At 75.6% G+C, this 115,343-nt stretch carries 97 protein-coding genes and 2 pseudogenes (1 of these 99 cut by a window edge); 67 read left to right on the plus strand and 32 right to left on the minus strand.

The window, feature by feature from the left end; translation table 11 throughout:
* Window positions 1-148: 148 nt before the first annotated feature.
* Window positions 149-1,777 carry an acyl-CoA carboxylase subunit beta gene (locus tag OF117_RS04145; protein WP_263551541.1) on the minus strand — a complete coding sequence of 543 codons (1,629 nt, stop codon included), beginning with the start codon at window positions 1,775-1,777 and terminating at the stop codon, window positions 149-151.
* 19 nt (window positions 1,778-1,796) lie between these two features.
* Here OF117_RS04145 and OF117_RS04150 point away from each other — a divergent pair, with 19 nt between their 5' ends.
* The 4 genes from OF117_RS04150 (at window position 1,797) to OF117_RS04165 (ending at window position 7,518) form a co-directional block, all read left to right on the plus strand.
* Window positions 1,797-2,639: a biotin--[acetyl-CoA-carboxylase] ligase gene (locus OF117_RS04150; protein ID WP_263551542.1), complete on the plus strand. Its 843-nt coding sequence runs from the start codon at window positions 1,797-1,799 to the stop codon at window positions 2,637-2,639.
* A gap of 31 nt (window positions 2,640-2,670) precedes the next feature.
* Window positions 2,671-3,321: a PH domain-containing protein gene (locus OF117_RS04155; RefSeq protein ID WP_263551543.1), complete on the plus strand. Its 651-nt coding sequence runs from the start codon at window positions 2,671-2,673 to the stop codon at window positions 3,319-3,321.
* Between the two features lie 76 nt (window positions 3,322-3,397).
* Window positions 3,398-4,561, plus strand: coding sequence for an exonuclease SbcCD subunit D (locus tag OF117_RS04160; RefSeq protein ID WP_263551544.1), 1,164 nt, complete (start codon window positions 3,398-3,400; stop codon window positions 4,559-4,561).
* Window positions 4,558-7,518, plus strand: a complete 2,961-nt coding sequence (locus tag OF117_RS04165; protein ID WP_263551545.1) for an AAA family ATPase — start codon at window positions 4,558-4,560, stop codon at window positions 7,516-7,518. The genes OF117_RS04160 and OF117_RS04165 overlap by 4 nt, the downstream gene beginning before the upstream one ends.
* A gap of 23 nt (window positions 7,519-7,541) precedes the next feature.
* On the opposite strand, the gene OF117_RS04170 is transcribed toward OF117_RS04165, so the two are convergent.
* On the minus strand, window positions 7,542-8,027 hold the full coding sequence (locus OF117_RS04170) for a GtrA family protein (protein ID WP_263551546.1): 486 nt from the start codon (window positions 8,025-8,027) through the stop codon (window positions 7,542-7,544).
* A gap of 88 nt (window positions 8,028-8,115) precedes the next feature.
* On the opposite strand from OF117_RS04170, the gene OF117_RS04175 reads away from it, so the two are divergent.
* Genes OF117_RS04175 through OF117_RS04190 form a run of 4 tightly spaced genes read left to right on the plus strand, consistent with a single transcriptional unit; the run spans window position 8,116 to window position 12,243 of the window.
* Window positions 8,116-9,393 (plus strand): 5-(carboxyamino)imidazole ribonucleotide synthase, encoded by a 1,278-nt coding sequence (locus OF117_RS04175; RefSeq protein ID WP_263551547.1) that lies wholly within the window; start codon window positions 8,116-8,118, stop codon window positions 9,391-9,393.
* A gap of 59 nt (window positions 9,394-9,452) precedes the next feature.
* Window positions 9,453-9,926, plus strand: a complete 474-nt coding sequence (gene purE / locus OF117_RS04180; RefSeq protein ID WP_411969420.1) for a 5-(carboxyamino)imidazole ribonucleotide mutase — start codon at window positions 9,453-9,455, stop codon at window positions 9,924-9,926.
* Between the two features lie 15 nt (window positions 9,927-9,941).
* A complete protein-coding gene (locus tag OF117_RS04185) occupies window positions 9,942-11,093 on the plus strand; it encodes a polysaccharide pyruvyl transferase family protein (RefSeq protein WP_263551549.1) in 1,152 nt (383 codons plus the stop codon).
* On the plus strand, window positions 11,086-12,243 hold the full coding sequence (locus OF117_RS04190) for an acyl-CoA dehydrogenase family protein (RefSeq protein WP_263551550.1): 1,158 nt from the start codon (window positions 11,086-11,088) through the stop codon (window positions 12,241-12,243). Before OF117_RS04185 ends, OF117_RS04190 begins: the two co-directional genes overlap by 8 nt.
* Window positions 12,244-12,254: 11 nt before the next feature.
* Here the strand turns inward: OF117_RS04190 and OF117_RS04195 are convergent, their stop codons facing one another.
* From OF117_RS04195 to OF117_RS04210, 4 genes are all read right to left on the minus strand, one after another.
* Window positions 12,255-13,031 carry a sulfite exporter TauE/SafE family protein gene (locus OF117_RS04195; protein ID WP_263551551.1) on the minus strand — a complete coding sequence of 259 codons (777 nt, stop codon included), beginning with the start codon at window positions 13,029-13,031 and terminating at the stop codon, window positions 12,255-12,257.
* A 105-nt stretch (window positions 13,032-13,136) separates the two neighbouring features.
* A complete protein-coding gene (locus tag OF117_RS04200; protein ID WP_263551552.1) occupies window positions 13,137-14,513 on the minus strand; it encodes an MBL fold metallo-hydrolase in 1,377 nt (458 codons plus the stop codon).
* A 243-nt stretch (window positions 14,514-14,756) separates the two neighbouring features.
* Window positions 14,757-15,023 (minus strand): metal-sensitive transcriptional regulator, encoded by a 267-nt coding sequence (locus OF117_RS04205; protein WP_263551553.1) that lies wholly within the window; start codon window positions 15,021-15,023, stop codon window positions 14,757-14,759.
* A gap of 38 nt (window positions 15,024-15,061) precedes the next feature.
* The gene (locus OF117_RS04210) at window positions 15,062-15,580 is read right to left on the minus strand and encodes a nitroreductase family deazaflavin-dependent oxidoreductase (RefSeq protein ID WP_263551554.1); all 519 of its coding nucleotides are present in this window, start codon (window positions 15,578-15,580) and stop codon (window positions 15,062-15,064) included.
* Between the two features lie 70 nt (window positions 15,581-15,650).
* On the opposite strand from OF117_RS04210, the gene OF117_RS04215 reads away from it, so the two are divergent.
* Window positions 15,651-18,371, plus strand: a complete 2,721-nt coding sequence (locus tag OF117_RS04215; protein WP_263551555.1) for a PEP/pyruvate-binding domain-containing protein — start codon at window positions 15,651-15,653, stop codon at window positions 18,369-18,371.
* A gap of 35 nt (window positions 18,372-18,406) precedes the next feature.
* Here OF117_RS04215 and OF117_RS04220 read toward each other — a convergent pair whose 3' ends face one another.
* Together OF117_RS04220 and OF117_RS04225 are read right to left on the minus strand one after the other, a co-directional pair.
* Window positions 18,407-19,519, minus strand: a complete 1,113-nt coding sequence (locus OF117_RS04220; protein ID WP_263551556.1) for a glycosyltransferase family 4 protein — start codon at window positions 19,517-19,519, stop codon at window positions 18,407-18,409.
* Window positions 19,516-20,865, minus strand: coding sequence for a hypothetical protein (locus OF117_RS04225; RefSeq protein ID WP_263551557.1), 1,350 nt, complete (start codon window positions 20,863-20,865; stop codon window positions 19,516-19,518). The genes OF117_RS04220 and OF117_RS04225 overlap by 4 nt, the downstream gene beginning before the upstream one ends.
* 201 nt (window positions 20,866-21,066) lie before the next feature.
* Here OF117_RS04225 and OF117_RS04230 point away from each other — a divergent pair, with 201 nt between their 5' ends.
* Window positions 21,067-24,210 carry an arabinosyltransferase domain-containing protein gene (locus tag OF117_RS04230; RefSeq protein ID WP_263551558.1) on the plus strand — a complete coding sequence of 1,048 codons (3,144 nt, stop codon included), beginning with the start codon at window positions 21,067-21,069 and terminating at the stop codon, window positions 24,208-24,210.
* Window positions 24,211-24,395: 185 nt separating this feature from the next.
* The gene (locus OF117_RS04235) at window positions 24,396-25,490 is read left to right on the plus strand and encodes a decaprenyl-phosphate phosphoribosyltransferase (protein WP_263551559.1); all 1,095 of its coding nucleotides are present in this window, start codon (window positions 24,396-24,398) and stop codon (window positions 25,488-25,490) included.
* 13 nt (window positions 25,491-25,503) lie between these two features.
* On the opposite strand, the gene OF117_RS04240 is transcribed toward OF117_RS04235, so the two are convergent.
* On the minus strand, window positions 25,504-26,325 hold the full coding sequence (locus OF117_RS04240; RefSeq protein ID WP_263551560.1) for a DUF1028 domain-containing protein: 822 nt from the start codon (window positions 26,323-26,325) through the stop codon (window positions 25,504-25,506).
* 318 nt (window positions 26,326-26,643) lie between these two features.
* On the opposite strand from OF117_RS04240, the gene OF117_RS04245 reads away from it, so the two are divergent.
* The 3 genes from OF117_RS04245 (at window position 26,644) to OF117_RS04255 (ending at window position 31,094) form a co-directional block, all read left to right on the plus strand.
* Entirely contained in the window at window positions 26,644-27,972 is a 1,329-nt protein-coding gene (locus tag OF117_RS04245; RefSeq protein WP_263551561.1) for an acyltransferase family protein, read from the plus strand.
* Window positions 27,973-28,048: 76 nt separating this feature from the next.
* On the plus strand, window positions 28,049-28,930 hold the full coding sequence (locus tag OF117_RS04250) for an SGNH/GDSL hydrolase family protein (protein ID WP_263551562.1): 882 nt from the start codon (window positions 28,049-28,051) through the stop codon (window positions 28,928-28,930).
* Between the two features lie 76 nt (window positions 28,931-29,006).
* Window positions 29,007-31,094, plus strand: a complete 2,088-nt coding sequence (locus OF117_RS04255) for a DUF6541 family protein (protein WP_263551563.1) — start codon at window positions 29,007-29,009, stop codon at window positions 31,092-31,094.
* A gap of 9 nt (window positions 31,095-31,103) precedes the next feature.
* Here OF117_RS04255 and OF117_RS04260 read toward each other — a convergent pair whose 3' ends face one another.
* Window positions 31,104-31,907, minus strand: a complete 804-nt coding sequence (locus tag OF117_RS04260) for a TIGR03089 family protein (protein ID WP_411969410.1) — start codon at window positions 31,905-31,907, stop codon at window positions 31,104-31,106.
* A 275-nt stretch (window positions 31,908-32,182) separates the two neighbouring features.
* Here OF117_RS04260 and OF117_RS04265 point away from each other — a divergent pair, with 275 nt between their 5' ends.
* The 5 genes from OF117_RS04265 to OF117_RS04285 all read left to right on the plus strand — a co-directional run bounded on the left by OF117_RS04265 (window position 32,183) and on the right by OF117_RS04285 (window position 38,690).
* Window positions 32,183-34,159, plus strand: coding sequence for an N-acetylmuramoyl-L-alanine amidase (locus OF117_RS04265; protein WP_263551565.1), 1,977 nt, complete (start codon window positions 32,183-32,185; stop codon window positions 34,157-34,159).
* On the plus strand, window positions 34,149-36,083 hold the full coding sequence (locus OF117_RS04270; RefSeq protein ID WP_263551566.1) for a SpoIID/LytB domain-containing protein: 1,935 nt from the start codon (window positions 34,149-34,151) through the stop codon (window positions 36,081-36,083). Before OF117_RS04265 ends, OF117_RS04270 begins: the two co-directional genes overlap by 11 nt.
* 104 nt (window positions 36,084-36,187) lie before the next feature.
* Window positions 36,188-37,021 carry an ABC transporter permease gene (locus OF117_RS04275; protein WP_263551567.1) on the plus strand — a complete coding sequence of 278 codons (834 nt, stop codon included), beginning with the start codon at window positions 36,188-36,190 and terminating at the stop codon, window positions 37,019-37,021.
* Window positions 37,022-37,023: 2 nt separating this feature from the next.
* On the plus strand, window positions 37,024-37,782 hold the full coding sequence (locus OF117_RS04280; RefSeq protein ID WP_263551568.1) for an ABC transporter ATP-binding protein: 759 nt from the start codon (window positions 37,024-37,026) through the stop codon (window positions 37,780-37,782).
* Window positions 37,779-38,690 carry a glycosyltransferase gene (locus tag OF117_RS04285; RefSeq protein ID WP_263551569.1) on the plus strand — a complete coding sequence of 304 codons (912 nt, stop codon included), beginning with the start codon at window positions 37,779-37,781 and terminating at the stop codon, window positions 38,688-38,690. Before OF117_RS04280 ends, OF117_RS04285 begins: the two co-directional genes overlap by 4 nt.
* Before the next feature lie 201 nt (window positions 38,691-38,891).
* On the opposite strand, the gene OF117_RS04290 is transcribed toward OF117_RS04285, so the two are convergent.
* Window positions 38,892-40,859 carry a glycosyltransferase gene (locus OF117_RS04290; protein ID WP_263551570.1) on the minus strand — a complete coding sequence of 656 codons (1,968 nt, stop codon included), beginning with the start codon at window positions 40,857-40,859 and terminating at the stop codon, window positions 38,892-38,894.
* A 51-nt stretch (window positions 40,860-40,910) separates the two neighbouring features.
* Window positions 40,911-42,098, minus strand: a complete 1,188-nt coding sequence (glf, locus tag OF117_RS04295; protein WP_263551571.1) for a UDP-galactopyranose mutase — start codon at window positions 42,096-42,098, stop codon at window positions 40,911-40,913.
* Between the two features lie 275 nt (window positions 42,099-42,373).
* Here glf and OF117_RS04300 point away from each other — a divergent pair, with 275 nt between their 5' ends.
* From OF117_RS04300 to OF117_RS04315, 4 genes are all read left to right on the plus strand, one after another.
* Window positions 42,374-43,384, plus strand: coding sequence for a glycosyltransferase family 2 protein (locus OF117_RS04300; protein WP_263551572.1), 1,011 nt, complete (start codon window positions 42,374-42,376; stop codon window positions 43,382-43,384).
* On the plus strand, window positions 43,369-44,481 hold the full coding sequence (locus OF117_RS04305) for a mannose-1-phosphate guanylyltransferase (RefSeq protein WP_263551573.1): 1,113 nt from the start codon (window positions 43,369-43,371) through the stop codon (window positions 44,479-44,481). Before OF117_RS04300 ends, OF117_RS04305 begins: the two co-directional genes overlap by 16 nt.
* A gap of 373 nt (window positions 44,482-44,854) precedes the next feature.
* A complete protein-coding gene (locus OF117_RS04310) occupies window positions 44,855-45,670 on the plus strand; it encodes a glycosyltransferase family 2 protein (protein WP_263551574.1) in 816 nt (271 codons plus the stop codon).
* Entirely contained in the window at window positions 45,667-46,089 is a 423-nt protein-coding gene (locus tag OF117_RS04315; protein WP_263551575.1) for a DUF2304 domain-containing protein, read from the plus strand. Before OF117_RS04310 ends, OF117_RS04315 begins: the two co-directional genes overlap by 4 nt.
* On the opposite strand, the gene OF117_RS04320 is transcribed toward OF117_RS04315, so the two are convergent.
* The gene (locus OF117_RS04320; RefSeq protein ID WP_263551576.1) at window positions 46,018-47,028 is read right to left on the minus strand and encodes a glycosyltransferase family 2 protein; all 1,011 of its coding nucleotides are present in this window, start codon (window positions 47,026-47,028) and stop codon (window positions 46,018-46,020) included. The two genes, OF117_RS04315 and OF117_RS04320, sit on opposite strands and share 72 nt — an antisense overlap.
* Window positions 47,019-48,377 carry a lipopolysaccharide biosynthesis protein gene (locus OF117_RS04325; protein ID WP_263551577.1) on the minus strand — a complete coding sequence of 453 codons (1,359 nt, stop codon included), beginning with the start codon at window positions 48,375-48,377 and terminating at the stop codon, window positions 47,019-47,021. The genes OF117_RS04320 and OF117_RS04325 overlap by 10 nt, the downstream gene beginning before the upstream one ends.
* A gap of 493 nt (window positions 48,378-48,870) precedes the next feature.
* On the opposite strand from OF117_RS04325, the gene OF117_RS04330 reads away from it, so the two are divergent.
* Both OF117_RS04330 and OF117_RS04335 read left to right on the plus strand, forming a co-directional pair.
* A complete protein-coding gene (locus OF117_RS04330) occupies window positions 48,871-50,877 on the plus strand; it encodes a hypothetical protein (protein ID WP_263551578.1) in 2,007 nt (668 codons plus the stop codon).
* Window positions 50,878-51,175: 298 nt separating this feature from the next.
* Window positions 51,176-52,609, plus strand: coding sequence for an SGNH/GDSL hydrolase family protein (locus OF117_RS04335; protein WP_263551579.1), 1,434 nt, complete (start codon window positions 51,176-51,178; stop codon window positions 52,607-52,609).
* Window positions 52,610-52,664: 55 nt separating this feature from the next.
* Here the strand turns inward: OF117_RS04335 and OF117_RS04340 are convergent, their stop codons facing one another.
* Window positions 52,665-53,078 carry a hypothetical protein gene (locus OF117_RS04340; RefSeq protein WP_263551580.1) on the minus strand — a complete coding sequence of 138 codons (414 nt, stop codon included), beginning with the start codon at window positions 53,076-53,078 and terminating at the stop codon, window positions 52,665-52,667.
* Between the two features lie 165 nt (window positions 53,079-53,243).
* Here OF117_RS04340 and OF117_RS04345 point away from each other — a divergent pair, with 165 nt between their 5' ends.
* The 7 genes from OF117_RS04345 (at window position 53,244) to OF117_RS04375 (ending at window position 59,921) form a co-directional block, all read left to right on the plus strand.
* Entirely contained in the window at window positions 53,244-53,480 is a 237-nt protein-coding gene (locus OF117_RS04345) for a type II toxin-antitoxin system Phd/YefM family antitoxin (RefSeq protein ID WP_263551581.1), read from the plus strand.
* Window positions 53,477-53,893, plus strand: coding sequence for a type II toxin-antitoxin system VapC family toxin (locus OF117_RS04350; RefSeq protein ID WP_263551582.1), 417 nt, complete (start codon window positions 53,477-53,479; stop codon window positions 53,891-53,893). Before OF117_RS04345 ends, OF117_RS04350 begins: the two co-directional genes overlap by 4 nt.
* A gap of 55 nt (window positions 53,894-53,948) precedes the next feature.
* A complete protein-coding gene (locus OF117_RS04355; protein WP_411969421.1) occupies window positions 53,949-54,719 on the plus strand; it encodes an SDR family NAD(P)-dependent oxidoreductase in 771 nt (256 codons plus the stop codon).
* A 44-nt stretch (window positions 54,720-54,763) separates the two neighbouring features.
* Entirely contained in the window at window positions 54,764-55,795 is a 1,032-nt protein-coding gene (locus tag OF117_RS04360; RefSeq protein ID WP_263551584.1) for a DNA-3-methyladenine glycosylase family protein, read from the plus strand.
* Between the two features lie 142 nt (window positions 55,796-55,937).
* Complete coding sequence (locus tag OF117_RS04365; RefSeq protein WP_263551585.1) at window positions 55,938-56,867, plus strand: hypothetical protein; 930 nt, start codon at window positions 55,938-55,940, stop codon at window positions 56,865-56,867.
* Between the two features lie 118 nt (window positions 56,868-56,985).
* Complete coding sequence (locus OF117_RS04370) at window positions 56,986-57,936, plus strand: excalibur calcium-binding domain-containing protein (protein WP_263551586.1); 951 nt, start codon at window positions 56,986-56,988, stop codon at window positions 57,934-57,936.
* 272 nt (window positions 57,937-58,208) lie between these two features.
* Window positions 58,209-59,921, plus strand: coding sequence for a hypothetical protein (locus OF117_RS04375; RefSeq protein WP_263551587.1), 1,713 nt, complete (start codon window positions 58,209-58,211; stop codon window positions 59,919-59,921).
* Between the two features lie 6 nt (window positions 59,922-59,927).
* Here OF117_RS04375 and rfbA read toward each other — a convergent pair whose 3' ends face one another.
* A complete protein-coding gene (gene rfbA, locus OF117_RS04380) occupies window positions 59,928-60,809 on the minus strand; it encodes a glucose-1-phosphate thymidylyltransferase RfbA (protein WP_263551588.1) in 882 nt (293 codons plus the stop codon).
* Between the two features lie 97 nt (window positions 60,810-60,906).
* On the opposite strand from rfbA, the gene rfbB reads away from it, so the two are divergent.
* Entirely contained in the window at window positions 60,907-61,914 is a 1,008-nt protein-coding gene (gene rfbB / locus OF117_RS04385; protein WP_263551589.1) for a dTDP-glucose 4,6-dehydratase, read from the plus strand.
* Window positions 61,915-61,981: 67 nt separating this feature from the next.
* Window positions 61,982-62,875: a dTDP-4-dehydrorhamnose reductase gene (gene rfbD / locus OF117_RS04390; RefSeq protein WP_263551590.1), complete on the plus strand. Its 894-nt coding sequence runs from the start codon at window positions 61,982-61,984 to the stop codon at window positions 62,873-62,875.
* 65 nt (window positions 62,876-62,940) lie between these two features.
* On the opposite strand, the gene OF117_RS04395 is transcribed toward rfbD, so the two are convergent.
* Genes OF117_RS04395 through cofD form a run of 3 tightly spaced genes read right to left on the minus strand, consistent with a single transcriptional unit; the run spans window position 62,941 to window position 65,616 of the window.
* Window positions 62,941-63,549, minus strand: a complete 609-nt coding sequence (locus OF117_RS04395; protein WP_263551591.1) for a dTDP-4-dehydrorhamnose 3,5-epimerase family protein — start codon at window positions 63,547-63,549, stop codon at window positions 62,941-62,943.
* A gap of 40 nt (window positions 63,550-63,589) precedes the next feature.
* Entirely contained in the window at window positions 63,590-64,654 is a 1,065-nt protein-coding gene (locus OF117_RS04400) for a coenzyme F420-0:L-glutamate ligase (protein ID WP_263551592.1), read from the minus strand.
* Window positions 64,651-65,616 carry a 2-phospho-L-lactate transferase gene (gene cofD / locus OF117_RS04405; RefSeq protein ID WP_263551593.1) on the minus strand — a complete coding sequence of 322 codons (966 nt, stop codon included), beginning with the start codon at window positions 65,614-65,616 and terminating at the stop codon, window positions 64,651-64,653. Before cofD ends, OF117_RS04400 begins: the two co-directional genes overlap by 4 nt.
* 301 nt (window positions 65,617-65,917) lie before the next feature.
* On the opposite strand from cofD, the gene OF117_RS04410 reads away from it, so the two are divergent.
* A complete protein-coding gene (locus tag OF117_RS04410) occupies window positions 65,918-66,190 on the plus strand; it encodes a WhiB family transcriptional regulator (protein WP_263551977.1) in 273 nt (90 codons plus the stop codon).
* Between the two features lie 255 nt (window positions 66,191-66,445).
* On the opposite strand, the gene OF117_RS04415 is transcribed toward OF117_RS04410, so the two are convergent.
* The gene (locus OF117_RS04415; protein WP_263551594.1) at window positions 66,446-67,459 is read right to left on the minus strand and encodes a hypothetical protein; all 1,014 of its coding nucleotides are present in this window, start codon (window positions 67,457-67,459) and stop codon (window positions 66,446-66,448) included.
* Window positions 67,460-67,577: 118 nt separating this feature from the next.
* Window positions 67,578-68,045 (minus strand): metallopeptidase family protein, encoded by a 468-nt coding sequence (locus OF117_RS04420; RefSeq protein ID WP_263551595.1) that lies wholly within the window; start codon window positions 68,043-68,045, stop codon window positions 67,578-67,580.
* Between the two features lie 156 nt (window positions 68,046-68,201).
* Between OF117_RS04420 and OF117_RS04425 the strand changes: the two genes are divergently transcribed.
* The 12 genes from OF117_RS04425 (at window position 68,202) to hpf (ending at window position 81,871) form a co-directional block, all read left to right on the plus strand.
* On the plus strand, window positions 68,202-68,552 hold the full coding sequence (locus OF117_RS04425; RefSeq protein ID WP_263551596.1) for a DUF3499 domain-containing protein: 351 nt from the start codon (window positions 68,202-68,204) through the stop codon (window positions 68,550-68,552).
* A gap of 145 nt (window positions 68,553-68,697) precedes the next feature.
* Window positions 68,698-70,062, plus strand: a complete 1,365-nt coding sequence (locus tag OF117_RS04430) for a phosphomannomutase/phosphoglucomutase (RefSeq protein WP_263551597.1) — start codon at window positions 68,698-68,700, stop codon at window positions 70,060-70,062.
* Window positions 70,059-70,358 carry a Trm112 family protein gene (locus OF117_RS04435; protein ID WP_263551598.1) on the plus strand — a complete coding sequence of 100 codons (300 nt, stop codon included), beginning with the start codon at window positions 70,059-70,061 and terminating at the stop codon, window positions 70,356-70,358. Before OF117_RS04430 ends, OF117_RS04435 begins: the two co-directional genes overlap by 4 nt.
* On the plus strand, window positions 70,355-71,494 hold the full coding sequence (locus tag OF117_RS04440; RefSeq protein ID WP_263551599.1) for an SIS domain-containing protein: 1,140 nt from the start codon (window positions 70,355-70,357) through the stop codon (window positions 71,492-71,494). The genes OF117_RS04435 and OF117_RS04440 overlap by 4 nt, the downstream gene beginning before the upstream one ends.
* Before the next feature lie 47 nt (window positions 71,495-71,541).
* The gene (locus OF117_RS04445) at window positions 71,542-72,498 is read left to right on the plus strand and encodes a DUF808 domain-containing protein (RefSeq protein WP_263551600.1); all 957 of its coding nucleotides are present in this window, start codon (window positions 71,542-71,544) and stop codon (window positions 72,496-72,498) included.
* An 83-nt stretch (window positions 72,499-72,581) separates the two neighbouring features.
* Window positions 72,582-73,757 (plus strand): mannose-6-phosphate isomerase, class I, encoded by a 1,176-nt coding sequence (gene manA / locus OF117_RS04450; protein WP_263551601.1) that lies wholly within the window; start codon window positions 72,582-72,584, stop codon window positions 73,755-73,757.
* Window positions 73,758-73,936: 179 nt separating this feature from the next.
* A complete protein-coding gene (gene ahcY / locus OF117_RS04455; RefSeq protein WP_263551602.1) occupies window positions 73,937-75,433 on the plus strand; it encodes an adenosylhomocysteinase in 1,497 nt (498 codons plus the stop codon).
* A gap of 274 nt (window positions 75,434-75,707) precedes the next feature.
* On the plus strand, window positions 75,708-76,415 hold the full coding sequence (gene mtrA / locus OF117_RS04460) for an MtrAB system response regulator MtrA (RefSeq protein WP_263551603.1): 708 nt from the start codon (window positions 75,708-75,710) through the stop codon (window positions 76,413-76,415).
* A gap of 58 nt (window positions 76,416-76,473) precedes the next feature.
* Window positions 76,474-78,417 carry an MtrAB system histidine kinase MtrB gene (gene mtrB / locus OF117_RS04465; RefSeq protein ID WP_263551604.1) on the plus strand — a complete coding sequence of 648 codons (1,944 nt, stop codon included), beginning with the start codon at window positions 76,474-76,476 and terminating at the stop codon, window positions 78,415-78,417.
* Window positions 78,414-80,141 carry an LpqB family beta-propeller domain-containing protein gene (locus OF117_RS04470; RefSeq protein WP_263551605.1) on the plus strand — a complete coding sequence of 576 codons (1,728 nt, stop codon included), beginning with the start codon at window positions 78,414-78,416 and terminating at the stop codon, window positions 80,139-80,141. Before mtrB ends, OF117_RS04470 begins: the two co-directional genes overlap by 4 nt.
* A 102-nt stretch (window positions 80,142-80,243) precedes the next feature.
* The gene (locus OF117_RS04475; protein ID WP_263551606.1) at window positions 80,244-81,107 is read left to right on the plus strand and encodes a ComF family protein; all 864 of its coding nucleotides are present in this window, start codon (window positions 80,244-80,246) and stop codon (window positions 81,105-81,107) included.
* Window positions 81,108-81,151: 44 nt separating this feature from the next.
* Window positions 81,152-81,871 carry a ribosome hibernation-promoting factor, HPF/YfiA family gene (hpf, locus tag OF117_RS04480; protein WP_263551607.1) on the plus strand — a complete coding sequence of 240 codons (720 nt, stop codon included), beginning with the start codon at window positions 81,152-81,154 and terminating at the stop codon, window positions 81,869-81,871.
* 89 nt (window positions 81,872-81,960) lie between these two features.
* Here hpf and OF117_RS04485 read toward each other — a convergent pair whose 3' ends face one another.
* Window positions 81,961-82,353 (minus strand): pyridoxamine 5'-phosphate oxidase family protein, encoded by a 393-nt coding sequence (locus OF117_RS04485; RefSeq protein ID WP_263551608.1) that lies wholly within the window; start codon window positions 82,351-82,353, stop codon window positions 81,961-81,963.
* Between the two features lie 64 nt (window positions 82,354-82,417).
* Between OF117_RS04485 and OF117_RS04490 the strand changes: the two genes are divergently transcribed.
* Both OF117_RS04490 and secA read left to right on the plus strand, forming a co-directional pair.
* Window positions 82,418-83,119: an SDR family NAD(P)-dependent oxidoreductase gene (locus OF117_RS04490; protein WP_263551609.1), complete on the plus strand. Its 702-nt coding sequence runs from the start codon at window positions 82,418-82,420 to the stop codon at window positions 83,117-83,119.
* Between the two features lie 70 nt (window positions 83,120-83,189).
* Window positions 83,190-86,273 (plus strand): preprotein translocase subunit SecA, encoded by a 3,084-nt coding sequence (secA, locus tag OF117_RS04495; protein ID WP_318014217.1) that lies wholly within the window; start codon window positions 83,190-83,192, stop codon window positions 86,271-86,273.
* Between the two features lie 110 nt (window positions 86,274-86,383).
* Here secA and OF117_RS04505 read toward each other — a convergent pair whose 3' ends face one another.
* Window positions 86,384-88,186: an IlvD/Edd family dehydratase gene (locus OF117_RS04505; protein WP_263551610.1), complete on the minus strand. Its 1,803-nt coding sequence runs from the start codon at window positions 88,184-88,186 to the stop codon at window positions 86,384-86,386.
* 152 nt (window positions 88,187-88,338) lie between these two features.
* On the opposite strand from OF117_RS04505, the gene OF117_RS04510 reads away from it, so the two are divergent.
* The 6 genes and pseudogenes from OF117_RS04510 (at window position 88,339) to OF117_RS04535 (ending at window position 93,768) form a co-directional block, all read left to right on the plus strand.
* The gene (locus OF117_RS04510) at window positions 88,339-89,619 is read left to right on the plus strand and encodes an alpha-hydroxy acid oxidase (RefSeq protein ID WP_263551611.1); all 1,281 of its coding nucleotides are present in this window, start codon (window positions 88,339-88,341) and stop codon (window positions 89,617-89,619) included.
* Between the two features lie 91 nt (window positions 89,620-89,710).
* Complete coding sequence (locus tag OF117_RS04515) at window positions 89,711-91,156, plus strand: Nramp family divalent metal transporter (protein WP_263551612.1); 1,446 nt, start codon at window positions 89,711-89,713, stop codon at window positions 91,154-91,156.
* Between the two features lie 10 nt (window positions 91,157-91,166).
* Window positions 91,167-91,580, plus strand: a pseudogene (locus OF117_RS22225) (PfkB family carbohydrate kinase); the annotation flags it as partial.
* Window positions 91,581-91,608: 28 nt separating this feature from the next.
* Window positions 91,609-91,869: pseudogene (locus tag OF117_RS04525) on the plus strand (carbohydrate kinase family protein); the annotation flags it as partial.
* A gap of 2 nt (window positions 91,870-91,871) precedes the next feature.
* The gene (locus OF117_RS04530) at window positions 91,872-92,795 is read left to right on the plus strand and encodes a dihydrodipicolinate synthase family protein (RefSeq protein WP_263551980.1); all 924 of its coding nucleotides are present in this window, start codon (window positions 91,872-91,874) and stop codon (window positions 92,793-92,795) included.
* A 19-nt stretch (window positions 92,796-92,814) separates the two neighbouring features.
* Window positions 92,815-93,768: a C-terminal binding protein gene (locus OF117_RS04535; RefSeq protein ID WP_263551613.1), complete on the plus strand. Its 954-nt coding sequence runs from the start codon at window positions 92,815-92,817 to the stop codon at window positions 93,766-93,768.
* A 97-nt stretch (window positions 93,769-93,865) separates the two neighbouring features.
* Here OF117_RS04535 and OF117_RS04540 read toward each other — a convergent pair whose 3' ends face one another.
* Window positions 93,866-94,357, minus strand: a complete 492-nt coding sequence (locus OF117_RS04540) for an Rv3235 family protein (protein WP_263551614.1) — start codon at window positions 94,355-94,357, stop codon at window positions 93,866-93,868.
* Between the two features lie 267 nt (window positions 94,358-94,624).
* Window positions 94,625-95,509, minus strand: a complete 885-nt coding sequence (locus OF117_RS04545; protein ID WP_263551615.1) for a hypothetical protein — start codon at window positions 95,507-95,509, stop codon at window positions 94,625-94,627.
* 96 nt (window positions 95,510-95,605) lie between these two features.
* Here OF117_RS04545 and OF117_RS04550 point away from each other — a divergent pair, with 96 nt between their 5' ends.
* Window positions 95,606-96,184, plus strand: coding sequence for a hypothetical protein (locus OF117_RS04550; RefSeq protein WP_263551616.1), 579 nt, complete (start codon window positions 95,606-95,608; stop codon window positions 96,182-96,184).
* A gap of 4 nt (window positions 96,185-96,188) precedes the next feature.
* Here OF117_RS04550 and OF117_RS04555 read toward each other — a convergent pair whose 3' ends face one another.
* Window positions 96,189-96,521 carry a helix-turn-helix domain-containing protein gene (locus OF117_RS04555; protein ID WP_263551617.1) on the minus strand — a complete coding sequence of 111 codons (333 nt, stop codon included), beginning with the start codon at window positions 96,519-96,521 and terminating at the stop codon, window positions 96,189-96,191.
* A gap of 291 nt (window positions 96,522-96,812) precedes the next feature.
* Between OF117_RS04555 and OF117_RS04560 the strand changes: the two genes are divergently transcribed.
* From OF117_RS04560 to OF117_RS04575, 4 genes are all read left to right on the plus strand, one after another.
* The gene (locus OF117_RS04560; RefSeq protein WP_263551618.1) at window positions 96,813-97,646 is read left to right on the plus strand and encodes an SAF domain-containing protein; all 834 of its coding nucleotides are present in this window, start codon (window positions 96,813-96,815) and stop codon (window positions 97,644-97,646) included.
* Window positions 97,646-98,935, plus strand: a complete 1,290-nt coding sequence (locus OF117_RS04565) for a CpaE family protein (RefSeq protein ID WP_263551619.1) — start codon at window positions 97,646-97,648, stop codon at window positions 98,933-98,935. The genes OF117_RS04560 and OF117_RS04565 overlap by 1 nt, the downstream gene beginning before the upstream one ends.
* A gap of 126 nt (window positions 98,936-99,061) precedes the next feature.
* A complete protein-coding gene (locus OF117_RS04570; RefSeq protein ID WP_263551620.1) occupies window positions 99,062-100,441 on the plus strand; it encodes a WS/DGAT/MGAT family O-acyltransferase in 1,380 nt (459 codons plus the stop codon).
* A gap of 126 nt (window positions 100,442-100,567) precedes the next feature.
* Window positions 100,568-101,080, plus strand: a complete 513-nt coding sequence (locus tag OF117_RS04575) for a DUF6912 family protein (RefSeq protein WP_263551621.1) — start codon at window positions 100,568-100,570, stop codon at window positions 101,078-101,080.
* Between the two features lie 65 nt (window positions 101,081-101,145).
* Here the strand turns inward: OF117_RS04575 and OF117_RS04580 are convergent, their stop codons facing one another.
* Complete coding sequence (locus tag OF117_RS04580) at window positions 101,146-105,558, minus strand: FtsK/SpoIIIE domain-containing protein (RefSeq protein WP_263551622.1); 4,413 nt, start codon at window positions 105,556-105,558, stop codon at window positions 101,146-101,148.
* A gap of 151 nt (window positions 105,559-105,709) precedes the next feature.
* Between OF117_RS04580 and OF117_RS04585 the strand changes: the two genes are divergently transcribed.
* Both OF117_RS04585 and OF117_RS04590 read left to right on the plus strand, forming a co-directional pair.
* On the plus strand, window positions 105,710-106,003 hold the full coding sequence (locus OF117_RS04585; protein WP_263551623.1) for a WXG100 family type VII secretion target: 294 nt from the start codon (window positions 105,710-105,712) through the stop codon (window positions 106,001-106,003).
* A gap of 154 nt (window positions 106,004-106,157) precedes the next feature.
* On the plus strand, window positions 106,158-106,664 hold the full coding sequence (locus tag OF117_RS04590; RefSeq protein WP_263551624.1) for a MaoC family dehydratase: 507 nt from the start codon (window positions 106,158-106,160) through the stop codon (window positions 106,662-106,664).
* A gap of 122 nt (window positions 106,665-106,786) precedes the next feature.
* Here OF117_RS04590 and OF117_RS04595 read toward each other — a convergent pair whose 3' ends face one another.
* Window positions 106,787-107,380 carry an NUDIX hydrolase gene (locus OF117_RS04595; RefSeq protein ID WP_263551625.1) on the minus strand — a complete coding sequence of 198 codons (594 nt, stop codon included), beginning with the start codon at window positions 107,378-107,380 and terminating at the stop codon, window positions 106,787-106,789.
* A 111-nt stretch (window positions 107,381-107,491) separates the two neighbouring features.
* Here OF117_RS04595 and OF117_RS04600 point away from each other — a divergent pair, with 111 nt between their 5' ends.
* The 5 genes from OF117_RS04600 (at window position 107,492) to OF117_RS04620 (ending at window position 110,958) form a co-directional block, all read left to right on the plus strand.
* A complete protein-coding gene (locus OF117_RS04600) occupies window positions 107,492-108,115 on the plus strand; it encodes a DUF6758 family protein (RefSeq protein ID WP_263551626.1) in 624 nt (207 codons plus the stop codon).
* 156 nt (window positions 108,116-108,271) lie between these two features.
* Window positions 108,272-108,424, plus strand: a complete 153-nt coding sequence (locus OF117_RS04605; protein WP_263551627.1) for a hypothetical protein — start codon at window positions 108,272-108,274, stop codon at window positions 108,422-108,424.
* A 7-nt stretch (window positions 108,425-108,431) separates the two neighbouring features.
* Complete coding sequence (locus OF117_RS04610; RefSeq protein WP_263551628.1) at window positions 108,432-109,088, plus strand: PH domain-containing protein; 657 nt, start codon at window positions 108,432-108,434, stop codon at window positions 109,086-109,088.
* Window positions 109,089-109,191: 103 nt separating this feature from the next.
* Window positions 109,192-110,049, plus strand: coding sequence for a PHP domain-containing protein (locus OF117_RS04615; protein WP_263551629.1), 858 nt, complete (start codon window positions 109,192-109,194; stop codon window positions 110,047-110,049).
* Window positions 110,050-110,118: 69 nt separating this feature from the next.
* Complete coding sequence (locus OF117_RS04620; RefSeq protein ID WP_263551630.1) at window positions 110,119-110,958, plus strand: RecB family exonuclease; 840 nt, start codon at window positions 110,119-110,121, stop codon at window positions 110,956-110,958.
* A gap of 18 nt (window positions 110,959-110,976) precedes the next feature.
* On the opposite strand, the gene OF117_RS04625 is transcribed toward OF117_RS04620, so the two are convergent.
* From OF117_RS04625 to OF117_RS04640, 4 genes are all read right to left on the minus strand, one after another.
* Complete coding sequence (locus OF117_RS04625) at window positions 110,977-111,867, minus strand: oxygenase MpaB family protein (protein ID WP_263551631.1); 891 nt, start codon at window positions 111,865-111,867, stop codon at window positions 110,977-110,979.
* Window positions 111,864-112,808, minus strand: a complete 945-nt coding sequence (locus OF117_RS04630; RefSeq protein WP_263551632.1) for an alpha/beta fold hydrolase — start codon at window positions 112,806-112,808, stop codon at window positions 111,864-111,866. Before OF117_RS04630 ends, OF117_RS04625 begins: the two co-directional genes overlap by 4 nt.
* Before the next feature lie 152 nt (window positions 112,809-112,960).
* On the minus strand, window positions 112,961-114,112 hold the full coding sequence (locus OF117_RS04635) for a PQQ-binding-like beta-propeller repeat protein (RefSeq protein ID WP_263551633.1): 1,152 nt from the start codon (window positions 114,110-114,112) through the stop codon (window positions 112,961-112,963).
* Window positions 114,113-114,340: 228 nt separating this feature from the next.
* Window positions 114,341-115,343, minus strand: partial view of a DEAD/DEAH box helicase gene (locus OF117_RS04640; RefSeq protein WP_263551634.1) — the 3' portion only. 866 nt of this gene lie beyond the right edge of the window; 1,003 of the gene's 1,869 nt are visible here — the last part of the coding sequence; the start codon falls outside the window, past its right edge; its stop codon occupies window positions 114,341-114,343.

Consider the following 115,343-nt stretch of genomic DNA (forward strand, 5'->3'; position numbering starts at 1 on the left):
GCGGCTCCGTGCGACTCGGGGGACGGCACGTGGTCGCGGTGTCGTGAGGAGTGGGGGCCCGGAGGGTCTCCGCGATCGAGCGACGGAGCGGCTCCGTGCGACTCGGGGGACGGCACGTGGTCGCGGTGTCGTCCGGAGGACGACGATGTCATAGCGGGATGTTCCCGTGCTTCTTCGGCGGCAGCGTCTGGCGCTTGTTGGCCAGCACGCGCAGCGCCTTGGTCACCTGGACCCGGGTGTGCGACGGCGGGATGACCATGTCGACGTACCCCCGGTCGGCCGCGATGTAGGGGCTCAGCAGCGCGTCCTCGTACTCGGTGATCAGTTCGGCGCGGCGGGCGTCGGCGTCGTCGGCCGCGGCGAGCTCCTTGCGGTAGAGGATGCCCACCGCGCCCTGGGCGCCCATCACGGCGATCTGCGCCGTCGGCCAGGCCAGGTTGACGTCGGCGCCCAGGTGCTTGGAGCCCATGACGTCGTAGGCGCCGCCGTACGCCTTGCGCGTGATGACGGTGATCTTGGGCACGGTCGCCTCGGCGTAGGCGTAGATCAGCTTGGCCCCGCGGCGGATGATGCCCTCCCACTCCTGGGAGGTGCCGGGCAGGAAGCCGGGCACGTCGACGAAGGTCAGCACCGGCACGTTGAACGCGTCGCAGGTGCGCACGAAGCGGGCGGCCTTCTCGCTCGCGTCGATGTCGAGGGTGCCGGCGAACTGGGTGGGCTGGTTGGCGACCACGCCCACCGGGCGGCCCTCGACCCGGCCGAAGCCGACCAGGATGTTGGGCGCGAACAGCGCGTGCACCTCGAGGAACTCCCCGTCGTCCAGGACGTGCCGGACGACGGCGTGCATGTCGTAGGGGCTGTTGGCCGAGTCCGGCACGAAGGTGTCCAGCTCGAGGTCGGTCTCGCTCAGCGCGCCGGGCAGCACGGTGTCGACCGGGGGGACGTCGAGCGCGGGCAGCGGGTCGAGGTTGTTGCTCGGCAGGTAGGAGAGCAGCGCCTTGACGTAGTCGAGGGCGTCGGCCTCGTCCTCGGCCAGGTAGTGCGCGACCCCGGACCTGGTGTTGTGCGTGCGCGCGCCGCCGAGCTCCTCCAGGGTGACGTCCTCGCCGGTCACGGTGCGCACCACGTCGGGGCCGGTGATGAACATCTGGCTGGTGCCGTCGACCATCACGATGAAGTCGGTGAGCGCGGGGGAGTAGACGTGCCCGCCGGCGGCCGCGCCCATGACCAGCGAGATCTGCGGCACCACGCCCGAGGCGTGCACGTTGCGCCGGAAGATCTCGCCGTAGAGGCCGAGGGAGACCACGCCCTCCTGGATGCGTGCCCCGCCGCCCTCGTTGATGCCGATCACCGGGCAGCCGTTGCGGACGGCGAAGTCGAGGACCTTCACGATCTTCTCGCCGTAGACCTCGCCGAGGCTGCCGCCGAAGACGGTCACGTCCTGCGAGAAGACCGCGACCGGGCGGCCGTCGACGGTGCCGTAGCCGGTGACCACGCCGTCGCCGAAGGGCCGGTTGGCGTCCAGGCCGAAGTTGCTCGAACGGTGCCGGGCGAACTCGTCGAACTCGGTGAACGAGCCGGGATCGAGCAGGGCCTCGATCCGCTCGCGGGCGGTCATCTTGCCCGCGGCGTGCTGCTTCTCCACCGCCCGCCGGGAGCCGGCGTGGGTGGCTTCCTGCACGCGGCGCTCGAACTCGGCGAGCTTGCCCGCGGTGGTGTGGATGTCGATGTCGCCGGGGGCGTGTTCCCCCGCGCTCTCGAGCTCGGCCGCGCTCACGGGTGCGTAGCGTAGGGGAGTGGCCGATCCGTCCTCCCCGCAGCGTGCAGACGGCGACCGGCCGCCGCTGGACGCCGCCGCGCTCACCGCGCGGCTGGTGCGCCCGGACGGGCTGTGGCGCGCGGTCGACGTCGTCGAGCAAGTGGGGTCGACCAACGCCGTCCTGCTGGCCCGGGCCGCCGACGAGGACGCCCCGGAGGGCCTGGTGCTCGTCGCCGAGCACCAGCAGGCCGGTCGCGGCCGGCTCGACCGCGCCTGGGTCTCCCCGCCGCGCGCCGGGCTGACGGTGTCGGTGCTGCTGCGGCCCGACGTGCCCGCGGCCCGCCGCGGCTGGCTGCCGCTGCTGTGCGGGGTGGCGCTGGCCGAGGCGGTGGCCACGGTCGCCGGCGTCCGGACGTCGCTCAAGTGGCCCAACGACCTGCTCGCGCCCGACGGCGCCAAGCTGGCCGGCATCCTCGCCGAGGCCGCCGGGCCGGCCGTCGTCGTCGGGACCGGGCTCAACGTCTCGACCCGGCCCGAGGAGCTGCCGGACGGCGGCGCGTCGCTGGCCACGGTGCGCGGCGCGGCGCCGGACCGCGCGGCCGTGCTGGCCGGCTTCCTCGGGGAGCTCGAGCGCCGCTACCGCGCCTGGACCGCCGGGCTGGGCGACCCGGTGTCGACCGGCCTGGCCCGCGACTACGTGGCCTGGTGCTCGACGGTGGGGCAGCGGGTGGCCGTCACCATGCCGGACGGCTCGTTGCTGGAGGGCGTCGCCGAGGCCGTCGACTGGGACGGCCGGCTCGTCGTCCGGACGGACGCCGGCCCGGTGGAGCTGGCCTCCGGCGACGTGCGACACGTGCGGCCGAGGGCCGCGGAAGGGTGACGACCCGCGGACGGTCGGTCATCCTTGGTGCGTGCCCTACCCGGACCGGTTGCTGGGGGACGACGAGGAGGTCGTCGCCCACCTGCACCCGCACGCCCTGACGCTGTTCTGGCCGCTGGTGCTGTTCCTGCTGCTGGTCGGGGCGGCGTCCTTCGGCGCGGCGCTGGTGCCGTCGGGCGCGCAGCAGGGGTCCTGGCGGCTGGTCGTCGTGGCGTCGGCGCTGCTCCTGGCGCTGGTGCTCGTCGTCGTCCCGCTGCTGCGCTGGCGGACGACGCACTACGTGCTCACCACGCACCGGCTGCTGCTGCGGACCGGCGTGCTCGCCCGGCACGGCCGGGACATCGCGCTGTCCCGGATCACCGAGGTGACCTACCGCCAGACGCTGTGGGACCGCCTCATCCGGTCGGGCACCGTCACCGTCGAGACCCTCGGTGAGCACGCGCCGACCGTGCTCACCTCCGTGCCCGACAGCGAGGGCGTGCAGACGCTGCTCAACCAGCTCGTCGAGCTCGACGAGCACCGGCGGGCCTACGACACCGCCGGACCCCGGCCCGGTGCGGCCTGGACGACGGGGTCGGCCGGGTGGGGCGCGTGGGAGGAGCCGGGCACCGGTCCGCTGGGCGGCTGGGGCGCCGGCCACGGGCCGGACGTGCACCGGACCACCGGGCCGGTCCGCTACTGACCCGCCGCCGTCCCGGGCGGGACCGTTCCGGCGAGCCTGGCCGGTTCTGTCGGTGGCCCCGCCTACCTTCCGCCGCATGCGGCTGCTGCACACCTCGGACTGGCACATCGGCCGGTCGTTGCACGGCGCCGACCTGCTCGCCGAGCAGGAGGCCGTGCTCAGCGGGCTGGCCGAGGTCGTCGCCACCGAGGGCGTCGACGCGGTGCTCGTGGCCGGCGACGTCTACGACCGCGCCGTCCCGTCGGCCGACGCCACGGCGGTGCTCGACCGGGTGCTGACCCGGCTCCGGGCCGCCGGGGCGCAGGTCGTGCTCACCCCGGGCAACCACGACTCCGCCCGCCGGCTCGGCTTCGCGTCCGGTCTGCTGGCGGCGTCGGGCGTGCACGTCCGCGCGTCGACCGCCCGCCTCGACGAGCCGGTGCTGCTGACCGACGCGCACGGGGACGTGGCCGTCTACGGCATCCCCTACCTGGAGCCCGAGGTGGCCCGGCACGAGCTCGGCCCGGGCGGACGGGGGAGCGGCGAGGCGCGCACCCACGAGGCGGTCCTGACCGCCGCGATGGACCGGGTGCGCGCCGACCTGTTCCTCCGGCCCGGTGCCCGCTCCGTGGTGCTCGCGCACGCGTTCGTCGGCGGCGGTGTGCCCAGCGACAGCGAGCGCGAGATCTGCGTCGGCGGCGTCGACCTGGTGCCCGCCGCGGTGTTCGACGGGGTCGACTACGTGGCCCTGGGCCACCTGCACCGCCCGCAGACGCTGGCGCCGCGACTGCGCTACAGCGGCTCGCCGATGCCCTACTCCTTCGGCGAGGCGGGGCAGGCCAAGCAGGCCTGGCTGGTCGACCTCGATGCCGCGGGTGCCGTGGAGGTCCGCCCGGTGCCGCTGCCGGTGCCGCGACCGCTGGCCGTGCTCACCGGCACCCTCGCCGAGCTGCTCGACGACCCGCAGCACGCCGCCGTGGAGCACTTCTTCGTCTCCGTCCGGTTGACCGACGCGGTGCGACCGCCGGATCCGATGCGCCGGCTGCGCACCCGCTTCCGGCACTGCGTGCACCTCGAGTGGGCCGGCGCCGCGCAGCCGGGAGCCGGGCGCAGCTACCAGGAGCGGCTCCACGGCCGCACCGATCTCGAGGTGGTCGACGAGTTCGTCCGGCACGTGCGCGGCGTCGCGGCCACCGCGGCCGAGCGGGAGCTGCTCGCCCGGGCGCTGGCCGCCGACGCGCGCGCCGAGGCCGCCCGGTGAGGCTGCACGCGCTGGGCCTGACCGCCTTCGGGCCCTTCGCCGGCACGCAGTCCGTCGACCTCGACGACGTCGGCCGCGACGGGCTGTTCCTGCTGTGGGGGCCGACCGGCGCGGGCAAGACGACGCTGCTCGACGCCGTCGTCTTCGCCCTCTACGGCACCGTCCCCGGAGCCCGCGGCGAGGCCAAGCGACTGCGCAGCGACCACGCCGACCCGGACGTGCGCACCGAGGTCACCCTCGAGCTCACCCTGGCCGGGCAGCGGCTGCGGGTCGCGCGCCGGCCCGAGCAGAACCGGCCGAAGAAGCGCGGCTCCGGGACGACCGTCGAGCAGGCCCGGCTGCTCGTCCAGCGGGCCGTCGACGGCGGCTGGGAGGCGGTCAGCACCCGCATCGACGAGGGCGCCGAGTACCTGCGCACCCGGCTCGGACTCGACGTCCACCAGTTCTGCCAGGTGGTGCTGCTGCCGCAGGGCGACTTCGCCCGGTTCCTGCGGGCCGAACCCGAACACCGTGCCGAGCTGCTGCGCACGCTGTTCGACGTCGGCCGCTTCGCCCGGGCCGAGGAGTGGCTGGCCGCCGAGCGCCGGCTCGCCGACGAGGCCGTGCGCGCCGACCGGTTGCGGGTGAGCACCCTGCTGGCCCGGGTGGCGCAGATCGCCGACGTCGACGTGCCCGAGCACCTGGCGCCCGAGCTGGTCGGCGCCGCTGCCGGCGCCCCGGTCGACGCCTGGGTGTCGGCCGTGCGCGCCCGGGCGGCCGCCGACCTCGCCGGGGCGTCCGCCGCGTCCACCGGCGCGGCCGCGGAGGCCGCGCGGGCCGACGCGGCGCTCGCGGCCGCGCGGACGCTGGCCGACCGGCACGCCCGGCGGCGGCGCGCCGAGGCGGAGCGCGCCCGGCTGGTCGCCGCCGAGGCCGGGCTGGAGCCGCTGCGCGCCCGCCGCGACGCCGGACGGCGGGCGGAAGCGCTGCGCGACGTGCTCGACGCCGACCGCCGCGCGGCGACCGCCGCCGGCGCCGCGGCCGACCAGCTGGGAGCCGCGTCGGCCGCCTGGGCCGAGGTCGGCGAGGGCCGGGAGGCCGACGAGCTGCTCGCCAGGCAGCTGCGCGACGACGCGGCCGCGGCGCGCGCCCTGCTGCCCGAGGCCGGCCGCGCCGACGCGCTGCGCCGGTCCGTGGCGGAGCTGACCGCCGACATCGACGCGCTCGGCGCGCGGTGCGCCGAGGGGGCCCGCGCCGCCGAGGTCTGGCCCGGGCGGCTCACCGCGCAGCAGCAGCGGGTCGACGCGGCCGCGGCGGCCGCGGCCCGCCGTCCCGACCTGGCCGCGGCCGTGGCGGTGGCGGAGGCCGCGCTGCTCGACGGCCGGCGGGCCGGGTCCACCGCGGCCGCGCTGCGCGACGCCGACTCGGCCGCCGCCGTCGCGCGGGGGGCGTGGCTCGGAGCCCGCGAACGGCTGGTCGAGCTCCGGGCCCGCCGCCTCGACGGCATGGCCGCCGAGCTGGCCGCCGGGCTGGTCGAGGGAGTCGACTGCCCCGTGTGCGGGTCGGCCGAGCACCCGCGGCCCGCGGTGCCCACCGGCCCCGCGGTCTCGGCCGACGACGAGGAACGGGCCCGGGCCGACGTCGAGGCCGCCGAGCAGTCGGCGGCGGCCACCCGGACGGCCGCCGAGGGGACGGCCCGCGAGCTCGCGGCGCTGCGGGCGCGGTCCGGGGGCCGGCCGGTTCCCGAGCTGGCCGCCGACGCGGAGGCGGCCCGCGCGGCGCTGGCCGAGGTGTCGGGTCGGGCGGAGGAGCTCGGTGCGGCGCGCGCCCGGCTCGCCGACCTGACCGCGGAGCGCGACCGGGTGACCGCCCGGCTGTCCGACGACCGCGACCGGCTGACCGCCCGGACCGCCGAGCGTGACGCGCAGCGCGCCGCGCTCGCCGAGCTCACGGCGCGGCTGGCCGGCGTGGTCGGGGGCGACCGCGACCTCGACAGCCGGGCGCGCCGGCTGACCGCCGCCGCCGAGCGGTGCGAGGCGCTGCTGCAGGCCCGCACCGCCGAGCTCCGCGCCCGCGCGGAGGCCGAGGTCGCCCGCCGGGCCGCGGAGGAGCGCGCTGCCGGTGCGGGCTTCGCCGGCGCGCCGGACGCGACCGCCGCCCTGCTCGACCCGGACGACCTGACCGGGCTCGACCGCCGGATCTCCGAGCACGAGCGGGCGCGGGCCGCGGTCGAGGCGGTGCTGGCCGATCCGGAGCTGGCCGACCTCGACCCCGCGCCCGCGCTGGACGCGCTCGCCGCCCGCTGCGCCGAGCTCACCGCCCGCCGCGAGGATGCGGTGGCCGCCCAGGACCGCGCCCACCGCTGCGCCGGTGCCCTCGACCGGCTGGCCGGCGAGGTCGTGGCCGCCGAGGTGGAGCTGCACGAGCGCCGCGCGTGGGCCGACCGGGTCGGCGCGCTCGCCGACCTGGTCACCGGGCGGGGCGCGAACACCGCGCGGATGCGCCTGCAGTCGTTCGTCCTCGCCGCTCGCCTGGAGCAGGTCGCCGCCGTGGCCAGCCGCCGCCTGCACGAGATGTCGGGCAGCCGGTACACGTTCCGGCACAGCGATGCGCAGGGCCGGCACGGCGCTCGCGGCGGGCTCGGCCTCGACGTCGTCGACGAGTACACCGGCACCGTGCGGCCGACCAAGACGCTGTCGGGGGGCGAGAGCTTCATGGCCTCGCTGGCGCTGGCGCTCGGCCTGGCCGACGTGGTCACCGCCGAGAGCGGCGGGGTGCAGATGGACACCCTGTTCGTCGACGAGGGCTTCGGCACGCTCGACGCGCAGGCCCTCGACTCGGTGATGGGCGTGCTCGACGAGCTGCGCCGGGGCGGCCGCACCGTGGGCCTGATCAGCCACCTCGAGGAGCTGCGCACCCGCATCCCGACGCGCCTGGAGGTGCTCGCCGGCCGCAACGGCTCCCGTCTCGCGATCTGAGCGCGGGCAGCGGGGCCGCAGAGTCAGCCGAGCGGTGCGGCGGCCGGCCGGCCGTCCCCCGCCGGCTGCGCGCGGGCGGGGAACACCCACCGGCGGTAGGAGAGGAAGCGGACGACCGTCCCGGCGACGATCGAGCCGACGTTGGCCGCCTGCAGCACCAGGGCGCTCTCCTGCATCAGCACGTGCCGGACGAAGCCGATGACGGCCAGCCCCAGCAGCAGCGTCACCCCGTTCACGAGGGCGAAGGTCACGTACTCGCGACCCACGCCCGGCCGTTCCCGGTGCGAGAACGACCAGTAGCGGTGCCCGAGGTAGGCGGCGGTCATCGACACGAGGGTGGCGACCAGCTTGGCGACGACCGCCTCGACGCCCGCCACGTACAGCAGCTGGAACAGCCCCACGTCGACGACGAAGGCGGCCGACCCCACGACGCCGAACGCGCCCATCTCGCGCGCCAGCAGCCGGTGGGCCGCCGTCAGCCGCGAGCGGAATCCTGTGGACGGCGGCACGGGCCGACTGTACGAGCCGCAGCCCCTCCCATGGGCCGTCCGGCTCGGGCGGGTGGGCGAGGACGGCGTTGACTACGCTGCTCCCGCGATGGCCACCACCCTCGACCGGCGCACCGGCCTGCCCGTCGTCGCCATGGTCGGCGGCGGCCAGCTCGCCCGGATGACCCACCAGGCAGCGATCGCCCTCGGCCTGTCGCTGCGGGTGCTCTCCGCCGGCCCCGACGAGTCCGCCGCGCTCGTCGCCGCCGACGTCCAGCTCGGCGACCACCGCGACCTCGACGCGCTCCGCCGCGCCGCGGCGGGCGCCACCGTGCTCACCTTCGACCACGAGCACGTGCCGACCGAGCACCTGCGCGCGCTCGAGGGCGACGGCCACCGCGTCGCCCCCGGCCCGGCCGCGCTCGTGCACGCCCAGGACAAGCTGGTCCTCCGCCGCGCGCTGCACGAGGCCGGTGAGCCGCAGCCGGCGTGGGCGGAGGCGACCGCGGTCGCCGACGTCGAGGCCTTCGCGGCCGGCCGCGGCTGGCCGGTGGTGCTGAAGACCCCGCGCGGGGGCTACGACGGCAAGGGCGTCTTCGTCGTGCACGCCGCCGACGAGGCCGCCGACCTGCTCGCCGCGCACGGCCGGCTGCTGGTCGAGGAGCGGGTGGCGATGGTCCGCGAGCTGGCCGTGCAGGTGGCCCGCTCGCCGTTCGGGCAGGTCGCGGTCTGGCCGGTCGTCGAGACCGTCCAGCGCGGCGGCGTCTGCCACGAGGTGCTCGCCCCCGCCCCGGGACTGGACGACGAGCGCGCCTCGGCGGCGCAGCGGCTCGCCGTCCGCCTCGCCGACCGGCTGGGCGTCGTCGGCCTGCTCGCCGTGGAGCTCTTCGAGACCGCGGACGGCGTGCTGGTCAACGAGCTGGCCATGCGGCCGCACAACTCCGGCCACTGGACCATGGAGGGCGCCCGCACCGGCCAGTTCGAGCAGCACCTGCGCGCCGTCCTCGACTACCCGCTGGGGTCGACGGCGATGACCGCGCCGGTCGTGGTCATGGCCAACGTGCTGGGCGGCGCCGCCGCCGCCGCCGACTGGGCCGGCCCCGGGCTCGACGAGCGGGTGCACCACCTCATGGCGCACTGGCCCGACGTCAAGCTGCACTGGTACGGCAAGGGCCAGCGGCCCGGCCGCAAGCTCGGCCACGTGACCGCGCTGGGCGACGACCTCGCCGAGGTCCGCGCCCGGGCCGTCGCGGCGGCGCGGTACCTGGCCGACGGCGTCGTCGACCCCGTCTTCGCGTTCGGGGACGACGCCGTCGGGCATGCGCACGGAGCCGTCGAGCGCGGAGCCAGCGCGTACGCGCACGGAGCCGTCGCGCACGAGCACTGACCCGCAGGGAGGAGCCGCACGTGGAGGAGCCGCAGGACGACCCGGTCGTCGGCATCGTCATGGGCAGCGACTCCGACTGGCCGGTCATGCAGCCGGCCGCCGAGGCGCTCGAGGAGTTCGACGTCCCCTACGAGGCGCACGTCCTCTCGGCGCACCGGACCCCGCGGCGGATGCTCGACTACGCCGAGGCCGCCGCCGACCGCGGCCTGAAGGTGATCATCGCCGGTGCCGGGGGAGCGGCCCACCTGCCGGGCATGGTCGCCGCCGCCACGCCGCTGCCGGTGATCGGCGTGCCCCGGCCGCTCGACCGGCTCGACGGGCTGGACAGCCTGCTGTCGATCGTGCAGATGCCCGCGGGCGTGCCGGTCGCGACGGTGTCCATCGGCGGCGGCCGCAACGCCGGGCTGCTCGCCGTCCGCATCCTGGCCGCCGCCGATCCGAAGCTGCGCGAGGCGGTCAGCCGGTTCCAGGCCGATCTGGCCGCGCAGGTCGAGGTCCGCGACGCCCGCCTGCAGGCGGAGATCGGCGGCTGAGCGGCGAGCGAGGGCGTGCACTACCTGGTCTCCACGGCGGGTCACCCCAACGTCGGCGACGAGCTGATCGCCCGGACCTGGCTGCGCGAGCTGCGGCGGCGGGCGCCGGACTCCGACGTCTGGCTCGACTGCCCGTTCCCGTCCGGCGCTCAGGCGCTGCTCGCCGGCGAGCACCCGCGGCTGCGCTGCGTCGACACCCTCTGGCGGCTGTGCTGGGAGGCCCCGGGCGGCACGCCGTGGGACACCGCCACGTCCGTCCACGCGGCCCTGGACGACGCGGCCCGGGCCCCGCGCTGGGTGCCGGGCCTGCGGTTGTTCGCCCGCGCCGCGACGGTGCACCTGCTCGGCGGCGGCTACGTGCACGACCTCTGGCCGCGGCACGTCGGCCTGCTCGCCGCCGTGGCGCACGCGGCCGGGCGCGGCGCCGCCACGGCGGTCACCGGACAGGGCTTCGCGCCGATGGCGGCGGCCACCGCGGGCCTGGTGCAGCGGCTGTGCGCGGGGCTCGACGTGGTCGACGTCCGGGACCGGCCCAGCGCCGCCCTCGTCGGGCGACCGGACGCCTGCAGCGGCGACGACCTGTGGCTGGCCGACGTCGCCGCGCTGCTGGACCCGGCCCGGGCCGCCGAGCTGGACGTCGCCGTCTGCGTGCAGGCCGACATGCTCGACGCGGACGACGGCGCGCTGACCACCGCGTGCCTGCGCCACCTGGACGCGTGGGCGGCCGACCCCGCCCGCACCGCCGTCGTCGAGGGCATGCCCGGCGACCGGGCGGTGCACGACCGGCTCGCCGGGCTGCTGCCCGGGCTGCGGCGCGTGCCGTGGACCGACCTGCTCGACCGGGGCGTGCCGGCGGGTCCGCACCAGCGGTGGTTCAGCACCCGCTTCCACCCGCACCTGGTGGCGGCGGCCGCGGGGGCCCGGGGCGTCGCCGTCCCGGCCCACCCCGGCTACTACGACGTCAAGCACGCCTCGCTGCTCGCGGCCGGTTCGCCGTGGGCGGTGCGCGGACCGGGGGCGCCGGGCGTGGCCCGGCTCGACGCACCGGCCGACCCGGCCCGCCTCCTCGCCTCCGGCGAGCGGGTGCTGGCCCGGAAGGGTGAGATCGCCACGGCCCTCTACGGCCCGGTCCGGGAGGTCGCGGACCTATCCTCTACCCGTGGGTAACAACGCCGCCGGGCTGTACGCCCTGACCGAGGAGCACGAGGCGATCCGGGCCGCCGTCCGGGAGATCGCCGAGCGCGAGATCGCCCCCCACGCCGCCGAGGTCGACGCCGAGTCGCGCTATCCGGTCGAGGCGCAGAAGGCGCTGACCGCCGCCGGCTTCCACGCGACCCACATCCCCGAGGAGTACGGCGGCGAGGGCGCCGACGCGATCGCCACCTGCATCGTCATCGAGGAGGTCGCCCGGGTCGACGCCAGCGCCTCGCTGATCCCCGCGGTCAACAAGCTCGGCTCGGTGCCGCTGATGCTCGCCGGCTCCGAGGAGCTCAAGCGGGAGGTGCTCACGCCGGTCGCCGCCGGGGAGGCGATGATCAGCTACGGGCTGTCCGAGCGGGAGGCCGGGTCGGACGCCGCGAGCATGCGCACCCGCGCCCGGCTCGAGGGCGACACCTGGGTGCTGAACGGCACCAAGGCGTGGATCACCAACGCCGGGGTGTCGCAGTGGTACACGGTCATGGCCGTCACCGACCCGGGGCAGGGCGCCAACGGCATCTCCGCGTTCGCCGTGCACCGCGACGACCCGGGCTTCGCCGTCGGGCCCAAGGAACGCAAGATGGGCATCAAGGGCTCGCCCACCTGCGAGCTGCACCTCACCGACTGCACCATCCCCGCCGACCGGATCGTCGGCGAGCCCGGCACCGGCTTCAAGACCGCGCTGCGCACGCTGGACTTCACCCGGCCGACCATCGGCGCCCAGGCGGTGGGCATCGCCCAGGGGGCGCTGGACGCCGCGGTGTCCTACACCAAGGACCGCCGGCAGTTCGGTCGCGCGATCGCCGACAACCAGGGCGTGCAGTTCATGCTCGCCGACATGGAGATGCGGATCGAGGCCGCCCGCCACCTGGTCTACGTCGCCGCCGCGCGCGGCGAGCAGGGCGGGGCCGACGTCACCCGCATCTCCGCCTCGGCCAAGGCCTTCGCCTCCGACGTGGCCATGCAGGTCACCACCGACGCCGTCCAGCTGTTCGGCGGGGCCGGCTACACGCAGGACTTCCCCGTCGAGCGGATGATGCGCGACGCCAAGATCACCCAGATCTACGAGGGCACCAACCAGATCCAGCGCGTGGTGATCGCCCGGAGCCTCCTGAAGTAGGGCGTCGACCGTCAGGCCGCGATCGCGGCCGTGCCCAGCTGCGCGAGGACGAGGGCCGCGACGGCGAACACCAGGTAGGCGAACCAGCGGCGCAGTCGGGCGGTGTCGAGGCGGCTGCCGACCCTTCCGGCGGCCAGCGCGGCGCCGACGGCCGCGACGCTGAAGGCGGAGGTGACCGGCACGTCGAGGGTCACCTCGCCGGCGTGCGCGGCGAACCCGGCGGCGGAGTTGAGCGCGATGACGACCAGGGAGGTGCCGATGGCGGTGGTCATCGGCAGACCCAGCACGATCACCAGCACCGGGATGATCAGGAACCCGCCGCCGACCCCGAGCAGGCCGGTGAGGAACCCGACGGCCAGCCCGCCCGCCACGGTGCGGGGCGCGCAGCGACGCCAGTCGACCCGGCCGTCCTCGACCGCGCAGGCCGCGCCGGTCGCCGGCTTCTCCCGCAGCATCCGCACGCCCGCGCCGACCATGAGCCCGGCGAACAGCGCGAGGACCACCTCCCCGGGCAGCAGCCGGTTGACCGCGGCCCCGGCGAAGGCCGTGGCCGCGCCGGCGGCGCCGAACAGCAGCGCGATCCGCCAGGCGATCCGGCCGGCACGCACCCTCGGCAGCAGCGCGACGACGGCGGTGATCCCGACGACCAGCAGGGACGTGGCGACGGCCTGGGACACGTCCTGGTCGGCGGCGTACACCAGCGCGGGGACGGCGAGGACGGACCCGCCGCCGCCGAGCAGGCCGACGAGCGCGCCGACGACCAGCCCGGCGGCGACCGCGACGATCACGACCGCAGCGCCCGCGCGTCGTCGAGGGTGACCGCGCGCCCGCCGGAGGGCCGGTCGGCGTGGATGCGCACGAGCCGCTCGGGGATGTCGATCGGGCCGGGCAGGTCAGGCCGTGACGGGCGGGGCGTGCAGGCCGGCCGCGGCCGCACCGGTGTCGGGGTCGCCGTAACCGCCGTCGACCAGCACCGGGCGGCGTCCGGCGCGGGCGAGCAGCGAGGCGGCGATCGAGGCGCGGTAGCCCGAGCCGCAGTACACCCACACCTCGCCGGCCGGGATCTCGTCGATGCGGTCGGGCAGCTCGTGGACCGGGATGTGCCGCGAGCCGCGCACCCCGCCGCCGGCGCGCTCGTCGTCGCGGCGCGCGTCGACGACGACCAGGTCGCCGTCGGCGGCCATGGCGCGCGCCAGGCCGGCGAAGTCGCTGACCGGGTGGGACGCCAGCGCCCGGCCGACGGCCAGCTCCTCCGGGCTGCCGACCGCGGCGCCGGCCAGCCGGTCGATGCCGATGCGGACCAGCTCGCGGCGGGCCTCGAGGACCTGCTCGGGCGTCTCGCCGATCAGCGTCAGCGGCGCGCCCCACGGCACCAGCCAGCCGATGTAGGTGAGGAAGCTGGTGGACAGCTCGAAGTTCAGAGCGCCCGGCAGGTGGCCGGCGGCGAAGGCGGTCCGCGTGCGCAGGTCGACCACCCACTCCCCGGCCGCCAACCGGTCGGCCAGCTCGGCGGGGCCCACCTCGCGCGGCGGGGACAGGTCCACCGGGGCGGGTCCGGCAGCGTTCGCCGGCCCCATGCGCGCGTACCAGGCCGGGATCGCGGTGAGCCCGGCGACGAGCTGGTCGACGAAGGTCTGCTCGTCCTGGGTGAGCGCCGGGTTCACCTCCAGCTGCTCCCCGACGGTGGAGGAGGTGCCGCTGGTCGGCGTGGCCGAGCAGAAGCTGCCGAAGCCGTGGGTGGGGAACACCGGCGTGCCCGCCGGCAGCTCGTCGGCCAGCCGGCGCACCGAGTGGTACTGGGCGCGGCTGAGCTCGCAGGTGTGCTCGGGGCCCACGAGGTCGGTTCGGCCGGTCGCGCCGTAGAGCATGGACCCGCCGGTGAACACCGCCCGCACCGCACCGTCGGCGTCGGTCAGCACGTAGCTGACGTGGTGGTGGGTGTGCCCGGGGGTGTGCACCACCCGGAACCGCATCGGGCCGGCCTCGAGCACGTCGCCGTCGGCCGCCGGCAGCCGCTCGTAGGCGACCCGGTCACCGGCCGGCACGGCGTAGTCCGCGCCGGCCCAGTGGGCCAGCTCGAGCCCGCCGGTGACGTAGTCGTTGTGGAGGTGCGTCTCGAGCACCAGCCCGATCCGCACGCCGCGGTCGGCCGCCAGGTCCACCACCCGGTCGATGTCGCGCTGCGGGTCGATGACGGCGGCCACGCCGTCGGCGGAGACCAGGTAGCTGCGGTCGCCGAGGCCGGCCGTCTCGATGACGTCGATCTGCATGTGGAAGCCTCTCGGTACGGTACCGGGTTGGGGTATGGGTGGACGAGCTGGAGGACGGCGCGCCCGGAGGCGGGTCAGGGGGAGACGACGGACCGGCCGCCGACGACCTCGTCGCGGTCCCGCACGTCGACGATGCGGACGGAGTCGCGGTCGGCCGCGAGCTGGGCCGGGGTCAGCTGGGGCACGGTGCTCATGGGGGTCTCCCGGTGGGGACGTGCCGGCGCGGGGGCCGGCGGGCGGGTGTCAGGCCAGGGTGAGGAAGAGGCGCTCGAGCTCCCGGAGGTCGACGGTGCGGGCCTCGCCGTCCTCGGTGGTCGAGCAGTAGCGCATCCCGGTGGAGATGACCGCGAAGCCGGCCTTGCTCAGCGCCTTCGACGCCGCGGCCAGCTGGGTGACCACCGCAGAGCAGTCCCGGCCGTCCTCGATCATCTTCACGATGCCGCCGATCTGGCCTTCGATGCGGCGGAGCCTCTTCACGACGTCGGCGAGCTCACCCGGAGGGATGTCCACGCATCCCATGGTGCATACCCCCGGGGGTATGCGCAAGCTCATCGTGCGGAGCTCCCCGGCACGGTGCTCCCGGGCGCCGGGTCGACCGGCCCGAAGGCGACGAGCGGCAGGTCGCCGACGAGCCGGCGACGCTGGTCCTCGGTCCCGCGGTAGCGCCAGCCCACGAGGTGGGTGAGGACCCGGTGGACGACGGGGCGGATCAGCCGGTTCCGGCGCTCGTAGCCGGCCAGCAGCTGGATGGCCACGTCCTCGGGGAGCACCCGCACGGTGGGGCGGAACCGCCGCCGGCCGACGGCGATCTCGCGGGCGCCGCCGGCCTCGGCGTTGCGCAGCCAGTCGGCCGTGCGGCCGAAGCCGGCCATGACCACGTACTCGCCGGACGCCGGCAGCCGGCCGACGACCTCCAGCACCGTCCGGTACCGGCGCCCGCTGCGCCGACCGACGTGGGTCAGCACCAGGAACCGCTCGCCGAGCAGCCACCCGAGGTGTGCGCGGTGCAGCAGCGCGGGTGCCCGGAGCAGGCGGCGCAGCAGTGGCCCGGGCCGGCGCGGGTTCATCGGCCCATGGTTCCCGGGCTCCGGAGTAGCGTCCGGCCCGCGCTGCCGGTGCGCAGGTGGGACGGTCACGATGGAGCAGCCACCGCAGTCGGGCCCGCTGGAGCGGCAGCCCGCGGTCGTCGTCCGGTTGCGGGACCTCGACGCCGGAGCGCTGTCCGTGGCCGGCGGCAAGGCGGCCAACCTCGGCGAGCTGCTCGGCGCCGGCTTCCCGGTTCCGGACGGGTTCTGCGTGACCACCTCCGCCTACGGCGAGGTGGCCGCCACGTCCGGCCTCGACGACGTCCTCGGCCGGCTGCGCGACCTCACCGAGGCGGACTCCGCCGAGGTGGTGGAGCTGGCGGGCCGGGCGCGCGAGTGCATCCTGCGGACCGGGATGCCCGACGGGGTCGCCGACGGCATCACGGCCGCGTACCGCGAGCTCGGGGAGCCGGCGGTGGCGGTCCGGTCCTCCGCCACGGCCGAGGACCTGCCGTTCGCCAGCTTCGCCGGTCAGCAGGACACCTACCTGAACGTCGTCGGTGCGGACGCCGTCCTCGACGCCGTGCACCGCTGCTGGGCGTCGCTGTGGACCGACCGGGCGGTGCTCTACCGGGTGCGCAACGGGGTGGAGCACGCCGGGGCGCGGCTGGCGGTCGTGGTGCAGCGGCTGGTGGACGCCGCGGCGGCCGGCGTCCTGTTCACCGCCAACCCCGTCACCGGACGGCGCGGCGAGGCCGTCATCGACGCCAGCCCGGGGCTCGGCGAGGCCGTGGTGAGCGGCGCGGTGAACCCCGACCACCTCGTCGTCGACGCCGCCACGGAGGTGGTGCGGGAACGCCGGGTGGGGGACAAGCGGCTCCTCGTGCGCCCGCGCGACGGCGGTGGGACCGAGTCCGTCGAGCAGGCACCGTCGGACACCGGCTGCCTGGCCGACGAGCACGTCCGCGCGCTGGTCCGGCTCGGGGTCCGGTTGGAGGAGCACTTCGGCCGGCCCCAGGACGCCGAGTGGGCGCTCGACCGGGACGGCGTCCTCTGGCTCACCCAGGCCCGGCCGATCACCACGCTGTTCCCCGTGCCCGACGGTCGCCCGGCGGGACCGGGGCTGCGCGTGTACTTCTGCATGAGCCTGGCGCAGGGGCTGACCCGGCCGATGACCCCGATGGGCCTGGCGGCGTTCCGCGTCCTCGGGTCGTCGGCGGCCCAGCTGTACGGGCACCCACCGGACGACCCGGTCGCCGGCCCGCCCGTCGTCCACGACGCGGCCGGCCGGCTGTTCTTCGACGTCACGACCATCGTGCGCAGCACGCCCGGGCGGGCGCTCTTCCCCCGCGTGCTCGACGTCATGGAGGCGCGGTCGGCCGCGGTGCTGCGCGGCCTCTTCGACGACCCGCGGCTGGCGCTGGTGCACCGGTCGTGGCGGCCGTTCGCGCGACGCGTCGCGGTGGTGGCGGCGCGCTACCGGGTGCCCCTGGTCGTGGCCCAGGCGCTGGTCAGCCCGGCGGCGGCCCACCGGCGGCTCGACCGCATCGTCGCCGGGCTGCGGCCCGCCGGGACGGGGCCACCGGCCACCGCGGCGCAGCGGTTCGACCGCGTCGTCGAGAACCTCGGCTCCCTGGCCCCGAGGGTGGTGCCGCGCGTGGCGCCGCCCGTGGCGACCGGGTTCGCGATGCTCTACCTCGCCGGGCGGCTGCTCGGCGCCGACGCGCGGCCGGGCGACCTCGCGACGGTGCTGCGCGGCCTGCCGCACAACGTCACCACCGAGATGGACCTCCAGCTGTGGGGGCTGGCGACCGCGGTCCGCGCCGACCCCGACGCCGCCGCGACGGTGCAGGGGGCGACGGCGGCCGAGCTCGCCGACCGGTACCGGGCGGGCACGCTGCCCCCCGTCCTCCGGGACGGGCTGCGCGAGGTGCTCGAGCGCTCCGGGCACCGCGCGGTCGCGGAGATCGACGTGGGCCTGCCGCGCTGGGCGGAGGACCCGACGCACCTGCTCGGCGTGCTCGCCAACTACCTGCGCCTGGAGGACCCGGACGGCTATCCGGACGCGGTGTTCGCCCGGGCGGTCGCCCAGGCGGAGGCCAAGGTGTCGGAGCTGACCGGCCGCGCCGCGGCGCGGAGCCGGGTGCGGGGGCGCGCCGTCGGCTTCGCGCTCGACCGGGCCCGCCGGCTCGCGGGGCTGCGGGAGCTGCCCAAGTACTGCCTCGTGCTCGCCTTCGCCGACGTCCGCGCCCAGCTGCTCGCGATCGGCGCCGACCTGGCCGCCGCCGGGCTCCTCGACCGGGCCGACGACGTGTTCTTCCTCGACCTCCGCGAGGTGTCGGCCGCGCTGGGCGAGAGCGCGGCGCCCGGCGCCCGGGACCTGCGCGCGGTGGTGGCGGAGAGGCGGGACGACCACGGCCGCGAGCTGCGCCGCCGGCACGTGCCGCGCGTCCTGCTGAGCGACGGCACCGAGCCGGAGGCCGCGATGGCGGCACCGGCCGCGGCCGACGGCGCGCTGGCGGGCACCGCGGCGTCCGCGGGGACCGTGACCGGCCCGGCCCGCGTCGTGCTCGAGCCCACCGGCGCGCACCTGCTCCCCGGCGACATCCTGGTCGCGCCGTCCACCGACCCCGGGTGGACGCCGCTGTTCCTCACCGCCGGGGGGCTGGTGATGGAGATGGGCGGCGCCAACTCCCACGGCGCGGTGGTCGCCCGCGAGTACGGCATCCCGGCCGTCGTCGGGGTGGCCGACGCGACCAGCCGGATCGCACCGGGACAGCGGGTCACCGTCGACGGCACGCACGGCCTGGTGACGCCCGCCGCGACCGGCTGACGGCGCGGGCCGCCCGGGCCACCCCGCGGCCCCGCTCAGCGCGCCGTGGCGAGCAGCAGCTCCTCGTGGGCGTCGAGCACCGCGGTCATCGAGTAGCGCTCCCGGGCGCGCGCGCGGCCGGCCTCCGGATCCGGCCGCCGCGCGGCCAGCTCCCGGAGCCCGGCGGCGATGCCGGCGACGTCGCGCGGGGCGACCACGGTGCCGAAGCCGGTCTCGCGCACCGGCGTCCGGACGCCGGGCAGGTCGCTGGCCAGCACCGGGACGCCGGCCAGCATCGCCTCCACCTGGACGATGCCGAACGCCTCGAACGCGTTGACCGAGGGCAGCGCGAACACGTCGACCGAGGCGTACAGGTCGGCGATCCGTTCCTCGTCGAGGAAACCGAGCAGGGTGATCCGCGGGTCGTCGTCGACGGCGCGGCGCACCTGGTCGACCACGGAGCCGCCGGCCACGTCGGCGAAGTCACCGCCGATCAGCAGCCGGCCGTCGGGGTCGTCCAGCGCGCGGAAGCCCTGCACCAGGTACTGCAGGCCCTTCTCCTCGACGATCCGGCCGAGGAAGCCGACGTGCAGCCCCGGCCCCTGGCGGAAGCGCGGGGTGCCCGCCGGCCGCTCGCGGCACGGTGGCGGGATCACCGCCGTGCGCCCGGCCATCGCCGGCCACAGCCGGCTGTGCCGGGCGTAGTCGTCGCTGGACACGACGACCCGCCGCGACCGGCGCAGCGTGAGCCGGCTGGACAGGTCGACGCCGGCGGTCACGACCCGGTTCACCGCGCCCGGCGGCAGGCTGACGTCGCAGTGGTAGGTGGTGACCAGCGGCGCGGGCGAGCCGAGGGCGAGCACCCCCGCCTCGGGCATCGGCAGGTGGAGGTTCAGCACCGACGCCGTCGCGGCGGCCGCGCGCACGCGGCCGGGCAGCGCCGGGCTGAGCACCCCCTTGCCGGCCCGCGCCAGCACGGGCGCCCGGTCCACCTCGACGCCGTTCACCACCTCGCGCTCCGGCAGGTCGCCGTCGTGCCGGCTGGTGACCACCCGCACGCGGTGCCCGCGGGCCACCAGCCCCTCGGCGACGTCACGGGCGACGTTGGTCAGCCCGCTGACGTAGGGGGCGTAGTAGTCGAGGGCGATCACGAGGTCCAGCCGCTTCATCGGGCCCCACCCTGCCCGGCGGTCGCCCCCGTCGTCGGGTGGACGGGCGCCGGCCGGCGGAGCAGCGCGGCGCAGCAGGCGGCCAGGGCCACCGCCGACCCTGCGGCGAAGGCCAGGGCGGCGCGCAGGACGAGGTCGGGCACGGCGGCGAACACCGCACCGGCCGCCGCCAGCCCGGCGACCCACGCCACCGCGCTGGCCCGGTGCCGGGCCGAGGCGACCAGCGCCTGGCTGGCCACCAGCAGCGCCAGGTGCAGCACCGCACCGGCGGCGAGGACGGCGAAGGCGCTGCCGTCGACGGCGTAGCGCGCCCCGAACAGCAGGCCGGTCAGCGGCGGCCCGGCGACGGCGGCGACGGGCGCCGCGACGACGGCCGCCCCAGCGGCGCTCCCGGCGAGCCGGACGGTGAACCGTCGCTGCAGCCGCCGGTCGGGGGAGCGGTCGACGTCGGCCAGCGCCGGGAGCAGGGCGCTCTGCAACGGGACGGCGACGAACAGCGGCAGGCGCACCAGCAGGAAGCTGGCGACGAACGCCGCCGCCCGGGCCTCCTCACCCGGAGCGGCGGCGCTGGTTACGAGCACCGGCGCGGCGTTGAGCAGCGCCTGGGCGCAGAGCGCGCCGACCAGCAGGTGCCCGACCGCCCGGACCCGGAGGGCGGGTCCGCCGCCCCGGCCCGCGACGCCCACCCGCCCCGCGACGCCCACCTGCCCCGCGACGCCGTCCGGGCCCCCCGCCGGCCGGGCCCGGAGCAGGCGGACCTCGCGGACCAGCAGCGGCGCGTGCGCCAGGCCGACCGCGACGACCAGCGCCCAGGCGAAGTGCCCGGCCGACGGGGCGGTCACGACGACGGCGATCCCGGCGGCGGCGAGCACCCGCAGCGCGGCGTCCAGCAGCAGCACGCCGCCGTGCCGCCCGGTGCGGCCCCGCCCCAGCAGCAGCCCGCGGAGGACGAACTGCGCGGCCGAGACCACGCAGATCCCGAGCAGCGCGGCCAGCAGCCCCGGGCGGTGGCCCAACGAGGGGGCCAGCAACGGCCAGCCGGCGAGCACCGCGGCCAGCGTCAGCGCGGTGACCCCCGCGACCGCCCTGCCGGTCCCCGGCGGCAGGCCGCCGCCCGGGCCGCGCAGGTGCACCAGGCGGGCGAGCTCGACCTCCACGGGGAAGAAGGCGCCGAAGCCGACGACCAGGGTGAGCGACCAGTAGGCGCCGAACCAGGCGTACTCCGCCGACGGCAGGGCGCGGGCGGCCAGCGCGAGGTACGCGTAGACCAGCACCCCCGATCCCGCGATGCACACGGCCACCCAGCTCAGCGACGGCAGCAGGCGGCGGTCGCGCGCGGCGCTCACCGGCCCGCCCGGCACAGCCGCCGCGCCGCCGTCCCCGGGCCTGCGGGGAGCGGGAGCCGGGCGAGCACGCCGGAACGGTACCCAGGCGCCGCGGCGCCGCCGCGCTCCGCGCGCCGGACCGCCCGTCGGCCGCGCCCGGGTGGCCGCGTCGTGTTCACTGGTCGCCGTGCGGCTGCGCAGCCGGGACGGGAAGGGGATCCGGTGGACGTCGCCGACCGGCAGCAGGTCGAGCCCGCCGCCGCCCCGCGCCCCGAGCCGGCGCGCCGGCGGGCCGGCGCGCTGCTCGGGCGGCTCGCCGCCCTGCTGCTCGCCCTGGTGGCGATCGGCTGCGCCGTCGCGCTGCCGCTGCTGCCCGTCCGGATGAGCCAGCCCACGGTCAGCTGGCCGCAGGAGCCGGGCAGGCCGGAGTCGACGATGCTCCAGCTGACCAACCAGCGGCCGCTCGCCCTCGACGTCGGCTTCTCCTGCGACGCCGTGCGGGCCGCCGCGACGGACGGCGGTGTCGTGGTGTCCACGCTGGTGCCCGCCCGGCCGGACGCCGGCGAGGCGGGGCTGCTGGTGACCGCCGGCGACGGCCGGCTGCGGATCGTCAACCGCGACGAGACGCTGGTCGACCGGGCGGTGCCGGCCGGTGACTGCGCCTGGCGCATCCTCGGCGAGCCCGATGCCTTGACCGTGCGGCTCGACGGCCGCGAGGTCGCCGCTACGGCGACCGAGGACGACGTGGCCGGGGGCCCGACCGTGCTGCCGGACGTCGACGTGCTCGCGACCAGCATCGAGCGGCTGGCCGCCGGCGACGACCTGCGGGTCCGGATCGCGGTCGACAACCAGTTCAACACCACCCCGACGCCGCTCAAGTCGGCGCTGGTCGCCGCCGCGCTGGTCGCCGCGGTGGGCTGCCTGCTGCTGCTCCGGCTGGTCGACCGCCGGGCCGGCCGGACGGCCCCGGCGCCGGACGACGAGCCCCGGCGGCCGCGCGACCCGCCGGCCCTGCTGCTCGACGCGGCCGTGGTCGGCGTCATGCTGCTCTGGCTGTTCCTCGCCCCGACCTCGGACGACGACGGCTACTACGCCGCGATGGCCCGCAACGCCGCGGCGGAGGGCTTCGTCGGCAACTACTACCAGCTGCTCAACCAGTCGTTCACCCCCTTCACCTGGTTCTACCGGGTGCTCGGGTGGTGGCAGCAGGTCGGCGACAGCCCGGTCGTGCTGCGCGTGCCCGCGCTGGTCGCGGGGGTGCTCACCTGGGTGCTGCTGCGGCGCTTCGTCACCCGGCCCGGCGCGCTGCCCGACGGCGTCCTCGCCCGGCGCGGGCGGCGGCTGGCGGCCGTGGTGCTGCTCGCGGCGACGTTCCTCGCCTGGTGGCTGCCCTACGGCATGGGCATGCGCCCCGAGGCCGTCGTCGGGCTGCTGGCGCTGGCCACCCTCGCCGGCGTGCTGGCGGGTCTGCGGCGGCGGCGACTGCTCCCCGTGGGGCTGGCGCTGGGCGCCGCCGGTCTGGCCGTGGCCTGCCACCCGACCGGCTTCGTGGCGCTGGCGCCGCTCGTCGCCGCGCTGCCGCGGCTGGCGGCGCTCGTCGGCCGCGACGAGGGCGGCGGCCGCCGCGGCCGGCTGGGGGCGGCCACCCGGACGGCGCTGCTGCTGGCCCCGGGCGCCTTCGCCAGCGCCGCCGCCTTCGCCGACGGCTCGCTCAACGACTTCCTCCGCGGCCAGGAGATCTTCCTGTCGGTGCAGGACCAGGACGCGTGGTACGACGAGTTCCAGCGGTACGCGTTCCTGCTCAGCCCGATCCCGATGGGCTCCTACGCCCGGCGGACGGCGGTCCTCCTGGGCCTCGTCGCGCTCGGCTGGTTCCTGCTCGCGGCCGTCGCGGCCCGCGCGCGCCGCGTGGAGCTGCCGCTGCCGCTGCTGCTGACCGGCGCGTCGCTGACCGCCGCCCTGCTGCTGCTGTGGTTCACCCCGAGCAAGTGGACCCACCACTTCGGTGCGCTGTCCGGGCTGGGGCCGGCCTTCCTCACGCTGTTCCTCGTCTCCGCGCCGACGCTGGCCCGTCGGCTCGGCGTCGGCCGGGGTGGCGCGACCCCGTTCCTGGTCGTCGGCTCGCTCGTCGTCGCGTTCGCCCTCGCCTTCCACGGGCCCAACGCCTGGGCGTACTCGTGGCTGCCGGGGGTGACCCGGCCGAACGTGCCGCCGTCCGTGGCGGGGGTCGAGCTGGGCGGCCTGCACGTGTGGGCGCTGGTCGCGGCCGCGGTCTGGGGCGTCGCCGCGCTGCTGCGACGCCGTCGCGCGTCGGGCGCACCGGCGTGGCCGGTCGCCGTCCCGGTGCTCGTGCTGGTCTTCCTCGGCTCGTCGCTCACCTGGCTGCTGGCCGGCTTCGGTGCGGCGGCGGCCCGCACGGTCGACGGCTACTCGCCGTGGGCCGACGCGCTGAGCGACCCGCTGGCCCGGAACTGCGGCGCGGCGAGCAGCGTGCGCGTGTTCGACGTCTCGGCCGCCCGCCCGCTGCCGACGGCCGGATCGGCAACCGCGCCGGCCTCGGACGCCTTCGTCCCGGACGGCGGCTGGTGGCCACCCTCCCCGCCGCCCGACGCCGGCGACGGCATCGCCGACCGGGTGTGGGGCAGCCTGGCCGCCCCCGGGGGGGAGGCACGCACGGGGACGGTGCGGACGCCGTGGTTCGACCTGCCGGCCGTCGACGCGGGCGAGGCGGTCGCCGTCCTGGTCGCGGGACTGCTCGGCGACGGCAACGAGCTGCGGGTCGAGTACGCCGCGGCCGGCTCCGCGGAGCCCGAGGTGGTGGACACGGAGGAGGTCGACATCGGCGGCGACACGCCGGCGTGGCGCACCGCGCTGCTCGACGTGGCCGACGCCCGCGACGCCGGCGCCGGCCTGCTGCGGCTGGTCGCCGACGACCGCACCGCCGGCCCCGGCGGCTGGCTGGCGTTCACCGGGCCGGCGGTGGTCCCGCAGGTCCCGCTCGCCGAGTACCTGCCCGACGAGGCGGTGGTCGCCACCGCGTGGCAGATCGCCTTCCTGTTCCCCTGCCAGCAGCAGCCGGTCGTCCGGTACGGCATCACCGAGCCGGTGACCCACGGCATCGCCTGGCGCCCCGGGCCGGACGCCGACGGGCTCGCCGACAACACCTGGCAGGTCTTCCGCGGCGGGCTGTTCGCCCCCGTGCTGCGGACCGCGGCGACCACCGAGCTGGTCGCGGCGCTGCCTGGCGCGCGGGGCGCGGGCATCCTGCAGGTCTTCCGCTTCGACCGGCCCTACCCGGTCGCGGCCTACGACGTGACGGTCGACCGGGTGGTGCGGCCGGGGTGGGCGGGTCCACCCCGCGGGTGACCGCTTTCTGGTACGGATGTGCGCGATCGCCCACGGGCGGGCAGGGTGTCCGGGGGCGTCGCGACGGAGCGCGCCCGACGGGGCGGGCGTCCGGGCCGGTCACCGCACGGACGGCGACCGGCCCGGACGGCGACCGGAACGCATGACGACCGGCACGAGGGCGAGCGGAGAGGGACGGCATCCCCATGCAGCGGGACGGCGAGACGGGGGTCGGCGAGCGGCGCGCCGCCTTCTCCGGCAACCTCGCGGCCGACCGCCCGCCCGCCCCCGAGGCCCCGGCTCCCGAGGTCCCGACCGTCGAGGCCTCCGTCGCTCAGGCACCCGCCGCCGGCACCCCGACCGTCGCGGCCCCCGCCGGTGAGGCCCCCGCCCCGGCCGGGGTGCCCGGGGGCGCCCGGGCCGGCGCCGGGGCGGTCGTGCTGGGCGTGGTGCGCACCATGCGCCCGCGCCAGTGGGTGAAGAACCTGCTCGTCTTCGCCGCGCCGCTCGCCTCGGGGCGGGTGTTCGAGGGCGAGGTGCTCGGCGCGACCCTCGTCGCGGTCGGGCTGTTCTGCCTGGTCTCCAGCGGCGTGTACCTGGTCAACGACGTCCGCGACGCGGAGGAGGACCGCCGCCACCCGCGGAAGCGGTTCCGCCCGGTCGCCGCCGGCACCGTGCCGAGCTCGCTGGCGCTCCTCGTCGGCGGGGTGCTGCTCGCCGGCGCCCTGACCTGCGCGGTGCTGCTCACCCGCCCCCAGCTGGCCGCGGTGCTGGGCACCTACGTCGCCGTCTCGGTCGCCTACTCGTTCTTCCTCAAGGACCAGCCGGTCATCGACCTGGCCGTGGTGGCGTCCGGGTTCCTGCTGCGCGGCGTGGCCGGCGGCGCCGCCGCCGGCATCGCGCTGTCCCAGTGGTTCCTGCTGGTCGCGGCCTTCGGCGCGCTGTTCATGGTGGCGGGCAAGCGGTACGCCGAGCTCGTGGCGTTGGGCGACGCGGCGAGCACCCGCCGGTCGCTGACCGAGTACTCGCCGAGCTACCTGCGCTTCGTCTGGAGCCTGTCGGCGGGCGTCACCTGCACGGCGTACAGCCTGTGGGCCTTCGAGCTGCGCGAGCTGGACGGCGGCTTCCCGTGGCAGACGATCTCCATCGCGCCGTTCGTGCTGGCCCTGCTCCGGTACGCCGTCGACGTCGACCGGGGCACCGCCGACGCGCCCGAGGAGATCGTGCTGCGCGACCCGGTGCTGTTGCTCCTCGGCCTGGTCTGGGCCGGGCTGGTCGCCCTGGGCGTCTTCACCGGCTGACCGCGGGGGACGCTCAGCCGAGCAGCTGCGACACCGCCGCGAGCCGGGCGTCGCCCGCCATCCCCGCCAGCCACATCGACCACCCCGGCCGGGCGCGCATGGCCTCGAGGGCCTGCCGGGCGGCCTCCCGGTCACCCCGCCGCGAGGCGGCCAGCGCCGCGTAGAGGTCGCGCGCGCCCTCGGGCGCGAACAGCGCCAGCACCTCGTAGTCGCGCTCGTCGTAGGCCCGCTGGAGGTTGCGCAGCAGCCGCAGCTGCGCCACCGGGTCGCCGGAGTCGTCGACCCGCAGGTCGACCCGCACGCCGTCGTCCTCGTCGGTGGCCGGCGTCCCGCTGACCACGAGCAGCGCGGCCGACTGCCGGCCGCGCAGGTCGCCGCCGGCGTCCTGGCCGGCGGACAGCGCGGACAGCAGGCGGTCGGCCAGCTCGCCCGGAGCGGCGGTCCACGCCCGCGACATGGCCGGCAGCACGTCGGGCGAGGCGAGCATGTTGCCCTGCACGCTGACGCCCTCGCCGACCAGGTGCCCGCTCACCGGGAACGAGCCCTGACCGGTGTCGGCGGCGACCTGCCCCGCAGCGTCGAGCACCGCGATCTGCCGGTCGGCGTCCTCGGCGGCGTGCGCCGCCCGGCGGACGAGGTCGGCCGGGCGGCTGCCCTCGGCCAGGCCGGTCAGCAGGGTGTGGCCCAGGCCCCGGCGGCTGCGGGCCTGCACGGCGACGACGCCGACGCCCGGCCGGGCCGTGGGCACCGCCCGCCCGACGGCCAGGATGCAGGAGGACACGGCGATGCCCAGGTCACCCGTGGCCGGGTCCCGGGCGAGGATGGAGAAGGTCATCCGCCGATCGGCCCGCCCATCAGGTGGTCGCCTGGTCCTCGCGTGCGGCCCTCGCGCGGCCGGCCGGGACCCGGGCGCCGCGGGCCCGCCGCCCGAGCCTAGCCGGGCGAGCCGGGCCGGACGGGGAAGCGCCCCGGGCGGCGCCGGCCCGCTACTGCGGCCCGCCACGGCGGGCCGGTCCGGGCGGTCGGGGCATGCGGGGCGCTTGTGATCGGTGATACGGGAACGCTCGTCACCTGTTCCGCGGGGCGTTAGCGTGCGACTACTGCACGTAGGCGGCCGGGCGCTCGTCCGCCACTTCTCGGGGGAGACGACGTCGTGACCGCTGCCACCAGGCCGGCCGCCGCCGGGACGCCACCGGTCGCGCGGGGCGAGATCCGGTCGCTGACGGGACTGCGCATCGTCGCGGCGATGTGGGTCGTGGTCTTCCACTTCATGTTCACCCCCGGCGACGCCTACTCCGCGGTGTGGGAGCCCCTGCGGCCGATCGTGCGGACCGGTGCCCTGGGCGTCGACCTCTTCTACGTCCTGAGCGGTTTCGTCATCACCCTCACCTACCTGGAGTCGATGGGACGCCGGCCGTCCGCGCGCCGCTCGGTCGGCTTCCTGTGGGCGCGGATCTGCCGGGTGTGGCCGGTCTACGCGGTCGTGACGACGCTGTTCGGCGGATGGCTGCTGTACAAGGCCGCCCGGACGACCGACGGCCGCGTGGCCTACCAGGCCGAGCAGCCGGTCGTCGACGGCTGGCACTGGCTGGAGCAGATGGCCATGGTGCAGCTGTGGAGCCAGCCGCGCTTCGACGGCTCCTCCTGGGTGGGCGCCGCCTGGTCGATCAGCGCCGAGTGGCTCGCCTACGTCTGCTTCCCGCTCGTCGTCCTGCTCGTCTGGCGGGTCCGCTCCGCCCCGCCCGCGGTCACCGGGCTCCTGGCCGTGGCGGCCATGGCGCCCTTCGCCTACGTCTGCTTCACCACCGGTGAGCCCTACTTCCCGTGGAGCTGGGCGATGCGGATCGGTGCCGGCTTCCTGGCCGGCGCGCTCACCTGCCTCGCGGTGCGGCGCATCGCCGTGACCCCGCGGGTGGAGCGGATCGCGGCGCTGGTCGCCCTGCTGGCCGTCGCGGAGATCCTCGTCGGCCTGTGGTGGGGCGACTGGCGGGGCGAGGGCCACGGCGAGTACGGCGGCTTCGTCGTCCTCTTCTTCCCCGTGCTCGTGGGCTCGCTGGCCCTCTCGCGCCGCGGGTTGAGCCGGGTGCTCTCGATCGCTCCGCTGGTGCACGGCGGCCGCATCTCCTACAGCCTCTACCTGGTCCACGTCCCGGTGTTCGAGATCTTCTGGTCCTACATGGGGTGGACGCCGGCCCTCGCGCCGGGCAGCGGGCTGGCGACCATCCTGATCCCGCACGTGCTGCTCCTGACCCTGCTGCTGGCCCACCTGGCGTACCGGTTCGTGGAGGAGCCGGCACGGCTGCTCCTGCGGAGCCGGGGCCCGGGTCGCTGGGCCCGCGGCGGACGGCGGGTGGCCCCGGCCGCCGGGCGCATCGCCGTCGTCCCGCGGCCGGCCCCCCAGCAGGCGGCGGTGCAGCCGGCCGCCACCGTGGTGCTGCCGCCCGCGGCGGCCGCGCCGGCCCCCGTCAGGTCGGCGAGCTGAGGCCGCTCCCGGCACGCGGAGCCTCCCGCGCCGGGCGCCCGCCCGGCCCGAACGACCGACCGAGGAGAACCATCCGGTGACCCGACCCGGCCCCGCGCGCTCGCGCCTGCCGCGTCCCCTGCTGCCGACCTCCCGCCCGCTCGCCGCCCTGGCGCTGCTCGTGCTGGCGCTCCTCGCCTCGGGAACGGCCTGCCGCTCCGGCGCGGAGGACGCCGCGCCGGCTTCCGCGCCGGTGGCCGGCCGGGCACCGGACGGATCGGCGGCGCCCGCCCCGACCGACGGCGCGACGGCGACCCCGCCGTCCGGTGGGGCGGCGTCGTCCGCTCCGGGCGGTGCCGGGGGCGATCCCGGCACCGAGGGCGATCCCGGCACCGAGGGCGATGCCGCCTCCGGCAGCGCCGCGGCCGGCCGGACGGTCGGCGGCACGCGGTTCGCCGTGGTCGGCGACTCGATCTCCGCGGGGCTGCTCCCGCTGGACGGCGCGGACGTGCAGAGCCCGGGGTCCTGGATCCCCGCCGCCGTCGACCACGCCGGGCTGACCTTCGTGGGCGGCTGGGCGGTGCCCGGTGCCACGACCGAGCAGATGCGCGCGGGCGCCGGGGCCCTCGACGCCGACGTGCTGGTGGTCCTGGCCGGGACGAACGACGTCGGTTCGGGCGTGCCGTGGACGACGACCGAGGCCAACCTGCGCGCGGTCGTGGCGACGGCCGGTGTGCCCGACGTGCTGCTGGCCACCGTTCCGCCGTACGACGCGTTCGCGGGTTCCACGCAGGAGCTGAACGACCGGCTCGAGCAGCTGGCCCGGGCCGAGGGCTGGGCCTTCGTCGACCCGTGGGGTGACCTCGGCCAGGACGGGAGCTGGATCCCGGGCACCAGCGACGACGGCGCCCACCCGACCGACGAGGTCGCCGCCCTCGTCGGTGCCCGCCTCGCCGCCGCGGTCGCCGCCAGCGGCTGAGCCCCGGCTGCCGGCTCGCCTAGGCTGGTGCCTCGCGCCCCGCCTGCCCGGCGGACGTCCCGACAGACCTCGAACGGTGGCTCCTCCCGACGTGCTCCTGACCCTCACCGCCGCGGTGCTGCTCCTGTTCGTGCCGGGCTCGCTCGTCGGAATCGCCGTCGGTCTGCGGGGCTGGGTGGCCGCGGCGGCCGCGCCGCTGCTGACCTGCGCCGCCGTGCTGGTCGCCATCGTCGTGACGGGCCTGCTGGGCGTCCGGTGGTCACCGGTGGCCCTCGCGGCGGTGACGGTGGTGCTGGCGGTCGCCGCTCGGGCGCTGGCGCACCGGGCCACCGTGCGCCGGGCCCCGGCGGGCCGGACGGACGGCCGGCGCGGGAGGCATTCCCCGGCGGCCGGAGCCCCCGACGCCCGAGTCCAGCGCGCCGGGGCCCCCGACGCCCGAGTCCAGCGCGCCGGGGCCCCCGATGCCGAGGACGCCCGGACGGCGCACACGTGGTCGCTGCTCGCGGTGCTGGGCACCCTGACCGGCGCGGTCGTCGGCTTCCTCACGATCGTCGGCGGCACCGACGGGCTCGCCGCGCCCAACCAGGGCTTCGACGCCCTCTTCCACGTCAACATGGTGGAGACGATCACCCGCTCCGGCGAGGCCGGTCCGGGCGTGGCGAGCGCCATCAACGGCTACGCCGAGGGCGTCTCGGTGTACCCGGACGCCTTCCACGCGCTCGCGTCGCTCGTCGCGCAGATCGGCGCCGGCACGCTGCCCGCCATCAACGGGCTGATGGCCTGCCTCCCGCTCGTCGGCGGGGTCGGCCTGGTGGCGCTGCTGCGTTCGCTCGGCCTGGTGCGGGAGGCCGCGGTCGCGCCGGTCGTCCTGGCCGCCACCTCCGGCTATCCGGTCGACCTGGTCTGGCGCGGGCCGATCTGGGTCTTCGTCTTCGGCATCACCCTGGTGCCGGCGTTCCTGGTGCTCCTGCGGTGGAGCCTGGGGGAGCGGACGCCTGCGGCCGTCGCCGTCGTGGGCCTGGCTGCCGCCGGGCTGGCGCTGGTGCACCCGAGCGCGGCGCTGGCGGCGGGCGTCTTCGCCGCCTGCCTGGTGCTGCCCCGGTGGCTGCCGGACCGCCGGCGGGTCCGCCTCGATCTCGCGGTGCTGGCGCCGGCCGCCGTGCTGGCCGGCCTGCTGGCGCTCCCGCTCATCGGGAAGGCCGTGCTCGCCGCGGAGGGCGGCACGGTCGTCGACTGGCCGGTGGCCCAGTCGGTGGGCGAGGCCGTCGGCGAGCTCCTGCTCTACAACTACGAGAACGAGTACCCGCAGACCTGGCTGGCCGTGCCGGCGCTGGCCGGGCTGGTGCTGGGCTGGCGGCAGGCCGCGCTGCGCTGGTGGTATACGGCCACCGGGATCTTCTTCGTCCTCTGCGTGCTCGCGGCGGCGTTCGACGGGCCGCTGGTGCAGGCGCTGACCGCCCCGTGGTGGAACGACCGGTACCGCTTCGAGGGCCTGGTGTTCCTCGGTCTGGCGGTTTCCGCCGCCGTGGGGCTGGTCGCCGCGGGACGGGGCATCGGGGGGCTGCTCCGCGCCGGCGTCGACCGGTGGGACGGGCGCGCCGGCCGCCCGGAGGCCTTCCGCGTGGTCGGGACGGTGCTCGCCGTCGTCGTGCTCGGCGTGCTCAGCGGCGGGTACTACGTCGAGGAGAACCGCGAGCAGCTGGCCACCGCCTACGGACCCGACGTCGGCGGCTCGGTCGGCCCCGCCGACCGGCGCGCCTTCGAGGAGCTCGCCGAGCTGGCCGGCGACGGCCCGGTGCTCAACGACCCCAACGACGGCTCGGCCTGGATGTGGGCGCTGGCCGGCGTCCGCCCCGTCTTCGGCCAGGCGCTGACCTTCCCGGTCAAGCCGCCGCTCCCGGAGGAGCGCCAGCTGCTCGTCGACGAGCTGAACTGCCTGGACTCCGACGAGGACGTGCGCCGGGCGATCGAGGAGCTCGGCGTCCGGTACGTGTACCAGTCGAACGCCACGATCATCGCCGGGCCGACGCCCAGCGTGGGCTTCCGCGACCTCGACGGGGTCGACTCCCTGCGGCCGGTGTTCGAGTACCGGGGCGCCGCGATCTACGAGATCGACCCGGTGCCGCTGCAGGAGCGACCCGACCCGGTGTGCCGGGTCGGCTGAACCCGGTCGTCAGCCGGACCGGCCCAGCTCCCGGACGCCGTCCAGCCGGGTGCCGAACGTGGCGGTGACCCGCTCCTCGGCGGCGCGCCCCGCCAGCCTGGCCGGGTCGGCGGAGCGGCACAGCACCAGCGAGGCGCCGGCCGACAGCGGCGCCAGCAGCCAGGCGACCGGACCCGCCTCGGCGGCGACCCGCTCGTCGACGAGCACCCGGTCGCCGGCGGCCAGGCCGAGGCGGCCCGCCAGCTCCGCGGCGGCCTCGGCCAGACCGCCGAGGGTGAGCTCGAGCCCGCCCAGGACGAGCCCCGGCGCCTCCGGGTCCGGCGGCTGCCACGGCACGAACACGTCGCCGTGCCCGCGGACCTCGAGGGCGAAGTCGCGCGCCGGGCCCGCGTAGCCGGTCATGCCGAGCCCGAGGGGGTGCAACGACAGGCCGAGCAGCGCGTCGGGTTCCCCCTCCTCCTCCAGGGGCGCCAGCCGGTCCTGCGACGCCAGCACGACGTCGACGCCGACCAGGCCGCCGTCGTCCTCGGTCGCCGTGTCGACCACGGTGGCCCCGCAGCTCCACACCGCCAGGTACACCGCCGCGGTCTGCCAGTGCACCGGCAGCGCGAGTGCCACGGTGCTGCCACCCGTCACGTCGAACTCGTCCTGCAGCAGGTTGGCGGTCTTGGCGACCCAGTTGCCCAGCGTGGTGGTGGAGAGCTCGACCCGCTCGCCGGACGCGTCGTCGTACTGGGTGATCAGCGGGCCGGCCGGGTCGGCGCGCAGCCGCGCGGCGAGGAGGTCGGAGGCGGTGCGTCGCGGTCGGGACACGCCGACCATTCACGCACATGTGATTCACCACGTGCCGCGGGCGGACCGAAACGGCTCGGATGGTGCATGCTCTCCTGCGCGGACGACGCCCGCCGGATTCCGGACCGGACGGGGTGCGGAACTAGTCCGGGGGGATTCTTGTGACGCGTGTGGTCACGGAGCGGTCACCGATGCCGTGTCGCGATCAGAAGCGGACGGTCAACAGCCGAATACTCCGAGTGGTACGAGCCTGGCCTCCGCGGGACCGGGCATGTCGTCCGACCGGAGGAATCTTCGTGCGCCGCACTGCCGGGGGCTTGCTGGCCTTCCTCGTCATGACCGGGGTCGTCCTGGCCCTGCCCGTGTCCGCCGCCCCGTCGGCCGACGCCGAGCCGGTGGCCCCGTCGATCGACGAGGTGAGCCTGGGTTCGGTCGAGCAGCCCGAGGCCGAGGCGGTGGTCACCGAGGACGGCACGGTCGTCGACGCTGGGCCGGACGCGGGGGTCGCGCCCGACTCGTCGGTCCCGCCACCGTCGACCGCCGCGCCGGCGGGGGACGGCGACGTGGCGAGCTCGGGGGACGAGGTGGCCGGCGTGCCCGCGCTGACCGTCTCCCGGCCGGACACCGCCCGCTTCTCGACCGTCGGCGTGACCTGGGCGCGGGACGAGGGCGTCACCGGCGTGACCGTCCAGCTGCGCACGAAGGACGCCCGCGGCACCTGGAGCCGGTGGACCGAGCTCGAGGCCGACGACGTCGAGATCGAGGGAGCGCCCGCGGCCGCCCCCGACGTGCGCGGCGGAACGGCCCCGTACTGGACCGACGAGGCCTACGGCGTCGAGGTCATCGTCCAGGCGGCCGACGGCTCCACCCCCCGCGACGTGCAGGTGCAGCTCATCGACCCGGGCACGAGCGAGGCCGACGCGATGCCCGGCGCCCCGTCGATCACCGACCAGGCCCACGCGGCCGACGCGCTGCCGGCCATCTACTCGCGCGCCCAGTGGGGCGCCGACGAGAGCCTCATGGGCTGGGACCACGAGTACGCGCCCAAGCTGCTGGCGGCCACGGTGCACCACACCGCCGACAGCAACAGCTACTCGTCGGACGACGTCCCGCGGATCATGCGTTCGATCTACGCCTACCACGCGGTCAGCCGCGGCTGGGGCGACATCGGCTACCACGTGATCGTCGACAAGTTCGGCCGCGCCTGGGAGGGCCGGTCGGGCGGGCTGGCCAGCACGGTGATCGGCGCCCACGCGGGCGGTTTCAACACCGGCACGTTCGGCATCTCGATGCTCGGCAACTACGACGTCGCCCAGCCGCCGCGCTCGATGATCGAGACGGTCGGGTCGGTCGTCGCGTGGAAGCTCGCGCTGCACGGGGTCGACCCGCGCGGGAAGGTGTCGCTGACTTCCAAGGGCGGCGGTACGTCGCGCTACCCGGCCGGCGAGTCGGTGACCCTCCCGACGATCTTCGGTCACCGCGACGTCGGGGCCACCGCCTGCCCGGGCCGCTACGGCTACGGGCAGATGGGTGAGATCCGCAACCTCGCGGCTGCGCGGGCGAGCGCCTTCGCCGCCCTGATCCAGCCGCCGTCGACGATGATGCGCAACAGCCCGGGCACCGGCGCCGCCGAGTGGGAGACCAGGCGGGGCGACCGGGGCGACCAGCCCGTGGCCTGCGACTGGGACGGCACCGGCAACCAGACGGTGGGGATCTTCCGCGCCGGCCGCTGGTTCTTGTTCGACTCGAACTCCTCCACCGCCGGGCCGAGCGCGCAGTTCGGCTTCGGCGACCCGGGTGACACGCCGATCTGCGGCGACTGGGACGGCGACGGCCGGGAGACCGTAGGCATCTGGCGCGGCGGCTGGTTCTACCTGAAGAACAGCAACACCGGCGGGGTCGCCGACGGGGCGTTCCCCTACGGCAACCGCGATGCCCAGCCGGTCGTCGGCGACTGGAACGGGGACGGCTTCGACACCGTGGCCGTGTACCAGAACGGCGCCTTCCACTGGGCCGACAGCAACCTGCAGGCGCTGGCCGTGGGTGCCTTCGGCTTCGGCGACCGCGGGGACCGCGTCGTGGTCGGCGACTGGACCGGGTCGGGCCGCGACTCCATGGGGGTCTGGCGGCGCGGCACGTTCTTCCTGAGCACCTCGCTGGGGCGTCCCCGCGCCGACCAGGCACTGGTCTACGGCGACGCCACCGACCGGCCGATCGTGGCCGACTGGGACGGCAACGGCACGACGACGCTCGGCGTGACCCGTGGGTACTGAGGCGGTGCGCCGCCGGGCCCACCGCCGCGCCAGCCGCTGGGGAACCGGGGTGCTCGCCGGGGCGCTGCTCGGGGCGGCCACCCTGGTCACCGCCCCGGCGGCCTCGGCCGCGGTCACCGGCGACGTCGTCTTCGCCGGGCACGGGTGGGGGCACGGCCGGGGGCTCGGCCAGTGGGGCGCCTACGGCTACGCGGTGAACCACGGCTGGGACTACCGGCGGATCCTGTCCCACTACTACGGCGGGACCAACCAGTCCTCGGAGCCCAACGCGCCCCTCACCGTGCACCTGACCGGCCGGGACGGCCAGGACCTCCACGTCACCTCGGCGCGCGACTTCACGGTCGGCGGCGTGGTGGTCACCGGCGGGTCCGCGGCGCGGGTGCAGGCCCAGGCCGACGGCTCCTTCGTGCTCTCCACCAGCTACGGCTGCGCCTCACCGACGGTCTGGACGACGCGGATCCCCAGCTCCCAGGTCGTCCCCTCGGTGCGCGAGGGCGCGGGCCTCGACGCGATGCTCAGCCTCTGCGAGCCCACCGGTACGACCCAGTACCGCGGGGATCTGTCGGTGGTCTGGTCCGGCGGCACGCAGCGCACCGTGAACACCGTCCTCATGGAGGAGTACCTGCGCGGTGTCGTGCCTCGCGAGTCGGTGCCCAGCTGGGGCGACGCCGGCGGCGGCAAGGGCCTGGAGGCGCTCAAGGCGCAGGCCGTGGCGGCCCGCTCCTACGCGTGGGCGGAGCGCCGGACGACGTACGCCCGGACCTGCGACACCACGGCCTGCCAGGTCTACCGCGGCGCGGGCGTGAACATGAAGTCGACCGAGGACCGGCGCACCGACGCCGCCGTCGCGGCGACGGCGGGGGTGGTCCTGCGCTCGGGCGGCGGCGCGATCGTGCGCACCGAGTTCAGCGCGTCGACCGGCGGCTGGACCGCGGGCGGGACGTTCCCGCCGGTGCCCGACGAGGGTGACACCGCCTCGCCGCACCACGACTGGATCCTGCCGGTGGCGGCGCACACCATCGCCGACGCCTTCGGCGTCGGCGCCCTCAACGAGATCACGGTCACCGGGCGCAACGGGCTGGGCGCCGACGGCGGCCGGGTCACCGAGGTGCGGATCGCCGGCACGGCGAAGAGCGTGACCGTCACCGGCGCCCAGGTCCGCTCGAAGCTCGGCCTGAAGTCCGACTGGTTCAGCGTGGCGGTCTCCGCCACGGCCCCGCCACCGCCCCCGCCGCCGGTGCAGCCGGTGGTGTACCTGGCGTCCGGCAACGCCCCCGGCGCCACGGCGCAGGCGGTGCCGTTCGGGCAGACCGGCGACGTCCCGCTGCTCTGCGACTGGGACGGTGACGGCGACGACACGCTCGGCGTCTTCCGCGGCGGCGTCTTCCACGTGACCAACGCGGCCGGCTCCGGCCGGGCCGAGGCGTCCTTCGGCTACGGCTCGCCGGGCGACCAGCCGGTCTGCGGTGACTGGGACGGCAACGGCACCGAGACGGTCGGCGTGTACCGGTCGGGCATGGTGCACCTGCGCAACAGCAACACGCCCGGCCGGGCCGACGGCTCGTTCTGGTTCGGCGACCGCGGCGACGTGCTCGTGGCGGGCAACTGGGACGGCGACCCGTTCGACACCGTGGGCGTGTGGCGGCGGGGCGTCTTCCACCTGACCAACAGCAACCTGCGCCCGGTCGCCGACGCCGTCGTCCCCTACGGCGCGCCCGACGACCTGCCGGTGACCGGTGACTGGGACGGCAACGGCAGCGACACGGTCGCCGTGTACCGGGGGGACCGGTTCTTCGTCCGCAACAGCAACACGATCGGTCCGGCCGACGCCGTCGTCCCGTTCGGGGCGCCGGGTGACCGGCCGCTGCGCGGCCGTCCGGCGGCCACGGGGCCGGACGTGATGGGGGTCTCCCGGGCCTACTGAGGTTCCAGCGCAGCGGGGGGCGGGGGCGACCGATGAGGTCGCCGCCGCCCCCCGCGGTTGTCCGGGGTGGCGACCACCGGCGGGTACCGTTCCGTCACGTGTCCATGGCTCCACCACGCCCCGACTCCCGCTCGTGGTCGCGCACCTTCGACGACCTCGGCGGGGGATGGCGGCAGCGCCAGCTGTGGGGCCACCTCGGCTGGCAGGACATCAAGCAGCGCTACCGGCGCTCGGTGCTCGGTCCGATCTGGATCACGATCAGCATGGCGGTCACCGCCGTGGCGCTGGGCATCCTCTACGCCGGTCTGTTCGGCGTCGACCTGGCGGTGATGCTGCCGCACGTGCTGGTCGGCTTCATCGTCTGGGGCTTCATCAGCGGGGCGATCCTCGAGGGCGCCGACGTCTTCATCGCCAACGAGGGACTGATCAAGCACCTGCCGTCACCGCTGAGCGTGCACGTCTACCGGCTGGTCTGGCGGCAGACGCTGCTCTTCGCGCACAACATGATCGTCTACGTGGTCATGCTGCTGGTGTTCCCGCAGGACCTGGACGCGACGCTGCTGCTCGTGCTGCCGGCGTTCCTGCTGCTGATGCTCAACGGCGCGTGGGTCGCCCTCCTCGCCGGCGTGATCACCACCCGCTTCCGCGACCTGGTGCCGATCACCCAGAGCATCGTGCAGCTGATGTTCTTCCTGACGCCGATCGTGTGGATCTACGAGGACCTGCTCAACAGCCCCAACGCGGCGATCGCCGAGCGGGCGCGGCTGGCCGAGTTCAACCCGTTCCTGCACTTCGTCGAGTTCATCCGCCGCCCGCTGCTCGGCCAGGAGCAGGAGCTGCGCCACTGGATCGTCGTCCTCGCCATCACCGTCGTCGGCTGGGCGCTCACCATGGTCGTCGTCCGCCGCTACCGGTCCCGCGTCTCGTATTGGGTGTGACCGTGTCCCTCGCTCCCCGATCGATCGGCATCACCACCAAGGACGCCTGCGTCGACTTCCCGATCTTCGACGCGAAGAGCCGTTCCCTGAAGAAGACCGTCATGGGCCTGGTGGGCGGCAACATCTCCAGCACGAGCAAGGTCCCGATCATCGAGGCCCTGCGCGACGTCACGCTCACCCTGGAGCACGGCGCCCGGGTGGCCCTGGTCGGCCACAACGGCGCCGGCAAGACGACCCTGCTGCGGCTGCTCGCGGGCATCTACGAGCCGACCCGGGGCCACGCGGAGATCCGCGGCCGGGTGGCGCCGATCTTCGACCTGGGCGTCGGCATGGACCCGGAGATCAGCGGGCTGGAGAACATCATGATCCGGGGCCTGTTCCTCGGCATGACCCGCAAGCAGATGGAGGACCGCGTCGACGACATCGCCGAGTTCACCGAGCTCGGCGACTTCCTCCGCATGCCGCTGCGCACGTACTCCACCGGCATGCGGGTGCGGCTGGCCCTCGGCGTGGTCACCAGCATCGACCCGGAGATCCTGCTGCTCGACGAGGGCATCGGCGCGGTCGACGCGGCCTTCCTCGAGAAGTCCAAGCAGCGGCTGGCCGACCTGGTCGAGCGGTCGGGCCTGCTGGTGTTCGCCTCGCACTCCGACGAGTTCCTGCGCGAGCTGTGCGACACGGCGATCTGGATGGAGCACGGGCAGGTGAAGCAGACCGGCGACCTGGAGGAGGTCCTGCGGGCCTACAAGGGCCACCCGTGACGCCACCCGTGACGCCGTCGGACACCGAGCGGGTCGTCGCCGTCGTCGTCACGCGGCACCGGCGCGAGCTGCTGGCGCAGAGCCTGGCCGCGGTCGCCGCGCAGACCCGTCCCGTCGACGCCGTCGTGGTGGTCGACAACGGCCCGGACCAGTCGGCCGAGGACGTCGTGCGCGCCAGCGGCCTGCCGGCGACCTACCTGCCCAGCGCGCGCAACCTGGGCGGCGCGGGCGGCTTCGCCCTCGGCATGCTGACCGCCCTGGCGCAGGGCGCCGACTGGGTGTGGTGCGCCGACGACGACGGGCGCCCCGGCGGCGACGACGTCCTGGCCACCCTGCTGGACTGCGCGCGGCGGCACGGCCTCTCCGAGGTCTCGCCGCTGGTCACCGACATGGCCGATCCGGAGCGGCTGGCCTTCCCGCTCCGCCGCGGGCTGCGCTGGCGGCGCCGCCGGGACGACTTCGCCGGGCTGGACCTGCTGCCGCGCTACGCCTCGCTGTTCAACGGCGCGCTGTTCTCCGCGACGGCGCTCGACGCCGTCGGCGTGCCGGACCTGCGGCTGTTCTTCCGCGGCGACGAGACCGAGATCCACCGCCGGCTGGTGCGCTCGGGGCTGCCGTTCGGCACCTGCCCGGCCGCGACCTACCTGCACCCGGAGGGGACGACGGAGTTCGAGCCGATCCTCGGCGGGCGGCTGTCGGCCCAGTACCCGGGCAACGACGTCAAGCGGTACTTCACCTACCGCAACCGGGGCTACCTGTTGGCCCAGCCCGGCATGCGCTGGCTGCGGCCGCTGGAGACCGTCCGCTTCGGCTGGTTCTTCCTCGTCTCCCGGCGCGACCCGGGCGGCCTGCGGGAGTGGTTGCGGCTCACCCGGGCCGGACGGCGGGAGCGCTTCGGCCGCCCCTGACCGGGTCGCGCCCCCCTCCGTGGCGGGTGGTCACTCGTCTTCACCGCGTCCCCGGCGCCGTTCTCACGCCGTCGTCCTCACCCCGTGGTGCCCGACCTCACCCTGCAGCGCGAGGTCGGGCACCACAGGGTGAGGACGGCGGTGAGGTGCTCGTCAGGGCGGCGGGTGCGGCGACGGCGCTGAGGCCGGGCCGGCGCCGGGTCAGCGCCCGGCGGTGCCGCCGTCCGCGGTGAAGGCCTTCTCCCAGCTCTCCGGCGCGGTGAGGTCGTGCATGTGCGACCGGTACTGCTCCTTGAGCCTGGGGAACTCGCGGAACAGCTGGGCGTGCACCCGCAGCGAGTGCCGCAGCATCCGCCAGAAGGTGTCCGGCTCGCGGCGGCGGAAGGTGACCCCGCGGCCGTCGGGCAGACCCACCGTGGCGCTGTCCAGGCGGGAGAGCAGGAACCACTGGGCGTCCTGCGAGCTGATGTTCATCTGCGGGCGCTCGGCGGCCTCGGGCTTGGGCCTGCGCAGGTTGTGCACCAGCGCGGCGCCCAGCGTCCGGCCGATGGTGAGCGGCGTCGTCGGCGGCTTCATGAACCGCTCGGCCTTGATCGCCCCCATCGACGGCAGCGGCAGGTCGGAGGAGGAGTCGACCACCTGGCCGTCGGGGTAGTCGCCCTGGTGCTCGAGCGCGGTCGGCAGCGCCGTCGGTAGCAGGGGGAACAGCCGGTCGGGCCCGGCGAGGAAGTCGTCGTAGGCCCGCTGGTGCAGCGCCGCGGTGGCGTACTGCAGCATGATCAGCCGCTTGAGGTCGAACTTGAAGGTGTCGAGCAGCAGCCGGCCGCCGCGCTTGTGCGGCGTGTGCAGCGCCGCGGCCACCAGCCGGTTGCGGGTGTGGAAGTACGCCTGCCAGCCGGCCGTGTCGTCCTTGTCGCTCCAGGAGAGGTGCCACACCGCGACGCCCGGCAGGGTCGCCGTCGGGAAGCCGTGCTCCCCGGCGCGCAGGCCGTACTCGGCGTCGTCCCACTTGATGAACAGCGGCAGCGCCAGGCCGAGCTGCTCGACGGCGGCCCGCGGCACCAGGCACATCCACCAGCCGGTGTAGTCGACGTCGATCCGGCGGTGCAGGTCGGGCGACTTGCGCAGGCTCTTCTTCGCGAAGTCGTGGGCGTACTCGGTGTTCGGCGCGGTCCGCCAGAAGAACTTGTCGCGGGCCACGACCTCGCCCATGGTGTGCAGCACGGAGCGGTCCTGCAGGATCAGCATCTGGCCGCCGACCAGCATCGGCCGCTTGGCGAAGCGGGCGAAGGCGAAGGCCCGGGCGATGCTGTCGGGCTCGAGCTGGACGTCGTCGTCGAGCAGGATGTGGTGCGTCGCGTCGGTCGAGCGCAGCATCTCGTACATCGTGCGGGAGAAGCCGCCGCTGCCGCCGAGGTTCGGCTGCTCGACCAGCAGCAGCCGCTCGCCGAGCTCCTTCTCGACGTCGGGGAAGCCGCCGTCGTCGCGCACCTTCTTGCTGCCCTGGTCGGCGACGATGACCCGGTCGATCTGGTCGAGGACGACGGGGTCGCCGGCCAGCGCGCCGAGCGCGGCGACGCAGTCGGTCGGGCGGTTGAAGGTGCAGATGCCGATCGACAGGCGGGCGTCCTCGGCGGGGGCCTGCGGGGCCGACCAGTGGGCCCGGTGCATGGTCAGCGCGCCGTCGTCGGCGGTGAGGTCGAACCAGTACCAGCCGCCGTCCTCGAACGGGGTGAGGTCGAGCTCGAACTCCAGCGTCCGCCGGTCGCCGTCCGTGGTGGCGCCGGTGACGTGGATGACGCTGCCGTCGGCCTTGGACCGGTAGATGTCGACCCGGCCGGGCCCGGAGACCTCCAGCCCCAGCACGACGTTCCGCAGCACCGTCCAGCGCCGCCAGTAGCTGGCCGGGAAGGCGTTGAAGTAGGTGGCGAACGACGCCTCGTTGCCCGGCGCGACGACCGCCTCGCCGCGCGTGGGCGACTTGACCCGCGCCGCCCGGGCCTCGTCGACGTAGAGCGAGCGCACCTTCAGCGGGTCGCCGGGGCGGGGCATGATCACCCGCTGCAGCAGGGTGATCGCCTTGCCGGAGGCGAGGTCGGCGGCGGAGGGCTCGCTGACCCGCTCCGGCGACACGCTCGACGGGGCCGCGGTGGTGGGGGTGGTGGTCATCGGAGCGGGGTCCTCAGCTTCAGTCGTCGAGAGCGTCGGTCGTCGAGAGGGTCAGTCGTCGAGGCGGCCGTCGAGCGACGCGCCCTGGTCGAAGAACGGGCGGATGCGGTTCTCGAACATGGTCAGGGCCGACCCGATGGCCATGTGCATGTCGAGGTACTTGTAGGTGCCCAGCCGGCCGCCGAACAGCACCCGGTTCTCCGCGGCCTCCTTGGCCGCCAGCTCCCGGTAGCGATCGAGCTTGGCGCGGTCCTCCGGGGTGTTGATCGGGTAGTACGGCTCGTCGCCGGGGTCGGCGAAGCGCGAGTACTCCCGGACGACGACGGTCTTGTCGTCCGGGTAGGCCCGCTCGGGGTGGAAGTGCCGGAACTCGTGGATCCGGGTGAACGGCACGTCCTCGTCGGCGTAGTTCATGACCGAGGTGCCCTGGAAGTCGCCGATCGGCAGGACCTCGGTCTCGAAGTCGAGCGTGCGCCAGCCCAGCGCGCCGGCCTCGTAGCCGAAGTACTTGTCGATCGGGCCGGTGAACACGGTCGGGACGTCGGCCGGGAGCGTGTCGCGCACGTCGAAGAAGTCGGTGGACAGCCGCACCTCGATGTTGGGGTGGTCGGCCATCTTCTGCAGCCAGGCGGTGTAGCCGTCGACCGGCAGGCCCTCGTAGGTGTCGTTGAAGTAGCGGTTGTCGAAGGTGTAGCGCACCGGCAGCCGGGCGATGACGGCGGCGGGCAGCTCCGTCGGGTCGGTCTGCCACTGCTTCTTCGTGTAGCCGCGGATGAAGGCCTCGTAGAGGGGGCGGCCGATCAGCGAGATGGCCTTCTCCTCGAGGTTGGCCGCCTCGGCCGTCTCGATCTCGCCGGACTGCTCGGCGACCAGCGCCCGCGCCTCCTCGGGGGAGAAGCTGCGGCCGAAGTACTGGCAGATGGTGGCCAGGTTGATCGGCAGCGAGTAGGTCTTGCCGTCGTAGATGCTGAAGACCCGGTGCTGGTAGTTCGTGAACTCGGTGAACTGGTTCACGTAGTTCCACACGCGCTCGTTGGAGGTGTGGAACAGGTGGGCGCCGTAGACGTGCACCTCGATGCCGGTCTCGGGCTCGGGCGCGGAGTAGGCGTTGCCGCCGATGTGGTCGCGGCGGTCGAGCACCAGCACGCGCTTGTCCAGCTGGCTGGCCACGCGTTCGGCGACCGTCAGGCCGAAGAAGCCGGAGCCGACGACGACGAGGTCAGGACGGGCTGAAGTCACGCCTCGCGACTGTACCGGCGGTAGCGCATCCTCTCCGATCCGGCAAGGGCCGCCCCGCCCGCGGGCGGGACGGAGCCGTCCGCCTCACGGGCGCCCGACCACGGCGTCCGCGGTGCCCGACACGCCGGGACGGCGGTGCGTGACCGGTTGGTCGCGCTCGGCGTGTCGCGCCCGGTTCTCCGGCTGGTCGGCGCACCGGTCGCGCGCGTGCCCGCGGGGTTCCGCGCGGTGGAGCGGCGTCCGGGCGGGGAGTGCGCGGCTCGTAGGGTGCCGCTGTGACCGACCGTCCTGGCGTCGCACCCCTGCGGGTGGTGGCGGTGACGTACTCGCCCGGCGAGGCCCTCGAGGGTTTCGTCGACTCGCTGGCCGCGGCCACCAGCCTCCCGGTCGAGGTGGTGCTGGCCGACAACGGCTCCACCGACGGGGTGCCGGAGAAAGTGGCGGCGCGGCACGAGCACGTCCGGCTGCTGCCGACCGGCGGCAACATCGGCTACGGGGCGGCGGTCAACGCCGGGCTGAGCGGGCGGAGCTCCGGCTGGGCGCTGGTGGCCAATCCCGACGTCCGGTTCGAGCCGGGGTCGGTCGACGAGCTGCTGGCCGTGGCGCGGCGGTGGCCGCGCGCGGCCACCGTGGGGCCGGCGATCCGGACGCCGGACGACGAGCTGTACCCGTCGGCGCGCGACCTGCCGCGGCTGTCGACCGGCGTGGGGCACGCGGTGTTCGGCTGGGTGTGGCCGGCGAACCCGTGGACGGCGCGGTACCGCCGGGAGCGGGAGGCGCCGCGGGAGCGGACGGCGGGCTGGCTGTCGGGCTCGTGCTTCCTGGTCGACCTGGAGGCGTTCTGGTCGGTCGGCGGGTTCGACCCGGGCTACTTCATGTACTTCGAGGACGTCGACCTCGCCGAGCGGCTGGGCCGGCGCGGGTACCTGCACGTGTACGCGCCGTCGGCGGTCGTCGTGCACGAGGGCGGGCACGCCACCCGGCGGGAGCCGCACCGGATGGCGCGGGTGCACCACACCAGCGCGCTGCGGTACATGGCGGCCCGCCACCCGGGGCGGCGGAACGCGCCGCTGCGCGCGGCGCTGCGGGCGGGGCTGGGCGCGCGGATGCTGCTCTCCTACGTGAGCGGGCGGGTCGCGGCCGGGGCACCGTTCCAGCGGGGGGCCGGTGAGCTGCAGCGCGGCGCCGCGCGCCCGGACCGGGCGCGGTCGTCGGCGACGGCGTCGGCGCCGTCGGCGTCGCGGGCCGCGTCCTCGGCGGGGGAGCGGTCGTGCGGCACGCGGTGATCATGGCCGGCGGGTCGGGCACCCGGTTGTGGCCGCTGTCGCGGGCGGCGCGGCCCAAGCAGCTGCTCGACGTGGTGGCCGAACCGGACGGCGGGGCGCACAGCCTGCTGGCCGAGGCGTTCACCCGGCTGGAGGCCGTGGTGCCGGCCGAGCGGATCTGGGTGTGCACCGCTGCGCGCTACGCCGACCAGGTGCGCGCGGCGCTGCCGGCCCTGCGGTCCGACCGGCTGGTGCTGGAGCCGGTGCCGCGTGACACCGCCAACGCGGTCGGGCTGGCGGCGGCGCTGGTGGCCGACGCCGACCCGGACGCCGAGTTGGCCGTGGTGAGCGCGGACCACGTGATCCGGCCGGTGGAGCGGTTCGCCGCGGCGCTCGACACCGCCTACGGGGCGCTGGCCGCCCGGCCCGACGCGCTGGTCACGCTCGGCATCGTGCCGACGGCGCCGGCGACCGGCTTCGGGTACGTGCAGCGCGGCGCGCCGCTGGAGGCCGGCGCGGGCGGCGTGGGCGTGGCGGAGGTGGCGTCGTTCCGGGAGAAGCCCGACCGTGCGACGGCGGAGGGCTACCTGGCCGCGGGCGGCTACCTGTGGAACTCGGGCATGTTCGTCTGGCGGGCGGCCACGGTGCTCGACGCGCTGGCCGAGCACCTGCCCGAGTCGGCCGCCGGGCTGCGCCGGGTGACCGACGCGCCCGCCGGGGCGGAGCGCGACCGGGTGCTCGCCGAGGTGTTCCCGACGCTGCCGAGGATCAGCGTCGACTACGCCGTGCTGGAGCCGGCGTCCGCGGACCCGGGGCGGGTGCTGGTGGTCGACCTGGACGTCGACTGGCTGGACGTCGGTTCGTGGCCGGCGCTGGCCGGCACGCTGCCCGCCGACGAGGCGGGCAACGCGGTGCGCGGCGCCGTGGTGCTGGTCGACAGCGCGGGCAACGTGGTCGTCAGTGACGAGGCCGACCACCTGGTCGCGCTCGTCGGGGTGCGCGACAGCGTGGTGGTGCACACGGCCGACGTGACGATGGTCTGCCCGATCGGCGACGCCGAGCGGGTCAAGGAGCTGTTGGCCGAGGTCGAGCGCCGGCACGGCACGACGTACAGCTGAGGGCACGACGCGCGTGAGCTGCTGAGTCACATTCCCGGCGTCGGCCTCCGTTCAGCGGGAGGGTGGCGGGAGCAGCGGTCACCGTCACCCCGAACCCGCTTCCGAGCACGTGTCCGGAGCGACGGGCAGGTCGACATTTCGGCGCGTCGACCGGCGGGTCGGACCGGCGTCCGCACCGACCGCGGCCAGGCTGGTGCTGCGGGGCCTCGTGTGGCGGACGTGGCCGGTGCGCTCCCACGCCGGGCGACGTCCGGCGTGTCGGCAGGACCGGCGCGCATGCTGGGCGGGATGCCCCTGGCGCGGGCCGCCGCGGGGCGGCTGCGGACGAGGAGCGGACGACGAAGGCGACCCCGGAGCGAGGTGTCCGATGCAGGTGACGGCGAGCCGACCCGCCCCGGTGGCGCTCGAGGCCATCCCGGCCGATCTAGCATCGGACGGCATGGACGGCGAGCGGGAGCCCGACCGCGCCGGCGAGCTCAACCCGCCCGCGGGCGCCTGGGACGACACGGTCGTCATCGTCCGGGTCTACAACGAGGCGCCGGTCGTCGGCGGGGTCATCAGCGAGCTGGTGGCCGCCGGCCTGTCGGTCATCGCCGTCGACGACGCCAGCACCGACGCCTCCGCCACCGAGATCGACAAGGCCGGAGCCTTCCGGGTCAGCCATCCGATCAACCTCGGCGCCGGCGGCGCGCTGCAGACCGGCTTCGAGGCCGCGCTGCTGCTCACCGACGCCCAGTACATCGCCTGCTTCGACGCCGACGGCCAGCACCAGGTCGACGACCTGCTCGGCATGATCCGGAAGATCCGCGAGGGTTACGACGTCGTCATGGGCTCGCGGTTCCTCGAGTCCGCCGGCGCCACGCAGATGAGCTGGCTGCGGCGGGTCATCCTGCGCACCGCCGCGAAGCTGCTCAACCGCGGCGGTGGCACGCGGCTGACCGACGCGCACAACGGGCTGCGGGTCGTCGCGCGGCACGTGGCCGCCGACGTCCGGCTCTCCTACGCCGGCATGGCCTACGCCTCGGAGCTGGAGCGCTACCTGACCCGGCCCGAGTACAAGATCATCGAACATCCGGTGCACATCCTGTACACGGAGTACTCGAAGGCCAAGGGCCAGCCGCTGCTGAACAGCATCAACATCCTCGCCGAGGTGGCCGCGCACCGGGTCACCCACTGGAGCCGCTCGTGATCATCCAGCTCCTGCTGGTGCCGGCCCTCGCGCTGGCCGTCGTCCTGTCGCTGCGCTCGCGCGTGTCGCTGCGCGGGCAGGCCCGGCGCAAGATCCTCGCCGCGGTGACCGTCGTGGCCGGCGTCCTGGCGGTGCTGTTCCCCGACACCCTGCAGGCGCTGGCCGACCTGACCGGCGTCACCCGCGGCACCGACCTGCTGCTCTACGTGCTCGCGCTGGTGATCATCTACCTGGTGGGCAGCACGAGCGCCCGCTTCCGCGAGCAGGAGGCGCGGCTGGTGCTGCTGGCCCGCCAGGTGGCCCTCTCCGAGGCGGCGCTGCGCCACGTCGAGGCGGTGCAGGCGCGGTCAGAGAAGGCGGCGGACGCCGCTCCAGTAGCCGCTCATCGCGCCGTTCAGCAGGCCGCCGCCGACCGGTAGGGGCAGCACGGTCTGGTCGAAGCGCGCCGTGAGCAGGTGCGCGATCTCCCGGTCGCGGCGGCGCCGGGCCCGCTGGACGGCGCGCCGGTGCCCGGCCAGCCAGCGGCGGTTGGCCACGAGCCACCGGTAGCCGCGCAGCTTGGCCGGCAGCCACCCGCCGGCCGCCGCCACCACCAGCATCGCCAGCTCGAAGGCCAGCAGCGTCGGCGCGAGCAGCAGCAGCGTGCGCCGCTCGTAGAGGCTCAGCACCATGGCCAGCCGGTTGCGCTCGAGCAGGTAGAACTTCGCGGGGTTCCGGCCGAACTCGTAGTGGTGCAGGACGACGGCGTCCGGCACGTAGACGACGTCCCAGCCCTGCTGCCAGCAGCGCATCGACAGGTCGGCGTCCTCGGCGTAGGCGAAGAACGGCTCGGTGAAGCCGCCCAGGGCGTCCCAGACCTCGCGGCGGACGACGAACGCCGCGCCGGTGGCGCTGGCGATCGGGCCCGGCGTGGCGTGCGCGCTCGCCGGCTCGCCGAGGTTGCCCGCCCACGACAGGCCGAGCACGTGCACCGGGTTGCCGGAGGTGTTGAGCAGGTCGGGGGTGTCGGCCAGGCGCAGGCTGGCCGAGGCCAGCCCCACCTCGGGGCGGGCGGCCGTGGCCACCAGCGCGGCGAGCGCGCCGGGCTCGACGAGCGCGTCGGAGTTGACGAAGGCCAGGTACTCGGTGGTCGCGGCTGCGGCGCCGAGGTTGCAGCCGCCGGTGAAGCCGGTGTTGGTACCGGGCTCGAGCAAGGAGACGCCGGGGCGGTCGCGCAGCGGGCCGAGGTCGGGGGAGGTGCAGCCGTTGTCGACGACGACGACCCGCGCGTCGACGCCGGTCGAGGCGAGCACCCGGTCGACGACCTCGTGGAGGTAGGGCTGCTCGCCGTAGGCCAGCACCACGGCGGTCACGTCCACGGGCTCTGCCTCCTGGTGGGGGTCTCGCCGGGCAGCGCGGTGAGCTCGGTGGAGCCCGGGGCGGTGGGGACCGGCGGGGTGGCGACGTCGGCCGGCGTCAGCGGGTGCCGCAGGCGGGCGCGCATGAGCAGCAGCAGCAGGGCGGTGGCGACGGCGCTGGCGGCCAGGAACGCGTAGCCGACGCGCAGCTCCAGCCGCAGCGGCGCGAGCAGCACGACCAGGAAAGTGAGCGCGCCGGCGGTCCAGCCGACGACCGAGGCGCGGTAGCCGCGCACGGAGATGAGCGCCTGGCCGACGGCGGAGGCGACCATGAACAGCCCGCTGGCGGCGGCGAGGGGCCACAGGTCGGCGCGGGTGGTGTCGAACTCACCGCCGTAGACGAGCCGGACGAGCGGCGGGCCGACGGCGACGATGACCAGGAGCCCGGCGGTGCCGAGGCCGGCGACTCCGAGTGTGACGATATTCAGCCGGTGCCGGAAGCCGGCCGTGTCACCGGCGGCGGCGAGGGCGGCCATGCCGGGCAGGAACGAGGCCTGGATCGCGGCGAAGAGGAACAGCGGCACGCGGGCGAGCACCAGGACGCTGATGAAGATGCCGGCCCGGGCCTGCTCGGAGGCGTCGGCGAGCACGTTGACCGCGACCGGCGCGGCGTTGACGACGAACTGGCCGGCGAGCGCGCCGACGGTGAGCCAGCCGACGGCGCCGCCGAGGTCGGCCCAGGTGGCGTGCGGGCCGGGCCTGACGGCCGGCCCGAGGCGGGCGGCGGTGACGGCGACGGCGAGCACCGGCGCGAGGCCGAGGAAGAGGCCGTAGGGGCCGGCGGTGGCGACGCCGATCGCGGCGAGGACGGCGGCGCTGCCGATGCGCAGCACGCCGTCGACGGCCAGCTGGGCGCCGTAGCGAGGGAACGCGCCGCTGCCGGCGAAGGCACCGCGGCTCAGGTGCTCGGCGCACAGGCCCGCGAGCCCGACGAACAGGGCGAGGACGAGGACGTCCTGACCGGCGAAGACGCTGGTGGCGAGCGGCTCGCGGACGACGAGCAGGACCAGCCCGGTGACCAGGACGGCGGCCACAGCGAGTCCGGTCGCACGGAGGAAGACCGGGCGGGCGCCCTGCCCGGAGGCGGCGCGGTGGGCGACCGAGCGGCCGACCTCCTGCTCCAGCGGCTGGAAGAGGGCCGGACCGAGCGCGTTGATCAGCACCCACAGCGTGCCCAGCGGGGCGAGCTCGGCGGGGCCGAGGGCGCGCCCGCAGACGGAGAGGAAGGCGAAGGAGGCCAGGCCCAGCACGCCGAGCCCCGCGGCGACCGGGCCGATGTGCCGGATCGCGGCGGGTAGTGCCCTGGCCAACCGGTTCCCCCTCCCGTGCGCCTCGCCGCCAGCCTATGGCGCGCTCGCCGGGCGTCTCGGCGCGGTCCGGGGACGCCGCAAGCGGGGGACGCCCGACGTGTCGGCAGCACCGGTAGGGGCGCCGAGTCGTGCTGCGGAGGGCGGCCAGAGGGCCCTGCTGGGCCGCCCGACACGCGACGCGGGATGCGGATGTGACGAGCGATGCCGGATGGTGCGCCGGCCGAAAAAGATGCCGTCGCTGGCTCGATGAGCCGCGTCGGGCTCGAAATCCGGGGTTCTGTCACTCCGTATATCAACGTTGCCCATGGAGTCGACCGCACTTTGGTGAGGAGTCCTAGCGCGGCGTGTTTCGACGCACGGCTTGTCGACATGTTGCGCCGGAGATGCGGGTCGACACGCACCATTTCCGCCGAGGCGACGTGCTTGCCCGGCGATCCGCCGCTGCTAACTTTCTGCACGTCGCCCATCACGGGGCGCGACTGATGGAGGATTCATGAGCAAGCGAGCACTTACGGTCGGCGTGCTGACCGCGGGGCTGTCGGCCGGCCTGGTCGCTGGCGCCATCTCCCCGGCCGCTGCCCAGGGCAACCCGGTGGGTGGCCAGGGCAACGTCTACTACCTGAGCGGTGCCGGCAGCGCCGGCGGCGTGGCGCAGAAGGTCATGGCCTTCGGCAACCCCGGCGACGAGGTCTACTTCGGCGACTGGGACGGCGACGGCGTCGACACGCCGATGGTCAACCGCAACGCGGTGTTCTTCGTTGCCGACCAGGACGGCAAGACCACCGACGTCTTCGCCTACGGCAACCCGGGCGACCCGGTGCTGATCGGTGACTGGAACGGTGACGGCGTCGACAGCATCGCTGTCCGTCGCGACAACCTCTTCCTGGTCAAGAACGACAACAAGAAGAGCGGCACGGCCGACAGCCAGTTCTACTTCGGCGACCCGGGCGACAGGGTTCTGGTCGGCGACTGGGACGGCAAGGGTGGCGACACCCTGATGGTGTACCGCGCCGACACCTCGTTCCACGTCGCGAACGACAACACGTCCGGCAAGACCGACTACACGTTCTTCTACGGCAACCCGGGCGACACCGTCCTCGCCGGCGACTGGGCCAACCCGGAGACGGGCGAGAGCGGCAACGGCGCCGACCAGATCGCGGTCCGCCGCGACGGGAACCACTACTTCCTGTCCAAGGAGCTCGGCAAGGACGTCGACCTCAGCAAGGCGATGCGTGACCTCCGCTACGGCGAGGCCACCGACACCGTCTTCGCCACCTCGCTCCCGACCGAGGTTCTGGACGAGAACGGCAAGGCGTACCCGAACAACCAGCGCCCGCAAACCTACGCCGCCGACGTCCCGGCCGTTCACAAGGCCGGCGACCCGATCCTGGTGTGGGACGCCGACGCCACTGACGGCTTCGCGCAGGCCAAGGACAGCATCACGCAGGCCGTGCTGACCTACAAGGGTGGCGAGCCCGTCACCCAGATGCCCGGTACCAAGCAGGTCTACCGCGGTGGTGAGGGCGTCGTGACGGCCGACGGCAAGGCCGTCAAGTACGTCGCCGTGGGTGGCACGACTGGTGACAACGCCGTGGACCTTTCCACCGCTGAGGGCTGGGCTGCCGACGGTGCAAGCACGACCAGCGGCACCATCGCGAAGTACAAGGCGGGGGAGCCGGTCCTCAACGCGGACGGCACTTTCGTCTGGGTGAAGGTCGGTGCTGACGGCGGCGGTGCGGGCGAACCGGTCGTGGGCAACTGGGCCATCCAGGTCTGGACCGCCAGCGCCACGCCGACGTCGTGGGAGAAGACCCTGCCCGCCGGTGACGCCAACAAGGTCGCCGTCAAGGCCGGTGACCAGGTGGTTCGTCGCGCTGGTGAGCAGGCTGTCCTGGTGAAGGGCTCCCCTGCTGTCTACGGTACTGCGGTCCTGGCCGGCACGAACGGCCAGAAGGCCGGCGACGCGGTCGTCACCCACGGTATGGGCGACGTCATGTTCAACCCCGATGGCACCGTTGCCCGCAACGCCGACGGCACCGTCCGTACGCACGCCGTCGCGGTGACCAGCACGACCGAGACGTACAAGGCCGGCGCCCCGATCCTCCACCGCAAGGGCGAGATCAAGACCGGTTACCTGTACGACGCCGACGGGGCTGACGACGCTCCCGGTGGCGGCGACGACCACACCTGGACGCCGACTTCGATCACCAACGACGAACTGGCCAACCTGTACCAGACCCGTCCCGCCACGGACGTGGCGCGGACGACCGAGAAGCTTGTCTCGGAGCTCGACGCGGACGCCGACATCGAGCCGGTGTGGTACGACGGCACCGAGCAGTACGTCACCACGGCCCAGTCGCCTCTGTCGAACTTCGCCGGTGGCGAGACGGCAGCGGGCAACAAGAAGGGTGACGTCGTCTTCGACAAGGACGGCAAGCCCGTGATGATCAACACCGTCATCAAGGGTGACGGCCTGGGTGTCCGCCGCAACTTCGGCTGACCCCAGGTGATCGGGCAGGTTCTCCGGAGCTGACCCTGACACCGCCCCACACGGCGGAACCCCCGTCCGGACCGAGAGGTCCGGGCGGGGGTTCCGCCGTTCTAGCTGCTGTCACGCGGAGCGCCGCGCCGAGGGGTCGGCGGGTCCCCGCCTTCCATCACCCGGCCACCTAAGGTCACCCCTCGGCCGGGCGGCAGCCGTCCCCGAAACCAGACAGAAGCACCATGCGCCCGTCGGAGGAGCGGCCAGCGCCGGCTGCTCGGTGACATCGGCGGCCAGGCCCGCGGGGGACAGATCAGTGATAGTCGGCGTCAAGACCATTGCGGCCTTCTTCGCCCTCGTCGTGCTGGCCGGCGGACAGATGCGGGCCGACACCTTTCCCGACGCCCGCGGGCTCTCGGTCGCCATCATCGGCGACTCCTACACATCAGCCGGCTGGGGCACGACCACCGGTCGCTCCTGGCAGCACTACACCGCACTGGAGCTCGGCTGGTCGCTGGACGTCGTCCGGGCGCATCCCGGGGGTGGCTACGTGAACTCCGGTGGAGGTGGCCCGTACGAGGCGGCCCTCGCTGCGAACCCGTTGCCGGCCACAGTTCAGCAGGTGATCGTGCAGGGCGGGTTCAACGACCTCGCCTCCGAGCCGGCGCAGGTCGGTGCGGCCGTCAGCCGCACCCTAGCTCTCATCCACGCTCAGGCCCCCGGCGCGACGGTCACGGTCGTCGGCACCTTCGATCCCGGCCCGGGCAACTTCAGCGACCGCTATCCGGGCATGCGAGCGCTCGGACCGGCCGTCCAGCAGGCCGTCGAGGCGGCCGGCGACCGGTACGTCGACGGCTTTGCGGTCCGCTTCGAGGTGGGACCCGACCGGGTGCACCCGACGCCGGCTGGGCACGCGCAGATCGGCCTCGCTGTCGCCCACGCCATCCGGCGCGCCGCTCCGCACACGGTCGGCCTGCGGGCCGGAGCGCTGAACTCCCGCCGGGCCGCCGTCATCGGCGTCTCGCGGGTCGGGGCCTTCGGCGTCCGGTGGTTCTACTTCGCCAGCACCGAGGGCGGGCGGATCGGACCGGTCACCCGGGTCGCCTTCGGTGATGCAGGCGACGTCCCGACACTGCTGCCGAACGCGGCGGGCGAGTGCATGCCCGCCGTCTACCGGCCCTCTGCAGGCACCGCGTACATCGCCTCGCAGCCGATCGACGGCGGCGGCCACGTCGAGGCCATCCCGTTCGGCGAACCTGGTGACAGGCTCGTGCAGAACGCGCCGCACGCCGGCCCGGGCGGCCGCTCGCTCTTCCTTCACCGACCCTCGTGGGGCATGTTCTTCGAGCGCGTTCCGGGCCCCGGCGGGCCGGACGTCGGCGCCCTGGCGTTCGGCGATCCCGGCGACCGCGGCGTCGTCTACTCGGTCGCCGGCGCGGGCAGCACGCTCGGCGTCCACCGGCCGGGCAACTCCACGTTCTACTTCGCCAACCCGAGCAGCGTCTCGGCTGCTCCCGCGACGTGGCTGTCGTTCGGGAACCCAGGCGACCAGGGTCTCGTCGGCGCCTGGGGCTGGTCGAACGTCGACGGCTCCGACAAGGTCGGCGTCTTCCGCTCCCGCGAGGCCCGCTGGTTCCTCGCCGACACGCCAACGCGCCTCACAGGTGGTCCAGCTGCGCCGATCACGTCGGTGACGTCCTTCCACTTCGGCGACCCCGGCGACACCGCGCTGGCTTGCGACCCCGAGTAGTCGCACTCGCTCTCCCGCCGTGATGCCGCCGCAGGGCGGCCGGTGCGCTCGGGGTTTACTCCGCCGAAGTCCAGTTCCCGTTCTCCCGCGGACGCATCATCGGGGCGTCGTCCGAGATGCTGAACGTGCCCTTGCCCTGCAACTGCGTGAAGGTGCCGTCCGCTTCCAGTCGGCGGCCGTTGAGAACGGTGCCGACGGCCACCAGTACGTCGGCGCCCTCCTTCACGCCGAGCCGGCCGTTCACGACCCCCCGGAGCCGCAATATGCCTCCGCGGGCGTGGACATCCCCGTTCACAATTGCGTTCACGTCGGCCTGCCCGTCGAGACGGACTTCCAGCGGGCCCTGGCAGGTGCCGCGCAGTTCGAGCCGCCCGGTCACCACGGCGCCGCCATGGATGGTGCCCTCGACCGACAGGGCGCCGCGCACATCGAGCGGTCCCTGCACGTCACCGGTCAACTTCTGCAGCATGTCCCGACCTCCCTTGTCCTGGCGGCTGAGGCTACGGCGGGTGAATCCGCGACCGGCGACCGCCTTCGTTGTGCCCGTCCGCCACGTCGTAGGCGCCAGGCGCAGTGGCATGAACGGGGCAGCTGCGCCCACACGCATGTCTCACCGGTGATACCATGCTCGTCCATGGGTGAGGCGACGGTGCGGGACCTGCGCAACCACGGCGGTCGGGTGCTCGACCGTGTCGCGGCCGGGGAGAGGGTGACGATCACGCGCGATGGCACACCGGTGGCGCGCCTGGAGCCGGTCGCGCGGGGCAGGCTGCGGGCGAGCGTCCTCGTCGAGCGCTTTCGCAACCTGCCGGCGCTCGACCCGCAGCACCTGCGGGCCGACATCGACGCAGTCGTGGACCAGGAGTTGTGAACACACATCCGGTCGGCGTTCTCGACACCAACGCGGTAGTTCTCCTGGGACAGTTGGATCCCTTGCTCCTACCCGACGAACCGGTCATCACGTCAGTGACGCTCGCGGAGTTGTCCGTGGGACCACTGGTGACGGACGATCCCGACGAGCGTGCGGCGCGGCAGGCGCGACTGCAGGAGGCCGAGGCAGCCTTCGATCCGCTGCCCTTCGACGCCGCGTCCGCACGGAGCTTCGGGCGCGTCGCGGCGGCGCTGCGACGGGCCGGTCGGCAGGTGCGACCTCGTGCGTTCGATGCACTCATCGCCGCGACGGCGGTGGCCCACGACCTGCCGGTGTACACCTGCAACCCGCGGGACTTCGAGGGCATCGACGCGCTGACCGTCGTCGCCGTCCCGCACCCCGACTCCGGCTGACGCGCGCCGGCGGCAGTCGCCGGTGTGGTGCGCGGTGCTGGCTAACCTGCTCGGCGTGAAGAACCTCGACGTCGCCGCCGTCGTCTCGGGCGGGGCCTCCGGGCTCGGAGCCGCCACGACCCGCGCGCTCGCGGAGGCCGGCGCGGCGGTGACCATCCTCGACCTGCAGGAGGACCGCGGCGCGGAGCTGGCCGCCGACCTCGGCGGGCACACCACGTTCGTCCGCACCGATGTCACCGACGAGGCCTCGGTCGCCGCGGCGATCGAGGAGGCCACCGGCAAGGACCGCCCGCTGCGCATCGCGGTCAACTGCGCCGGCATCGGCTGGGCCGAGCGCACCGTCAACCGCGACGGCTCGCCGCACGGCCTCGAGCCGTTCACCCGCACCGTCATGGTCAACCTCGTCGGCACCTTCAACGTCCTCCGCCTGGCCGCCGCCGCCATGGCCCGCACCGAGCCGGAGGAGGACGGCGAGCGCGGCGTCGTCGTCAACACCGCCTCCATCGCGGCCTACGACGGGCAGATCGGGCAGATCGCGTACTCGGCGTCCAAGGGCGGCATCGTCGGACTCACGCTGCCCGCCGCCCGCGACCTCTCCGGCGTCGGCATCCGCGTCTGCACCATCGCTCCCGGCCTGGTCGACACGCCGCTGCTCGCCGGCCTCCCCGAGGAGGCCCGCAGCAGCCTGGCCGCCGGCATCCCGTTCCCGCGCCGCCTCGGCCGCCCGGAGGACTTCGCCGAGCTGGCGCTCGACATCGTCCGCCACGGCTACCTCAACGGCGAGGTCATCCGCATGGACGGCGCACTCCGCATGGCGCCGCGCTGACCCGCCCCGCACCACCCCGTCCGCTCTCTTCCCCGGAGCGTCCCGTGAGCACCACCCCGCTGACCCGGGCCGCCGTCCCCCGGACCGCGCCCCGCCGGCCGCCACCTTCTCGCCCCTCCGTCTCCCGCGCTCGCGCCGCGGCCGGCCCCGTCCGCCCGGTCGACGCCTGCCCGCCCGACCACGTCTCGCTGGTGCGCCCGGACTGGCCGCTCGACCTGCGCCGCGCCCTGTCGCCGTGGTCGCGCGGCACCGGCGACCCGACGCTGTGCGAGGCGCCCGACGGCATCTGGCGCACGACGACGACCCCGGACGGTTCGGCGACCGTCCGGCTGCGGCCGGTCGCCGGCGAGGTGCACGTCGCCGCCTGGGGGCCGGGCGCCGGCTGGGCGGGAGGGGCCGTGCCCGGGTGGCTCGGCGTCCACGACCGGTCCGACGGCTTCCGGCCGGAGCACCACCCGCTGGTCGCCCGACTGCACCGCGCGGCGCCGTGGTTGCGGCTGGGCCGCTGCGGCCGCACCTGGGACGTGCTCGTCGCCGCCGTCCTGGAGCAGAAGGTGACCACGATCGAGGCGCACCGGGTCTGGCGGGCGCTGCTCCGGCTCGCCGGGGAGCCGCCCCCCGGGCCGGCTCCCGAGGGCATGCGCGTCGTCCCCTCGCCGCAGGCGGTGCTGGCGGTCACCGACTGGCAGTGGCACCGCTGCGGCCTGGACGGCGCCCGCCGCCGCGCGCTGCGCGCGGTGGCGTCCGTGGCCTCCCGGCTGGAGCCGGGCGACTGCGACTCGCCGGCGCTGCAGCGGAAGCTGCGCACCGTGCCCGGTATCGGGGTCTGGACGGCGGCCGAGGTCGTGCAGCGCACGCACGGCTGCCCCGACACCGTCAGCGTCGGCGACTACCACCTCAAGAACCTGGTCGGCTGGTCGCTGGCCGGCCGGAAGACCGACGACGACGGCATGCTCGAGCTGCTCGAACCCTGGCGCGGCCACCGGCAGCGGGTGGTGCGGCTGCTCATGTTCGGCGGGTCGATGCCGCCGCGGCGCGGCCCCCGCATGGCGCCGACCGACTACCGCTCCTTCTGAACCGAGCCGTGCCCGAACCCCTGGCGGCACCTCCGCGACCGAGCCAGGCTGTCGTGGGCCGCAACGGCGCGGCCGGAATCGGGGGAGCGCAGTGCGCACGGGGTGGAAGGCGGCCGTCTGCGCCGTCGCGATCGGTTCTGCGGTGGCTTCGACCGCGCCGGTGGGCGCGCACGGCCCGACCATCGGCGGCCACGGCAACCACTACTACTTGAACGACAAGTTCGGCGGCCGGGCGAACATGGAGCTGGTCTACGGCGATCCTCGCGACGTGGTGTACGTCGGCGACTGGGACGACAACGGCACCGACACCCTCATGGTCCGCCGTGGCAACACCTTCTACGCCCGCAACAGCCTGACGACGGGCAACGCGGAGGTCGTCTTCTCGTACGGCGACCCGCCCGACACCGTGCTCGTCGGTGACTGGGACGGCGACGGCAGGGACACGCTGACCGTCCGCCGCGGCAACCGCTACTTCGTGAAGAACAGCGTGACCTCGGGCGTCGCCGACGCGGAGTTCACGTACGGCAACCCGGACGACGAGGTGCTGGTCGGTGACTGGGACGGCGACGGCAGGGACACGCTGACCGTCCGTCGCGGCAGCACCTACTACGTCAAGAACAGCGTGACCACCGGCGTCGCCGACACGACGCTCGTCTACGGCAACCCCGGCGACATCGTGCTCACCGGCCGCTGGTCGAACACCCAGCCCGGTGACACCCTCGCCGTGCGCCGCGGCAACACCTACTACCTGCGCTACACGCTCACGCCCGGGGTCGCCGACGTCGTCGTCCCGTTCGGGGAGCCCACCGACACCGCCTTCTCCGGCGACTGGGGCGGTGACGGCCAGGACACCCTCGGCGTCCGGCGGCACGTCGGCGCCCCGCCGCCTCCCGCGCAACCCCTACCGCCGTCCGCCCCACCGGGTCCCGCCCCGAGTGCCGACGTCAACTGCGACGACTTCGCCACGCAGGCCGCGGCGCAGGCGTGGTTCGACTACTGGTTCCCGGCGATGGGCGACGTCGCCGGGCTCGACGGCGACGACGACGGGAAGGCCTGCGAGAGGCTGCCCTGACGCGTGGTGCTGCTGGTGTGACACGTCGGACCCTGGGTGGGTCCGTGACCGGACGGCGCCGTTTCGCGGTGCTTGGGTGCCCTGGGGCGACGCCGGGCGCCCAGGACGGAGTGTCGTCATGCGCACGCGCGTACGGGCCGCCACGACTGCCGCAGTCGTCGTCGGGCTCGCCCTCACAGGGGCCGGCTCGGCCCAGGCCCAGGGCACCACGGTCGGCGGCTCCGGGGCCGAGTACTACCTGAACGACACCTTCACCGGCCGGGCCAACATCGAGCTGACCTACGGCGAACCGTCGGACCAGGTGTACGTCGGTGACTGGGACGGCAACGGCACCGACACCCTCATGGTCCGCCGGGACAACACCTTCTACGCGCGCAACAGCGCCACTCCCGGTGCGGCCGACGTGACCTTCGCCTACGGCGATCCCGGTGACACCGTCCTGGTCGGCGACTGGGACGGCAACGGCTCCGACACCCTGGCCGTGCGCCGCGGCAGCACCTACCACGTCAAGAACACCGTCAGCACGGGCAGGGCCGACACGGTCTTCGTGTACGGCGACCCGGGCGACACCGTCCTGGTCGGGGACTGGGACGGGCGTGGCGGCGACACGCTCGTCGTCCGTCGCGGCTCCACGTACTTCGTGAAGAACGACCTGCTGACCGGCGTCGCGAGCAATGTCTTCGTCTACGGCGACCCCGGTGACACCGTGCTCGCCGGCCGCTGGACCACCAACCAGGCGGGCGACACCCTGGGCGTCCGCCGCGGGAACACCTACTTCCTGCGCAACTCGCTCACGCCGGGCGTCGCCGACACGACCTTCGCCTACGGCGAGCCGACCGACACCGCCTTCACGGGCGACTGGAACGGGGACGGCAAGGACACCCTCGGCGTTCGCCGAGGCCGGTCGGGCCCGACGCCGCCGCCCAACCCGGGTGACGACGTCGACTGCTCCGACTTCGTCACGCAGGCGCAGGCCCAGGCGTGGTTCATGCTCTATTACCCCTACTACGGCGACGTCGCCCGCCTGGACGCCAACGGCGACGGCCAGGCCTGCGAAGCGCTGCCCTGATCGCAGCACATCTCGTCCCGTTCGCCGGGTCGGCTGTCGGCCGACCCGGCGAACGCGTTCCTGGGGTCGGTCGGGTGACGACCAGCCTCGTGGACGGCGGGCGGACGACGTCAGGGCGCCCCACTTGTCACAGCCGTCCCGGATCGACGGTGATCGTCCGTGTCCTGACCGTGGGTGATGCCTCGGCTTCGTAACGTTCCGGCATCGATGGCCGCAGCGGCCGCTCGGGACCGTCCGGTGTCGAGCGGGTGCGCTCGATACCGGGAGTTCTCTTGTCACGCGCCAGGATCCGCACCGCCGTCTCGCTCGCCGGGACGGCGGGTCTGCTCGCCACCGGCCTGCTGAACGCCGCGGTCGCCGGAGCCACCGAGCCCTGCCCCGCGCCGACCACCGGGGTCACCGTCGCCTGCGTGCACGCCGGCACCGGGCAGCAGCACTCCTTCCTGGTGCCGGACGGCGTGACCAGCGTCGACGTCGCCGTCCTCGGCGGCGCACAGGGCGCGGAGACCGCGGAGCTCGGCCGCACCACCCTGTCGGTCGCAACCGGCGGGAGCGTGCTCGTCGACATCGGCGCCGCTGCGGACCTCGGCGCGGTCGCGCCGTCCACCGATCGAGTCGCCGCCGCCGACCCGGCGGTGCCGGGCGCGCCTGAGGAGGCGCAGCGGAGCACCCAGGCCGACGCCCCCGCGGCCGACGCCGCAGCCGGCGACCCCGCTGGGGAGATCCCGGCCGCCGGGCCGGACGGTGAGCCGGCCGTAAGCGGGGACACCTCTGCCGGTGCGGGGGCCGAGCCCGTGGAGCCGTGGCTGTTCCTCGCCCCTGGGGACGACACGGCGGCCCTTGTCCGGGTCGTCGAGCCGGCCCCCGCAGCGGACGTCACCGCCACTGACGCCACTGACGAGGGTGCCGCCGGTGAGTCCGCCGATCAGTCCCCCGTGGGCGCGGCGTCGGTGACCGACGTGCCCGCGGGAACGTCGACGGGCGACGACTCCGCGACCGGTGCCGAGACTGCGCCTGCCGACACCTCGGTCGTCGTTGCTGACCAGGCGGTCCCCGTCGACGTCGTGGAAGACGGGACCGCGCCGCCGGCCGCGGACGCACCGCCGGCCGGCCCCGCGCCGGCGGTCGAGGACGATGTCGAGCTGGTGTCGGTCGTGCTGACCTGGACGGTCCCGGCAGCCACCGACCCGGGGGCGCCTGCCGAGGGCGAGGCCCCCGCCCCAGCCGACGAGGAGGCACCGGCCGGCTCCGCGCCCGCCGAGCAGCCGGCGCCCGTCGAGGAGCCGGCGCCCGCCGAGGACGAGGCGTCGCCCGACGAGCTCCCCGTCGAGGAGACGCCCGTCGAGGAGGGCCCGTCCCACGAGGTCCCGGTCGAGGAGGTCCCCGCCGAGGAGATCGCGGCACTCGAGCAGGCCCTGGCCGAGTCGGTGCCGGTCGAGGAGTCCGTGCCGCTGGAGGAGATGCCGCCGCTCGACCTGGCGATCCCGGCGGCCGAGCCGATCGCGGTGCAGGTTCCGGCGAGCCAGGCGCTGGCGGGTGTCTTCGCGTCCGCCGGCCTGACCTCGGCGGACCTCGCGTCCGTCGACGTCGGCTCCGCGGGCCTCGCCGCTGTCGGATCGCAGCAGGTCGCCATCGTCGCGTCGGCCGGGGACCGTCCGGCGGTCGTCGGCACCGGCTTCGAGCCGGGGGAGTCCGTCGTCGTCACCCTGGATTCGACCGGCTCCGAGGTCGACGAGGTGACCGCCGACTCGACCGGCGGCGTGGAGGTGCCCGTCGCTTTCGCGGCGGAGGACGACGACAGCGTCGTCCTGCGGGGCCTGAGCAGCGGGCGCCTGGTGACCGTCGGCCTGGGCGCGGAGCTGACGGCGGCGGAGCAGCCGACCGGCCTGCTCTCCGGCCTCGGCGCCATCGCCCTGCCGCTGACCGGCACGGTCGTGCTCGCCGGCGGCGTCATCGTCACCGTGGTGGCCCGGCGCCGGAGCTGACCCGGGTCAGCGCGGGGAGCGCTCCCGCTCGTCGATCAGGCCGAGCAGGTAGTCGCCGTAACCGCTCTTGCCCAGCGGCTCGGCGGCGGCGCGCAATCCGTCGTCGTCCAGCCAGCCGTTGCGCCAGGCGACCTCCTCGATGCAGCCGATCTTGAGCCCCTGCCGCTCCTCGACCACCGACACGAACTCGGTCGCCTGCCGCAGCGAGGCGAACGTTCCGGTGTCAAGCCAGGCGGTGCCGCGGTCGAGCGCGGTGACCGTCAGCCGCCCCTGATGCAGGTAGTGCTCGTTGACCGCGGTGATCTCCAGCTCGCCGCGCGCGCTGGGCCGGATCCCCCGGGCGACGTCGACCACCTCGGCGTCGTAGAAGTACAGCCCCGGCACCGCGTAGGAGCTCTTCGGCTTGACCGGCTTCTCCTCGATCGACAGCACCCGGCCCTCGGCGTCGAACTCCACGACGCCGTAGTCCTCCGGGTTGGCCACGTGGTAGGCGAACACGTGCCCGCCGTCGGGCTCGGGCAGCCGCGCCAGGGCGGTGCCCAGCCCGGCGCCGTAGAAGATGTTGTCGCCCAGGATCAGCGCCGCCGCCGAGCCGTCGAGGAACTCCGCCCCGATGAGGAAGGCCTGCGCCAGGCCCTCCGGGTGCGGCTGCACCGCGTACTCCAGCCGCATGCCCAGCCGGCTGCCGTCACCGAGCAGCGAGCGGAAGGCCATCGAGTCGCCGGGCGTCGTGATCACCAGCACCTCGCGGACGCCGGCCATCATCAGCGTCGACAGCGGGTAGTAGACCATCGGCTTGTCGTAGACCGGCATGAGCTGCTTGCTCACGGCCTGCGTGATGGGGAACAACCGGCTCCCGGTGCCGCCGGCCAGGATGATGCCTCGCACCGCGTCACCGTACGTGTGGGGCGCGTGCGACCAGGAGTCCGGCATCACCCCGGCGGGTGCGTCGGACGGTCCCGGCGCTCGGCTACCGTCGTCGTCCATGCGCGTCTTGGTGACCGGCGGGGCCGGCTTCATCGGCTCCCACTACGTCCGGACGATGCTCTCCGGCGGTTACCCCGGCTACGAGGACGCCGAGGTCACGGTCTTCGACAAACTGACCTACGCCGGCAACCCGGCCAACCTCTTCCCGGTCGCGAGCAACCCGCGCTACTCCTTCGTGCGCGGCGACATCTGCGACCCGACCGAGCTCGACGCCGTCCTGCCCGGCCACGACGCGGTCGTCAACTTCGCCGCCGAGACGCACGTCGACCGCTCCATCACCGGCGCCTCCGACTTCGTGCTCACCAACGTGCTCGGCGCCCAGCAGGTCTTCGCCGCGGCGCTGCGCGCGGAGATCCCGCGGGTCGTGCACGTCTCCACCGACGAGGTCTACGGCTCCATCGACGAGGGCTCGTGGACCGAGGACGAGCCGCTGCTGCCCAACTCCCCGTACTCGGCGGCCAAGGCCGGCGGCGACCTGCTCGCCCGCGCCTACGCCAAAACCTACGGGCTGAACCTCTCGGTCACCCGCTGCAGCAACAACTACGGGCCTTACCACTTCCCCGAGAAGGTCATCCCGCTCTTCGTCACCAACCTGCTCGACGGCTTGCCCGTGCCCCTCTACGGCGAGGGCGCCAACGTGCGCGACTGGCTGTTCGTCGACGACCACTGCCGCGGCATCCAGCTGGTGCTCGAGAAGGGCGGCGCCGGCGAGATCTACAACATCGGCGGCGGCACCGAGCTGTCCAACCGCGAGCTCACCGAGCGGCTGCTCGCCGCCACCGGCCGCGACTGGAGCCTGGTCGACCACATCGTCGACCCGCGCGGCGGCGGCCACGACTTCCGCTACTCCGTCGACTTCTCCAAGATCGCCGGGCTCGGCTACGAACCACGGACGTCGTTCGACGAGGGCCTGGCGCTGACCGTGCAGTGGTACCGCGACAACCGCGCCTGGTGGGAGCCGCTCAAGGCCGCGGTCGCGCGGGGAACGGCCGCGGTCGCGCGGTGAACGGCCGCGGTCGCGCGGTGAACGGCCGCGGTCGCGCGGTGCGGGGTGCGCGCGTGCGGGGGTCGCGGTGAGCACCGCCTGGCTGGTCACCGGCGCCGGCGGGCAGCTCGGCGGCGACCTGCTGGCCGCCCTGGCCGGGCGGCCGGACGACGCCGTCACCGGGGTCACCCGGGCCGAGCTCGACCTCACCGACGAGGCGGCGGTCCGGACGGCGGTGCGCGACTGGCTGGCCGCCGCCCGCCGGTCCGGGCACGACCCGGTGCTGGTCAACGCCGCCGCCTACACCGCCGTCGACGCCGCCGAGACCGACGAGGACACGGCCGCGCTGGTCAACGGCGCGGCCCCGGGCTGGCTGGCCGAGGAGCTGGCCGGGCGCGGCCGCCTGGTGCACGTCTCGACCGACTACGTCTTCGACGGGACGGCGTCCCGCCCGTACGGCGTCGACGACGAGCCCGCCCCCCGCACCGCCTACGGGCGCACCAAGCTGGCGGGGGAGCGGGCGGTCGCCGCGGCCGGCGGGGACGCGGTCGTCGTCCGGACGGCGTGGGTGTACGCCACGCACGGCAGCAACTTCGTGCGCACGATGCTGCGGCTGGCCGCCGAGGGCCCGCCCGAGGTGCGCGTGGTCGACGACCAGACCGGCTCGCCCACGTGGTCGCGCGACCTCGCGCACGGTCTCGTCCGGGCCGCGCTCGCGCCGGCCCGCGGCCTGCTGCACGCCACCGGCACCGGGACGACGACCTGGTTCGGGCTCGCCCGGCTGGTGTTCGAGCTGGCCGGCGCCGACCCGCAGCGGGTCGTGCCGACGACCACCGCCGACTTCCCGCGCCCCGCGCCGCGCCCGGCCTGGTCGGTGCTCGACCCGGCGAGCTGGCTCGCCGCCGGCCTCGACCCGCTCCCCCCGTGGCCGGACTCCCTGCGCGCCTGCACCGCCGAGCTGCTGGCCCGGGCGCCGCGCTGACCCACCGGGGCGCCCCGCCGGTCGCGGTCGGGCGCCGCGCTGACCCACCGGGGCGCGCCGTCCGGTCAGACGCCGGTCTCCCGGCGCTGCGCGTAGCGGGCGGCGCACGTGACCATCGTCGGCAGCAGTCCGCGCTCCCGGGCCTCGCCCAGCGTCGGCGCGGCGGCGTCCTTGGCCGACAGCGTGATCTCGACGTCCCCGGGCCAGGGCAGCTCCAGCTCCGCGTCCAGCGGGTGCACGCCGAACTCCCGGCCCGGGTCGTAGCCGCTCGACACCAGGTACGTCACCGACGACCCGTCGGCCAGCGACAGGAAGGCGTGCCCGAGCCCCTCGGCGAGGTAGACGGCCTTCGGGTGCTCGCTGTCGAGCAGCGCGGCGTCGGAGACGCCGAACGTCGGCGAGCCGTCGCGCAGGTCGACGACGACGTCGAGCACCTTCCCGGCCGGGCAGTAGACGTACTTGGCCTGACCCGGCGGCACGAGCGCGAAGTGGACGCCGCGGAGCACGCCGCGCGCCGACACGCTGTGGTTGGCCTGCACCAGCGGCAGCGCCGAGCCGGTCGCCTCCGCCAGCACGTCGGCCCGGTACCACTCGGTGAACCGGCCGCGGTCGTCGCCGTGCGCGACCAGGTCGAGCACGTAGCTGTCGGGCACGGCGAGCTGGCGGATGTCCATCGGCGGCCACGCTAGCGAACGCCGCCGGCGCCGGCCGGGGTCAGTCCGCGGCGGTGCCGAGCCGCAGCCGGCCCACCAGCGACGAGCCGCCCGGCGTGGCGACCGGCTCCCAGCAGGTGCTCCAGCCGTCGGCGTGCAGCTGCACGATGGCCGCCCCGAGCAGCGCGCCGAGGTTGAGCGCGGTCGTGGTGGTCACCGCATCGGTGAGGTGCACGTCGACGGCGCCGTCGCCCTCGCCGCCGTACCGCAGCACCACGGGGAACTCCGGCAGGGCGGCGCTGGCCACCCGGAAGGCGGCGGCGACCGCCTCGAGCTCGCCGGGGCGGGGCACCAGGTCGGCGGTCGCCCGCCGCGCGCCCACCAGGTCGCGGGCGCCGTAGGGGAACAGGTCGCCGGCCGGGTCGCGCACCAGCGGGCGGGTGCCGGCGCCGTCGTCCCGCCGGCTCCGGGCGAAGCCCCGGACGACGGCCACCGGCACGCCCGCGAGCTTGCCCTTCACCAGGTCGGCGGCCCCGGCGAGCTCGTCGACCACGGCGGTCTGCGTCGTCTCCAGCCGGTTGCCGTGCGCGTCGACGGCGCCGCGGTGGTCGACCAGCGCCGCGATGCCCGCGCACCCGACCGCCACGTCGGTGAGCCCCTCGCGCCACGCGCGGCCGAAGGTGTCGCTGACGACCACCGCGACGTCGACGCCGAGCAGCCGGCACAGGCCCGCGCGCAGCTCCCGCGCCGAGGCGTCGGCGTCGACCGGGAGCAGCGCGAGCGCGTCGGAGGCGACGTTGGAGGCGTCGACGCCGGCCGCGGCGACCACCCAGCCGTGCCGGGTGCGCACGATCTGCAGCGGCCCGCGCCGGGCGACCACCCGGTCGGTCTCCTCGGCGATGGCCCGGGCGCGCGCCGCCTCGCGGTCCTCGCCGGGCCCGACGCGCACCAGCCGGCCCTCCACCTTCGACACGACCTTCGACGTGACGACCACGACGTCGCCGTCCGCCAGCCAGGGCGCGGCCCCGGCGATCGCGGCCGCCAGGTCGTCGCCGGGGCCGAACTCGGGCAGCCCGGGCACCGGGTGCACCGAGACCCCGGCCGGCGGTGCTCCGGTGCCCGTCATCCGCTCGGGGAGACGCCGGCGGCGTCCAGCGCGGCGCGGGCCAGGTCGGCGGTCGCCTCGGGCGAGGACATGAGCAGCGGCACGGCCCGCACGTCGACGCCTGGGACGTCGGCGGCCGCGTCGCCCGGCGCCACCAGCCAGGCGTCCAGCAGGCCGCCGGTCGCGCGCGCCCCGTAGTGCCGCCCGACGCCCTCGGCGCTCACCTCGATGCCGAGCGCCGGCAGGCAGCGGTCGGCCATCCCCCGGACGACGGCGCCGCCGATGACCGGCGAGACGCCGACGATCCGCCCCGGCGTGGCCAGCAGCGCCTCCCGCATGCCCGGCACGCCCAGGACGGTGCCGATCGACACGACCGGGTTGGACGGCGCCACGAGCACGGCGTCGGCGGCGTCGAAGGCCTCCTGCACGCCGGGGGCGGGCTCGGCCGCGTCGACGCCCACCTGGACGAACGCCGACGGCTGCGGCTCGGCGCGCAGCCGCACCCACCACTCCTGGAAGTGCAGCGCCTGCTGCCGGCCGGTGTCCGGGTCGTCGACCACCACGTGGGTCTCGACCCGCTGGTCGCTCATCGGCAGCACGGTGACCCCCGGCCGCCACCGCTCGGCCAGCGCCGCCGTGACCGCCGACAGCGGGTAGCCGGCGTCGAGCATCCGGGTGCGGACCAGGTGGGTGGCCACGTCGCGGTCGCCCAGGCCGAACCAGCTCGGCTCGGCGCCGTACCCGGCCAGTTCCTCCTTGACCGTCCACGTCTCGCCGGCCCGGCCCCACCCGCGCTCCTCGTCGATGCCGCCGCCCAGCGTGTACATGACGGTGTCGAGGTCGGGGCAGATCCGCAGCCCGTGCAGCGTCACGTCGTCACCGGTGTTGACCACCGCGGTGACGCCCGCACCGGGCACGGCGGTGCGCACTCCGCGCAGGAACCGGGCTCCGCCGACCCCGCCGGCAAGGACGACGATCTGCACGAAACACATCGTGCCCGATGGGCAGTTGTCGACTGTTCCACGGGCGTGTCCTGAGACCCCACGAGAACTGACGAACGCCTGGTAGGCGTGGGGTTCGTGTGGCGTGGCGCTTACAACGGGCTAAGTTGACGGCCCGGCAACGACACACGTGTAATTCCCCGGCGTCAGCGATGCACGGCCTCCGGGAGGGCCCCGGGAGCGCACCGGTGACGAGGAGCGAGAGGGGACGCACGACATGGCCGAGGTCTCGTGGCTCAGCGACTACGCCGGCGACCGGATGGGGTCGGCCGGGGGTGGCCGCATGCTGGGCGAGCAGGGCATCGCCGGGCTGCTCGGGATCGGCCTGGAGGCCGACGCCCAGTCGTGGCAGGAGCGCGCCCTCTGCGCCGAGACCGACCCCGAGGCGTTCTTCCCCGAGAAGGGCGGCTCGACCCGCGAGGCGAAGAAGATCTGCACCGGCTGCGAGGTCAAGGCCGAGTGCCTGGAGTACGCGCTGGCCAACGACGAGCGCTTCGGCATCTGGGGCGGGCTCTCCGAGCGGGAGCGCCGCCGCCTCCGCCGCCGCGCGATCTGAGCCGCCGCCGGGTCCGCCGGCCGCGCACCCCGCGTCCTCGGCGTCCGGCAGCGGACCCCGCGGCTCCGCCGCGCAGTGCACGACCGCAGCGCACGGCACGACCGCAGCGCACGGCACGACCGCAGCGCACGGCACGACCACCGTGCCCCGAACGACCATCGCGCACGGCACGACCGCAGCGCCCCGCACGACCACCCGCAGCCGCCGACGATCCCCGTCGGCGGCTGCGGCGTTTCCCGGGCCCGGCGCGGCGGTTCATCCGCCGGGCACCAGCACGTCGGCTCCCGGGGGACCGGCCGAGCCGGCCCGCGCGGTCCCCAGGTGCAGGGTGCCCGTGGCCGGCACCGGCCCGCCGTCCGCGCCACTGCCTCCGCCGGCGCCCGACGCCGTGACGGTGATGCGGAACGGGTAGCTCCGCCCGGTCCACTGCGGCGGCGAGCCGTTCGGCCGGCGGTAGGTCGGGAAGCGCCCCTCGACGCGCAGGTCGCCGGCGCCGTCCCGGCCGACCGCCAGGGCCGGTGCCGTCAGCTCGGCGTACTCGGTCGGCGCGCGCCGGCAGCCGGCCGCGACCGGGTCGGCCGGTGCGGTGTCGCCCAGGCAGTTGAACAGCGGCAGCCGCACGTGGGCCAGCGCGGCGCCCGGGACCTCCGTGGCGGTGAGGCCCAGCGACGGGTAGGCGACGGTGACGCCCACCGCCCGCTCCTCGAGCACGATCCCGCCGAACGACATCCGCACGAGGACGCCGTCCGGCCCGACCGGCACCGACCGGGCGGCGAGGTCTCCGGCGCCGGGGTCGCCGGGGGCCGGGTCGGCGGGCACCTCCGGCAGCGCGGTCCGGTCGTCAGGACCGCCGGCGTCCGCCCCGCTCCCCGCGGCCGATGTGGAACCCGGGGATCCGGCCCCGGCGGGGACGACGGCGGCGACCGCGGACCCCACCCCGAGCACGGCGGCGACCGCGGTGGTCGCGGTGAGCACGCGGGCCGCCGTCCTCTCGGGCCGGGGTCGGGGTTCCTCGGCGGGGGGCGCCGGGACCAGCGGCCCGAGCGGCACCCACGCCGCATCCGCGGCCGGTTCCACGCTCGGCGTCGCGCCGGGTGGGCTGGCGAGGAAGGCCGGCAGGTCGTCGTCCGCCCAGCCCGGACGGGAGGCGGGGCCGCCACGCGAGCCCGGGCCGGGCCGGCGCCCGGCGATCCCCGCCAGCAGGACGACGGCGCCGGTCAGCAGGGCGCCGAGCGCTCCGCCGAGCAGCACCCACGCAGCGGCGTCCATCGCGCCCAGCATCCCAGTCGCGGGGGACCGGCCGGCGGTCCCCTGCAGGCTCCCGCCGCCCGCCCCGGCCCGGGTCCCGCCCTGAGCGTGCGAAGGGTGGTGAGGACGGGGTCCTTCTTCAGCTGGTGGGGTCGATCTCCTCGGGGTCGCGGCCGAGCAGCACGGCGACCTGGTCGACCACCACGTCGCGGACCAGGTCGGCCAGGTCGTCGCGGTCGTGCGCGCGGATCTCCAGCGGACGGCGGTACACGACGATGCGCGGTGGCACCTCGCGGCCGTTCTCGCGGTGGGCGGGCAGCACCCGCGCCAGCGGCACGCTGCCGTCGTCCAGGACGTCGGAGTCGAGCACCACCTCGTCGGGGTTGGTGTGCTCCACCCACGGCACGTCCTCGACGGCGAACTCCACGCCGGCCAGCTCGCGCTCCCAGCGCCGCTCGAGGTCCTCCACCGCGTCGAGGACGAGGTCGTCGAACTGGTCGGCGCGGCTGCGCGCGAGCGGCACGTCGGCCGGCACCAGACGGCCCCGCAGACCGCGGCCGTGGCGGTCGCGGCGGGGGCGGGTGGGTCTGCTGGGTGGGCGGCTCATGACGCGGACGAGCGTACGGCGGGGCAGGCGGGGGCGGTGGCGGTGCCGGGGTCGGCGAGGCGTTCGTGCAGGATGGGGCGACCACCCGGAAACCCGGTGCGCCTGCTGTCGCCGACGCGGGCGCGGCACTACTGTGCCCAGCGTGAGGAACCCGTGGTGAGGCAGTCACGTCGCTGCTCGCGCAGCGGCTGCGCCCAGCCGGCCGCGGCGACCCTGACCTACGTCTACGCGGAGTCGACCGCGGTCGTCGGCCCGCTGGCGACCTTCTCGGAGCCGCACAGCTACGACCTGTGCGAGTTCCACGCGCAGCGGCTGACCGTGCCGCGCGGCTGGGAGGTCGTCCGGCACGAGATCGACGTCGAGGACGCGGGGCCGACCGGCGACGACCTGCTCGCGCTCGCCGACGCCGTCCGCGAGGCGGCGCGGCCCGAGCCGCCGCGCCCCGCGGCCGACGACGGCCGCGGTCTCCGCCGGGGTCACCTGCGGGTGCTGCCCGACCTGACCTGACGGAGGACCACCCTCCCCCCACGCCTCGCACGCTCGGCGCGGGACCTGGAGGGTGGCCGTTTCTGTCCCGCACCTGGCCCGCCGCTAGGGTCGGCGGCGTCGCCGGCCGGGGAGCCGCCGACGCCGGCCGGCCGAAGGTGACCGCATGCCCGACCTCTCGTCGATCGTCAAGGCCTACGACATCCGCGGGCTGGTGCCCGAGGAGTGGGACGAGGCCGTCGCGCGGTCGTTCGGAGCGGCGTTCGCCGAGCTGGTGCACACCGAGAGCGGCGCCCCGGCCGTGGTCGTCGCCCACGACATGCGCGACTCCTCCGTGCCGCTGGCGCGGGCCTTCGCCGAGGGCGTGGTCTCCCGCGGCGTCGACGTCCTGGAGGCCGGTCTCGGCTCCACCGACATGCTGTACTACGCGGCCGGCGCGCTCGACCTCCCCGGCGCCATGTTCACCGCCAGCCACAACCCGGCGCAGTTCAACGGCATCAAGCTCTGCCGGGCCGGCGCGGTGCCCGTCGGGCAGGACTCCGGGCTGGCCGACCTCCGCCGGTTGGCCGAGCGGGACGAGTACGAGCGGACGCCGGACCGCCTCGGCACGGTCACCGCCCGGCCGGTCGTCGACGACTACGCCGCCCACCTGCGCAGCCTGGTGGACCTGTCCGCGATTCGCCCGCTCACCGCCGTGGTCGACGCCGGCAACGGCATGGCCGGCCACACCGTCCCCGTCGTGCTCGACGGCCTGCCGGTGCGCGTCGTCCCGCTGTACTTCGAGCTCGACGGCTCGTTCCCCAACCACGAGGCCAACCCGCTCGACCCGGCCAACCTGGTCGACCTGCAGGGGGCGGTCCGCGAGCACGGCGCCGACCTCGGGCTGGCCTTCGACGGCGACGCCGACCGGGTGTTCGTCGTCGACGAGCGCGGCGAGCCGGTCAGCCCGTCGGCGGTCACCGCGCTGGTCGCCGTCCGGGAGCTGGCCAAGGGCCGGGGGACGACGATCATCCACAACCTGATCACCTCGCGGGCCGTGCCGGAGATCGTCCGCGAGCACGGCGGTGACCCGGTGCGCACCCGCGTGGGGCACTCCTTCATCAAGCAGGAGATGGCGCGGACCGACGCCGTCTTCGGCGGCGAGCACTCGGCGCACTACTACTTCCGCGACTTCTGGCGCGCCGACACGGGCATGCTGGCCGCCATGCACGTGCTCGCCGCCCTCGGGGAGCAGAGCCGGCCGCTGTCGGAGCTGGCCGCCGGCTACTCCCGGTACGCCGCCTCGGGCGAGATCAACTCGACCGTCGACGACGCGGCCGGCCGGCTCGCCGCCGTCCGGGAGGCCTTCGGCGAGGAGGACGGCGTCACCGTCGACGAGCTCGACGGGCTGACGGTGACCCTGCCCGACGGGGCCTGGTTCAACCTGCGGGCGAGCAACACCGAGCCGCTGGTCCGGCTCAACGTCGAGGCGCCCGACGAGGCGCGGATGGCGCAGCTGCGCGACCGGGTGCTCGAGACGGTGCGGGCATGACCGCCGGACCGGCGCCGGCGGGGGCGTCGCCCGAGCGCCCGGACGCGCCGTCCGGACCGCTCGGCGCGCCGTCCGAACCGCCCGGCGCGTCGCCCGGGCCGCTGGGGCTCGACCCGCTGCTGCTGTCCATCCTGGCCTGCCCCGACACGCACCACACCCCGCTCGCCGTCGACGAGGCCGCCGCCGAGCTGGTGTGCCCGACCTGCTCCCGGGCCTTCCCGGTGCGCGACGGCATCCCGGTGCTCCTGCTCGACGAGGCCCGCCGGCGGGGGCCCGGACCCGAGGAGGAGGCATGACCTCACCGGAGCTGGCCGAGGAGGTCCTCGACGACCTCGACGTGCTGCGCGCCCGCGATCCGCGGGGCCTGCTGCCGGCGGTGGCCGGAGCGGGCGCCCAGGTGCGCGAGACCGCCCGGCTCACCGAGGAGGCCGGTCTCGACCGGGTGACCGCCGGCGGGCGGCCCCGCGGCCTGGTCGTGGTCGCCCGGCGGGAGGGCGCGGTCGCCGCCCGGGTGCTGCGCGCGCTGCTCGGCGCGTCGAGCCCGGTGGCGGTCGACGTCGTCCCGGGCCCGGACCTGCCGGTGTGGACCGGGCCGAGCGACATCGCCGTCGTCGCCACCCGTACCGGCGCCGGCCAGTACGCGGTGACCCCGGCCTACGAGGCGGCCCGCCGGGGCGTGTCGCTGCTGGGCATCGGCGCCGACGACGCCCCGCTGCGGGCCGCCTGCTCCGCCGCCCGCGCCCCCTACGTCCCGCTGCCGCGGTCGCGGGTGCGGCACACCACGCTGTGGTCGCTGCTCACCCCGATGCTGCAGCTGGTCACCGACCTGGAGCTGCTGCCGGCCGGCACCGCCGACCCCGAGGAGATCGCCGCCGCGCTCGACGACGTGGCGGCCGAGTGCGGCCCGGCCCAGGAGTCGTTCGTCAACCCGGCCAAGACGCTGGCCCTCGAGCTGCTCGGCGCCCTGCCGGTCATCGCCGCCGAGGGGCCGCTGGCCGGCGCCGCGGCGACCCGGGTCGCCGACCAGCTGGCCACCCTGGCCGGCCTGCCGGTCGCCGGCTTCCGGCTGCCCGACCAGCGGGTCGCCGCCTGCTCGGTGCTGAGCGGCCCGCTGGCCCCCCGGGAGGACGACGACTTCTTCCGCGACCGCGCCGCCGACGAGGGCCGGCGCCTGCGGCTGCTGACCATCCGCGACACCGACGCCGGCACGCACGACGGCGGGGAGCGGGAGCCGCGTTCGGCGGCCGAGGCGATGCACGAGGTGCTGCGCACCGCCTCCGCGAACAACGTCCCGGTCAGCGGGCTGGCCGAGCACGGGGACCCGGTGCAGCTCGCCCGGCTGCCCCGGCTCGCGCGGCAGCTGGCCGTCGCCGACTTCAGCGCCGTCTACCTGGCGCTGGTGCTGGACTCCGAGCGGGCGTCGGCGCGGTGAGCGCACCGACGGCACCCGCGGGCTGACCGGAACCGGGAGGACCCCCCATGGCAGGTGGACTGGCAGCGCTCTTCGACGACGTGGCGACGCTGGCCCGCGCGGCCGCCGCCTCCGTCGACGACATCGGGGCCGCTGCCGGGCGGGCCAGCGCGAAGGCGGCCGGCGTCGTCGTGGACGACACCGCCGTGACGCCGCAGTACGTGCACGGCCTGGCCGCCGAGCGCGAGCTGCCGATCATCCGGCGCATCGCGGTCGGCTCGCTGCGCAACAAGCTGCTCGTCATCCTGCCCGCGGTGCTGGTGCTCAGCCAGTTCCTGCCGTTCCTGCTCACCCCGATCCTCATGCTCGGCGGCGCCTACCTCTGCTACGAGGGCGCGGAGAAGGTCTGGGAGAAGCTGGGCGGGGGCCATGCCGCCCACGGCGCGGGCGAGCAGGCGCTGCCGGACGAGGACACGGTGGTGTCGGGGGCCGTGCGCACCGACTTCATCCTCTCCGCGGAGATCATGGTCATCTCCCTCAACGAGGTGGTCGACGAGGGGTTCTGGTCCCGCGCGGCGATCCTCGCGGTCGTCGCGGTCGGCATCACCGTGCTGGTGTACGGCGTGGTCGGCCTCATCGTGAAGATGGACGACGTCGGGCTGAACCTGTCCGAGCGCCCCGGGAAGGCCGTCGCCGCGCTGGGCCGGGGCCTGGTCAAGGCGATGCCGCGGCTGCTCGCCGTCCTCACCGCGGTCGGCATCGCGGCGATGCTCTGGGTCGGCGGGCACATCCTGCTGGTGGGCTCCGACGAGCTGGGGCTGACGTTCCTGTACGACACCGTGCACCACCTGGAGGAGGCGGCAGCGGAAGCCACCGGGGCGCTCGGTGGACTGGTGACCTGGCTGGTCGACACGCTGGCCAGCGCCCTGCTCGGCCTCGTCGTCGGGGCACTGGTCGTCCTCGTCGGCAGCTTCACCTGGCACCGCCGCCAGGCCGGCAAGGCGGGGGAGGCCGGGGCGCACTGACCGGCCCGAGCGGGTGAGATCCGTCGCACGCGGGAGCGCGCACGGTTCTCGGATCGCGGCCGCCCCCGTAGCCTGCGGGGACGATGTGGCAGCTCACCAGTGCGGTCCGGTACTACCCGTGGGGTAGCCGGACGGTCATCCCGGACCTGCTGGGGCAGCCGTCCCCGGCCGACCGCCCCCACGCGGAGCTCTGGGTGGGCGCCCACCCCGACGAGCCGAGCGTGCTCTCCGACGGCACGCCGCTCGACAAGGCGATCGTCGCGCGGCCGGCCGAGCTGCTCGGCCCGGACGTCGCCGACCGGTTCGGGGCGCGGCTGCCGTTCCTGCTCAAGGTGCTGGCCGCCGACACCCCGCTGTCGCTGCAGGCGCACCCGACGACGGCGCAGGCCGAGGCGGGCTTCGCCGCGGAGGAGGCGGCCGGGATCCCGCACCACGACCCGACGCGCACCTTCAAGGACCCGTTCCACAAGCCGGAGCTGCTCTACGCGCTGACCACCTTCGAGGCGCTGTGCGGCTTCCGGCCGGTGGAGGAGTCGCTGCACTGCCTGGCCAAGCTGCAGGTGCCCGAGCTCAAGCCGACCATCGCCGCGCTGGCCCGGCGCGGGCTGCGGGCGGCCATCCCGCAGCTGCTGGCGCTGTCCGGCCGGCGCCGCACCGAGCTGGTGGGCGCGGTGGCCGAGGCGGCCGGCCGGTTCGTGGCCGCCGCCGACCCGGAGTTCATCAACACCTACCGCTGGGCGACCACGCTGGCCAAGACCTACCCGGGCGACGCCGGCGTGGTGATCTCGCTGATGTGCAACCACCTCAAGCTGGCCCCCGGCGAGGCGGTGTACCTGCCGGCCGGCAACCTGCACGCCTACCTCTCCGGCGCCGGCATCGAGGTCATGGCCAGCTCGGACAACGTGCTGCGCGGCGGGCTGACCGCCAAGCACGTCGACCTGGCGGCGCTGATCGAGGTGCTGGACTTCTCCGACGGCCGCATCCCGGTGCTGCACCCCGTGCTCGGCCCCGGCGGGCTGCGCTACCCCGTGCCGGTCGCCGACTTCGACCTCACCCGCTGCCAGCTCGACCACCAGACCGGCACGCTGACCACGCGGGGCCCGCAGCTGCTGCTGTGCACCGAGGGCCGGGCGGTGCTCACCTCGGCCGGCGGTGACCTGGTGCTCGACAAGGGCTGCTCGGCGTTCGTGCCGGCGGGCGCGGCGCTGTCCGCCCGCGGTCCCGCCGTCCTCTTCCGGGCGACCACGAACCTGGGCTGAGGACGGCCCGCTCCTCCCGTGAGGGGGCCGCACCGGGCGGCATCAGGCGCTAGGCTGGACGGCGGCACGAGCCCCGCCGAAGCCTCGGCATGCTCGCTCTCCCCGCTCCGGCGGGGATCGCAGCGACCCGCATCCGATAGCAGGCCCGGCTCCGGCGCCGGGCCGGACCCTGGAGCGACATGACCGCCCCCACCGCCCCCCGCGTGCTCACCGACGCCGACTTCCGCGTCGCCGACCTCTCCCTCGCCGGCTTCGGCCGCAAGGAGATCACCCTCGCCGAGCACGAGATGCCCGGCCTCATGGCCCTGCGCGCCGAGTACGGCGACGCCCAGCCGCTGGCCGGCGCCCGCATCGCCGGCTCCCTGCACATGACCGTGCAGACCGCCGTCCTCATCGAGACGCTGCGCGCTCTCGGCGCCGACGTCCGGTGGGTGAGCTGCAACATCTTCTCCACCCAGGACCACGCCGCCGCGGCGGTCGTCGTCGGCCCCGAGTCCAGCGGTGGCACCCCCGAGCGCCCCACCGGCACGCCGGTGTTCGCCTGGAAGGGCGAGACGCTCGAGGAGTACTGGTGGGCCACCCAGCGGCTGTTCGAGTTCCGCGACGAGGCCGGCGAGGTCGTCGGGCCCAACATGCTCCTGGACGACGGCGGTGACGCCACGCTGCTGGTGCACCTGGGCACCCGGTTCGAGGCCGACGGCGCCGTCCCGGACACCACGGACGCCGACAGCGAGGAGTACGCGGTCATCCTGGCCGCGCTGCGGACGAGCCTGGCCGAGGACCCGCAGCGGTGGACCCGCATCGGGCAGGGCATCCAGGGCGTGACCGAGGAGACCACGACCGGCGTCATGCGGCTCTACGAGCTGGCCCGCGACGGCCGGCTGCTGTTCCCGGCGATCAACGTCAACGACTCGGTCACCAAGAGCAAGTTCGACAACCTCTACGGCTGCCGGCACTCGCTGATCGACGGCATCAACCGGGCCACAGACGTGATGATCGGCGGCAAGGTCGCGGTGATCTGCGGCTACGGCGACGTCGGCAAGGGCTGCGCCGAGGCGCTCCGCGGCCAGGGCGCCCGTGTGATCGTCACCGAGATCGACCCGATCTGCGCGCTGCAGGCGGCCATGCACGGCTACGAGGTGAGCACCCTCGACGAGGTGATCGGCCGGGCCGACATCATCGTCACGGCCACCGGCAACCGCGACATCATCACCGCCGAGCAGCTCGCCCGGACCAAGCACCAGGCGATCGTCGGCAACATCGGGCACTTCGACAACGAGATCGACATGGCCGGCCTGGCCCGCACCCCGGGCATCCGGCGGACGACGGTCAAGCCGCAGGTCGACGAGTGGCGGTTCGCCGACGGCCACACGATCATCGTGCTCTCCGAGGGCCGCCTGCTGAACCTGGGCAACGCCACCGGGCACCCGAGCTTCGTGATGAGCGCGTCGTTCTCCAACCAGGTGCTCGCCCAGATCGAGCTCTGGACCAACCGCGCCGCGTACGCCGGGCAGGCGCCCACGGTCACCGTGCTGCCCAAGAGGCTCGACGAGCACGTGGCCCGGCTGCACCTCGACGCGCTCGGCGTGAAGCTGACCGAGCTGACCAAGGTGCAGGCCGACTACCTGGGCGTGCCGGTGGAGGGCCCGTTCAAGAGCGACCACTACCGCTACTGAAAGTAGAAGGACCCCCTTCCTCCCCACCCTTCGCAGGCTCAGGGCGGGGCCCTGGAAGGGGGCCGTTCCAGTGCGTCACCGGGCTCGCGGCGGGGCCCTGCAGGGGGCCGGTCCACACCCTCACCGGCTCAGGGCGGGCCCCTGGAAGGGGGCCGGGGCGGGGCCCGGCAGGTGGGCCGTTCCAGGACGTCACCGGGGCCAGGCTCGCCCCGACCTGGGGGGCTCACCCGGCCGGGTGGGCCACCCCCGGCGCTGACCGGCGCAGAATGGGCCCGTGCCACCTACCGCTCCGCAGAACGGGCCCAGCCGCGGCCGTGTCCTGGTCGTCGACGACGACGCCGCCCTCGCCGAGATGCTCGGCATCGTGCTGCGGCGCGAGGGGTACGAACCCGCCTTCGTCTCCGACGGCAACCGCGCGGTCGGCGTCTTCCTGCAGACCCGTCCCGACCTGGTGCTGCTCGACCTGATGCTGCCCGGCCGCAACGGCCTGCAGATCTGCCAGGACATCCGCACCCAGTCGACCGTGCCCATCGTGATGCTCACCGCCAAGGGCGACACGATCGACGTCGTCCAGGGCCTGGAGGCCGGCGCCGACGACTACGTCACCAAGCCCTTCAAGCCCGTGGAGCTCGTCGCGCGGGTGCGCGCGCAGCTGCGGCGCGGCGAGACCGGGCAGGCCGAGACGCTGGGCATCGGCGACGTGCAGATCGACGTGCCCGCCCACCAGGTGACCCGGGACGGCGTGCCGATCGCGCTCACGCCGCTGGAGTTCGACCTGCTGGTGGCCCTGGCCCGCAAGCCACGCCAGGTGTTCACCCGCGAGCTGCTGCTCGAGCAGGTGTGGGGCTACCGGCACGCCGCCGACACGCGGCTGGTCAACGTCCACGTGCAGCGGCTGCGCGCCAAGATCGAGCGTGACCCGGAGAAGCCCGAGGTGGTGCTGACGGTGCGCGGCGTGGGGTACAAGGCGGGGCCGCCGTGACCGCGCCCGCGAGGTCGCGCCGGGAGGTCGGGAGGTCGGATCGCGGCGCCGTGACCCGGTGTCCGTGACGGAGACCCGGCGGCTCCGTCGGGCGGGGACGGCGGCCGGCGGAGTGCGCCGCCACGCCGGACGCGCCCGGCGCTGGAGCCGGCGGGTCTCGACCCGGCTGCTCCGCCTGTGGCGGTCGTCGCTGCAGGTCCGGGTCGGTGCCATCACCACCGTCGTGGCCGGCACGGTCGTGGTCATCGTCAGCCTGGTGCTGTTCAGCCAGATCCGCGACCAGCTGCTGCGGGTCAAGCGGGACGCCGCCGTCGACCAGGTGCAGACCGGCGTCTCCTACGCGCAGAGCGAGGTCGCCGGCATCGCCACCGGAGACGCGCCCACCGTGCGCGCGACGCTGGACAGCACGGTCAAGGCCCTGCTCAACCGCGGCGGCGCGGCCGGCGACTTCGACGTCGTGATGACCTACCGCACCGGCGACATCGAGCGCCCGGCCAGCAGCCGCCGGTTCGTCTACCAGGCCCTGCCGGACGACCTGCGCGCCGACGTCGAGGCGGGCAACCAGTCGTACAAGTACGCGATGATCCCCGACCGCGCCGGGGAACCGCGGCCGACGCTGGTGGTCGGGGCACCGGTCCCCAGCGAGGTGCCCGGCGGCGAGCGGATCGAGCTGTACTACGCCTTCCCGCTGGACCAGGAGGCGGAGAGCCTGTCGCTGATCCGCAGCACCGTCGTCATCAGCGGCGTCGCGCTGACCCTGTTCGTCGTCGGCATCGGCGTGCTGGTCACCCGGCTGGTCGTCGACCCGGTCCGGCAGGCGGCCGGCACGGCGCAGCGGCTGGCCGAGGGGCAGCTCGAGGAGCGGATGGCGGTGCGCGGCGAGGACGAGCTGGCTCGGCTGGCCACCAGCTTCAACGCCATGGCCGACAGCCTGCAGCGGCAGATCACCCAGCTCGAGGGCCTGTCGCAGCTGCAGCAGCGCTTCACCTCCGACGTCTCGCACGAGCTGCGCACGCCGCTGACCACGGTGCAGATGGCCGCCGACGTGCTGCACGAGTCCCGCGGCGACTTCCCCCCGCACGTGGCCCGCTCCGCGGAGCTGCTGCGGGCCGAGCTGGACCGCTTCGAGAGCCTGCTGACCGACCTGCTCGAGATCAGCCGCTACGACGCGGGCGCGGCGGTGCTCGACTCGGAGGCCACCGACCTCGGTGCCCTGCTCCGGCGCACCGTCGACGGCATGGCGGCCCTGGCCGCGCGGCACGAGTGCGAGCTGGTGGTCGACGTCCCGGACGAGCCCGTCATCGCCGAGGTCGACGCCCGCCGGGTCTCCCGGATCCTGCGCAACCTGGTCGGCAACGCCGTCGAGCACGGGGCGGGCGAACCGGTCGAGATCACGCTGGCGGCCAACCGGACGGCGGCGGCGGTGACCGTCCGCGACCACGGTGTGGGCCTGAGCTCGGTGGAGGCGCAGCACGTCTTCGACCGCTTCTGGCGGGCCGACCCCTCGCGCGTGCGCACGGCCGGGGGCAGCGGCCTGGGCCTGTCGATCAGCCTCGAGGACGCCCGGCTGCACGGCGGCTGGCTGCAGGTGTGGGGGCAGCCCGGCGCCGGGGCGCAGTTCCGGCTCACCGTGCCGCTGCGCGCCGGCGGCGACCTCACCAGTTCGCCGCTGCCGCTGCGACCGGTGGTGCAGCGCCGGCAGCCGGGCGCGGACGCCGGTCCCGGACCGGGGCGGACCGGGACCGCCGACGCCGCCGGGACGTCGGGAGGAGTGGTCCCCGGGGCGAGGCCGGCAGGAGCGGTCCCCGCCGCGGCCGGCTCCCGCGACCGCGCCCACGACGACCGCGCCCACGACGACCGCGCCCACGACGACCGCGCCCTCGACGGCCGCTCCGGCGACGGACCCGGTGGCGACGGACCCGGTGGCGACGGACCCGGTGGCGACGGACTCGACCGCGACGGCGTCGCGGCGAGCGCGCCCACCGAGAGGACCTACCGGTGACCCGTCGGCCCGGCCGCCGTCCGGCGCTGGCGCTGCTGGCGGTGCTGCTCGGGACGACCGGCTGTTCCACCGTGCCGACCGACTCCCCGACGGTGCAGATCACGCAGGCGCCGTCCCGCCCGGAGGCCGAGGTCGGCATCGAGCCGCTGTCGCCGGAGCCGGGCGCCTCGCCCGAGGACGTCGTCGCCGGCTTCGTCGACGCCGCCGCGAGCACGGTGCGCGGGCACCCGATCGCCCGCGAGCACCTGGCCCCCGAGGCGGCGGCGACGTGGTCCGACGACGCCGGCATCACCGTCCTCGGGCCCGACTACGCGACCGTGACCACCGCGCTCGGGCGCGTGCGGATGACGGCCACCGTCGTCGGCACCGTCGACGAGCGCGGCGTCTTCGACGTCGGCGTCGAGCCGCTGACGCGCGACTTCAGCCTGGTCGAGGTCGAGGGGGAGTGGCGGATCACCGACCCGCCCGAGGGGCTGCTCATGCTCGAGCAGGACTTCCAGCGGCTCTACGACGAGCGGGCGGTGTACTTCGTCGACCCGACCGGCCAGCGCGTCGTGCCCGATCCGCGGTACCTCATCGCCGGGGACGCCCAGCCGAACGCGCTGGTCCAGCGGCTGCTCGACGGCCCGTCCCCGGCGCTGGCGCCCGGCGTGCGGAACGCGCTGGCCGGCGCCAGCCTGCGCCGGAGCGTCACCGTCGAGGGGCAGACCGCCGTCGTCGACCTGACCGAGCTGCCGACCGACCCGGCGCCGCTGCTGTCGGAGGTCTCCGCGCAGATCGTCTGGACGCTCGGCGGCGCCCGCATCCGCCAGGTGCTGCTCACCGTCGACGGCGAGCGGATGCGCATCGACGGCGTGCCGGCCCAGCAGACCGTCGACGACTGGGCCTCGTTCGACCCCGACGCCGTCCCGGTCGACGGCGTGGGCCACTACGTCGACGGCGGCGTGCTGCGGACGGTCACCCGCGGGGAGCCGGCACCCGGCCCCGCCGGCGAGGGCGCCTACCCGCTCAGCAGCGCCGCGGTGTCGGCCGACGCGCGCACCGACGCGCTGTCGTTCCTCGTGGGGGTGGTTCCCAGGGAGGGCGGCGGGCAGTCCCTGCTCGCCGGGCCGTACGGCGGCACCCTGGCCTCCGTGCTGGACGGCGGCTCGCTGACCGTGCCCACGGTCGCCGGCACGCGGGAGGAGGCGTGGGCGGTCCGCGACGGCCGCGAGGTCGTCCGGGTGCCGGCCGGGGCGAACCCGCAGCCGGTGACCGCCACGACGTTGGAGGGGCTGGGCCGGGCGACGGCGCTGCAGCTGTCACCGGACGGCGTCCGCGCCGCCGTGGTCGTCGACGGGGGGCAGGGCCGGCGGCTGTACGTGGGCACCGTCGTCCGCGGTGAGGACGGCGGCGTCGCGCTCCGCGACCTGCGCCAGGTGGCGCCCTCGCTCAACCAGGTGGTCGACGTGGCCTGGCAGGACAGCGGCAGCCTGCTCGTGCTGGCCGGTGACGCGAGCGAGGAGCGCATCGTGCCGTACGCGGTGGGCGTCGACGGGTGGGGGCTGACCGACGTGGCGACGTCCGGGCTGCCCAGCCAGCCGGAGTCCATCGCCGCCGCACCCACCCGCCAGCCGCTGGTCAGCGCCGGAGGCGCCATCTGGCAGCGCTCCGGCGGCTCGTGGGCGACCCTGCGCCCCGGTGCCGAGCCCGTGCCGGGCGCGCAGCCGTTCTTCCCGCTCTGACCCGCGTCTCCGATCCGCGTCGACCAGGGGGCCACCGCGGCGCGTCCACAGGCGCCGGGACGGTGGTGCCCCGCGGCGGCGCCGCCGACCAGGATGGGCGCCGTGGCGGTCCCGCGCGGCACGGCCCGGGACGGGGCGGAGGCCGTCCGCGCGGTGCTCCGCGCGGTGGGCGAGCTGGTCGTCGGCCCGCTCGTCGACCTCGTGCTGCCCCGCACCTGCGCCGGCTGCGGCGTGCCGGGCGCGGTGCTGTGCCGTGCGTGCGCCGCGGGGCTGGCAGCGCCGCGCCTGGCGACGCCCCGGCGGTTCCCCGAGGGCTTCCCGCCGACCGTGGCCGCCGGCGCCTACGCCGGCCGGGTCCGCCCGGCGGTCGTGGCCTTCAAGGAGCGCGGCCGGGCCGAGCTGGCCGGCCCGTTGGGGACCGCGCTCGCGCTCGCCGCCGCGGCCGTCGCCGCCGGCGTCCCCGGCCCGGGACCGGCCGGCATCCCCGCCCCGCTGCTGCTGGTGCCGGTGCCCGGCTCCGCCGCGGCGCTGCGCTCGCGCGGGCGGGACCACGTGCGGGAGCTCGCCGTCCGCGCGGTGGCGGAGCTGCGCGCCGCCGGCGTGCCCGCCGGTTCGGCGCGGCTGCTCGGCCGCACCGGCCGCGTGCGGGACTCCACCGGCCTGTCGGCCGCGCAGCGCCGCGCCAACCTCGCCGGGACCTTCACCGTCCGCGCGCCCGTACCGGCCGGCGCCCTGCTGGTGGTCGTCGACGACGTCGTGAGCAGCGGCGCGACGCTGACCGAGGCGGCCGCGACGCTCGGCGCCGCCCGCACGCGGCCGGGCCCGCCGGTGCTCGCGGCGGTGGTGGCGGCGACTCCCAGGCGGGCGCCCGGCCCGGGTCCCGGGCCGGGCTCCGGCGACCCACCTGCAGGTTGTCCCGCGCCGTCCGGGTCCCCCCGTCGGTCGACTGTCGGGACCGGCGGGTAACGACTAGCGTCGAAGCGGTCACACCCGTACCACCGGGAGGTCTCATGGAGATCGTGGTCCGTGGCCGCAACGTCGAAGTCCCCGAGCACTACCGACAGCACGTCGAGGACAAGGTCGGCCAGCTCGACCGGTTCGACGGCAAGCTGAAGATCCTCCGCGTCGACGTGGAGCTGTTCCACGAGAAGAACCCGCGTCAGTCGGCGCACTGCCAGCGCGTCGAGATCACCCTCCGCGGCAAGGGCCCCGTCATCCGGGCCGAGTCGGACGCGCCGGACTTCTACGCGGCCCTCGACACCGCCTGCAGCAAGCTCGACAACCGGCTGCGCCGAGCGGCCGACCGGCGTCGCGTGCACCACGGCCGGCGGACCCCGGCCAGCGTGCGGCTCACCGGTAACACCGTGGAACCGGAGCTGAGCGTCGCCGACGCGCTCGACCGCGACCGGCAGCTCGCCGAGGGGCACCACGTCACCGACCTCGACGAGCACCTCCCCGGACGGGTCGTGCGGGAGAAGCAGCATCCCGCGACACCCATGACCGTCGACCAGGCCCTCCACGAGATGGAGCTGGTCGGCCACGACTTCTTCCTCTTCCAGTGCGCCGACACCGGCCAGCCCACGGTGGTCTACCGGCGGCACGCCTACGACTACGGGCTCATCCGCCTCGTCGACGTCCCGCTCAACGGCTCGACACCCCAGCAGGCGGCCCAGCAGCAGCCGTCGCACGCCCCGTCGGTCCAGGAGCAGCCGGCGTCCGCGACCATCTGACCGGTCGCCGTCGATCGTCGTCCGCGTGCAGGGACGCGGCGGGAGATGCCGCCGGACCCCCACGCGGACGGTGGTCGACGCCGACCGGCTCAGGCGCTGCCGAGCACCCGGTCGACGGAGATCTCCAGCACCACGCGTGCGGGGTTGACCCGCGGCTGCCGGTAGCGCGCGGCGTAGCGGCGCTCGGCGTCGGCGACGGCGACCGGGTCGTCCCGGACCACCGCCGTGCCCTCCAGCGTCACCCACCGCCGGCCGTCGACCTGGCACACGGCCACGCGCCGCTGCCCGGCGCGCACGTGCCGCGCCTTCGCGCTGGTGCCGGAGGTGATCACCCGCGCGGTGCGCGTCGCGGCGTCGTAGGTGACCCCGACCGGGACGACGTGCGGGCTGCCGTCGGCGCGCAGCGTGGTCAGCGTGGCCAGGTGCCGCTCGGTGAGGAAGGCGAGCAGGCCGTCCCCCAGGTCGTCGGGATCGCGCGCCACCCGGCGAGACTAGAACGTCTGTGCCGTGGGATTGGATTGCCCGCGACCGGGGCATCCGGCGCGCGTGCAGCTGGACGGAGCGCGGGTGCTGGTGGCCGGGGCCACCGGGGTGCTGGGCGGTGAGCTGGCCCGCGCCCTGGCCGGCGCCGGCGCCCGGGTGGCGCTCACCGGGCGCGACGACGGCCGGTTGCGGGCGGTGGCCGAAGAGCTGGGCGGCGCGCCGGCCCTGGCCGCCGACGCGGTCGACGTCGAGGCGGTGCGGACGGCGGTCGACGCGGCCGCCGAGGCCCTCGGCGGGCTGGACGCCGTGGTCGTGGCCTGGGGCGTGGTCGCGTTCGGGCCGGCCGCCGACGCGGACGACGCCGTCACCGAGGAGCTGTTCGCCGTCAACACGCTGGCCCCGATGAGCCTCGTGCGCGCCGCGCTGCCGCACCTGTCCGACGGCGGCGCGGTGGCGCTGCTGTCCGCCGTCGTCGCCGACGCGCCCACCCTGGGCATGGCCGAGTACTCGGCGAGCAAGGCGGCGCTGTCGGCCTGGGCATCGGTGCTGCGCCGCGAACTGCGCCGCCGGAGGATCACCGTGCTCGACGTCCGGCCGCCGCACGTCGACACCGGCCTGGTCGACCGGGCGCTGGCGGGCTCGCCGCCGCGGCTGCCCGAGGGGCACGACCGCGCCGAGGTGGTCGCCGCCGTCCTCGACGGGCTGCGGGAGGGGGCGCGGGAGGTGGTGCTCGACCCGGCGCAGCAGCGGCTCGTCCGCCGCTGACACCGGCGGCACCGCCGCCGACACCGGTGACGCTCCGGACGGCGGCCGCCGCGCCGCCTAGTCTGGGCACGTGGTCTTCTCGAGAATCCTGCGCGCCGGCGAAGGCAAGATCCTCCGCCGCCTCAACCGGATCGCCGACGCGGTCGAGTCCCTGGCCGACGACGTCGCCGAGCTGGGCGACGCGGAGCTGCGGGCCAAGACCGACGAGTTCAGGCAGCGGTACGCCGACGGCGAGACCCTCGACGCGCTGCTGCCCGAGACCTTCGCCGTCGTCCGGGAGGCGGCCACCCGCACCCTCGGGCAGCGGCACTTCCGCGTGCAGATCATGGGCGGCGCCGCGCTGCACCTCGGCAACATCGCCGAGATGAAGACCGGTGAGGGCAAGACCCTCACCGGCGTGCTGCCGGCCTACCTGAACGCGCTGACCGGCCGGGGCGTGCACATCGTCACCGTCAACGACTACCTGGCCGGGCGCGACGCCGAGATGATGGGCCGGGTCCACCGCTTCCTCGGGCTCGACGTCGGGGTGATCCTCTCCGGCCAGCAACCGGCGGTCCGCCGCGAGCAGTACGCCTGCGACATCACCTACGGCACCAACAACGAGTTCGGCTTCGACTACCTGCGCGACAACATGGCCTGGAGCAAGGCCGACCTCGTGCAGCGCGGTCACCACTACGCCATCGTCGACGAGGTCGACTCCATCCTCATCGACGAGGCGCGCACGCCGCTGATCATCAGCGGGCCGGCCGAGACCAGCGCCAAGTGGTACGGCGAGTTCGCCCGCATCGCGCCGCTGCTGAAGCGCGACGTCCACTACGAGGTGGAGGAGGCCAAGCGCACGGTCGCCATCACCGAGGAGGGCGTCGAGTTCGTCGAGGACCAGCTCGGCATCGACAACCTCTACGACGCGGTCAACACCCCGCTGATCGGCTACCTGAACAACTCGCTCAAGGCCAAGGAGCTGTTCAAGCGGGACCAGCAGTACATCGTCAGCAACGGCGAGGTGCTGATCGTCGACGAGTTCACCGGGCGCGTGCTGGCCGGCCGCCGGTACAACGAGGGCATGCACCAGGCCATCGAGGCTAAGGAGAAGGTGCAGATCAAGGACGAGAACCAGACCCTCGCCACGATCACGCTGCAGAACTACTTCCGGCTCTACGAGAAGCTCGCCGGCATGACCGGCACGGCGCAGACCGAGGCCGCCGAGCTGCACCAGACCTACAAGCTGGGCGTCGTCCCGATCCCGACCAACCGGCCGATGATCCGCGATGACCGCTCCGACGTCATCTACAAGACCGAGCAGGCCAAGTTCGACGCGGTGGTCGACGACATCGCCGAGCGGCACGAGGCCGGCCAGCCGGTCCTGGTCGGCACCGCCAGCGTGGAGAAGTCGGAGGTGCTGTCGAAGTTCCTGCTCCGCCGCGGCATCCCGCACGAGGTGCTGAACGCGAAGAACCACGCGCGGGAGGCGCACATCGTCGCCCAGGCCGGGCGGCTGAGCGCGGTCACCGTGGCCACCAACATGGCCGGCCGCGGCACCGACATCCAGCTCGGCGGCAACCCCGAGTTCATCGCCGACGAGGGGCTGCGCGCCCGCGGGCTGTCGCCGTCGGAGACGCCGGAGGAGTACGAGGCGGCCTGGGACGACGCCGTCGCGAAGGCCAAGGAACAGGTGGCGGCCGAACACGAGCAGGTGGTCGACGCCGGCGGGCTGTACGTGCTGGGCACCGAGCGGCACGAGAGCCGGCGGATCGACAACCAGCTGCGCGGCCGCTCCGGCCGGCAGGGCGACCCGGGGGAGTCGCGCTTCTACCTCTCCCTCGGCGACGACCTGATGCGCCGTTTCAACGGCCCGATGCTCGAGTCGATGATGACCACGCTGCGGGTGCCCGACGACCAGCCGATCGAGTCGAAGATGGTCACCCGGGCGATCCGCTCGGCGCAGACCCAGGTCGAGCAGCAGAACTTCGAGGTCCGCAAGGACGTCCTGAAGTACGACGAGGTGCTCAACCGGCAGCGCACGGTCATCTACGACGAGCGGCGCAAGGTGCTCGACGGTGCGGACCTGCACCTGCAGGTCGCCTCGATGATCGACGACGTCGTCGGCGCCTACGTCGACGGGGCCACCGAGACCGGCTTCGCCGAGGACTGGGACCTCGACCAGCTCTGGACCAGCCTGAAGACGCTGTACCCGGTGGGCCTGGACCAGCAGGAGCTGCTCGACCGCGTCGCCGACGGCGACCAGGCCGCGCTGGGCGCCGACGTGCTGAAGTCCGAGCTGCTCGACGACGTGCGCCGCGCCTACGAGGAGCGGGAGAAGGCCCTCGGTTCCGAGGTCATGCGCGAGCTGGAGCGGCGCGTGGTGCTCAGCGTGCTCGACCGCAAGTGGCGCGAGCACCTGTACGAGATGGACTACCTGCGGGCCGGCATCCACCTGCGCGCGATGGCCAACCGCGACCCGGTCGTGGAGTACCAGCGCGAGGGCTACGACATGTTCACCGCGATGCTCGACGGCATCAAGGAGGAGTCCGTCGGCTTCCTGTTCAACCTCGAGGTCAAGACCCGGGAGCAGCAGGAGGCCGAGGCGCGGGCCAAGGCCGCCGAGGCCGAGGCGGCCGCGTTGGCCGCCGCCCAGCAGGGCACGGCCAAGGTGCTCGCCCGCAAGGCCGCTGCCGAGCAGGCCGCGGCCCGGCAGGCGGCCGCTCCCGCCGGCGACGGTCCGGGGACGGCGACGCCCCAGCCTGCGGCGTCGGCTCCCGCCCCGGGCGTGGCCCCCGCAGGAACTCCGTCCGCTCCCGCGGCCCGGCGGTCGGGAACTGCCCGCCCGGCGGCGGCGTCGCCCGCGGCGGCGTCCGCGGCACCTGCAGCCCCTGCGGCGTCCGCCGCGCCGGCCACCGCGGAACCGCAGGACGGCCGGCGCACGGCGCCGGGCACCGGCCCGGAGCTGTCGGTCAAGGGCTTGGACGAGCAGCGCCGGTCGGCCGAGAAGCTCAGCTACTCGGCGCCGTCGCTGGACGCCTCCCCGGCCGAGGGCGGGCGGGCGAAGGCGGGCAAGACGGCCACGGTGACCGGCACCAAGGAGCCGGCCCGCAACGCCCCCTGCCCGTGCGGCTCGGGCAAGAAGTACAAGTTCTGCCACGGGGCGTCGCACTAGCAGCGAACTCCCGGGGAACCTCCTGCTGGCCGGCTCCCCGCTCCTGGCGCCGGACGTGCCGGGGGCGCCGCGGCTCCACCACCGCAACCGACCGGCGCGACGGCACGCTGTCAGTGGTTGTCGCGGGGGATGCCCGTGGTCCGCGCGACGCGCTGGTAGCCCACGGCCGGCCGGAGGACCATGCCGTCGCAGAGCTGGGTGACCATCGACCGCTGGATCTCCTGCCACGGCGTCTGGGAGGCCGGCACCGGGTACCCGCCGGCCTCCTCCAGCGAGCGGCGGCGCTCGGCCAGCTCCTCGTCGGGGAGCAGGACGTCGGCCCGGCCGGCGACGAGGTCGACGCGGACGACGTCCCCGGTCCGCAGGAGTGCCAGCCCGCCGCCCGCCGCGGCCTCGGGTGAGGCGTTGAGGATCGAGGGGGAGCCGGAGGTCCCCGACTGGCGGCCGTCACCGATGCACGGCAGCTCGTGCACCCCGCGCCTGATCAGCGCCGCGGGGGGCTGCATGTTGACCACCTCGGCGGCGCCCGGGTAACCCAGCGGGCCGACGCCGCGGATCACCAGCAGGCAGGTCTCGTCGACGTCCAGGGCCGGGTCGTCGATGCGCGCGTGGTAGTCCTCCGGCCCGTCGAACACGACGGCGCGTCCCTGGAAGACGCCGGGGTGCGCGGGATCGGACAGGTAGCGCTCCCGGAACTCGGGGGAGATCACGCTGGTCTTCATGATCGCGCTGTCGAACAGGTTGCCGTGCAGCACGAGGAAGCCGGCGTCCGGCAGCAGCGCGCGGTCGAAGGTGCGGATGACGTCGCGGTCGGTCGCGGCGGCGGCCCGGCAGTTCTGCCCGATCGTCCGGCCGTTGACGGTGCGGGCGTCCTCGTGGATCAGCCCGTGGGCCATCAGCTCGTGGACGACGGCGGGGACGCCACCGGCGCGGTGGAAGTCCTCGCCCAGGTACGTGCCGGCCGGCTGCAGGTCCACGATCAGCGGGACGGTCAGCCCCAGGTCCTGCCAGTCGGCGAGGTCCAGCGGGACGCCGACGTGCTGCGCGATGGCGTCGAGGTGGATCGGCGCGTTGGTGGAGCCCCCGATCGCGGAGGTGACGACGATGGCGTTCTCGAACGCCTCCCGGGTCAGCACGTCCGACGGCCTGAGGTCCTCGTGCACCATCTCCACGATCCGTCGGCCGGTCAGGTACGCCATCCGGGCGCGATCCCGGTGCGGCGCGGGGATGGCGGCGCAGCCGGGCAGGCTCATGCCGAGGGCCTCGGCGAGCGCGTTCATGGTCGAGGCCGTCCCCATGGTGTTGCAGTGGCCGGGCGAGGGGGCGGACGAGGCGACGAGGTCGACGAACCCGGCCTCGTCGATCTCCCCGGCGGCGAGCATCTCCCGGGCCTTCCAGACGATCGTCCCCGACCCGGTCCGCCGGCCGTCGAACCAGCCGTTCAGCATCGGTCCCCCGGACAGCACGATCGCGGGCAGGTCGACCGTGGCCGCGGCCATCAGGCAGGCCGGTGTCGTCTTGTCGCAGCCGGTGGTCAGCACCACGCCGTCCAGCGGGTAGCCGTGCAGCACCTCCACCAGGCCGAGGTAGGCGAGGTTGCGGTCGAGCGCCGCCGTGGGACGACGTCCGGTCTCCTGGATCGGGTGCACCGGGAACTCCAGCGCCAGGCCGCCCATCTCCCGGATGCCCTCCCGCACCCGCTCGGCCAGGACGAGGTGGTGCCGGTTGCACGGGGCGAGGTCCGAGCCGGTCTGCGCGATGCCGATGACGGGCCGGCCCGACTGGAGTTCCTCCCGGGTGAGCCCCCAGTTCAGGTACCGCTCGACGTAGACGGCCGTCATCCCGGGGTTCTCCGGGTTGGCGAACCACGCCTGGCTGCGCAGCCGCCGCCCGGTCGCCGCGTCGTCGTCCACCGGAGCCTCCCGTCGCCGGCCGTGGCCGGCCGCCCGTCCATGCTGCCCCGGGCGCCGGCGAGCGGCGAGCGGGTCGCCGTCGGCTTGCGACCCCGCCGGCGCCGCCGCACGGTGATCGTCGGTGCGCCGGACGGCCACGGAGGGGAGGGGGCATGGTGGGCGAGCCGCTCGAGCCCGTCTCGACCGCCCGGCGGCTGCCGCGGTGGTCCGAGGTCCGCGAGGTCGTGCGGTTCCGGCGGCCCCGGCTGGGCCGCACGGCCCGGCGCCTGGAGCACGCGCTGACGATCCGCGACCTCCGGACGGCGGCCCGGCGCACCACCCCGCGCGCGGTGTTCGACTACGTGGACGGCGCGGCGGAGGAGGAGATCACCGCCGCGCGCAACGTCGCCGCCTACCGGCGGGTCACGTTCCTCCCGGACGCGCTGCGCTCGGTCGCCGACCCCGATCCGGGCGTCGAGCTGCTCGGGTCGCGCATCGCGATGCCGCTGGTCTTCGCCCCCACCGGCTACACCCGGATGATGCACCACCACGGGGAGGCGGCCGTGGCCGCGGTGGCCCAGCACGTCGGCGTCCCCTACGCCCTGTCGACGGTCGGGTCGACCTCGATCGAGGACGTCCGGGCCGCCGCGCCGGGCGCGGACCTGTGGTTCCAGCTGTTCTTCACGGCCCGGCCGGACGTCAACGAGGACCTCGTGTCGCGGGCCGAGGCGGCCGGCTACTCGACGATCCTGCTCACCGTCGACACCGTGGTGTCCGGGATGCGGCTGCGGGACGTCGTCAACGGCCTCACCATCCCGCCGACGCTGACGGCCCGGACCGTCCTCGACATGTCCCGGTTCCCGGCGTGGTGGTTCAACGAGCTGACCACCGGGGGGCTGGCGTTCGCCTCGCTGACCGGCGTCCCGGGCAACCCGACCCCGGGCGAGGTCGCGAGCATGATGTTCGACCCGGGCCTGGACATCACCGCGCTGGACTGGCTGCGCCGGCGGTGGCGGGGCAAGCTCCTGGTCAAGGGCGTGACCACGCCCGCGTCGGCCGGCGAGGTCGTGGAGCACGGGGCCGACGGCGTGGTCGTGTCCAACCACGGCGGGCGCCAGCTCGACCGCTCGGCCGCGACCCTCGACGTCCTCCCGGCCATCCGTGCGGCCGTCGGCCCGGAGGCCACCGTGCTCGTCGACGGCGGCGTCCTCCACGGCCAGGACGTCGTGGCCGCCCGCGCCCTCGGCGCGGACGCCGTGATGATCGGCCGGGCCTACCTGTACGGGCTCATGGCCGGTGGTCGGGACGGCGTCCTGCGTGCCTACGACATCCTCGCCGCGGAGTACCAGCGCTCCATGCAACTGCTCGGCGTGCGGCGCAGCGAGGAGCTCTCCGCACGGCACGTCGCCGTTCCGCCGCACGGCGCCGGGGGATGTCCGCACGTCCCGTCCTGACCGTCGTCCCGCCACCGGAGTTGCCGCTGCCGCCGGGACGTGCAGGAATGGACCTCGCCTCGACGGTGACGCAGGACACGGAGGAGGCGCGATGGTCTCGACCCGTCAGCCGGGAGGGCGACCGTCCTCGGTGGTGGACCTGTTCCCCACCAAGCACCTGGCCGCACCGTCGGTGCGCGACATGCCCGACCCCCCGCCCACCTTCCGGCACGTCATCGGACCGGGGATCATCGCCGCCGGCGTCGGGATGGCCAGCGGCGAGTTCATCCTGTACCCCTACATCGCCTCGCAGGTCGGCCTGGTGTTCGTCTGGGCGGCCTTCGTGGGCCTGGCCACCCAGTACTTCCTCAACATGGAGATCGAGCGCTACACCCTCGCCACCGGCGAGACCGCGCTCACCGGGTTCAGCCGGTTCTGGCGGCACTGGGGCCTGGTCTTCGCGATCATGGCCTACTTCGCCAACATCTGGCCGGGGTGGGCCACCAGCTCGGCGACCCTGGTGACGTACCTGGTCGGCGGCAGCGTGGTGCCGATCGCGATCGGCATGCTGCTCCTCATCGGCGTCGTCCTGACCATGGCGCCGGTGGTCTACCAGGCGCTCGAGAAGATCGAGATGGTCAAGGTCGCGGCCGTCCTGCTGCTCATCGTGGTCGCCTCGGTTGCCGCCATCGGCGCGTCGGCGTGGGCGGACACGCCGCAGATCATCACCGGCGCGGGGCTGCCCTACGAGGAGCTCGGCTTCGCCCTGCTGCTCGGGGCGCTGGCGTTCGCCGGCGCGGGCGGCGGGCAGAACCTGTGCCAGAGCAACTGGATCCGCGACAAGCGCTTCGGCATGGGCGCCTACGTCCCGCGGATCGTCAGCCCGGTGACCGGCCACCCCGAGGCCGCGCCCTCGACCGGCTTCGCGTTCGAGCCGACCCCGGACAACCTCGGCCGGTGGCGGCGCTGGTGGCGCTTCGCCAACGTCGAGCAGCTGACCACGTTCGTGCTGATCAGCTTCCTCACGATCCTCTTCACCTCGCTGCTCGCCTACTCCACCGTGTTCGGCCGGGAGGGCCTGGCCAGCGACATCTCGTTCCTCGAGGTCGAGGGCGAGGTGCTCAACGAGACCGTCGGCGGCTGGTTCGGCACCTTCTTCTGGATCATCGGCGCCTTCTCGCTGTTCGCCGCCGCCCTGGGCATCGTCGACTACACCAGCCGGCTCGGCGCCGACGTCCTCAAGACGGCGTACCTGCGGAAGGCCAACGAGAGCAAGATCTACTTCGCCCTGGTCTGGGGCCTGGTGCTGATCGGCTGCATCGTGCTGATCTCCGGGCTGACCCAGCCGCTGATCCTGCTGGTCATCTCGGCGGTGACCGGCGGGCTGATGATGTTCATCTACTCGGCGCTGCTGCTCCTGCTGAACCGGCGGGTGCTGCCGAAGGAGATCGGCCCGGGCGCCGGCCGGGTCGCCGCCCTGGTCTGGGCCTTCCTGCTCTTCGGGTTCCTGTCCGTGCTGACGTTCAACCAGCAGATCCAGAACCTGCTCGGCGGGTGAGCCGGGGGCGATGGCGGCGCAGCGAGCGGACGCCGTCCCGCGCGTGGTCACCGCGGGGGAGACGATGGTGCTCGTCGTCCCCACGGCCCCCGGCCGGCTGCGGCACGCCGGCGCGGTGACGCTGTCCATCGGCGGCGCGGAGAGCAACGTGGCCATCGGGCTGTCGCGGCTCGGCGTCCCGGCCAGCTGGGTGAGCGCCCTCGGCGAGGACGAGCTCGGCGAGCTGGTCCTGCACCGGGTGCGCGCCGAGGGCGTGGACACCAGCGGGGTGCGCCGGGTGCCCGACCGGCCGACCGGGTTCTACCTGCGCGAGGAGGTCGCCGGCGGGCTGCGGGTGTACTACTACCGGCACGGGTCGGCGGCCGCGACGCCGGCGCCGGGCGCGTTCGACCCGGCGGTCCTGGAGGGCGCCGCCTTCCTGCACCTCACCGGCATCACCGCTCGGCGCCCGCGGCTGCGCGGCCGTCGTGGACGGCGAGCGGCTCGCCTCCCCGGGCTTCCCGGCCCGCCAGTCCGACCCGATCGGCGCCGGGGACGCGTTCGCCGCCGGCTATCTCGCCGCGACGCTGTGGGGCCTGCCGCCGGCGCAGCGCCTGCGCACGGCCAACGCCATGGGTGCCTTCTGCGTGCAGAACCTCGGCGACTACGAGGGCCTGCCCAGCCGCCGCGAGCTGACCGACTTCCTGGACCGGACCGTCGACCTCAGGAGGTGACGATGCACCCGGAGACGCCGCACGTCGACGACCCCGCCGACGTCCTCGCGGACGACCCCGCCGACGTCCTCGAGGGCGTCTACGTCGCCAACGTGACCCCGTTCCGCGACGACGACCGCTACGGCATCGACGTCGACTCCTACCTCGCCCACGTCCGGTGGCTCGCCGACCGGGGGGTCACCGGCGTCGTCCCGTTCGGGACCAACGGCGAGGGGCCCTCGGTCGCCCCGCACGAGAAGCGTGCCGTGCTCGACGCGCTCGTCCCCGAGGCGGGCCCGCTGCACGTCGTCCCGACGGTGGCCGAGGGCAACCTGCCCGACACCCTCGACCTGCTGGAGCACCTGGAGGACCTGCCCGTGCGCGCGGTCATGGTGCTCCCGCCGTACTTCTTCAAGCCCGTGACGACCGAGGGGCTGCGGCTGTTCTACGACCGCGTCCTGGCCGCCACCCGCCATCCGGTGGTCGCCTACCACATCCCGAAGTACGCGGTGCCGCTCCCGGCCGACCTCGTCACCAGCCTGCCGGTGTGGGGGGTGAAGGACTCCGGGGGCGAGGCGGGCTACGCCCGGACCGTCCACGCGGCGGGCAAGGGCGTGCTGGTCGGCACGGAGGACGACCTGCCCGGGCGTCTGCCGACCGCCCACGGCTCGATCTCCGCGCTGGCCAACATCGTCCCCGAGCAGGTCGTCGCGCTCTACGGGCACGTCCGCGGCGGGCGGTCGACCGACGCGGCGGCCCTCTCCGCCCATCTCCAGCGCGTGCGCGCGATGACCAAGCAGCACACCTCCGCCGGGGTCCTCAAGCGCGTCGCGGAGGCGCGGCACGGGCACCCGATGGGCACCGTGCGCCCGCCGCTGGTCCCCGTACCGGCGTCGTTCGACGCGGCGGCCGCGGCCGGGCGCGCCGCGGCGGTCCCCGTCGGCTGAGACGGGGTCGGGGCCGGGGATGCGGGTGCTCGTCACCGACGCGGAGTACGGGTCGCTCGACCTCGAGGCCGACGTCCTCGGCGCCGCCGGTCACGAGCTGCTCACCGCCCGGTGCCGGACCGCGGCGGACGTCATCGGGGCCGCGCAGGACGTCGACGCCGTGATCGTCCAGTACGCCCCCATCTCGGCGGAAGTGCTGGCGGCGCTGCCCCGGCTGCGGTTGGTGAGCCGCTACGGGGTGGGTGTCGACGTCGTCGACCTGGAGGCCGCCCGCGCACGGGGCGTCTGGGTCTGCAACGTGCCCGACTACGGGACGGTCGAGGTGGCGCTGCACGCCGTCGCGATGCTGTCGGCGCTCCTGCGCAACCTCGCCGGGCACGGCCGGCACGTCCGCGAGGGACGCTGGGACTACCGGCTCGGCGGACCGCTGCGACGTCCCGGCGGGTTGACCCTCGGCGTGGTCGGGCTCGGTCGCATCGGACGGATGACGATGGAGCGCGCCGCGCCGTGGTTCGGCGACGTCGTGGGCCACGACCCGTACCTGCCGGACGCCGCCTGGCCCGACGGGGTCGAACGGCTCGGCCTGGAGGACCTGTTCGCGCGCAGCCACGCGGTGACGCTGCACCTGCCGCTGACCGCCGAGACGCAGGGTCTGGTGGGGCCGGACCTGCTGGCACGGATGCCGGCCGGCTCGTACCTGGTCAACACCGCCCGGGGCGGGCTGGTGCAGCCGGACGCCGTCCTGCAGGCGCTGGAGGACGGCCGGCTCGCCGGCGTCGCCCTCGACGTGCTCCCCGAGGAGCCGCCGCCCGCTGGACATGCCCTCCTCGGCCACCCCGGCGCCCTGGTCACCCCGCACGTGGCCTGGTACTCGCAGGAGTCCGAGGTGGAGCTGCGGCGCACAGCGGCGGAGAACGTCGTCGTGTGGGCGCGGACCGGCCGTCCCGTCCACTGGGTCGTCGAAGGACGGTGACCCGGTGATCCCGGCCGGCCGATCCGCCGGCCGGCCGATCCGCCGGCCGGCCGATCTGCCGGGTCAGCCGATCTGGAGGCCCGGCCGATCTGCCGGGTCACCCGATCTGGAGTGCCGTGCAGCGCCACCGGCCGTCGACGCCCTCCAGGCGGGCGGCGACCGCGTGCGCCCGGTCGCCCCGCCGCACCACGGCGCACACCTCGGCGACGCCGTCGACCGGCTCGCACACGTGGACCCGGCCGAGCCTCAGCGGTGCGGAACCCTGTGTGCACCACCGCGGCCGGCGGCCGCGCTCGAGCGCGTCGAACAGGCGCGCGGAGGTCAGGGGTCGCAGCTGGGCCAGCGGCCGCCACCCGGCCAGACCCTCGACCGCGACGGTCAGCAGCCGGCGACCGGCGTCCCGGGCATCGGGCAGGTCGCTGCGCGAGGACGGCGACGGGCCGAAGTCGTCTGCCCGGCCGCCGGATCGACCCGCGGTGCGGGGCCGGGGGCCGGGCCGGTGCGGCGCGCGGGGCACGGGCACCCCGGGCAGCACGAGCCGCACCGGCCGGCCGTCGTCCACGAGCGGTGGCTGCGGTGTCGGCACCACGACCAGATGCAGCCGCGGTCCGGTCGCCGGGGCGCTCGCCGTCGGACCGGTCGCGTTCGGACCGGTCGCTCCCGGATCGGTCGCGGTCGGGCCGGTCGCGGTCGGGCCGGTTGCGGTCCGGCCGGTCGTGACGGGACCGGTCGGGTCGGGCGCGGTCGGGGCGGACGGCGCGGGCGCGGTCATCGGGTGCTCCGGGGGCGTCGGGGGGCGGGCCAGGGCGGGGTGGGTGGGACGGCGGCGCCGGCCCGTGCGGGCGCGGCGCCCGGGTCACGGCGCCGGCGGGCGCAGCACCTGACCGGGCAGCAGCAGGTCGGGGTCGGGGCCGATCACGTCGGCATTGGCGGCCCACCAGGCATCGACCGCGGTGAGCACTTCGGCGGCGGTCGGCTCCCGCCCGTTCGACTCCCGCAGCCGGTCGCCGGCGATGTGCCACAGGCAGTCACCGCGGACGACGACGTGCGGACGGTCATCCCCTGCCACATCGACCCGCTGCTGGTCGGGTGCCCCGGGCGTCCGCGCCCCGGGTTCGGTGGACGTGCGCGCCGTCGGTCCCGCGGGCGGCCCCGCCGTCGGTCCGGCGGCCGGTCCTGCTGTCGGTCCGGCGGGCGGCTCGGGGGCCGGCCCGGCCGTCGGCTTGGCTGTCGGTCCGGCTGTCGGTCCGGCGGTCGGCCCCGCCGTCGCGGGGACGGCGGCCGACCAGTCCGGTGGGACCGGTAGCCCACCGGTCGGCTCCGCGGTCGGACCGGCCGGACCGGACCCGGCCGGTTCCGCGGCCGCGATGGGTGGGGGAGCGGCGTGCGCGACCGCCAGGGGACCCGCGACGCCGACGCCGACGCCCAGGGCGAGCGCCGCGGCCGAGCGCGCCCCCGCGGGCAGGACCCGCCGCTGCAGCAGCCGCGCTGCGGATCCGGCGACGCCGGGGAGGGCCGTGGCCGCGGTGACGACCAGGCCGACCGCTCCCCAGCCCCAGGCGAGCCAGGCGACCGGCGCGGCGAGGGCGAGCAGGAGGGCGTCCGGCCCCGCGACGTCGGCTGTGCGCTGCGGCGCGGAGAGCGCCGCCAGCACCTCCGCGGTGCCCGGTGACACGGCGGCGAGCAGCGCAGCGGCGCCGGCCATCGCGATCGTCGCGAGCACCAACCGTGGTGCGGACATGGGCCACCTCCGTCGACTCCGGCGAGAGACGAAAGCACGCAAATGCATGCAAACGCAAGATTTGGCCGCCGTCTACGCTGACCGTGGAGGTGGCCGATGCGGTGGCGGCAGCTGTTCGACGACCTGGAAGCCCAGTGGGAAGCGGTCGAGGTGGCCGCCGAGCGCGGCCAGACGGCCTCGCGGACACGGGCCGAGCACGGGACCGTCCGCCTCGCCGACCGGGTGGCCGGGGCGCTCGGGGAGCACGTGTCGCTGCGGTGCCGCGGCGCCGGGGTGGTCGCCGGGGTGCTCACCGACACCGGCCCGGGCTGGGTGCTGGTCGAGGACGGCCGCGGCCGGGAGACGCTGGTGGCCACCGCCGCTGTCCGCTCGATCACCGATCCGGTGCGGCGTACCGCACCGGCGGGCGATCCGGGACCGGTCCGCCGTCACCTGGACCTGCGCTGGGCCGCCCGCGTGCTCGCCCGGAACCGCAGCCCGGTACGACTGGTGCTCGACGACGGCGCGGTGCTGGACGGCACGGTGGACCGCGTGGGGGCCGACTTCCTCGAGCTGGCCGAGCACCCGCCGGACGAGCCGCGGCGGGCCCGGGCCGTGCGGGCGGTGCACGCGGTGGCGCTGGACGCCGTGGCGGCCGTCGTCCGGGCCGCCGAGCCGACCGACCGGGCCGGTTAGCGGATCAGGAGCGGCGACGCCGCGCCGGAGCCCCGGCGTCCGCGTCCGTCCCCCTGGTGCTCCCGACCGCGGCCGGTGCGTCCGGCTCCGCGGTCGGATCCCCGTCCGCCGCGCGCGCCGTTCCGCCGGGCTCGGGCGGCACCGTGCCGGCACGCGCCTCGGCGTACTTCTGCTGGATGAAGCGCTCGAGCTCGTCCACCTCGACCCGCCACTGACCGCGCCCGCCGATCTGGATGGCGATCAGGTCCTTCCGCCGGACCAGCGCGTACACCTGCGACCACGACACGTTCAGGATCTCCGCGACGTCGTCGAGGGTGAGGAAGCGAGGGGTGGGCATCGGGGGTGGCCTCCGTCCGTCGCGCTCAGTCTGTCAGCCGCTCGGGTGCGCCGTGGCTGTCGTCCACACCCGAACGTGTGGACGGCGTTCGCACGCATCCACCGCCATGACGCATCATGCGCACATCAACGTGCCGGTCCGCGATCGTCCGCGTGTGACGTCGCCGTGCCGACCGGACGGCCACGTCGCGGGGACCGGACGGTCGGAAAGGGGTGTGCGGTGGCGACCGCCGTTGGAGTGCCGGCCCCGGTGCGCCCGTCCGGGCCGCCGCCGAGCCCCGGTCCGCGCCGGGTGCGACCGCCACGCTGGCTGGACCTGCGCCTGGTGATCGGCGTGCTGCTCGTGCTCGGGTCGGTGCTGGTGGGTGCGCGGGTGGTCTCGGCGGCGGACGCGACCGTGCCGGTGTGGGCGGCCGCCGACGACCTGGCGGTGGGGACCGTGCTGACCGCGGACGACCTCGTGGCCGTCGACGTCCGGCTCGACGCGGCGGCCGGCGGCTACCTCTCCGCGGCGTCCCGCCCCGACGGCCGCGCCCTCGCGCGCCCCGTGCGGGCCGGCGAGCTGGTGCCGCGTTCGGCGCTCGACGAGCCGACGTCGCTGGTGCAGCTGGCACTGCCCGTGCAGGCCGGTTTCGTGCCGCCGAGCCTGCGGCGTGGCCAGCTGGTGGACGTCTACGCGGTGGCCGACCCGACCGCGGGGGCGGCCGGAGCCGCCGGCGGGGTCGACCTCGTCGTCGGCGGCGCCCCGGTGCAGGCGGTGTCCGGACGCACCGACGGCGTGCTCGCCACCCCGACGACGACCGTGCAGGTCGTCCTGGCCGTCGCGGCCGACCGGGTGCCCGACGTGCTGGCCGCGGTGGGCGGCCGGCCGCTCGTGGTCGCCGTCCACGAGTCGGTGGACGGCGGAGCCGGGAGCCGCGCTGGCGAGCCGGCCGGTCCGGCCGCCACCGGCGACGGTGGTGCGACCGCGTACCCGGGAGTCCTCTCCGGTGGTGCGCCCACGCCGACGCCGTCCGGGGCCGCTCCTCCGACGTCCGCCGGGACGGCCGCGCCGACGCCGTCCGCGGGGGTCCCAGCGACGGGCAGCGCCGCTGCGGGAACACCGTCGGCGGGGCCGACCGGCTGATGACGCTGCAGGTCTACACCGCGGTCACCGGCGCCACGTGGGAGGCGGGGCTGGTCGCCGCCCTCGACCGATCGGCGCACGGCATCACCGTCGTCCGGCGGTGCGTGGACGTCGCGGAGCTCCTCGCGGCCGCGGCCACCGGGACGGGGCAGGCCGCACTGCTGTCGGCCGAGCTGCGTCGGCTCGACGGTGACGCGGTGACCCGCCTGGAAGCAGCAGGCGTGGCCGTCGTCGGCCTGGTCGAGCCGGGCGACGCGCGGGCCGCCGACCGGTTGCGCGGTCTGGGTGTGGTGCACGTGCTGCCCGCGGACACCGATCCCGCCGCGATCGCGGACGCGCTGCGGGCTGCGGTCGCCGGAGGACCGTCCGCGGGGCGGGACGTCGCCGACCCTCGCGCGGCGCTGCCCGCCGCCGCTCCGCGCCGTCCGGCGGAGGACGCCCCGCCCGGTCGGGGACGGGTGGTCGCGGTGTGGGGACCGGGGGGCGCACCGGGGCGGACGACCGTCGCCGTGGGCCTCGCGGACGAGGCCGCGCGACTCGGCGTCGAGACGCTGCTCGTCGACGGTGATGTCTACGGGGGTGTGGTCGCGCAGGTGCTCGGGCTGCTCGACGAGTCACCCGGCCTGGCGGGTGCGGTGCGGCTGGCCGGCGCCGGTGACCTGGACGCGGCCGCGCTGGCCCGCCTGGCCTGGGCGGTGCGCCCGCAGCTGCGGGTGCTCACGGGCCTGCCGCGAGCCGGTCGCTGGCCGGAGTTGCGGCCGCGGGCGGTCGCCCGGGTGCTCGAGGAGGCCCGCCGGACGACCGACCTGGTGGTCGTCGACTGCTCCGCCCCCGTGGAGGAGGACGAGGAGCTGTCGTTCGACACGGCCGCTCCCCGGCGCAACGGGGTCACGCTGACCGTGCTCGAAGCGGCGGACACCGTGCTGTGCGTGGGCGGCGCCGATCCGGTGGCCCTGCAGCGCACCGTCCGGTCGCTCGGCGAGCTGCGTGACGTGCTGCCGGAGGCCGAGCCCGTGCTCGTGGTCAACCAGCTGCGCCGCGGCCCCGTGCCCGGCGATCCCCGCGCGGAGATCGCCGCGGCGCTCGAGCGGTTCGCCGGGCGGGAGGTGACCCGGTTCCTGCCGGCCGACCGACGGGCGACCGACGCGGCGCTCGCGTCCGGCCGCACGCTCGCCGAGGCGACGCCGGGCTCCCCGCTCCGGACGGCGCTGCGGTCGCTGGCCTCGGACCTGACGGGGATCCGCGCGCCGGCGGCGCGGCGGCGCCGGCCGGCCCGGCGGACCGGCTGACCGCCGTCCACCGGAGCGTGCCGAGCCGCCGACGGGCCGCCCCCGGGCCGCCCCCGGGCCGCCCCCGGGCCGCCGCCGGGCCGCCGTCGCGAGCACGTACGGTGGGCGCCTGGCTCGGGGAGGGACATGGTCGAGCGGCTGAGCAGCCTGGAGGCGTCGTTCCTCTACCTGGAGGACCCCGACACGCCCATGCACGTGGGCGGTGTCCTGGTCCTGGAGAAGCCGCCCGGCGGGTTGGACGCCGTGGCCGCGCTGGTCGGCGCCCGGCTGTCGCTGGTGCCGCGCTATCGGCAGCGGGTCGTGGAGGTTCCCGGCCACCTCGCCAACCCGGTCTGGGTCGACGATCCCGACTTCGACCTCGGCTACCACGTCCGGCGGTCGGCGCTGCCCCGGCCTGGCAGGGAGGACCAGCTCCGGGCACTCGTGTCGCGGCTGTGCTCCCGCCCGCTGGACCGCCGCCGCCCGCTGTGGGAGCTGTACCTCGTCGAGGGCCTGGAAGGCGACCGGGTGGCGGTCGTCACGAAGACCCACCCCGCGCTGGTCGACGGCCTCGGTGCGATCGACCTCGGGCAGGTCCTGCTCGACACGGTGCCCGACGCGCCGCTGCCGGAGCCGGAACCCTGGCGGCCCCGGCGGTCGCCGAAGGCGCCGGAGCTCGTGGTGCAGGCGGTCGGCGAGTACGCGCGACGTCCCTCCACGGTCGTCGATGCCGCCCGGGGGACGTTCGGCGACCTGCGGTCGGCGGCCACCCGCCTGGGCGGGACCTCTCTCGGCCTGCTGCGGACCGTCCGGTCGGCGGTGGTCCCGGCGCCGACCAGCTCGCTGAACGCCTCCGTCGGCCGGCAGCGACGCGTCGCGGTGGCCCGGGCGGACCTCGACGAGCTCAAGGAGGTCCGCACGGCGCTCGACGGCACGGTCAACGACGTCCTGCTGTCGGTGGTCGCCGGAGCGCTGCGCGAGTGGCTGCTCTTCCGCGGCGACCCGGTGCTGGCGTCGACCTCGGTGCGGGCGCTGGTCCCGCTGTCGGTCCAGGGTGAGGACCTCGACCCCGGCAACCGGGTGTCGTCGTACCTGGTCGACCTGCCCGTCGGTGAGCCCAGCGCGCGCCTGCGGCTCACCCGGCTGACCTACGCGATGCGGGGCGTGACGTCGCACGGGCAGGCCGTCGGGGCCGACAGCCTGATCGCCCTCACCGGTTTCGCGCCCCCGACGTTGCACGCCCTCGGCGCGCGGGCCGCGCGCGGGCTCTCCCGGCGGCTGTTCAACGTGGTCGTGACCAACGTGCCGGGGCCCCAGGTGCCGCTGTACGCGGCCGGCGGCCGGATGCTCGAGGTGTTCCCGGTGGTGCCGCTCGCGCGCGGCCAGGGCCTGTCGATCGGCATGACGAGCTACGACGGGCGGGTGTTCTTCGGGTTGAACGCCGACCAGGACCGGCAGGGCGACGTCGACGTGCTGGCCGACCTGCTCGAGCAGGAGGTGGCCGTGCTCCTCGAGGCGGCTCGCTGACCGTCCTCCCGACCGGTGGCCGGCGCCGTTCGGGTTGCGGCGGGCCGACCGGCCGACCGGTCCTCCCGGTGGTGGGGCCATGCGGCGGGTTACCGTCCCTGTCCTGGGCGAACGGAGGGAGCCGGGGTGCGCGTGTACCTGCCCGCCACGACGACGGTGCTGCGCACCCTGGTCGAGCAGGGGCGCCTGCCCGGGCCGCACACCGCCTTCGCGGTCACCGGAGACCTCCGCCGCTTCTACGAGGTGAGCGACGCCGAGGCCGACCTGGAGGAGCTGGAGTACGCGGCGCTGCTCGCCGCCGCCCGGGCGAGCCTCCGCCTGCTCGACGGTGATCCGTTCGCCGCGCCGCGACGCGCCGTGCTCGCGGCCGACGTCCCGGACGTCGCGGTGGAGGAGCTGGGCGAGGACGACGCGGAGCGTGGTGCCGTCCGGGTGCGGGTCGACGTCCCGCTGGCCGACGTGGCCAGCGCGCACATCGACGGCGTCGAGGCCGAGGCGGACGTCCGCGCCGCGGTGGCGGTCGTGCTGGAAGCCGACCTCGGCAGCGACGAGGCCCAGTTCGTCGTCGACCAGGCCGAGGGGCACGAGTTGGCCTGGTACGCCTCGCAGGAGATCGGTCCGGCGCTCGAACTCCTCTGATCCCGCCGGGACCGTCGGGGATCTGCCACGCCGTCCGGCCCCGCGCGCACCCCCTCGCCCATCCGTCACGGCGGCCCCGCCTGCCGGCGCCGCGCCACCTGCACCCGCAGGACCTGGCCGCCGACGGCGAGCCAGCCCGAGCCGGGGCGCACGGGCACCGGCGTCCGGGGCAGCCGCACGCCCAGCAGGTCGGCGTCCCCCGGACCCGGGCAGAGCAGCAGCAGGCTCCGCTGGCGCCGGAGGGCGCTCACCGGTCCCGCGTAGTGGCCGGCCAGGTCAGCGGCGCCCGCGGCCGCCAGGAGGGCGACGCCGGCGGGCTCCCCCGCGGCCGGCAGCGCGCCCAGGGCCGGGACGGCGGCCGGTGCACCCAGGTCGTCCACGACCACGGCGCCCGGTCGGCCCTCGCGGGCCTGCAGCCATGCGGACACCGCCGCGACCTCATCCGGCGCGGCCCACGTGACGGCGTCGCCGGGCCGCGGCGGTCCGCCGGGCCGGACCGCTCCGGATGGCACGCCGCCGTGCCGCGGTCGGCCGACTCGCAGCACGGGGTGGCCGCACGCCGCCAGGTGGACGGTGAAGGCGTCCAGCGCCGTGGTCCGGCCGCTGCCCGGCGGGCCGGCCACCAGCAGGCCGCCGCTGCGCAGCAGGTCCACCCGGAGCACGGAGCCCTCGTCGCCGCCCGGTCCGACCGCCAGCTCCAGCGCCGGCGCGGCTCCGGCGGTGTCCGGCGTCGGGGCCGGCGTGGACGCCGGCGCCGGCGACGGCAGGGTGAGGACCGGGTCGGGCTCGAGCTCGACGATCTTCAACGGTCGGCGCCCGCCGGGGGCGCCGGTGCCCGGCCGGCGTCCTCGCAGCTCGGCGGCTGCCGTTGCCGTCGCCGGTGGCCAGCCGGGACGGGGTCGGGCCAGCTGGCACTCCACCGCGTCCTCGCCGAGCAGCGCGCGACCCGGCGGGCGGTGACCCGGTACGGCGCGCGCCGGGACGCCCGCCACGGCGTAGTCGGCGCGGTCCGGCAGGGGCAGCACCAACCGCCGGGTGACTGCCGCGGCCAGCCGACCACCGGGAACGGCCCGGTCGGCGGTCAGCACGCAGGTGAGCCCGGCGGCTGCACCCTCGCGGACGAGGCGCAGCAGGGCACCCGCCCCACGGGCCGGGTCGCCGTCGTCGAGCAGCGTGCCGGCCGCTTCGGCACCGTCGACCAGCAGGAGCACGAGCGGCTCCCGCACGGTGCGCGGGCCCGCCCTCCGCCGGGCGACCTCCCCGGCGAGCCGGTCGACGAGCCGGACCGTCCGCAGGGCGTCGTCGCCGGCGGTCACCGTGCCGGTGTGCGGCAGCGGGGCGGCCTCGGCCGCCAGGGACCCGCCGCCCATGTCGATGACGTGCACGTGGAGGTCGTCCGGGGGCAGCGACCGGGCCGCCTCGCTGAGGACCGTCCGCAGGAACGTGGTGCGGCCGCTGCGGGGGCCACCGGCCGCCAGCCAGCCGCCGCCCTCGCGCAGGTCGAGGCGGAGCGGCTCCTGCGCCTGGCGCCGAGGCAGGTCGACGAGGCCGACCGACAGCACACCGGCCGCCGACGGCCCACCCGCGGCGCTCTCCGGGCCGCCGCCGGAAGGCATGAGGTCCCCCGGGAAGATCTCGTCGGGCAGCGGTCGCCGCCAGGGCCGGTGGGGGAGCCGCACCGTGCTGGTGGCGGTGTGCCGCCGGATCCCGGCGACGATCGCGGCCAGGTCGCTCGGCTGCTCCGGACCGCCCGGCCGAGGGGCGGCCGCAGCCCCGGCCGGCCACTGCCAGCGGACGGCCTGGGGACCGGCCGTCCCCTCCCGCGGTGGCTGTGCCGCGACGTGGGCGATCTGGAGGAGGACGGGGGCCGCGCCGCCCGACCGGACGTATGCCCGCCCCGGCACGTCGACGGGCAGGTGCGCGGCCGCGGGTACGGCGAGCACGTCGCGTGAGTCGCTCTCGTCCGTGGTGCGCAGGCAGATGCGCAGCGTGGAGTTGGCCTTGATCTCGGGGGAGACGACGCCGCCGGGCCGTTGGGTGGCCAGGACCAGGTGCACCCCCAGCGAGCGGCCCCGCTGCGCGATGCCGACCAGCCCGGGCACGAAGGCGGGCAGCTCCTCGACCAGCGTGGCGAACTCGTCGACCACGATGACCAGCCGGGCGAGGTCGACGTCGTCCGGAAGGGCGGCGAGGTCGGTGACGCCGGCCGCGGCGAGCACCTCCTCGCGCCGCACCAGCTCCGCGGTCAGCGAGCTCAGCGCGCGGGCGGTGGAGGCGCCGTCCAGATCGGTGAGCAGGCCCACCGTGTGCGGCAGGTGCGCCGCCTCGCCGAAGGCGGCACCGCCTTTGTAGTCGACGAGCAGGAAGGAGCAGCGGTCGGGCGGGTGGGCGAGCGCCCACCCGGCGATCAGCGTTCGCAGCAGCTCGGACTTGCCGGACCCGGTCGTGCCGGCCACGAGGGCGTGCGGGCCCTGCCGGCACAGGTCGAGGGCGTGCGGCCCGCCGGCCGACCACCCGAGCGGGGCGACGAGCCGGTCACGGGCGCGGGACCAGGAGCCGGTGACCCCGCCGCCCGCGGCGAGCCGCAGCCCGGTCGACGGGACGTCGAGCAGCCGCGTCCGCCGGGGGAGCGTGCCGGCCGCGGGCGGGCTGGTGAGGGGCGCGAGGTGGCGCGCCACGTCGGCCGCCACGTCCGGGGCCAGGCGGTCGACCACCACCCCGCCGTTGTCCGGCGCGCCCCGGCGGACGAGCACGGCCTCGTCGCCGGTCTCACCGGTCAACCGCAGGACCGCATCGGGTGAGAAGGGGAGCCCGGCGCCGCCGGCGGCCGACGTGAGGACGACGACCCCGGCGTCCCGGGCGCCGAGCAGGCACGCGGCGAGCGGCGCGCCGATCGGTCGGTCGACGATGACGACGAGGTGGCTCCCGCCCACCGTCGTGCCGCTCGGGCCGGAGCCCGTGGTCCCGCCGGCCCGGGCGGCGGCCACCGCGGCGGTGAGGCGCTGCAGGACGGCGTCGTCGTCCGCCGCGTCCACGACCTCGGTCGGCCGGACCCGGACGGCGGCCCGCGGCAGGTGCGGCAGCCACCGGGCCCACCGCCAGTCGGCTACGCGGCCGGGCTCGAGGAGGAGCAGCAGCGTGACGCCGTCCGGCGGGTGCAGCACGGCCACCTGGACCACGACCGCGCGGAGGACACCGAGCGCGCGCTCCCGCGGCCCGGTGACCGCGAGCCCACCGGTGGCCCGCAGGTCGACCACGACCGGGAGGTGGTCGGCACGCGCGGGCGCCGGAGGGGCGTCCGGATCGCGGCGGAGGACGCGCGTGCGGCCCGGGCCGGTGCCCACCCGGATCACGAGCGCGTCGGCGTCGCCGGGTCGGCGAACCCACAGCGGCGTCGTCCGTCGCCGGGCCGCCGTGGCGAGGGTGGCCAGGTCCGGGTGCGCGGCCTCGGCCAGCCGCACGTCGGCGGCGACGGCCTCCGCCAGGCGCTGCTCCGCGGCGGCTCGGTCGGCGGCGTGGTCGGCGGCGGCGCGGCGCCCGCTGCGCCGGCCGGACCAGCGGTCGGACCACCAGGTGCCGAGGGCGACCAGCGGGCCGAGCAGGGCGAAGAACAGGAAGGTGGGGGTGCGCAGCAGCACGGACAGCGCCACTCCGCCGACGGCCGGCAGGGCCACCCCCACCCACGCGAGCCGCCGGGGCGGGACGGGCGACGGCGGTCGTGGAAAGGTGACCTCCGTCTCCACCGGGGGGACGGGCAGCCGCGTGGGAGCCCGGACCCGGGCCCGCCCGCCGGCAGCGATCTCGTGGGTGAGCGGTGTCCCGGTGGGGCCGGCGACGGTCAGGGCGCTGCGGCCCAGCCGGAGGACGGCACCGGCCGGCCAGGCCGTGCCGCCCGCCAGGACGCGCCCGTCGAGCCGACTCCCGTTGGTGGAGCCGAGGTCGGCCACGGTGATGCTCCCGCCGCCGACCCGGACCTCGGCGTGCCGACGCGAGACGTCCGGATCCGCCAACTGCACCGCGGCGCCGGCGCCGCGGCCGACGACGTGTCGTCCGCGAGGGAGCGGGACGGCGATCCCGGCGTCCGGTCCGCCGACGACGCGCAGCTCGAGGGCGCTCCCGCTGCCGCGGGACGGCCCGATCGGCACGTCGGGTCCGATCCGATCACCGCCCGGGCGGCGCGGCCCGGGCCGGTCGACGCCGAGGACGGCGCCGTGACGGAGCGCCTCGTGGGTCAACGGGACATCGTCCGCGAGCCTGCTCGAGCCCGCCCACAGGGCCTCGACCGGGACACCGAGGTCGCGGCGCAGCGCACGGAGGGCATCGCACACGGCGTCGCTGTCGTCGGCGAGCAGCTCCACGTCGACGGCGCCTTCCCGCCCGTGCAGCGTCCAGCAGCGGCTGCCCCGCGCGGCGGGCGGTGGCTGCCCGTCGTCCCTCTGCGAGGGGACGCCAAGGGGGGCGGGCGGCGGAGTGGTCACGACGCGATCCTCGTCGGCCGCGGGCTCCGCCCGGGCCGGTCGGCGCCGGGCTGTGGACGGCGAGCGTGCCTGTGGACAGGCGCCCCGGGCGCCGCCGGGGACCGCCTAGCGTGCGCTCCGACCGGGAGGGACCCGGACGCGAGGAGGACCCGTGAAGGTCGACATCTCCACCCTGCAGTCGATGGCCGGGCAGTGCCGGGCCGAGGCGTCCGACACGACGGCGCGGCACGCCACGCTGTCGGGCAGCATCAACGCCTCCGTGCTCGAGGGCTGGACCGACAGCCAGGCGGCGGTGCAGTTCAGCCAGCTGTACGAGCAGTGGCGGTTGGCCGCCCTCGGTGTCAGCGAAGCGCTGACCGGGATGGGCGGGCTGCTCGACAGCGTCGCGGCCTCCTACCAGCAGCACGAGTCGGACATGGCTGCGCGCATCGGCTCGATGATCTGATCCGAGGGAGCGGCCGGGCCGGCGGCCGTAGGATCACTGGCCGTCCAGTCGGGGCGTCGACGCTCGACGGCGGGCGGCGGCACCGGACCGGCCGGCTGCCAGCCCGGTGCCGGTGCCCTGCCTCGTGCAGTCGTCGAGCCCCGGGGGCGGAATCGTGCAGTTCGGTCGCTACTACGAGGAGTTCGAGGTCGGCGCGGTCTACAAGCACTGGCCCGGCAAGACCGTCACCGAGTACGACGACCACCTGTTCTGCCTGTTGACGATGAACCACCACCCGCTGCACCTGGACGCCCACTACGCCCAGGAGACCACCGACTTCGGCCGGAACGTGGTGGTCGGCAACTACGTCTACTCGTTGCTCCTCGGGATGAGCGTGCCCGACGTGTCGGGCAAGGCCATCGCCAACCTCGAGATTGAGTCGCTGCGGCACGTCGCGCCGACGTTCCACGGCGACACCATCTACGGCGAGACCACCGTGCTCGACAAGACCGAGTCCCGGTCGAGGGACGACCGTGGCGTCGTCCACGTCAAGACCATCGGCTACAAGCAGGACGGCACCGTCGTCTGCGTCTTCCGGCGCAAGGTGATGGTGCCCAAGCGGTCCTACGGGGAGGCGCGTGGCGGCGAGCAACCCGGGCGCCCGGAGCCCGTCGCGCGCTGACGGGCTGCGGCTGTGCGGCCCGGGTGCGACGGCGCGGCCCGCGACCGCTCCGGACCTCCGGTGCGGCCAGGTGGGCGGGACGCCTCGTCGGGTGGCGGTCCTGTCCGGTCGCCCGCCGGTGGTCAGTGCGGGAGGACCCCCCAGCCCCGCAGCGTCTCCACCAGGTCGGGTGTGCACGGGAGCCGGGCGATCGTCGCGGCGTCGGCGAACAGGACGGCGTCCGCGTCGTCCCCGGCAACGGGGGTGGCCGCGGGGGCGACCATCTCGCAGCGCAGATCGGTGACCTCGTACACCAGCCGGCCGGAGGGGATGCGCACGCGGCCCACCGGGGCTCCCGCGCGCACCTCCAGCCCCGTCTCCTCGCGGACCTCCCGCTCGACCGCCTGCGCCGCGGACTCGCCGGCCTCGACCCGGCCACCGGGCAGCGACCACAGACCCCGGCTGGGCTCGTGCGCCCGGCGGATCAGCAGCAACCGTCCCTGCCGGTCGTGCACGACCGCGCCGACGCACGGCACCGTCGACGGGTCGCCGGCCGCCGCCGGCCGGGGCGCGCTCGTCCCCGGCGGGTCGCCGGCCGTCCCTGGCGAGGGCGCGGCCGTCCCTGGTGTCGCCGCGGCCGTCCCCGGCGGGCGGCCGGCGCTGCGCGGCGGGGGCGCGGCCCACGGCGCCGGCTCCGGCTCCGGTTCCGGCTCCCCGGGGGGCGGGGTGGTCGGCATGCGCGGCAGGCTACGTCCGCGGCACCGGCCGCCACGCCGCACCTGCGCCGCGCCGCCGCCCGGTCGCTCCGCGCTTGACGTTTCCCCCCGCCCCCAGGACGGTGGTGCCCGATGAGCGTCTCGCCGATCTGTCCCCGCTGCGGTGAGCGGCTGGTCGTCCGTCCGGGGTCGACGGCGCAGGCGTGGTGCCACACGCACGGGGCGGTGACGCCCCTGCACTACACGACCCTGCTCGCGCACGACGCGATCGCCGCCGTCACCACCGACGCGCGCGTGCCGGCGTGGGTACCCGACCCCATGGCGGCCGGGTGGTCGGTCACCGGGCTGGCCTGGGGTGGGGAGCCATCGGCGCGCGCCATCGTGGTCGACTGCGCCGGGCCGGCTCCCCTCGGCGGCGCGGCGGAGCTGGTCCTCGTCGCCGAGGAGCCCGGGATGGGGGTGGGCTGCGGCTATGCGGGGCTGCCCGGCCCCGATCCGGGTGACGTCATCTCCGGTCCTTCGTTCGCCGACGTCAAGGCCGCCGGCCAGCACGCGCCGCTGTGGGCCGTACCCACGGACGACGGGCGTGCGGCCTTCGTGGGGGAGGCCTACGGGGTCTGGTTGTGGCTGGTCATGTGGCCGGCGTCGGCCGCCTGGTTGCTGGCCGAGCAGCTCGAACTGCTGGACCTGCGAGACCGGCTCTACCCCGATCTGCCGCTCGGCCCGCCGAGCGAGCACCTGCTGCCCGGACGTTGACGCGTACGGTCGTGGACGCGCGCCTGCCTCGGCGCGTCGGGGTCGTGACGCCTGGTGCCTGTGTTACGCATGGGGTGGAGCCGCCGTCGCGTGCCGGCTCCGTCCGTGCCGGTCGGGTGGCCCCGGTCCGGTTGCCGCGGTGCTCCGGAGGTGAGGATGAGGAAGGTCATCGCCTGGTTGGCCCTCGCCTTCGTCGTGTTCTACGTGATCCAGGCGCCGGAGTCGTCCGCGGACCTCGTCCGCAGCACCGGACACGCCCTCGGCGACGCCGCATCACGGCTGGCCACCTTCTTCGCGTCGCTGGGCTGACCCCGCCGTGACCGGGCCACCCCCGGCGCAGCCGCTGCCGCAGGGTCGGACACCGCGGTGGAGCAAGGACGCGGCGAAGTACCTCCTCGACGACGAGGACGCCGTGATCGCGACCCGCCGGCACTGGGCCGTGCTGCTCGAGCCCACCGCGAAGGCCCTGCCGCTGTTGGCCGCCGGCGGGTGGCTGCTCGTGCTCGACCCGCAGAACCGGGTGAGCAGCTCCCTCGGGCTGCTGGTCCTCGTCAGCGTCCTCGTGTACTGGGGACTGCGGGTGGGCGAGTGGTACATGCGCCACTTCATCGTCAGCCGGCGCCGGGTCCTCCTCACCTCCGGCGTCATCGTGCGCACGGTGACGCTCCTACCGCTGCGCCGCGTCACCGACCTGACCTGGAAGGAGACCTTCCTCGGGCAGATCCTCGGATACGGCACCTTCCGCTTCGAGTCCGCCGGCCAGCAGCACGCCCTGTCCGAGATCACCTACCTGCCGGATGCCGACGCCCTGTACAAGCAGGTCAGCCGGCTGCTGTTCAGCAGCGACCTCGTGGCCCCCGCCAACACCGGGGACGACGAGGGCAACCCCGAGCTCCCGCCCCGGCGCCCGCCCCCCGGCCAGCCCGGACCACGCGACACCGAGCCGTTCACCCGGCCGCCCTCCCCGCCCTGAGGCACGTCCGCCCCACGCTCGGCCTGCCGACGGGTGGCTGCGACCGCCCCACGCTCGGCCTGCCGACGGGTGGCTGCGACCGCCGTGCGGCAGGCTGACCGCGATGCTCATCGACCTGCACACCCACTCGTCGGTCTCCGACGGCACCGAGACGCCGACCGAGTTGCTGACGAGCGCCCGGGACGCGGGGGTGGACGTGGTCGCACTGACCGACCACGACACGACCGAGGGCTGGGCCGAGGCCGAGCGGTCGCGTCCCCCCGGGCTCACGGTCATCCCCGGCATGGAACTGTCCTGCCGCTGGTTTCCCGACGACCAGCCGCCGATCAGCGTGCACCTGCTGGCCTACCTGTTCGACCCGGGCCATCCCGACCTGGCCGCCGAGCTCGACCGGCTGCGCAGCGAGCGGCTGGGCCGCGGCGAGCGCATCGTCGCGAACCTGGCCGCCGACGGCTATCCGCTCGACTGGGAGGAGATCGCGGCCGGGTGCGCCGCCGGCGTCGTCGGCCGGCCCCACGTGGCCCGAGCGCTGGTCCGGGCCGGGGTGGTCGGGTCGGTCGACGAGGCGTTCGCCACGCTGCTGAACCACCGCAGCCCCTACTACGTCGCGAAGCGCGACACCGCCGTGCTCGACGGCATCCGGCTGGTCCGCGCCGCCGGCGGCGTGCCGGTGTTCGCGCACGGCCTGGCCCGCCGCCGCGGCCGCGTGCTCGACGACGGGGCCGTCGCTGCGATGGCCGGGGCGGGGCTGGTCGGCCTCGAGGCCGACCACCCCGACCACGAGCCCGACGACTCGGCGCACCTGCGGTGCCTGGCCGCCGACCTCGGCCTGCTCACCACCGGGTCCAGCGACTACCACGGCACCAACAAGGCCACGCCGATCGCCGCCTGCACGACCGAGCCCGACCAGCTCGACGCCCTCCTCGCGGCCGGCACCGGCAGCGCGCCGTACCGGGATTGAAGCCGGGAACCGTCGGTCCCGGCGCTACCGTGGCGGCATGGTCGGGACGTCAAGCTCGCGGGGCCTCCGGTGAGCGCCCAGCTCGAGATGCCCGGCATGCCGCGCCGGCTGTTTCCCGCCACGCCCAGCAAGCTCGCCACCTTCGCCGACTGCCCGCGGCGCTACCGGTTCGCTTACCTCGACCGGCCGCAGCCGCCGAAGGGGCCGGCGTGGGCGCACAACTCCGTCGGGGCAGCCGTGCACGCTGCCCTGCGCGCCTGGTGGGACCTGCCGGTCGAGCGCCGCACCCCGGCCGCGGCCCGCCAGCTGCTGCACGCGGCCTGGTCGACGCACGGCTTCCGCGACGAGGAGCAGGCCGCGCGGTGGCGGGTCCGGGCGGCGGGCTGGCTCACCGAGTACGTCGCCGGCCTCGACCCGGCCGACGAGCCGGCCGGCACCGAGCGCACCGTCGGGACGACGACCGGGCGCCTGGCGCTGTCGGGGCGGGTCGACCGCATCGACCGGCGCGGCGACGAACTGGTCGTCGTCGACTACAAGACGGGTCGCTCGGTCTGCACCGACGACGAGGCCCGCGGGTCGCCCGCGCTGGCCGCGTACGTGCTCGGCGTCCGTCGGACCCTGCGCCGCCCGTGCCGCCGCGTCGAGCTGCACCACCTGCCCAGCGGCACGGTGGCCGCCTTCGAGCACACCGAGCGGTCGCTGGCCAACCACGTCCGCCGTGCCGAGGACATCGCGGAGGACATCGAGCGGGCGACCGCGGCGATGGCCGGTGGCGAGGACCGCGACACCGCCTTCCCGGCGCTGCCCGGCGCGCAGTGCGCCTGGTGCGACTTCCGGCCCAGCTGCCCCACCGGCCAGGCCGCCTGCCCGCCACGGGAGACGTGGAGCTTCCTCGCCGAGGAGGAGTAGCGGCACCGGAGCGGCCGCTCAGGCGCCGAGCCCGACCTCCCGGACGGCGACCCGGGCCATGCCGGCCCGGACGGCGGGTGACCAGCGGACGCGCTCCGGCACCGCCAGCGCCGCGGTCCGCAGCGCACGCAGCGCGACCGGCGCCGCCGCGTCGGTCAGCGCGAGGCCGGGCATCGCGAACATCTTCCGCGCCCAGGCCGGCAGCAGCGCGAACGCCAGTGCCGCCAGGCTGCCCCACGCGGGCCGGGCCGGCGTGAGCACCTGCACCCACCCGGGCATCGGCGGCAGGAAGAGCCGGCGCACGCCCTCGACCGCGTCCGGTGTCGCGGCCAGCGACGGGCGGATCCGCGCGAAGTAGTCGTCGAGCTCGGCCACCGTCCGCGGGACGGTCGACAGCGGCACCCCGACCAGCCCGGCGGCGGCCACCTGCTCGCGCACGTACGCGTCGGCGTCCGCATCGTTCAGCGGCACGCCGGCCCGCCGGGCCGTGGTCAGCAGCGACTCGACCTCGCAGTTGTGCACCCACAGCAGCAGGTCCGGGTCGTCGACCCGGTAGGCGCGGCCGCTGGTGCCCTCGACACCGGAGAGCTGCCGGTGCAGCCCCCGCACCCGGGCGGCCGTGCGCCGGGCCTCGGTGCGGGTGCCGAACGTGAGCGTCTCGACGTACTCGCCGGTGCGGGTCATCCGCATCCACCACTCGTCGCGGAAGCCGGTGGAGTTGCGTGCCACGCCGTCCATCGCGACGGGGTGCAGCGCCTGCAGCATCAGCGCTCGCATCCCGCCGACGTGGTAGGCGGGGTCGGCGTGGACGCGCCAGGTCACGCTGTCCGGGCCGAAGAACCCCAGCCGGTCCTCCTCGGGGGTCCAGTCGTCCGGCGAGGGCAACGGCTCCAGCAGCGGCCGGCTCACGGCCGCACCGCCGTGCCACCGGCGGGGCGGCCGGCCGGGACCGCGGACCAGAAGTCGAGCAGCACCTCCAGCGTGCGGCGCGGGTTCTCGACCGCGGGTGAGTGGATCGCCCCCGGGATCACCTCGTGCCGGGCACCCAGCCGCCGCGCCATGTCCGCCTGAACCGCCGGCGGCCACGCGTCGTCGGCCACGCCGTGGGCGACGAGCAGGGGCACGCCGGTCCTGGCCAGTTCCGCCGTCCGGTCGGGCTCGGCCAGCAATGCGTCGGCCATGCCGCGCAGACCGGCGGCGTTGTTGCGCAGGAACCGTTGCGTGAGGAAGGCGCGGGTCGGCTCGGGGACCGCCTGCGCCCGCGGGTCGGTCATCGCCAGCTGGTCGAGCGTGTCGCTGACCAACCGCACCCCGCCGGCCTCCAGCAAGGGGGCCAGGTGGTCGAGCAATTCGGCCCGGTGGCCACCGAGGGCTCCGGGACCCGATCCGAGCAGGGTGAACGACGCGGCGACCGACGGGTCGGCGAGCACCGTGGCGCGGCCGACGATCCCGCCGAAGCTGTGCCCGACCAGGTGCACCGGGCCGCCGGTCTCCGTCAGCAGCGACCGCGCCACGGACTCGATGTCCGCACCGAGCTCGGCGACGGAGTAGGCGGCCGGGTCGTCAGGACCCGGCGACTCGTACTGCCCGCGCATGTCGACGGCCACCGTCCGGTAGCCGGCCTCGGCCAGCGGGGCCAGCAGCGGTGCGAAGTCCTCCTTCGAGCCGGTGTAGCCGGCCACCAGCAGCACGGTGCCGTGCTCGGCGGGGCCGCTGGTGTCGAGGGCGGCCAGCGGGCCGGCGCGGCCGGGGAGGCTGCGCGGCCGCGCATCGTGCGCGGCGAGCTGGCGCAGGTCGGTGGGGGCGACGGCGAGCGGGACGGCGGCGTCCGGGCCGCCGGGGAGCACCATGGCCCCCAGTCAACCTCGCGCTCGGCGTCCGCGCCGCCGCCGACCCCGTCCGGACGCCCACCGCGAGCGGGCGAGCGCCCTGACGGCCTCGCTGCGGGGTCCCGCCGCGAGCCGGCGAGCGGCGCGGCAGGGGTTCTCCGTGCGGTCCTCGCTCAGCGGTAGCCGAGCACCCGGTCGGTCAGCCGGTAGACGACGACGGGCCCCACCACCGACGTCCGCCCCCCGTCGGGCAGGTCGTCGACCGCGAGCCGCTCGACCTCCTCACCGGTGGCCACGTCGCGGCGGACGAAGCCGCCCTCCTCGGGCACGAGCACGGTCGCCGCCCCGGGCACCGCCTCGGCCACCTCGCGCACCGAGGGCAGCCCCCGCGCGGGCCCCTGCCAGCGCACCGCGCCGGTGGCCTCCTCGAGCACGAACAGCCTGCCGCGCGCCCACACCAGCGCGAGGTCGGCGATGCCGGCCTGCTGCAGCGCCTCGGTGGCCGGGTCGGCACCGGCGGCGGGCAGCGGCACCGTCCGCAGCAGCGTGCCGTCGACCCCGGCGTGCACCAGCAACGAGTCGCCGACCACCAGGTCGACCACTCGGTCGTTGCCGGCCAGCCGGACCGGTGCGCCCGGGTCGGCCGGCACGTCGCGGGTCCAGATCGGCGACCCGTCGAAACCGTTGAGCAGCCGCAGCTGCGGCTCGGGGGCACCCGGGCAGCGCTGCAGGACGGCGACGCCGGTGCTGCCGACGTCGGCGTCGAGCAGCCGGCACCCCTCCGGCGGCTGGTACCGCCAGCGGAGCGTGTTGCCGGTGGGGTCGAGCGTGACCACGCCGGTCGGGCTCTCCGCCAGCACGATGCTGTCGGTGCTGGCCAGCTCGGCGTCGGGGCGGAGGTCCACGTTGCGCGTCCAGACCCGCTCGCCGGTCTCGGCGTCCAGGGCGATCGCCTCGTCGCAGCGGTCGGCACCGCGGAAGACGGCCACGACGACGCCGTCCACGGCCGTCAGGTCGCACAGGCGGGCGTTCCCGCGCACGTAGTGCCACGCCTCCTCGCCGGTGACGCCGTCGCGGGCGGTGATCCCGCGCGCAGAGCCGAGCAGGACCCGGCCGCGCTCGACCACGCGCCGGGGTACGTGCGCACCGGACGTCGACCAGGCGGTGTCGAGTTCTCCGGAGGGACCGGCGTCCGGGACGTCCGCGGGGGCGGACGTCGTGCTGTCGACGGCCGCGACGTCCGAGGTCTGCCACAGCAGGGTGCCGGCCAGCAGCAGCGCAGCGGTCGCCGCCGTCCAGACCCAGATCCGCAGCGGCGGGCGCATCGTCGGCCACCTCCCGGGGGGTGCCCCGTGCGGGGGAGTGAGGGCGGGCGGTCCCGCCGCGAGCGTGACGGGCTGGAGCGGCCCCCTGCCGGGTCCCGCCGCGAGCCTGGTGACGGGCTGGAGCGGCCCCCTGCAGGGTCCCGCCGCGAGCCTGGTGACGGGCTGGAGCGGCCCCCTGCAGGGTCCCGCCGCGAGCTTGCGAGTGGCGGGGGGCAGGGGGTCCTTCTTTCAGGCGGCGGACTCGGATCCGCCGTCGCCGCCGCGGTTGGCGCCACCGCGCCGCCGACGACGGCGGCGCGGCTTGCCGCCGCCCTCGCCGGCTCCGGTGGGCCGGCCGCTGCCGGCACCGTCGTCGGCGCCCTCCACATCGGCGGGCGCAGACCCGCTGTCGGCTGCGGCTCCGGCGGTCCGGCGGGTGCGGCGCCGCGGCCGGCTCTTGCCGCCGCCCGCGGGACCTTCGTCGTCCCGGTCGGGCCCCCGACCGCCGGGGCGGCTGCGCTTGCCGGTCTCGCCCAGGTCCTCCACGGCCTCGGCGTCGAGGCCCGCGCGGGTGCGCTGGGCGCGCGGCAGCCGACCGGTCGCCCCCTCGGGCACGTCCAGGTCGGCGTAGACCCACGGCGAGGTGGAGTAGGTCTCGGCCGGCTCGTCGAAGTCGAGGCCGAGCGCCTTGTTGATCAGCTGCCAGCGGGGGATGTCGTCCCAGTCGACCAGCGTGACCGCGACCCCGGTCTGCCCCGCCCGTCCGGTGCGGCCGATCCGGTGCACGTAGGTCTTCTCGTCCTCGGGGCACTGGTAGTTGACCACGTGGCTGACGCCGGTGACGTCGATGCCGCGCGCGGCCACGTCGGTGGCCACGAGCACGTCCACCTTGCCGCTGCGGAAGGCGCGCAGCGCCTGCTCGCGGGCGCCCTGGCCCAGGTCGCCGTGCACGGCGGCCGCCGCGAAGCCGCGCTCGACCAGCTCGTCGGCCACCTTCTGCGCGGTGCGCTTGGTGCGGCAGAAGACCATCACCAGGCCGCGACCGCGCGCCTGCAGCACGCGGGACAGCAGCTCGGGCTTGTCCAGGTTGTGCGCCCGGTAGACGAACTGCGTGGTCTGCGGGACGGTCGAGCCCTCGTCGTTGCCGTGCGCGCGGATGTGCGTCGGCTGGCTCATGAACTGGCGGGCCAGGTTGACGATCGGGCCGGGCATCGTGGCCGAGAACAGCATGGTCTGCCGGCGGTCGGGCACC

The organism is Geodermatophilus sp. YIM 151500, from assembly GCF_025716945.1.
Lineage (GTDB): Bacteria > Actinomycetota > Actinomycetes > Mycobacteriales > Geodermatophilaceae > YIM-151500.

Bases quoted from the DNA above. Each gene is read 5' to 3' on its own strand.
- OF117_RS04215 (WP_263551555.1), top strand. From the start codon at position 15,651: ATGGAGCAGCCACCGCAGTCGGGCCCGCTGGAGCGGCAGCCCGCGGTC.
- OF117_RS04535 (WP_263551613.1), top strand. From the start codon at position 92,815: ATGCGGGTGCTCGTCACCGACGCGGAGTACGGGTCGCTCGACCTCGAG.
- OF117_RS04440 (WP_263551599.1), top strand. From the start codon at position 70,355: ATGACCTCACCGGAGCTGGCCGAGGAGGTCCTCGACGACCTCGACGTG.
- OF117_RS04430 (WP_263551597.1), top strand. From the start codon at position 68,698: ATGCCCGACCTCTCGTCGATCGTCAAGGCCTACGACATCCGCGGGCTG.
- OF117_RS04210 (WP_263551554.1), bottom strand. From the start codon at position 15,580: ATGAACCCGCGCCGGCCCGGGCCACTGCTGCGCCGCCTGCTCCGGGCA.
- OF117_RS04565 (WP_263551619.1), top strand. From the start codon at position 97,646: ATGACGCTGCAGGTCTACACCGCGGTCACCGGCGCCACGTGGGAGGCG.
- OF117_RS04395 (WP_263551591.1), bottom strand. From the start codon at position 63,549: ATGGACATCCGCCAGCTCGCCGTGCCCGACAGCTACGTGCTCGACCTG.
- purE (WP_411969420.1), top strand. From the start codon at position 9,453: ATGGGCAGCGACTCCGACTGGCCGGTCATGCAGCCGGCCGCCGAGGCG.
- OF117_RS04235 (WP_263551559.1), top strand. From the start codon at position 24,396: ATGCAGCGGGACGGCGAGACGGGGGTCGGCGAGCGGCGCGCCGCCTTC.
- OF117_RS04555 (WP_263551617.1), bottom strand. From the start codon at position 96,521: ATGCCCACCCCTCGCTTCCTCACCCTCGACGACGTCGCGGAGATCCTG.
- OF117_RS04175 (WP_263551547.1), top strand. From the start codon at position 8,116: ATGGCCACCACCCTCGACCGGCGCACCGGCCTGCCCGTCGTCGCCATG.
- hpf (WP_263551607.1), top strand. From the start codon at position 81,152: ATGGAGATCGTGGTCCGTGGCCGCAACGTCGAAGTCCCCGAGCACTAC.
- OF117_RS04160 (WP_263551544.1), top strand. From the start codon at position 3,398: ATGCGGCTGCTGCACACCTCGGACTGGCACATCGGCCGGTCGTTGCAC.
- OF117_RS04345 (WP_263551581.1), top strand. From the start codon at position 53,244: ATGGGTGAGGCGACGGTGCGGGACCTGCGCAACCACGGCGGTCGGGTG.
- OF117_RS04400 (WP_263551592.1), bottom strand. From the start codon at position 64,654: ATGACGGGCACCGGAGCACCGCCGGCCGGGGTCTCGGTGCACCCGGTG.
- OF117_RS04415 (WP_263551594.1), bottom strand. From the start codon at position 67,459: ATGGACGCCGCTGCGTGGGTGCTGCTCGGCGGAGCGCTCGGCGCCCTG.
- OF117_RS04340 (WP_263551580.1), bottom strand. From the start codon at position 53,078: ATGCTGCAGAAGTTGACCGGTGACGTGCAGGGACCGCTCGATGTGCGC.
- OF117_RS04435 (WP_263551598.1), top strand. From the start codon at position 70,059: ATGACCGCCGGACCGGCGCCGGCGGGGGCGTCGCCCGAGCGCCCGGAC.
- ahcY (WP_263551602.1), top strand. From the start codon at position 73,937: ATGACCGCCCCCACCGCCCCCCGCGTGCTCACCGACGCCGACTTCCGC.
- OF117_RS04635 (WP_263551633.1), bottom strand. From the start codon at position 114,112: ATGCGCCCGCCGCTGCGGATCTGGGTCTGGACGGCGGCGACCGCTGCG.
- OF117_RS04275 (WP_263551567.1), top strand. From the start codon at position 36,188: ATGGCTCCACCACGCCCCGACTCCCGCTCGTGGTCGCGCACCTTCGAC.
- OF117_RS04595 (WP_263551625.1), bottom strand. From the start codon at position 107,380: ATGCCGACCACCCCGCCCCCCGGGGAGCCGGAACCGGAGCCGGAGCCG.
- OF117_RS04510 (WP_263551611.1), top strand. From the start codon at position 88,339: ATGGTGGGCGAGCCGCTCGAGCCCGTCTCGACCGCCCGGCGGCTGCCG.
- OF117_RS04220 (WP_263551556.1), bottom strand. From the start codon at position 19,519: ATGAAGCGGCTGGACCTCGTGATCGCCCTCGACTACTACGCCCCCTAC.
- OF117_RS04630 (WP_263551632.1), bottom strand. From the start codon at position 112,808: ATGGTGCTCCCCGGCGGCCCGGACGCCGCCGTCCCGCTCGCCGTCGCC.
- OF117_RS04545 (WP_263551615.1), bottom strand. From the start codon at position 95,509: ATGTCCGCACCACGGTTGGTGCTCGCGACGATCGCGATGGCCGGCGCC.
- OF117_RS04370 (WP_263551586.1), top strand. From the start codon at position 56,986: ATGCGCACGCGCGTACGGGCCGCCACGACTGCCGCAGTCGTCGTCGGG.
- OF117_RS04515 (WP_263551612.1), top strand. From the start codon at position 89,711: ATGGTCTCGACCCGTCAGCCGGGAGGGCGACCGTCCTCGGTGGTGGAC.
- OF117_RS04200 (WP_263551552.1), bottom strand. From the start codon at position 14,513: ATGCAGATCGACGTCATCGAGACGGCCGGCCTCGGCGACCGCAGCTAC.
- OF117_RS04420 (WP_263551595.1), bottom strand. From the start codon at position 68,045: ATGAGCCGCCCACCCAGCAGACCCACCCGCCCCCGCCGCGACCGCCAC.
- OF117_RS04410 (WP_263551977.1), top strand. From the start codon at position 65,918: ATGCTGGGCGAGCAGGGCATCGCCGGGCTGCTCGGGATCGGCCTGGAG.
- OF117_RS04290 (WP_263551570.1), bottom strand. From the start codon at position 40,859: ATGACCACCACCCCCACCACCGCGGCCCCGTCGAGCGTGTCGCCGGAG.
- OF117_RS04330 (WP_263551578.1), top strand. From the start codon at position 48,871: ATGAGCAAGCGAGCACTTACGGTCGGCGTGCTGACCGCGGGGCTGTCG.
- OF117_RS04600 (WP_263551626.1), top strand. From the start codon at position 107,492: ATGAGCGTCTCGCCGATCTGTCCCCGCTGCGGTGAGCGGCTGGTCGTC.
- rfbB (WP_263551589.1), top strand. From the start codon at position 60,907: ATGCGCGTCTTGGTGACCGGCGGGGCCGGCTTCATCGGCTCCCACTAC.
- OF117_RS04445 (WP_263551600.1), top strand. From the start codon at position 71,542: ATGGCAGGTGGACTGGCAGCGCTCTTCGACGACGTGGCGACGCTGGCC.
- OF117_RS04605 (WP_263551627.1), top strand. From the start codon at position 108,272: ATGAGGAAGGTCATCGCCTGGTTGGCCCTCGCCTTCGTCGTGTTCTAC.
- manA (WP_263551601.1), top strand. From the start codon at position 72,582: ATGTGGCAGCTCACCAGTGCGGTCCGGTACTACCCGTGGGGTAGCCGG.
- OF117_RS04615 (WP_263551629.1), top strand. From the start codon at position 109,192: ATGCTCATCGACCTGCACACCCACTCGTCGGTCTCCGACGGCACCGAG.
- OF117_RS04570 (WP_263551620.1), top strand. From the start codon at position 99,062: ATGGTCGAGCGGCTGAGCAGCCTGGAGGCGTCGTTCCTCTACCTGGAG.
- OF117_RS04240 (WP_263551560.1), bottom strand. From the start codon at position 26,325: ATGACCTTCTCCATCCTCGCCCGGGACCCGGCCACGGGTGACCTGGGC.
- OF117_RS04530 (WP_263551980.1), top strand. From the start codon at position 91,872: ATGCACCCGGAGACGCCGCACGTCGACGACCCCGCCGACGTCCTCGCG.
- OF117_RS04550 (WP_263551616.1), top strand. From the start codon at position 95,606: ATGCGGTGGCGGCAGCTGTTCGACGACCTGGAAGCCCAGTGGGAAGCG.